Genomic DNA, 112,178 nt, shown 5'->3' with positions numbered 1-112,178 from the left:
GAGAGCCCTGCCGTTTGCTCCCGGCGGCGACGAAATCTGATGCCGCGCCGGCTTTACAAAACGCCAACAAGTTCGGCATCCGCCCTACCGCGACGCACAAAACATTTGCACACCTGCCGGAGGCCTGAAAAACAGGCAGCGTGCGAATCGCCTGAAAATTGTTTCCGTTCAGTACCTTGCCGATTATATCTGGAGTTGGCACGGCGCTTGCTTCCTAGATATCGCACGGATCAACGGCGATCTGCGCAGAATGGGCACACGCAGGCGCTCATAAAAGACACGGGAGTTGGTTGCGACGCGAAATAGTCGCAGTGGATCAAATGTTCAGCAAGCCGATATTCGGAGTGCTCTGAGATAGACAGGCCAAAAGGCCAATGATTAGGCGCCCAACGGCGGGCGCCACCAGCAAAGCCGCTGATCAGGATATTTCGCGCGCCTCGTGCAAGCGCATCCTGGTCAGCGGCTTTTTGTTTTTAACCCTCAGCAATGGATCGGCACGACCTTGTCGTGCCACGGAGAAGCTATGTCTGCCATCGAGAAAGCGCCGCCCATGTCCGCCAGCGAACCAGCCAAAGCACTGTGGATTTCCACGGTGGCCTTCACCCTCTGTTTTGCCGTCTGGACGATCTTCGCGATCATCGGCATTCGCATCAAACAGGACCTCGGCTTGAACGAGGCCGAATTCGGATTGCTCGTCGGCACCCCCGTCCTGACGGGATCGGTGGTGCGCATTGTCCTCGGCATCTGGACCGGGCGTTACGGCGGTCGGCTCGTCTATACGCTGACAATGCTTGCCGCTGCATTGGCGACTTTCCTGCTTTCCTACGCCCAAACTTATACGCAGATGCTGATCGCCGGCCTCGGTGTCGGCCTTGCCGGCGGCTCCTTCGCAGTCGGTGTCGCCTATGTCTCGCCCTTCTTCCCCGCGGACAAGCAAGGCACGGCGCTCGGGATCTTCGGCGCCGGCAATGTTGGTGCGGCAGTGACCAAATTCGCAGCACCCTTCGTGCTGATCGCGTGGGGATGGCAGGCAGTTGCGCAGATCTGGGCTGTCGGCCTCGCACTGATGGCAATCGTCTTCTGGTTCACCACGACCGATGATCCGGCTTTCCGTCTTCGTCGCGAACGCGGCGTCGCCTCCAAGAGCCTTGCCGCGGAATTCGCGCCGCTGCAGAACGTCCAGGTCTGGCGCTTCTCGCTCTACTATTTCTTCGCCTTCGGCGGCTTCGTCGCCCTGTCCCTGTGGCTGCCGCGCTATCTGGTCGGCGTCTATGACTTCAACCTGGAAACGGCCGGCATGATCGCAGCCGCCTATTCGATCCCAGGCAGCATCTTCCGCGCGTTCGGCGGCGTGCTGTCGGACAAGAAAGGCGCGCGCAGCGTCATGTATGCGATGTTTGCGGTTTCGGCCGTGGCCACGCTCGTCCTGTCACTGCCGGCCTCGGCCATCACACCAGCCATCTTTATCGTCGTCATCTTCGTGCTCGGCTTCTTCATGAGCCTCGGCAAGGCCGCCGTCTACAAGCACATTCCGGCCTATTACCCCGAAAACGTCGGCGCCGTAGGTGGCATCGTCGGGATGATGGGTGGGCTCGGGGGCTTCATTCTCCCGATCGCCTTTGGCCTTCTCAAGGACATGACCGGCCTTTGGTCCAGCTGTTTCCTGCTGCTCTTCGCGATCGTCGCGATCTCGCTCATCTGGATGCATCTGTCCGTCAAGCAATTGTCGCGCCAGGGGCACTCTGCGCCCGTGGCTGCAACCTGATCCAAGGACTGTAAATATGACCGAAAAACTCGTTATCATCGGCAATGGCATGGCGCCCGGGCGCATGCTGGAGCACCTCTTCGAGCAGGCGCCTGGACGCTATGAAGTTACGATCTTCAACGCCGAACCACGCGTCAATTACGACCGTATCATGCTGTCGCCGGTTCTCTCCGGAGAAAAGGACTACGAGCAGATCATCATCCACGGCGACGGCTGGTATATCAAGCATGGCATCACGCTCTATAAGGGCCACAGGATCGTCAACATCGATCGCGCCGCCAAGACGGTCACCTCCGACCACGGCGTCACCGAAAGCTACGACAAGCTGGTGATTGCCACGGGTTCGGTGCCCTTCATCATCCCGGTGCCCGGCAAGGATCTGCCCGGCGTCATCACCTATCGCGACCTCGACGACGTGCAGGCCATGCTGCTTGCCGCCCAGTCCCGTGAAAAGGCCGTCGTCATCGGCGGCGGCCTGCTCGGGCTTGAAGCGGCAGCCGGCCTTGCCCAGCGCGGCATGGATGTCACCGTACTACATGTCATGCCGACGCTGATGGAGCGCCAGCTTGACCCCGCCGCCGGCTATCTCTTGCAGAAGGCAGTCGAGGAGCGCGGTATCAAGGTCATCTGCAAGGCCAATACCAAGGCAATCATCGGCAATGGCAGGGTAGAGGGCATCGAGCTCGACGACGGTCGCATCATTCCGGCGACTCTTGTCGTCATGGCGGTCGGCATTCGCCCGAATGTCGGCCTGGCGAAGGACGCCGGCCTGGCGGTCAATCGCGGCATCGTCGTCGATGCCGGCATGCAGACTTCGGACGGCAATATTCTTGCGCTCGGCGAATGCGCCGAGGTGGGCGGCATGGTCTATGGCCTCGTTGCCCCGCTTTATGAAATGGCCCGCATCGCGGCCGCGCATCTCTCCGGCGATCGCTCGCCCGCCTTCGTTCACGCCGACACGCCGACCAAGCTGAAGGTCACCGGCATCGAGCTTTATTCTCTCGGTGACTTCGCTGATGGTGACGATCGCGAAGAGATCGTGCTGCGCGATGCCAGCGCCGGCATCTACAAGCGCCTGGTGCTGAAGGACAACAAGATCATCGGCACCGTGCTCTACGGCGAAACCGCCGACGGCGCCTGGTTCAACGACCTGAAGAAGAAGGCGACCGATATTTCGGAGATGCGTGAGACGCTGATCTTCGGTCAGGCCTATCAGGGAGGGTCACCGCTGGACCCTATGGCGGCCGTTGCAGCCTTGCCGGATGACGCGGAAATCTGTGGCTGCAACGGCGTATGCAAGGGCAAGATCACCTCGACGATCACCTCCAAGGGGCTGACGTCGCTCGACGACGTCCGCGCCCATACGAAGGCATCCGCCTCCTGCGGTTCCTGCACCGGCCTCGTCGAACAGCTGATGGCGCTGACGCTCGGAGACAGCTACAATCCGGCTGCCGTCCAGCCGATGTGCACCTGCACCGAACTTGGGCATGACGATGTCCGGCGGCTGATCAAGGCAAAGGGGCTGAAGAGCATCCCCGCCGTCATGCAGGAGCTCGAGTGGAAGACCTCCTGCGGCTGTGCCAAATGTCGCCCCGCACTCAACTATTACCTCGTCTGCGATTGGCCCGACGAATATGCGGACGACTACCAGTCGCGCTTCATCAACGAGCGCGTCCACGCCAATATCCAGAAGGACGGCACCTATTCGGTCGTTCCGCGTATGTGGGGCGGCGTCACCTCATCGACAGAGCTTCGCGCTATCGCCGATGTCGTCGACAAGTTTGCCATCCCGATGGTGAAGGTGACGGGCGGCCAGCGCATCGATCTGCTGGGCGTGGAAAAGGAAGACCTGCCTGCCGTCTGGGCCGATCTTGGCAAGGCCGGCTTCGTCTCCGGCCAGGCCTATGCCAAAGGTCTGCGCACGGTGAAGACCTGTGTTGGTTCGGACTGGTGCCGCTTCGGCACGCAGGATTCCACGGGTCTCGGCATCCGCATCGAGAAATTCATGTGGGGATCGTGGACACCGGCCAAGCTGAAGATGGCGGTTTCCGGCTGCCCGCGTAACTGCGCGGAAGCGACCTGCAAGGATATCGGCGTGATCTGCGTGGATTCCGGCTTCGAAATCCACTTCGCCGGCGCGGCCGGTCTCGACATCAAGGGTACCGAGGTGCTCGGGCTTGTGAAGACCGAGGACGAGGCACTGGAGCATATCGTTGCCCTGACGCAGATGTACCGCGAGCAGGCGCGCTATCTCGAGCGCATCTACAAGTGGGCGAAGCGCATCGGCCTGGAGGAAATCCGCCGGCAGATTCTGGGCGATGCCGAGAAGCGCAAAGCCTATTACGACCGCTTCGTCTTCTCCCAGAAATTCGCCCAGGTCGACCCCTGGTCGGAGCGCGTTTCGGGCAAGGACAAGCACGAGTTCAAGCCGATGGCGACGATCGGCTATCAGCAGGCAGCCGAGTAAGGAGATGGACATGAACTGGCCCAATGAAAACTGGCATCCAATCGGTGACATCTCCGACATCCCCTTACGCGGCGCCCGCTGCGTAAAGACGCCGCAAGGCAAGATCGCCGTCTTCCGCACGGCGGAAAACGAGGTTTTCGCCATCGAGGATCACTGCCCCCACAAGGGTGGTCCGCTCTCGCAGGGCATCGTGCATGCCAAGGCCGTTACCTGCCCGCTGCACAACTGGGTGATCTCTCTCGAAACCGGCAAAGCGCTCGGTGCCGACAAGGGTGAGGTGCGAACCATACCCGTTCGCAACGAGGACGGCGCCCTCTTCATCGCTCTGGAAAGCCTGATGATGGCGGCGGAATAGATGGCGGCTGAAACCAAGACCACCTGCCCCTATTGCGGCGTCGGCTGCGGCGTTATCGCCACGGTCGACGAGGCGGGCGCCGTCAGCGTCAAGGGCGATCCCGAGCATCCGTCGAATTTCGGCCGGCTCTGCTCGAAGGGTTCGGCGCTTGCCGAAACCATCGATCTCGACGGCCGGCTTCTTTACCCCGAAATCGAAGGCGAGCGGAGCGGCTGGGATGAGGCGCTCGATCTGGTCGCGCGGCGATTTTCCGAAACGATCGCCGAACACGGGCCGGATTCGGTTGCCTTCTACGTCTCCGGCCAATTGCTCACCGAAGACTATTACATCGCCAACAAGCTGATGAAGGGCTTCATCGGCTCCGGCAATATTGATACCAATTCCAGGCTCTGCATGTCCTCGTCCGTTGCAGGGCATCGCCGCGCCTTTGGCGCCGATACAGTGCCCGGCACCTATGAGGATATCGAACTCGCCGATCTGGTCGTTCTGACCGGCTCCAACCTTGCCTGGTGTCACCCCGTCATTTACCAGCGGCTCGCCGCCGCTAAGACGGCGCGGCCAAACATGCGGATCGTCGTTATCGATCCGCGCCGGACGATGACATGCGACATCGCGGACCTGCATCTGGCAATCCGCCCGGACAGCGACGTTGCGCTGTTCATGGGACTGCTTGCGCATCTTGCGACGAGCCCGGCAGTCGACCAGAACTATATCGCCGCCCATACGGAAGGCTTCGGCGACGCTTTCGCGACCGCAGCCGCCCTTGATATCAACGATCTCCTGGAACGGACCGGCCTGCCGGCGATGCAGATCAGGGAGTTCTTCCGCCTGTTTGAGACGACCGAGAAAGTGGTCACCTGTTACAGCCAGGGCGTCAACCAATCCTCCTCCGGCACCGACAAGGTCAATGCCATCCTCAACTGTCACCTCGCGACCGGCCGCGTCGGTCGGCCCGGCATGGGACCGTTCTCGCTGACCGGTCAGCCGAACGCCATGGGCGGGCGAGAGGTCGGCGGCCTCGCCAATATGCTTGCCGCCCATATGGCGATCGAAAGTGCGGATGACCGGGACCGCGTTCAGCGCTTCTGGAGCTCGCCGGTCATCGCCGCAAAACCCGGACTGAAGGCGGTCGACATGTTCCGTGCGGTGGCCGACGGGCGCATCAAGGCGCTCTGGGTCATGGCCACCAATCCGGTTGTCTCGATGCCGGACGCCGACAACGTCGAAAGCGCGATCGCCGCCTGTCCTTTCGTGGTCGTGTCGGACATCCTGAAGGATACGGACACGACCCGTCACGCCCATGTACTTTTGCCCTCGCTCGGCTGGGGCGAGAAGAACGGTACCGTCACCAATTCCGAACGGCGCATTTCTAGGCAGCGGCCGTTTCTCCACGTCCCGGGCGACGCCAGGGCTGACTGGTGGCAGCTTGCGGAGGTCGCACGCCGCATGGGATTTGGCGCCGCTTTCGATTTTGACGCGCCGGCCGCAATCTTTGCGGAACATGCGGCACTTTCCGCCTTCGAAAACAACGGCAGCCGCGATTTCGACATTGGTGCGCGCGCCGGCATCAGCGGCCGCGCCTATGACGAACTGTCGCCCTTTCAATGGCCGCAGCCGGCAGGAACGGCAGCCGGCGTCACCCGCTTCTTCGCCGAGGGCGGTTTCTTCCATGCCGATGGCAAGGCGCGTTTCATTGCAGTGAAACCGCCCGCGACGGATCGCACCAGTACCGATTTCCCCTTCACGCTGAACACCGGCCGCATCCGCGACCAGTGGCACACGATGACGCGAACCGGGAAGAGCGCTCGGCTGTCCGCCCATATCGCCGAACCCTTTGCCGAAATCCATCCGCGCGATGCGATCGAAGCCGGTATATCAAGCGCCGGACTCGTGGAAATCGAGAGCCCTCACGGCAAGGCGATCGTGCGGGCGCTGGTGACCGACCGCCAGGCGCGCGGCGGCATCTTCGCACCAATGCACTGGAACGACCAGTTCGCTGCAAAAGCGCGCATCGATGCCGTGGTCGCGCCGATCACCGATCCTCTTTCTGGCCAACCGGCGTCGAAGAACGTTGCCGTCGCCGTTCGGCCCTTACGCGCCGCGCATTATGGTTTTGCGGTCTCGGCGACAAAACCGGCCACACCCGACGCGGCCTATTGGGCGGTGGCGAAAGCTGCCGGCGGCTGGCGACTGGAGCTTGCCTTCACGGAGGCCGTCGAAGACTGGATCGCCTGGTGCCGGAGGTTGTTCGCCATTCCGCCCGAGATCGAACCGCTGGGGTACGCCGATCGGCAGTCCGGCGATCTCAGACTTGCCTTCTTCGATGGCGAGGTCCTGCTTGCCGCTCTGTTTCTCGCACGAGAGCCGGTTGCGGTTGCACGCAATTGGGCGATCTCGCAGCTCACCGCGGCGCATGGCGACCTCAGGAAACGTTTTGCGCTGGTCGCAGGCCGTCCGGGGGCCGGCAGAGCGGATCCCGGTGCAACCGTCTGCTCCTGCTTCAGTGTCGGGGTCAACCAGATCGCTGCTGCAGTGCGGGGCGGATGCCACAGCGTTGAAGCAGTCGGCAAAGAAACGAGCGCCGGAACCAATTGCGGCTCCTGCCGCAGCGAAATCGGAAGGATTATCGATCGCTGTCTCGCCGCAGCGGCGGAATGAACAGCAACTGAGGATACGGTCGGCTGGATGTCAAGCCGGCTTCGCACCGACGAACATTTTGTGGCCGGCCGAGATGCGAACGGCGATCTCATTGTAGGAAGAGATGCTCGGATGCGGTGTTTCCATCTTATGGTGATGGGTCGCCGTAACCACCATGACATCGGCGCCCGCCGCCTCGCCGGCCTTAATGCCGGCTGCGACATCCTCAAATACCAGACAATCCTGCGTGCTGACACCAAGGCGTTCGGCGCCGAGAATATAACATTGCGGATCGGGCTTGCCGACCGCCACATCCTCCGCCGTCACCATGAATTTCGGCAACGGCAGGCCGGCCGCTTCGAGCCGGCGGCGGGCGAGGCGCAATGGCGAAGAGGTGACGATCGCCCAGCGCTCCGGCGGTAACGAACTGAGGAAGGCGGCCGCGCCTGGAATGGCAACGACATCGCCGACATCAGCAATTTCGGCCTCGGTCACCAGCCGTGCTTCGTATTCGGGATCGACGCCTGGCAGGTTCAGCCGGGTAATCGTGTCAATGCCGCGCGATCCATGCATCTTCGGCAAGAAGGTTGCGACATCGAGTCCATGGCGTCTTGCCCAGTCGCTCCAAACCCGCTCGGCGGCGAGAATCGAATTGAGGATGGTGCCGTCCATGTCGAACAGGAAGGCGGCATAGGGCTTCTCGAAGCCATGGGGCATCGGCGGGTGCAAGGGCGGATCTCGTTAAGGAGGAGTGTCGGATGGTTGTCGCTGTCGACGATGAAACGGCAAATTGCTGCGTTTTGCAACCCTCGGAAACACCTTGACGCGAGATCTGTTTTAGAAGGCCGTCGTACCCGAGGTGGCAATCAAATCGCAGGGAGACGCGCAAGCCTATCCGGTCTGGCACAGTTGTTTGGAGCGGTCTGGGAGTTCCTACGCCGTGAGCGGGTCAGCGCGGAGATCGGCCATTTCTGCGGGGTCGATGCGCATCGGGACTGCGGTCCATAGCGGGCGGCCGACAACAATCGCTGAGATACCCGCCTTCTCGCCACCCACGGCCGCCAATGCGACCGCTTCAGCCTGCCGTCAGGGCGAGTGCAAGCGCAATCTGCAGCCCAAGATCTGCGGCCTCGCGTGGAGCAACGAACATAGGGGCCTTGCCATGCCACCAAGGCAGGCGGCGTGGCCGATCCAGCGGCTTCGCCCGTTAAGGTTTAAGCGTGACCATGCAAGGCTCGCGTGCAGGTTTCTCAAAAATATCGGAACAATGATTCCTCCAGGTGGTTACCCAGAGGTCATCCATGATGAAAATCAAAGGAGGATATCCTCATGACCAAATCTCTTATTGCCGCTTCGTTGCTTGCGATCGGCATGGCGTCGTCAGCCTTTGCCCAGTCGAACCCTGATCCTATCGGACCGACCAATGGCGGATCGACCGATCCGAGTTCGCCTAACTATTCTTCCGACTACACCAACAGCGACAATGGTATTCGTCCTGTCCAAGTCGCACCGGTTGATCCGACCACGACACAAAGCATCCGCCAGCCGCAGGCGATGGAATGCGCCGGCATGCCGCAGCAGGGTACCGGTATCGACACGCGCGGCGGTCAGAGCGGCGCCTCGATCAGCGAAGCCTGCCGCGAATACGACAACTGACCAGGTTATCGCCCGCTTTGAAACACCACGCTCAGAGAGGCCGGCATATGCCGGCCTTTTTCATGTCACGGCGGAAAAAAGCTCCCCGCATGAAACTTTTGACCCGACCGTTGCGTACATCCGTACTCGGCCGAAAACTAACGCGAGCACGGAATTGGTTTCATTGGCAAACAACGCGGAAAAACCTGTCATCCTGTGGTTTCGAAAGGATTTGCGCCTGGACGATAATCAGGCTCTCAACGCCGCCCACGTCTCCGCGCGGCCAATCATCGCTCTTTACATCAACGAGCCAAGGGCAGCAGGTACAGGTCCGCTCGGCGCAGCCCAAGCCTGGTGGCTTCATCATTCGCTGGATGCGCTCGGCAAATCGCTGCGTTCGCGGCAGGGACGGCTGGTGCTTGTAAGCGGTGAGGCGCTCGATGTGCTTCGGGCGGTTATCAGGGAAAGCGGCGCCGATGCTGTCTTCTGGAACCGCCGCTACGACCCATCTGGTCTTTCGATCGACATCCGCATCGAGCACGAACTGGAAAAGCAGGCGATCGAGACGAGAAGCTTCGGCGGCCAGCTGCTGCATGAACCATCCAGGCTGATGACCGGGAAGGGTGCGCCGTACCGCGTCTACGCGCCATTCTGGCGGGCACTCGAGCGAGCGGGCGAACCTGGGCCGCCACTCGACGCACCTGCGTCGCTGCGGCTGGCATCGCGGCTTCCGACCTCGGAAAGGCTGGAGAGCTGGAAGCTACTGCCTAGGAAGCCGAACTGGGCCAAGGAATTCGCCGACGTATGGACGCCGGGCGAGCAGGGCGCACAGGTGAGACTCGGCACCTTCATCGAAGACGCGCTCAATGGCTATAAGGAAAACCGCGACTATCCTGCGAAGCCGGCGACATCGATGCTGTCGCCGCATTTGGCGTTCGGCGAGATCTCCCCTGCCCGCATCTGGGATGCGACGCGTGGTTTGTCGAAAACGCCGACGGCCGATATCGTGCATTTCCGCAAGGAGATAGCCTGGCGCGAATTCTCCTATCACCTGCTTTTGCACTTTCCCAAACTGGCATCTGAGAACTGGAATGGTCGTTTTGACGGGTTCGAATGGCACAACAGCGGCGAGGACTTCGAGGCATGGCGTCGCGGCAAGACCGGCTATCCGATCGTCGACGCCGGCATGCGCCAGCTCTGGCGCCACGGCTGGATGCACAATCGCGTGCGCATGATTGTCGCTTCCTTCCTTGTCAAGGACTTGATGATCGACTGGCGTTCCGGCGAAGCTTGGTTTCGCGATACGCTGGTCGATGCCGACCCCGCCAACAATGCCGCGGGCTGGCAATGGGTGGCGGGTTCGGGAGCCGATGCCTCGCCTTTCTTTCGCATCTTCAACCCGGTGCTGCAGGGCGAAACCTTCGATCCCGAAGGGGACTATGTCAGAACCTATGTGCCGGAGCTTCGAGCGCTCGAGGCGAAATACATCCACCGGCCCTTCGAGGCGCCGAAGCGTGTGCTCGAGGAAGCCGGCATTGTTCTTGGCGAGACCTATCCGAAACCGATCGTCGATCACGCCGGTGCCCGAAACCGAGCACTGGCCGCCTACAAGGCTATATCGAACGGGGGATAAACGCGCACATCCGTCCGCAGCTAGCCGATCTACGAAACGCCGCCTCCGGCTTCCGAATGTCAGGCGCGCCGTTGATCATTCCGCAGGGTGCGGCATCACCGGATGGTGATCATCCAGCGGCGGCCGCTGCCGCCAGCCCGTCAGGTGGTTCATCAATGGAAAATAAGCGCCATAGGGGAGCAGACGCGCCAGCTTCAGCATTGTGGCAAAGCGCCGGGGGAAAGCGATCTCGAAAGCCTGCGATTTCAGCCCGGCGGCAATCTGGCAGGCAGCTTTCTCGGAGGAGATCAGCGCCGCCCGCATCGGAAGGGCGCTCTTCCCCATCGTCGGCGTGTCAACGAAGCCCGGGCTGATGAGCTGAATGCGAATGCCCATCTTGTCGAGATCGAATTTCAGGCTTTCGGCCATGTTGATCAACGCCGCCTTGGTTGCGCCATAGGCAGCCCCCGTCGGCAGGCCGCCATAACCGGTGACGGAAGAGACGATGGCGATCTGTCCCTGCCCTTTCGCCTTCATATGGCGGATCGCCGGCAACAGACAGTTCACGACGCCGGAAAGATTGACGGCAAAGCTTTTTTCGAAAGCGGCGCGGTCCAGGTCCTCCGCGTAGACCGGCAGGTTGACACCGGCATTGAGGATTGCCATGGCGAGCGTGCCATGCTCATATTCGATGGAGGCAAGGACATGTTCCATGTCCTCGGCATCGCTGACATCACCGTCGAGGACTATAATGCTGCCGGAAAGGCCCCTGGCTTCGGCCTGCAGCTCGACCAGCTTTTCGTGGCTTCTGGCGGTGACGGCGACCTTGTATCCTTCGCCGGCAAGTTTCAGCGCAAGCGCCCGGCCAATACCCGAGCTCGCGCCCGAGATCCAGACGATTCCATGTTCGGGACGGGCGATGAAATCACGCATGACATGCTCCTCCGGCTCTGCCTGACCAACACGAAAAAAGGTCCGGAAGTTTTTGCGCCTCCCGGATTTATGGCTCTATCACACCATTGTGGCTGCTTTCAGCCGATGAGGTCGCCGATCATCTGACGGAAGGATCCGGTCAGTCGGACAGGTCCATCTGAAACGGCGAAAGCTATGCAAGGCCTGTCCTTTTCAGCAACAGGCCGGTGATCGACAGTCTCGTCGGCAATCGAGATGTCGCCGGGGCCGAAATGGCCGCGCTCATCGTTGAAAGCCCCATCGAGAACCAGGATCAGCTCCATGCGTTTATGAGTGTGCGCCGGCAAGGCGCGACCAGGGCGGATCCACATCAGACGGACCTCGCAGCCCTCCCTGTCGAGTGAATATTCCTTAAGGCCGGGCAGCCGCCTGCGCCAGGGAACATCCTGGAGCTCGAAGCCGACAAGATCCCACAACGCCCGGGGAAACAGCGCAGTTTCGGATCTCCCGATCGTCTGCGGCCTAAGATCGGGAGAGCTGGAGGAGAAGATTGCCGCAAGCCGCTGCTCGCGGTGGGCGATGGCGGCTTCCGGCGTGTTTTCCAGCGCCTCTCCGGCCAGTAGCTCGAGCGCGTTCACCAGGCTGCGATTGCCCGGCTTCATTTCGAGATGCGAGCATACGAGCACCCGCGCCGGCTCGGGCAAAGAGCCGGCGACATAGTGCGCCATCAATGCATCGATTGTGTCGATCTGCTCGTGAACCATGTCGGTTTCGGCCAAGCCCGCTACCGTGCTGCGTTGTCGCTTTGTCGTCATCCGTACGGGTAAAGTCAATCTTCGGATCACCACGGCACGGTAGGATCGCACTCTCGGGCCATTTCCAGCGAGGAGAGGGAAATTTTATCGTGACCGTAAGGGCCGTGGAATAGCATTTCTTGCCAACACAGCCTTGTGAAGGGAAAAGACCGTTCCTAAAGTAAGAGTTCGAAAGAGGCAGATTCCATGACCTTCCATCCCTCCGTCCTCGAAGCCATCGGCAATACGCCCCTGATCAAACTCAAGGGCGCCTCCGCGGCAACCGGCTGCGCCATTCTCGGCAAGGCGGAGTTCCTGAACCCCGGCCAGTCGGTCAAGGACCGTGCCGCCCTCTACATTATCCGCGACGCGGAGCGAAAGGGGCTGCTTCGACCTGGCGGCGTCATTGTCGAAGGCACGGCCGGCAATACCGGCATCGGGCTGACGCTGGTCGCCAAGGCGCTCGGCTACCGCACCGTCATCGTCATCCCGGAAACGCAGAGCCAGGAAAAGAAGGACGCGCTGAAACTGCTGGGCGCCGAGCTCGTCGAGGTGCCGGCCGTTCCCTACAAGAACCCGAACAACTACGTGAAAGTATCCGGCCGACTTGCCGAACAAATGGCGAAGAGCGAACCGAACGGAGCGATCTGGGCGAACCAGTTTGACAACGTCGCCAACCGACAGGCTCATATCGAAACGACCGCGCCGGAAATCTGGAACGATACCGGAGGCAAGATCGACGGCTTTATCTGCTCAGTGGGCTCCGGGGGCACGCTGGCGGGTGTCGCCGCAGGACTCAAGACTTTCAAGCCGGACGTCAAGATCGGGATTGCCGATCCCGACGGCGCCGCCCTCTATGAGTTCTATCAAAACGGCACGCTGAAATCCGAGGGATCATCCATTACTGAAGGTATCGGCCAGGGCCGCATCACCGCCAATCTCGAGGGTTTTACCCCCGATTACGCCTATCGAATTTCCGATGCCGAAGCTCTTCCCTATCTTTTCGACCTCGTCGAAAACGAGGGGCTGTGCCTCGGCGGCTCGACAGCGATCAACATTGCCGGTGCGGTCAATCTCGCCCGGGATCTCGGACCCGGTCACACGGTGGTGACAATCCTCTGCGACTACGGCAACCGTTATCAGTCGAAGCTCTTCAATCCGGATTTCCTCAAGTCGAAGGGACTGCCCGTTCCGGCCTGGATGACTGCTTCGTCCGAGATACACGTTCCCTACGAGCCCGTGTGAGACCTCATGCCCGTCAATGCCCTCTATCGCGACGACTTCTATCTCTCGACGTGCGAGGCGGTCGTGACCGCCGTTCACGACGACGGGGGCATCGAGCTCAACCAGACCTGCTTTTATGCTACATCGGGCGGCCAGCCAGGCGACACTGGCCAACTTGAACGTGCCGACGGCACCAAGATCGCACTCGGCCAGACGAAACACGGCGCCGGCAAAGACGTCATCATCCATGTGCCGCTCGAAAACGAGCCGCGGCCGGAGGTTGGCGAGACGCTGGTGCTGCATGTCGATTGGCCGCGCCGCTACCGGCTGATGCGCATGCACACGGCCTGCCACCTGCTGTCGGTCATCTGCTCCTATCCGATCACCGGCGCCGCCGTCGGCGAGGAGGAAAGCCGCGTCGACTTCGACATGAGCGAGACAATCGACAAGGACGAGGTAACGGCCAAACTGATGGAGCTGGTCGGCCAGAACCATCCAGTCTATTTGCAATGGATCACCGACGACGAGCTGGCGGCCAATCCCGACATCGTCAAATCGAAGAACGTGCGCCCGCCGATGGGGCTCGGCCGGGTCAGTCTCGTCTGCATCGGCGAGAACTCCTCGATTGACAGCCAGCCCTGTGGCGGCACACATGTCTCGGAGACGCAGGAAGTCGGCCAGATCCATATCGCCAAGATTGAAAAGAAGGGCAAGGAGAACCGACGCTTCCGCATCCGCTTCGGCACGCCCGGCGAAGAAGCCTGACAAGGGAGACCATAATGACTGAGAGCAAGAGCCGTTTCGTCGTCTCGGCCGAATGGCTGCAGGCCGAGCTCGGCAAGCCGGATCTGCGCGTGCTGGACGCCTCCTTCTATCTGCCGGCGCAGAAGCGCGACGCCGATGCCGAATATTCGGCGGGCCATATTCCCGGTGCCGTCCGCTTCGATCAGGAAAAGATCGCCGACCACTCGACGGCACTGCCACACACAATCCCCTCGCCTGACTTTTTCGCCGCCGAAGTCGGCCGGCTGGGCATCAGCGAGAGTGATCGCATCGTCGTCTATGACGGTATCGGCCTGTTTGCCTCGCCGCGCGTCTGGTGGCTGTTCCGGGTGATGGGGGCAAAGAATGTTTTCGTGCTCGACGGCGGTCTAGACGGTTGGAAAGCCGAGGGCCGTCCACTCGAAACCACCACACCCAATCCTGCTCCGGCGACCTTCACTCCGAACTTCGACGAGAGCCGCGTCGTGACGCTCGAGACCATGCGCGACATCGTCTCGAGCGGCGCGATGCAGATCGCCGATGCCCGCAGCGCCGGCCGCTTCGCCGCTACCGAACCGGAGCCGCGTGCCGGCATGCGCTCAGGCCATATGCCCGGCGCCCGAAGCCTGCCGTCCGGCGTCTTCGCAAACCAGGGTCGGTTCAAATCGCTGCCTGAACTCAGGCAGACGATCGAAGAGGCAGGCATTGATCTCTCCAAGCCGGTCGTCACCTCCTGCGGCTCGGGAATCACGGCCGCGATTATCACGCTGGCTTTGGAATCCCTCGGCCATCAAGACAACAAGCTTTATGACGGTTCATGGAGCGAATGGGGCAGCCGTGACGATACGCCTGTTGTCACCGGTCCGCCGACGCCGGCCAAAGCTTGACTGCCATGGGAAAGACGCCCGCTTCGCTTAAAGCCCATATCACCCGTCTCGAAATGACGGCGCCGCCGAAGGCGAGCATGCCGGTGCCCGTCAATATCCAGACGGCCATCATGCGAGCGCCAGGCATACCACTACCCTTCTACCGCTATCTTTACCGGCAGGTAGGCGCGCGCTGGCAGTGGGTCGACCGGCTGCGCATGAGCGACGCGCAGCTGGCGGAAACGCTGAACGACAAGCGCAACAATATCAGCGTCCTCTACGTCAACGGCGCACCGGCCGGCTTCTACGAATATTTCTGTGAAGACGAGGATACGATCGAACTCAGCCATTTCGGCCTGATCGAACATGCGCTCGGGCTCGGCATCGGCAAATGGTTTCTGCTGCAGGCCCTCTATGCCATCTGGGCGCTCGATCCGAAGCGCGTCACCACGACCACCAATAATCTCGACCATCCGCGCGCACTGCAGCTCTATCAGATGTACGGCTTCTCCCCTGTCTCGACCGGCACCGGCATCGTGCGGCCGCTGAGTGATAAGGAGCTTCTGGAGATTGCGCGGAAAAGCTGACGTTGCTGCCGAAGGTGGGCTTCATGCTGACAGCAGCTGTCAGCAGCGGTGTAGATAATCCGGAAGCCGCCGGTTTCTGAACCTGCCGCCATCTCACCGGAAGCCTCGCTATGACGGTATCAGTTGGGCTTCAATCCATATCCGATCGGAGCAGGTCCCGAGATGAAGCCACACCACCGCATTTTCTTCATCCAGTTTGCAGTCGCCCTTTCCGTGGGTGCTTTTCTTTCGCGCCTGCCTGATCTTCAGCGCAAATTCGGCCTCACCGAGGGCGAGCTCGGGCTTTTGCTCGCTGTCATGTCATTGGGAGTTCTCTGCGGGCTGACATTTTCGGTGAGGATCATCGAGAGGCTCGGTGCGCGCACCACAGCTTTCGTCACGGTGTTCGGCGCATCCCTGTTTTTCTCGGTGATTTCCTGGATGCCTTCAGCTCTCCCGGCCATTCCATTCTTCTTCATCGCCGGTCTATTCACCGGCGCATTCGAGATCAATGCCAATATCGAAACCGACCGCCACGAGGCGCTGCTTGGATATCGCATCATGAGCCGCGCGCACGGCATGTGGAGCCTCGGCTTCTGCATGACTGCTCTTGTCGCCGCCGGCATGCGGCAGGCCGACATCTCCATCGAGCTGCACATCTTCCTCATCCTCCTGATCGTGCTGATTTCGGGCTCGATCGTGTTCTCGAAAATCGAAACCGCACCCCCACGGCTGGACGCGCACTCCGGAGAAATCCCCCTCATCGCTTTTCCGACAATGGGGCTGTTGCCGCTTTGCCTGATAGGCGCAGCACCGCTCCTGGCTGAAGGCGCGAGCGTGGATTGGTCGGCGATCTATATGCGTGACGTCTTTGCGGCCGAACCTTTCATCGGCGGGCTCAGCGTGACGATATTCTCCCTCTGCATCGCGATCGGACGGCTTGCAATGGATCCAGTCATCGACCGCTTCAATCCGCACCTGGTCGCGATAGTCCTTCTCACAATCGTCGTCTTAGGGCTTCTGATGGTCGCGACGGCGGCACACCCACTCATAGCGCTCATAGGCTTCGGCTTGACCGGTATCGGCTGCTCGTCGGTCTATCCGCTTGCCATCTCCGCTGCGGCGCGCCGCACGGACCGACCGGCTCCTGTCAACGTCGCAGCGCTTGGGCAGACAACCTTCCTCGTGTTTTTCGCCGGCCCACCCCTGCTTGGCTTCATTGCCGAATATTTCGGTATCCGCTTTTCCTATTGGGCGGTGGTCCCCGTCGTCGTCACCGCTCTTTGGATCACAAAGGCGCTTGCCGCTGCTCCCATGCCAGCCACAGGAGAGCCGCAACCTGTTCAGTCCCAAGGCTGACGTGGCTAGGCTTCAGCGTGGAAATCGGTCGCGCAAGCGGAAGCAGCTAACGCTGCGTAAGGCTGCTTGGGCGGCGTGGATCATTGCGGCGCTCGAAATCGAGCGTGCGGTCCAACTGCTCCTTCAGTTCCGCCAGTTCCCGGCGCAAAGCCCTGAGTTCATCCAATATCTGAGCATTTTGCTGCGCCAGCAGCGCCAAGTCGACCTGGGCCAAGGCAAGTCTCCTTTATGATCCCGCTTCGCAAGAAACGGGTGGCTTATAGATGGATGCGGGTGCATTTCATGGCAAATACAAAGGAGATTTGTCATGACCGCCATCCGTTTTGTCGCCATGCCGACCAGTGACGCCGAGCATCTCTGGAACGGCGGACGTGACGCTTATGACAGGCTGCCCGAGACGATGGTTTCAGATGGTGACGGCAACCCTTGTCGCCATTGTTTGAAGAATATCGACGAGGGCGAGGAGTTGCTCGTCTTTGCCTATCGGCCTTTCCAAGAATTGCAGCCCTATGCCGAAACTGGACCGATCTTCCTGCATAAACAGCCCTGCCGACGTTACACCGCCGAGGAGGTCCAGCCGCCGATGCTGACGATGAGCCCCGATTTCATCGTCCGCGGCTACAGTGCCAATGATCGCATCATCTATGGCACAGGTGCGGTGACCGATTTCGACCGGATCCCGGCCTATGCCGAGACACTGCTGGCACGAGGCGACATCGCCTATGTGCATGTACGTTCAGCACGCAACAATTGCTTCCAGTGCCGGATCGAAAAGGCAAAAGCGCCGATCCTTGAGGAAACCGGCGCCCTTGCCTGAACTTGGGTGAGGTATTTTACGCTACATTCAATACGCTCTCCGGGGCGAAGGCCTCATAGCCGAGCGCTTCCGCGACGGGCTTGTTGGTGATGCGGCCCTTGTGCACGTTGAGACCATTTCTCAGGTGCTTATCTTCGGCAATGGCGCGAAGGCCGCGGTCGGCAAGTGCAAGCCCGTGGACCAGCGTGGCATTGTTCAGCGCATGCGCCGAAGTGACCGGCACTGCGCCGGGCATATTAGCGACGCAATAATGCACGACCCCCTCGACCTCATAGGTAGGATCCGAATGGGTGGTCGCATGCGAGGTTTCGAAGCAGCCGCCCTGGTCGATGGCGACGTCAACGATCACGGCGCCCCTCTTCATGCCGGACAACATCTCGCGGGTGACGAGCTTCGGAGCGGCAGCACCCGGGATCAACACGGCGCCGATGATGAGATCGGCCGAAAAGACCTCCTCTTCCAGCGCCTGAATGCTGGAATAACGGGTGTGGACACGGCCTGCGAAGATGTCGTCAAGTTGACGCAAGCGCGGCAGGGACTTGTCGAGAATGCTGACGTCGGCGCCCAGTCCGGCGGCCATTCTGGCGGCATGCAGGCCGACCACGCCGCCGCCGATGACTGCCACCTTGGCCGGCAGTACGCCGGGCACGCCGCCGAGCAGCACGCCGAGGCCGCCATTGGCCTTCTGCAGGGCAGTCGCTCCAGCCTGAATCGACAGGCGGCCGGCAACCTCGGACATCGGCGCCAGCAGCGGCAGACCACCGCGCTCGTCGGTCACCGTCTCATAAGCGATTGCGGTGACGCCGGAGGCGAGAAGACCCTTGGTCTGGTCGGGATCGGGCGCCAGATGCAGATAGGTGTAGAGCAGCTGACCATCGCGAAGCTGCGCCCATTCGGAGGGCTGCGGCTCCTTCACTTTCACGATCATGTCGCACTTTTCGAAGATATCCTTGGCGGAGCCGGCAATCTTCGCGCCAGCCGCGGCATAGGCGGCATCATCGGCACCGATGCCGGTGCCCGCCTTGGTCTCGACCCAGACCTCGTGGCCGTGGGCCACATATTCACGCACCGAAGCAGGCGTCAGGCCGACGCGATATTCATGATTCTTGATTTCCTTCGGGCAACCGACACGCATTTCGCGTTCCTCTCACTTTGTCTCCGCGATCGCGGATCTCCTCTGCGACTGAATCCAACCATCAAGGTTGCGAAATGTCCTTGCAAAGACGGTTTGCGCAGACGCGATTTTTCGGTGATTATTGCACCCTCACGCACTGTTTTCGAAGGTTCTTCGAATGGCCGATCTCGATACTATCGATCTTGCGATTCTGAAGGTTTTGCAGGCCAACGCCCGCATCACCAATGCCGACCTCGCTGAAAGGATCGGGCTTTCCCCTTCGGCCTGTTCCCGGCGGCTCGATATTCTTGAAAGAAGCGGCGTTATCGACGGTTACCATGCTCGGCTTTCGCACAAGGCGCTCGACTTTAAGATGATCGCAATCGTGCATATTTCCCTTTCGGGCCAGTTCGCCAAGACGCTGGCGGAGTTCGAGTCGGCTGTGAAGCTCTGCCCGAATGTGCTCGTCTGTTACCTGATGTCGGGCGAATATGACTACATCCTCAGGGTCGCCGCCCGTGACCTCGAAGACTACGAGCGTATCCATCGCGATTGGCTGTCGGCCCTTCCCCATGTGGTCAAGATCAATTCGAGCTTCGCGCTCAGAGAAATCATCGACAGGCCGAATGTGGGGCTTTGAGGCCTTGCTTATTTTCCGAATGCCTGACCAGACTTTCGCTGCGCGCGGGCGTCTCCCGCTTATTGGCATGTGATGAAATCGAAGACCCACGGCTATATTTTCGCCCTATTGGCGCTCACCATCTTTTCGCTGCAGGACGCCATCTCCAAACACCTGGCATCGACCTATCCGCCGATCTTCGTGACGATGATCCGCTACTGGGCCTTCGGGCTTTTCACAGTCATTCTCGCTTCGAAGATGCGCGGCGGTCTCAAGGCGACCGCCCGCACCAAACGCCCCGCCCTGCAGGTGGCGCGCGGCGTGCTGCTTGCAGTCCAGGTGGTTCTGGCCATCACCTGTTTTGCTGTGATCGGCCTTGCCCGTTCACAGGCGATCTTTTCCGCGACGCCGATCCTGATCGCACTGCTGGCAATGCCGATCCTCGGCGAGCGGGTCGGTTGGCGGCGGTGGGCGGCAATAGGCGCCGGGCTTTTCGGGGTGCTGCTGATCCTGAAGCCGGAAGGTGATTTCTTCGATGTGAAGTTGCTTCTCGCTATCCTTTCCTGCTTCAATTTCGCCTTCTACGTCATCGCTACGCGACTCGTGAGCCGAGACGATCCTTCGATGACCAGCTTCTTCTATACCGGCGTCGTCGGCGCCGTCGCGATGACGCTTATCGGGCCGTTCTACTGGAGTTGGATGTCGTCAGGCGACTGGGGCTGGATGGCGCTCGTCTGTATGACCAGCATTTCCAGCCACTATTTCCTGATCCGCGCCTACGACAGTCTCGATGCCGCCGCTGTCCAGCCGCTGACCTATCTGTCCCTCGTCTACGCTTCGATCATCGGGGTGACTATCTATGGCGAAACGCTCAGTCTCAACACGATCGTCGGCTCGGCGATCGTCGTCGCCGCCGGCATCTTTACGGTGTGGCGCGAGCATGTCGTGGGACGCAGGGCTTCCAAAGCCTGCGGCACCACGTTGGACTTAGGCGACGCCGGTTAGTCGCTCCTGCGACGTGGGTTCTGCTGCACGCATCTCGCCGACACGGATTAAAGCCAATTGACGCTTTCACTGCAATTTTAGCCACGCCACTAAAACCATTTCAATTTTCCACCGCTATGCTCCCTCACCGTATCCAAGGGAGAACATATGAGCCGCAACCTGAAAATCACGGCGCGAAAGACCGACCGCAAGAACTGCCGCGTCTTCGGCAGCGTCAAGTATTTGAACAGTGAGGTGGATGTCCGCATTCTCAATCTGTCCGCGACCGGCGCCGCCTTGGAGACGAAGGAGCCTTTGCAGGCGGCTTCCGGCAGCAAGGTGCGTATCGAAGCCGAAAACCTCGGGCTGCTTGAAGGTATCATCCGCTGGAAACACAATGGCCGCATCGGCATCCAATTCGATGTGAACTCGAATGCGCGAGCGCAGATCTCCTCCTATTTCCGCTTTTTCCATAAGGAAATACGGCCGGTCCTGGCGGTACGGCAATTGGCCACCTCCAGACCCAGCGGCGAACGCTTGCCGCAGCGGGCGGCCTTGCCGGCGAAACCCTAAGGCGGCCCCCGTCTTTCGGAGCAGTCGCGGCAGCGCGCTTCCACAGCGAACCTCGATCGCCACAGGCGGCTGCGCCTTAGCGGGCGCGACGGCGCCTGGAGTAAAGGGGATAGCGCCCTGACCCGCGACTCCCGCGACGGATCTCAGGCGAGCGAGTTGCATCCACCTCGCCTTCCGAGGCCATGTCCGCTTTGTGCCGGGCCGTTTAGCCATCCTGTCATTTTCGCAGTGTACTCCTCGCCAAATCGTCCTAATGCTGGGGGGCCGGACGATGCACGATCTTTCAAGGAGAGCTTTTCCATGTCTTCCATTTTCGATGTCGGCCTGATGAGCCGTCGTTCACTGCTTGGCGGCCTTGCCGCGACCTCCGCCCTTGTGCTGCTGCATCCTTTCAGCGCGCGTGCCAGCGCCAATCAGGCGCATCTTCGGCTGATGGAAACGACTGATATTCACGTCAATGTCTTCCCTTACGACTATTACGCCGACAAGCCGAACGACACGATGGGACTTTCGCGTACCGGGACGATCATCGACAACATCCGTGCGGAAGCCGCCAACTCGCTGCTGATCGACAACGGTGATGTGCTGCAGGGCAATCCAATGGGTGACTATATGGCCTACCAACACGGCATGAAGGACGGCGACGTCCATCCCGTGATCAAGGCGATGAACACGCTTGGCTATACGGTGGGCACGCTCGGGAATCACGAATTCAACTACGGCCTCGACTTCATGTTCAAAGTCCTGGCAGGCGCCAATTTCCCCTTCGTCTGTGCCAATCTCACCAAAGGCCAGCTTGCTTCGGACCCGAAGAAGGACGACCTTTTCTTCAAGCCTTACGTCATTGTGGAAAAGCAGATCAAGGACGGCGCCGGCAAGGAAAGCCCCGTCAAGATCGGCTTTATTGGTTTCGTACCGCCGCAGATTATGCTCTGGGACATCAAGAATCTCGAAGGCAAGGCACAGACGCGTGATATCGTCGAGGCCGCCAGGGCCTGGGTCCCCGCGATGAAAGAAGCCGGCGCCGATATCGTCATCGCCCTCTCGCATTCCGGCATCGATGGCAGCGCGCCCGCCGAAAAAATGGAAAACGCCTCGCTGCACCTGGCCGCCGTCGAAGGGATCGACGCGATCTTCACCGGTCACCAACATCTCGTCTTCCCCGGCCCGAAGAGCTGGGACGGCATAGCCAACGCCGACCCGGTCAAAGGCACGCTGCATGGCAAGCCCGCCGTGATGGCAGGCTTCTGGGGCTCGCATCTCGGCCTTATCGACCTGCTCTTGGAAAAGGACGGCAACAGCTGGAAAATCGTCGATTTCACCTCGGAAGCACGGCCGATCTATCATCGCGACGACAAGAAGAAAGTGATCGCCGATTACGCCGACAAGAAAGAGGTGGTAGAGGCCGCCAAGGCCGAACATGAGGCGACGCTCGCCTATGTCCGCACGCCCGTCGGCAAGACCTCCGCGCCGCTCTATTCCTATTTCGCTCTCGTCGCCGACGATCCTTCCGTGCAGGTCGTCAGCCAGGCCCAGACCTGGTATATCAAGCAGATGCTCGCCGATACCCAATTCAAGGATCTGCCGGTGCTTTCGGCCGCGGCTCCCTTCAAGGCCGGCGGACGCGGCGGCGCCGAATATTACACCGACGTTCCGGCCGGCGATATCGCCATCAAGAATGTCGCCGACCTCTACCTCTACCCGAACACGGTCCAGGCTGTCGCCATCACCGGTGCGCAGATGAAGAACTGGCTCGAAATGTCTGCCGGCATGTTCAATCACATCGAAGCCGGATCGAAGGACGCGCCGCTGCTCAACACCGATTTTCCTTCCTACAATTTCGACGTAATCGACGGGGTGACCTATCAAATCGATCTGGCACAGCCGCCGAAATATGATTCGTCGGGAAAGACGATCAATCCGGACTCGAACCGCATCCAGAACCTCGCCTTTGATGGCAAGCCGATCGATCCAGCTCAGAAGTTCGTCGTCGTCACCAACAATTACCGCGCCGGCGGTGGCGGCAACTTCCCGGAAATTGCTGCGGACAAGGTAATCTTCCAGGCGCCTGATACTAACCGCGACGTCATCGTCCGCTACGTCCACGAGCAGGGCACGATCAATCCGTCGGCCGATGCGAACTGGACCTTCAAGCCGCTGGCGGGCACGACCGTCACCTTCGACAGCGGCCCGAAGGCAAAGCAGTTCCTCGCCGCGGTCAAGAGCGTCAAGATCGAGGAGGCCGGCGATGGCGCCGAGGGCTTCTCGAAATTCAGGCTCGTTCTCTAAGCAGACAGATCCGAGCGAAGGCGTGGGCTCCGCGCCTTCGTCATTCGGCCGCGAGCGGCGGAACTGTGTCGCGTAGTTCCGCCATTTCGGCATGAAAATCGGCCTGGTTCGGGCAGTGGGATAGTCGTGTGCGGAACGCGTCGATCATCCAGGTGGCGGCCGGTCCGGGCGGGTTGGCGAGCTGGCGCATCGAATAGATGGCGTACTCGCCCTGTTCATAGGCATCGAGATCGAGATGGACGAGCGCGCCGCTACGCAGATCGTCATGCATTATGGGAGCCGGAAGACCGCCCCAGCCAAGACCGGCTTTGATAAGCTGGTGCTTCGTCGCAATATCGCTGACGCGCCACGTCTTGTAGGACAGGACGTTGAAATCCCGTCCCTTCGTGCGGCCTGAGGCGTCTGTGACGACGAGCTGCACTTCTTCGCGCACGTCGCCGAGTGTCAATGGCCGTCCGATTTGGGCAAGCGGGTGGTCGGGCGCGGCAACGGGCAGCATGAAGGAATGGCCGATCCGCTCGGTGATTATCGAATCGTCCTGCTTGAGGACCGCACCGCCGATGCCGATCGTCGCCTTGCCGCTCAGCACGAGATCCATAACCATTCCAAGCTCGCCGACATTGAGGTTCAGGGAAACGGTCGGGAACATCTCACGGAATTCGTGCAGCACGTCCACCACGGCCTGCGAGGGCACCATGACGCTGATGGCAACGGAAACCTCCGCCTCGAGCCCTTCCCTCAGGCTCTTGACCCGCGCGCGCATGACCTGCAGGTCGCCCAGGATGCGCCGCGCATCCTCGAGCATCGCCTTCCCCGCCTCGGTCAGCTTCGGCTGGCGCGCGCCGGAACGCTCGAAAAGCGGCACTTCGAGCTGCGCCTCCAGATTGGCAATCGTATAGCTGATAACCGACTGAGCCCTGTTCAATGCCCGCGAAGCGGCCGAAAAGCTGCCCGTTTCGGCAACCGTCAAAAACACCTGCAATTGATCCAGGGTCGGGTTCGGGAGCATCTTCCATCCATTCCATCGATAGTTTCGATCGACATTATCTCCGTTTTTTCGATAGCAGGCCAGACTTATTTTCCTGTTCGACACCGCGGCTCTCCCTCCCAGCAACAGCCGTTCAGTTTAATTCGAAAGGAAATGATCCATGTCGTCCATTCTTCTTCTGACATCCAGCCCGCGTGCCGAATCGCTCTCGACGTCGATCGCCGTCGATCTTGCCGAGAAGCTGAAGAGCCAGAAGCCGGGCAGCGTCGTCGTCCGGCGCGATCTTGCCGCCAATCCGCTGCCGCACATCGATGACCTCTTCACCGGCGCGATCCGCAAGCCGGCGGAAGCCCGTACCGCCGAAGAAAACGCAGCCATCAAAACCTCGGACGAACTCGTCGCCGAACTCTTCGCCGCCGACACGATCGTCATCAGCACCGGCCTGATCAACTTCAACATCTACTCGTCGCTGAAGACCTGGATCGACAACGTCGCCCGCGCCGGCGTGACGTTCAAGTACACGGAAAGCGGCCCGGTCGGCCTCGTAACCGGCAAGAAGCTGTATGTCGTGCTCGCATCCGGTGGCGTCTATTCGCAAGGGCCGGCTGCCCCCCTGAACCATGCCGTTCCGTACCTGAAGTCGGTTCTTGGCTTCCTCGGCATTACCGATATCGAAACCATCTATGTCGAGGGTCTCGCCTTCGGTCCGGAAGCCGCCGAAAAGGCCATCGACGCCGCCAAGTCGCGCGTCCAGGAAATCGCGCTGGCCGCCTGATCGGCTGTCAACCACTTCTTTCGAACGGCCGGCATCCGCCGGCCGTTTGTCATTTGTCGATATCGGCAACAAAATTCCGAATCGTCTCCAGGATTTCGGCTGACAGGTCTTCGTCGGAAGAAATCCTGGCGAGGCCGACGCCGCCAGCCATCATCGCAAAAGCCATGATCGCCTTGCGCCGCCTTTCCCTTTCGTCCACTCCGGCGGCTATGCTCGCCAGAGCTTCGAAGTTGCGTCTCAGCCGCTCCGTCGCGATCCCCCGCGCCTTCTCTCCGCTGCGCGATATGTCGGAGGTCAGTGCGGCAAAGGGGCAGCCCGTGGCGGGATTGTCGCGATGATAGGCGCTGACATAACGTTCGCCGATGTCAGCGGCCGTCATCTTCGCCGGGTCCACTCCTTCTGCCTCCAGCCCGCGTCCCCATGAATCGAAAGCGAATTCTATCGCCTCGGCGACGAGATCCTCGCGCGAGGCGAAATGCTTGTAGAAGCCGCCGACGGTCAGTCCGGCCTCCTTCATCAGATCGGCGACGCCGACGCCTTCGAGCCCTTCCTCGCGCAGCCGCTTCGACGCGATCTCGACAATCCTCTCGTGCGTCTTCTGTTTCTCCAGCTGCGAACGCCCCATCGGAATTTTCCTACCGCTTGACTTATTGGGATTACGCTCATAATCCTCATGGATAACGATCATAATCCAGATCGTTGTCAGTTCCAAGAGGAGCATGAATCATGCGTTTACGAAACAAGGTTGCCCTGATCACTGGCGGCAACAGCGGTATCGGTCTTGCGACCGCCAGAGTATTCATCGACGAAGGCGCCAGGGTGGTGATCACCGGCCGCAACCCGGAAACGCTCGCCGCCGCAGAAAGGGCGCTTGGGCCGGGCGTGTTTGCGCTGAAGCTCGATGTCACCGATGCGGCCGCCACCGAAAGGGCTTTTGCCGAAGCCGCCGCAAAGGTCGGCAAGTTCGACGTCGTCTTCGCCAACGCCGGCATCGGCGGCGCAACACCGCTTGGTGACACGTCGGCGGAGCAGTTCAACGGGATCATCAGCACCAACCTGACCGCGGTTTTCTTCACGGTCCAAGCGGCCCTGCCACATCTTGTCGACGGTGGCTCGGTCATCCTCAACGGTTCGGTCCATGCCGTGCTCGGCGCTCCCGGCTGGTCGGCCTATGCGGCCTCCAAGGCGGCGGTGCGCGCCATGACCCGCAACATGGCTTCGGAACTCGCGCCGCGCGGCATCCGTGTCAACCAGGTGACGCCAGGCGGCACGAAGACGCCGATCTGGTCGCCGATGGCGTCGACCCAAGATGCGATGTCGGCGCTCGAAGCCCGCCTCGGCGGCATGAGCCCACTCGGCCGCATGAGCGAAGCCGAAGAAATCGCCAAGGCAGCGCTTTATCTAGCCTCCGATGATTCCGCCAACGTCACCGGCATCGAGATCACCGTCGATGGCGGCATGACGAGCGCGCCGTCAGGCGCCAAGATCTTCCGCGCCGCCTGAGCCAGCCGGGGCTAAGCGGGTTTCATAATGCCGGAGCGGCCGACGACGCAGTTGCGGCCGCTCTTTTTTGCCGCGTAAAGCCTGCCGTCAGCCGCCGCGAGCACCGTCGTGAAACTGAGGCCGTCCTCGTCGGCCGTCGCAACACCGATGCTGACCGTCACCGGCTTCTCGTCCGGCGTCTTGACGCTGGTCTCGATCGTCCAGCGCAGGCGCTCGCCAAGCCTCAGCCCTTCTTCATGACTTGTGCCGGGGCAGACGGCCACGAATTCCTCTCCGCCGAAGCGGAAGATACGGTCGCTGGATCGCAGCGTCGTGCCGAGCCGGGCGGCGATCGCCCTTAACACTTCGTCGCCCTGCAGATGGCCATAACCGTCATTGACATCCTTGAAGTGATCGGCGTCGATAATAAGGATGGTGGCGAACAGCCCCTGCCTCAATGCCTCACGCAACATCAGCGGCGCTTCCAGCTCCATGCGCGTGCGATCGTAGACACCGGTGAGCATGTCACGGCCCGTGCGCTCCAGAAGGTCGTTATAGCGCTCGCGGAACGTCAGATCGCCGAAGACATCACTGATGGAGCGCGCCGAGGCGTCCGCGCCGACGCGCCGGATATGATATTCGTAGATGGCGAACAGTCCTGCATACAGGCAGACGGCGAGCATCTTCGCCTTCCAGCCACCCCAGAATACGGCGATCGGCACGTCCAGGAAGTAATGCAGCGCCGCGAAAAAGCCGACCTGGTCGAAGGTCAGCATTAAGAAACCCGAGATCATGAAACGCAGGACAGTGCGCCGGCGGAAGAAATCACCGAGTTTCTCGTAAAGCAGGATAATGCCGAGCGAATCGACATAGAGCAGCGCCGTGCCCCAGACCATCAGCCAACCTATCTCCTTGAGGAAATCGACATCAGGTGTATGGCCGGGCGATATCTGCAACGGCTGATGTAGCTGCAGAATCCAGGCGATGCCGACGGTGAGCAGGTTGCCGAGGAACAGGCCATAGATCGGCTGGCGCACCGTCGCTGCATCCTCCTGCAGATAGAGCATCAGGATCATCATCAGCTTGCCGGAGAAGAAGACGGAAGAGCCAGGCGACACGTCGCCGAACGGCAGTGAGACGTAGAAGACCGCCGCCAGATAGGTTTCCATGAAATGCATGACGCCGAGTGCCGTCAGAAAAACTCCCAGGCCGAGCCGATGGCGGAAATGCAGAAGCGTCACCATCAGCACGAAATAGGCGATGGCTTCGACGACGAAGAGCGCGAGGTTGATTGTCTCCATCACGGCACCGCGGCGTCCGTAAGACGCCTTCGCGGCCGGGCGGGCGCTGCGATCACCACAGCGGATCCTTTGATCGATCGTCTGAAAAACTGAAGCACGAAGGCAGCCCTGCAAATCCTGCAGGCGACAGCTTTGGCCGCAATCCTTTAAGATTGCGTGTGCAAGATCAGTGGAGCGGGATCATAGGTTTGAATGCAAGGCGATTCCCGCCGACGTCGGAGGTCGCTCTGACTGGCTTTCAGTTTCAGACCTGACGGGTCTTCTCGCCGTCACCGAAGAGCGACGGCCCATGCTGATCGATGATCTGCTGGGCCTTGCGCACGGTGCACTCAATCGCATCGTCGGAGGATGAGAAGAGATCTGCGCGGATGAAATTGCGCACAAGCACCTCGTCGCCCACCTTCTTTTCGATGCGGCCGGCCAGGCGATATTGGCTGCCTTCCTTACGCGGCTCCGCATAGATCGTGCAATCGCCGTAGAGCTGCGGCTCGCCAGAAGGCCCCGCCGCCTGCGAAGCCGGTTTGGACCCGCCGGAGAACATTGAAAAGAGATTTGAAATGAATGAAGCCATGACGCGTCTCTAGCACGGAGGCCTTGCGATCGCCAAGTCAAATGATCAGGTTGGCAAGGATCTCGTTTTCCGTGATATCCTCGTAACCCATGCCGGAAGCTTCGAAATTTGCAATCAACCGGGCAAAATTCTCAGGCGCCTTGGTTTCGATGCCAATAAGGATCGAGCCGAAGTTGCGCGCCGATTTTTTTAAATATTCGAAGCGGGCGATATCGTCGTCGGGGCCGAGCAGATTGAGGAAATCCCTGAGCGCCCCGGGGCGCTGGGCAAGCCGCAGAATGAAGTATTTCTTCAGCCCTGCGTAACGCATGGCTCTTTCCTTTACGTCAGGCAAGCGCTCGAAATCGAAATTGCCGCCGGAGACGACGGCGACAATGGTCTTGCCGCGGATCGCCTGGCGGTCCATCGCGGCGATCGCCGTCAGCGACAGGGCACCGGCCGGCTCCAGCACGACGCCCTCGACATTCAACATTTCCTGAATAGTGACGCAGATGGCGTTTTCCGGCATCAGGTGCACCTGCTCGGCCGGAAAATCGCGAAGGGCTGCAAAATTCAGATCGCCGATACGGGCCACAGCTGCGCCATCGACGAAATTGTCGACCTTGGCAAGCGTCGTCACCCTGCCGGCCTCAATGCTGCGTCTCAGACTCGGCGCGCCGGCCGGCTCGGCGAAGACGAAAGCCGAGTTCGATACGGTGCCGTCTAGATAACCTGTGATGCCGGCGGCCAGCCCGCCGCCGCCGACCGGCAGAACGACCATGTCGGGCACCGTTCCCTCCGGCAGCTGCTGCATGATCTCGGCGGCAACGGTCGCCTGTCCCTCGATGATATCGGCATGGTCGAAAGGCGGCACCATGACGCCGCCGACCGCCTCGACATGCTCGCGCGCCGCCTGATAGCACTGGTCGAAAAAGTCGCCGAACAGCCGGATGGTGATGAATCCGGCGCCGAACATGCGGGTCTTGTCGATTTTCTGCTGCGGCGTCGTCACCGGCATGAAGACGACGCCCGGCACGCCGAAATGCCGGCAGACATAGGCAAAGCCCTGGGCGTGGTTGCCCGCCGAGGCGCAGACGAAGGTCTTGCCGGCCGCCCCCTGCCCGATTGCCTTTCGAAAGAAATTGAAGGCGCCGCGGATCTTGTAGGAGCGCACCGGCGACAGATCCTCGCGCTTCAGCCAGATGTCGGCGCCGTAGCGGGCCGAGAGATGGTCATTGAGCTGCAGCGGCGTTGCCGGAAAGAGGCTACGCATTGCCTCTTCGGCGCTTTCGACTTCAAGTCTCGTCACGGGCATTGTCCATTCTCATGATTGGTCACCGCCGCTATGGCACAGGCCGGCGGCCAAAGGAAAGGCCGCTCCGGTCATTTCCGGTTCACTGACGGCCGCTCAGCCCTGATGCCACCTCCGCCGTTGGGAAGCCTTTCTTAAGCCAATCGTAAAATCGGCGGCAGATGAACTGATTTTAACTGTCAATAAAATGGCCTGCCACTTATATGGATCGATGATGATCTTAAAACTCGCAAGACCGCTCGCCTGGCTGCTGCTCGCCTTGATCCTCTTTGTCACGGTTTCGCCGATCGGACTCAGACCGGATACGGTCACGACGGTCGACACGGACCGCGGCGGCGCCTATGTTCTGCTTGGCCTCGCCTTCGCGCTCGCCTATCCGAAGCAGTGGAAACTGGTGGCCGTGCTGCTGATCATCGGGGCGGTCGCCATCGAATACCTGCAGTACCTCACTCCGACTCGTCATCCGCGGCTGCATGACGCCGGCTTCAAAGCATTGGGCGCCGCCCTCGGACTGCTCGCCGGCTGGGTGATCAACAAGTGGCGCGAGAGCAAAGCTCCAAACAGCCTGCCGCTGGCAGAACGCTGATTATTGCGGATCAGAAACCCGGCAAATCCATCGCCCAGAAAAACAACGGTATCGCAGCCGCACCGGTTGCAAGAACAAGTGCGACGCTAGTCTTGAGGATCCGGACGCGCCGAACCCTGGTCCCGCTCCAATCGTAAACCATCGTCTTACTCCCACAAGACAACACTTACACTACCGCCGCGGCGCAATCCTTGCACCGAAAACGTCATTGTCAAGCAGTAACGCGCTTTTTGCGCGCAATATACATCAAAACGGGATCATGGTGCGGGCGACGGGGATCGAACCCGTATAGCCTAAGGCCGAGGGATTTTAAGTCCCTTGCGTCTACCAGTTTCGCCACGCCCGCTTGCGGCGTTTTCAATATCTTGCGTCATGGGCGATGGGAAGAGCCGCGGGGCGTAAAAATGATTCCGCTCTGCCGGCAGCGCCACGGGATGAACGAGCAGGCATTTCGGCGAGAAAACGACTTTCGGCAACGCTCGCCTTCATCTGCGAGTGAAATCCTGGCCGGCGGATTTCTACCAGCGCCCACGGCCGAAGGCAGCCTTGCGCGCGAGATTTCAGTGTTTGACGCCCGTAGACGAAAATTCGCCTGCGGTTCCAATTCGGCGAAAGTGACGCATCGGCCCTTTCTGAAGGCGTGATATCGTCCGACAACAGCTTACACTTTCCGGCATCGTGCTCGAGTGTTTGCAAAGCGGCCTAAGGGCGCTACCTATTGACCAGCCTCACATCACGGAACATCCCATGAGCCATGACACCGTCGTCACCGCCGCCATGCTCGCCATCGGCGACGAACTTCTTTCCGGCCGCACCAAGGACAAAAATATCGGCCACCTCGCCGATCTGCTCACCCTGTCCGGCATCGACCTCAAGGAAGTGCGCATCGTCGCTGACGACGAGGAGGCGATCGTCGAGGCGCTGAATGCGCTTCGCGCCCGTTATGATTACGTCTTCACCTCGGGCGGTATCGGGCCGACGCATGACGACATCACCGCCGATGCGATCTCAAAGGCTTTCGACCTGCCCTGCGAATACGACGAAGCGGCGATGATGCTGCTTGCCGATATGTACCGACGCCGCGAGATGGAGTTCACCGAGGCGCGCCAGCGCATGGCACGCATGCCGCGGGGAGCCGTCCACATCCCCAATCCGGTGTCGACGGCGCCTGGCTTCATCATCGGCAATGTCTATGTCATGGCCGGCGTGCCGCAGGTCTTCCAGGCGATGATCGACAACGTGCTCCCGACACTTCGGACAGGCACGCCGGTTCTCTCGCTCGCAATCGCCTGCCCTTATGGCGAAGGTGATATCGGCACGCCTCTTGCCGCGATCCAGAAAGCGCATCCGGACACCAGCATCGGTTCCTACCCGCGTTATATCGGCCAGAAATTCTCGACCGAGATTGTCGTGCGCGGCCGCGCGCAGGCGACGATCGATGCTGCCGGCGCCGAGGTGCATGCGATGATCGACGCCATCCGCCGAAAGAAGGACATTACGGAAAACCATTCCGCCGAGGCTTAAGGGGCCGATCTTGATCCCCGTCAAGGAACGGGAGAACGGTCCGGTGCATTCCCTTCCCTCGCGCACGCCATTTCAGCGCAAGGAGAATTGATATGTCTTACAAAACCATTCTCGCCATTCTCGATACAGCAGACAATAGCGCCGCCGTTGCCGATTTCGCCTTTGCCATTGCCGCAGAATGCGGTGCTCACGTGATCGGCCTGCATGCCGAAATCATATCGGCCGTGCCGCTGGTGGCGCCGATGGAAATTCCCGATCCGGTCGCCGTGCAGGCGCTGCAGGATATGGCGCACGGCGAAACCGTCGCCATCGAGCGCATTTTTCAGGCGAAAGCGCAGGCGACCGGCGCCTCCTCGGAATGGCGCAGCTTTGCCACCTCCACCGGCTATGGCTCCGCACCGCTGATCGAAAGCGCCCGCAGCGCCGATCTTTTGATCGCATCGCAGGCCGACCCGGCCAAACCGTCCGACAGCCATGTCGACGTCGACAACTTCCTCTTCGAAACCGGGCGGCCGGTGCTGATGATCCCTTATGTCATCCGCCAGCCGAAGCCGATCAAGCGCGTGCTGATCGCTTGGAACGGCTCGAAGGAGGCGGCGCGCGCGACCTTCGATGCGCTGCCGATCCTGAAGGCGGCCGAGGAGGTGGAGATCTTTTCGGTCGACCCGGCCGAGACGGCCTTGCAGTCGCCGCTCACATCAGGCGCCGAGATCGCCGCCACACTTGCCCGCCATGGTGTGGAGACGACTCTTGCGACCGGCCACAGCGTGGACAGGAACGCCTCGCATGTCATCGAAAACCGGCTTTCGGACAGCAGCATCGATCTTCTTGTAATGGGTGCTTACACCCATTCCTGGCTCTGGCAGACGATCTTCGGTGGCACGACGAAGAGCCTGCTGCAATCGATGACGGCACTGACCCTATTGTCGCGGTGAGCGGCTGCTCTTGCGTTTTACCGGCAAATTCCGCTAATTGCAGCGACCGATGCAGGCTTCGAGCGCCGGCCACGCTCGCGCAGCAGCAACTCGCGATCTCGCGCAGTTCCGGCTGCGCGATTTGCATTTTGCCGCTCCAAGCCGTCCGGTCGCCGGTAAACGGCGTGTCGTCTCTATCAATGCCGTGGAGCAGCCCGATGTCCCTTCCCGATAAAGCATTTCCCGTTTCCTGGGATCAGTTCCACCGCGATGCGCGCGCCCTTGCCTGGCGGCTTGCCGGCCTCGATCAGACCTTCAAGGCGATCGTCTGCATCACCCGCGGCGGCCTGGTGCCGGCCGCGATCATCTCCCGTGAACTGAACATCCGGCTGATCGAGACCGTGTGCATCGCCTCCTATCATGACTATGTGAACCAAGGCGACATGGTGCTGCTCAAGGGAATTGCGCCAGAGCTTGCCGAAAACGGCGGCGAAGGTGTGCTGGTCGTCGACGATCTGACGGATACCGGCAAGACCGCCGCTCAGGTGCGCACGATGCTGCCGAAGGCGCATTTTGCCTGCGTCTACGCGAAACCAAAGGGCGTGCCGACCGTTGACACCTTCATCACCGAGGTGAGCCAGGATACCTGGATCTACTTCCCTTGGGACATGGGCTTCACCTACCAGGAACCGATCGCCAAGGGCGCGCGCTGATCGCCGCTACCGGAGTGCGCCGCTCTTCTGCGCACTTTGAGCGCGCTCGTTTCCTCAGCGAATCGGCATGCGCATTTGCGCCCGAAATGCCATCACAAGATTTGCCGCAGGATAGTTTTTTGCCGCTGCGGCATTTTCCTTAGCCGGGAGCGCTCGCAAGTCATTGTATTTTCAGCGTTCCCCGGCTTTCCCCAATCTCCACAGGCACATCCACAAGATGTTGTGGTTACCATTCAATTAAAAACCAGCCCTTGACGGAATCAACGGTTTCCAACTTTACTGTTCCTGATGTTGCGGCGGCGACAGGACCGGAGGTCGAGAGCCCGGTTCCCTTTGAAAAACAAGACGCAGAATCAGGCTGTGGTGCCGGAACCGGCCCAGGCCCGAGGGGATTTCTGCGCGGTTTTCTGCCTCCAAAAAAAGTGACATCGGGGCTGGCGATAATAAGCTGTTAATACTATATTTAGTGTTTGCAGCCACCATCACCACAAGATACAGGAAGGACATCTCCGGATGACACCCCTGTCACGATACGGAAACGAGACTGGCTGCACGAGGACAATGTGCCGCCGGATAGGAAATTTGCGCCCTGGGGACGGGCGCCAACGCGAGGTCAAGACTATGCGCATCGAACGTCGTTTCACGAAGGCCGGCCAAGGCGCCTATGCGGATATCGAATTCCGCAAGGCGACGAGCGAGATCAAGAACCCTGATGGGTCGATTGTTTTTCGCCTGGAGAATATCGATGTTCCCGCGCAGTTCTCGCAGGTCGCGACCGACGTTCTGGCACAGAAATATTTCCGCAAGGCCGGAGTTCCCACCCGTCTGAAGAAGGTCGAGGAAAACGACGTTCCCTCCTTCCTGTGGCGTTCCATTCCCGACGAGGCCGCGCTGAAGACCCTTCCCAAGGAGGAGCAGACCGGTTCTGAAGTCGATGCGCGCCAGGTCTTCGACCGTCTCGCCGGCACCTGGACCTATTGGGGCTGGAAGGGCGGCTATTTCTCTTCGGAAGAAGATGCGGCCGCCTTCAAGGACGAGCTTGCCTATATGCTCGCCACCCAGCGCGTCGCCCCGAACTCGCCGCAGTGGTTCAACACCGGCCTGCACTGGGCCTATGGCATCGACGGCCCCGGCCAGGGCCATTTCTACGTCGATCCCTTCACCGGGAAACTGACCAAGTCGAAGTCGGCCTACGAACATCCGCAGCCGCATGCCTGCTTCATCCAGTCGGTCGAGGACGATCTCGTCAACGAAGGCGGCATCATGGACCTCTGGGTGCGTGAAGCCCGTCTCTTCAAATACGGCTCCGGCACCGGCTCCAACTTCTCCATGCTGCGCGGCGAAGGCGAGAAGCTTTCCGGCGGCGGCCGCTCCTCCGGCCTGATGAGCTTCCTGAAGATCGGCGACCGCGCCGCCGGCGCAATCAAGTCGGGCGGCACGACGCGCCGCGCCGCCAAGATGGTGGTCGTCGACATCGATCATCCCGATATCGAGGAATACATCAACTGGAAGGTCAAGGAAGAGCAGAAGGTTGCAGCTCTCGTCACCGGCTCCAAGATCGTCGCCAAGCATCTGAAGGCGATCATGAAGGCCTGCTTCAATTGCGAAGGCGACAACGGTGATTGCTTCGATCCGGCCAAGAACCCTGCCCTGAAGCGCGAGATCCGCGCCGCCAAGAAGGACCAGGTTCCGGAGAACTATGTCCAGCGCGTCATCCAGTTCGCCCGCCAGGGCTACAAGGATCTCCAATTCAAGACCTACGACACGGATTGGGATTCGGAAGCCTACCTCACGGTATCGGGCCAGAATTCCAACAACTCCGTCTCGATCAAGGACGACTTCCTGCGCGCCGTCGAGAATGACGGAGAATGGAATCTGACCGCCCGCAAGGACGGCAAGGTCATGAAGACGCTGAAGGCGCGCGACCTCTGGGAAACGATCTCCTATGCCGCCTGGGCTTCGGCCGATCCGGGCATCCACTTCAACACGACGATGAACGACTGGCACACTTCGCCGGCCGGCGGCCCAATCCGCGGCTCGAACCCGTGCTCGGAATATATGTTCCTCGATGACACTGCCTGCAACCTCGCCTCGCTGAACCTGCTGCAGTTCAAGGACAAGGCCACCAAGCGCATCAATATCGGCGACTACGAACATGCGGTTCGCCTGTGGACCGTCGTGCTCGAAATCTCGGTCATGATGGCGCAGTTCCCGTCGAAGCGCATTGCCGAGCTCTCCTACGAATACCGCACGCTCGGCCTCGGCTACGCCAATATTGGCGGTCTCCTGATGTCGTCGGGCATTCCCTACGACTCCGCGGAAGCCCGCGCCATCGCCGGTTCGCTGACGGCGATCATGACCGGCATCTGCTATGCGACCTCGGCTGAAATGGCTGGCGAGCTCGGCCCGTTCCCGAACTTCGCGCCGAACGGCGAGAGCATGCTGCGGGTCATCCGCAACCATCGCCGCGCCGCCTATGGCGAAACCTCCGGCTATGAGGCGCTGTCGATCGATCCGGTCGCGCTGATCCATTCGGAAAACCCGGACCAGGATCTCGCCGCCCATGCCAAATCGGCCTGGGACAAGGCTCTCGAGCTCGGCGAAAGGCATGGCTACCGCAATGCGCAGGTCTCTGTCATCGCGCCCACAGGCACGATCGGCCTTGTCATGGATTGCGACACGACAGGCATCGAGCCCGACTTCGCCCTGGTCAAGTTCAAGAAGCTCGCCGGCGGCGGCTATTTCAAGATCATCAACCGCGCCGTGCCGGAAGCGCTGCGCACGCTCGGCTATTCCGAAAGCCAGATCGCCGAGATCGAAGCCTACGCTGTCGGTCACGGCAACCTGAACCAGGCGCCGGCAATCAATCCGTCGACGCTGAAGGCCAAGGGCTTCACCGATGAGAAGGTAGAGGCCGTCAACGCCGCTCTGAAGAGCGCCTTCGACATCAAGTTCGTCTTCAACCAGTGGACGCTCGGCGCCGACTTCCTGAAGGGCGTGCTGAAGGTTTCGGACGAACAGCTCGCCGATATGAGCTTCAGCCTGCTCGACCATATCGGCTTCTCGAAGAAGGACATCGAAGCCGCCAATATCCATGTCTGCGGTGCGATGACGCTGGAAGGCGCCCCCTTCCTGAAGGCCGAGCATCTGCCGGTCTTCGATTGCGCCAATCCCTGCGGCAAGATCGGCAAGCGCTACCTCTCGGTGGAAAGCCATATCCGCATGATGGCGGCTGCCCAGCCCTTCATCTCCGGCGCGATCTCCAAGACGATCAACATGCCGAACGAGGCGACCGTTGAGGATTGCAAGAACGCCTACATGCTGTCCTGGAAGCTCGGCCTGAAGGCCAACGCACTCTACCGTGATGGCTCGAAGCTGTCGCAGCCGCTCAATGCATCGCTGATCGAGGACGAAAACGACGAGGATGCGCTGGAGGAGCTGTTGCAGGCGCCGATCGCCGCCCAGGCCGTTACCGTCACCGAAAAGATCATCGAACGGGTGATCGAGCGTGTTTCGCGCGAACGGGAGAAGCTGCCGAACCGCCGCCAGGGCTATACCCAGAAGGCCACCGTCGGCGGGCACAAGGTCTATCTCAGAACCGGCGAATTCGGCGACGGCCGCCTCGGCGAGATCTTCATCGACATGCACAAGGAAGGTGCCGCCTTCCGTGCGATGATGAACAATTTCGCCATCGCCATCTCGCTCGGCCTGCAATATGGCGTGCCGCTCGAGGAATATGTCGAGGCCTTCACCTTCACCAAGTTCGAGCCGGCCGGCATGGTCATAGGCAATGACGCGATCAAGAACGCCACGTCGATCCTCGACTACGTCTTCCGCGAGCTGGCCGTCTCCTATCTCGGCCGCCACGACCTCGCGCATGTCGATACATCAGACTTCTCGAACACCGCGCTCGGCAAGGGCATCCAGGAAGGCAAGACCAACCTGCTCTCCACCGGCTGGACCCGCGGCTACAAGCCGACCTTGGTACCCGGCACCGGCGGCGAACGCCAGGTCGGCGAACCCAAGGGAGCTGCCACCGCAGCCCCTGCCCGCGCCGCTTCCACCGGTACGGTAACCGCCTTTGCCGGCAGCGCCGCCCGCAAGCTGGAGCCGACGGCCGCCGTCTCCGCCTCCGAAATCGTCGCCTTCAAGCGCGATTATGAGGAGCGCGCCAAGGAATTGGCGGAGGAGATCGCCGAAGAGGTGCTCGAGGAAATCGCTAGCGACGCGACCGCCCTCTTCTCCGACAAGGCCGCAGCGGACGCTGCAACGGCCAAGACGGAAGCCAAGAAGATGGAAGCCGAACGCCGCCAGCGCTCGATCATGCAGGGTTACACCGGCAACATGTGCTCGGAGTGCCAGAACTTCACGATGGTGCGGAACGGCACCTGCGAGAAGTGCGACACGTGTGGTGCGACGAGCGGGTGCAGCTGAGCAGGCTTGCGGTCCTTCAGTGTGCGGTGCGGCGCCACTAGGTTTGTCACTGCGCCACTGAAATGTCATTAAATCAGCGATCTAGAACGCTGAATGAGAATTTTCCCGGCGGTTTCGGCGGCCGGGAGAAGCCAGAAAAGGATCTCGCCCTCCCCACCGTTCCTGACGGATACTGATCGACATGTGCCGCGTCACATTGGTCACATTAGGACGGGCTAATCAACATATCTTTCTCCAGGCGCCCCGGTGCCTGGAAATGGCAAGCGGAACAAAACAAGATCGACTGGGTCATCTTTTCCTTCAAAAGGCTCGAAGATGGAAGCGGACACAGTACCTCCTGAACAAGAGAGTTCCTCCGACTGGCGGTGCAATCAGTCCACCTGCCCGGACTTCGTCGTCAGCTTCAGGGGCTACGCGCAAGGGGTTCACGATGTGCTTCTCGGTCCCCAATCAATTGCCTGGTGTTCGCCGCATCGATCAGTTTGGAGATGACCGGGTGACTGGGCTAATTCCCGACTCACCGTCCGCAGACATTCGAGTTCATCTAATAGCAATCGCCTCCTGGCGATCGAGCGGGTAGGTTGATGTTACACAGCCCCTGAGAGTCAGCCTATTGCGATTGGGTCCTCAACATCCTGGCTTTGGAAGTGATCGATCAGAAAGCGGCCAGCTGGACCAGGGGGCGTATCAGTTCGATAGACCGCCTGAAGCCTGTAGGGGCCACCCTTGCAGTCCGGAAGATCGAGCTGCACGAGCCTCCCGGCCTCGATGTCGTCGCGCACCATCGGTTCGGGCATATTGCCCCAACCGATGCCTTCCTTGAGCAGCATGTGCTTGGCGCCCAGGTCGGCGAGCCGCCAAGTATGATTGCCAACTACTGCAAACTCGTGCCCCTGTGTGAGAGGTGATCTGTCCGTCAGCACAAGCTGGATGTGTCCGCGCGCCGCCCCAGGTGGATGCGAGCCCCCGGCCAGCGGATGCTCTGGCGACGCGACAGGTATGAGCTTCACGAATCCTACGCCGATGCGCTCGAGACCAACTATTTCGACATCGAGCGGCCCGCTAACACCGATCGCCGCGGTGCGGTTTAAAACAAGTTGGGTCACTGCGCCCAAGGCTTCGACATACAGTCGCAGCGACACGCTGGGAAACTCCCTTCGAAACGCCTTCAGCGCATCCATTACGCGCGCAGCCGGCAGCATGACGTCGAGTGCCAGGTGAACCTCCGGCTCCACGCCCCGGAGCATGCTCTTTACCTTGGCGCGGAGATTGTCGATGCCATGCGCAACGCTCTTAGCCTCAGCAAGGACCGTTCTGCCCTCCAAAGTCAGTTGAGGTTTCTTTGTCGACAATCGATCAAAGAGCGTAACCCCCAATTGCGCTTCCAGATTGGCGATCGTGTAGCTGATCACCGATGTTGCTCGGTTCAATTTGCGGGATGCGGCCGCGAAACTCCCCGTTTCGACAACAGTAATGAAGACTTTTAGCTGATCTAGCGTCGGCTGGCCTGGGTCTGACATTTCGAATTCCTCGATCGTTCCAGCCGAAATTATCTGAGTTTTCCGAAACGTCTAGGGGCCTTACCTTCAGCTCATCGAATTCAACCGCCGGAGCGGACAATGTCTTACTTGTCGAACGCTGACATTGAGCAGGTCATCCTGCCCTCGACCCGAGACCTCGGCGGCTTTTCCGTTCGCCGGGCACTGCCGGCGGCAATGCGTCAAATGGTCGGGCCGTTCATATTCCTTGACAGCTTCGGTCCGGTACGCTTCGGCGCTGGCGACGGTATCGATACCCGCCCTCACCCGCATATCGGTCTGTCGACCCTCACCTATCTTCTCGAAGGTGAACTTCTGCATCGTGACAGCGAGAGCTACGTGCAGTCGATCAGCCCTGGCGAGGTCAATCTGATGGTCGCCGGCTCCGGCATTGTCCACTCCGAGCGCACGCCGGAGCACATCCGCAAGTACGGTGGCGAGCTCACGGGTCTGCAGAGCTGGATCGCCCTTCCGAAACAGGTCGAGGACACAGCACCCCTCTTTCAGCACCTTGGCGCCGGCGAACTGCCGACGGTCAACGGCGAGGGCATCAACATGAAGCTTCTCGCGGGCACCCTGCACGGCCGGCGCTCACCTGCCACGACCTTTTCAGATCTCTTTTCAGCAGAGATTCAACTCGAGGCTGGGGCTCGCTACAGGATTGACGGCGAGCACACTGAGCGCGCGATCTTCGTCGTCAACGGCGCCATCGAGATCGTTGGCCAGGACGGCACCTACGGCCCGGATCGCCTCATCGTGTTCAAGCCCGACGCCGAGATCGTGGTGAAGGCAACAGAGCCAACCCGGTTTCTTGCGTTCGGAGGAGAGCCTCTTCCGGAGAAGCGGTTCATCCGCTGGAATTTCGTGGCCACGGATCAAGACCGCATTCGCCATGCGGGCAAGCTGTGGCGCCAACGGCAATTTCCCGGCGTACCGGGCGACGACGAGTTCATTCCCCTCCCCGACAACTTCAACTGAAACCCCATCAGATCAAGGAGAACTACAATGACTACTTATGCAATCATCGGCTCAGGGGCGATCGGCTCCGCACTTGCCGAACGTTTCCATGCTGCGGGCATCGAAGCTGTTATCGCCAACACGCGCGGTCCTGCTTCGCTTCAGTCGGTTACCGAAGAGTTCGGAAGCACGGTGAAGGCGGTGGAACTCGATCAGGCTCTGCAGTCCGACGTCCTCATCCTGGCTGTGCCCTATGACGCCGTTCCCGATGTCGCCAAGAGGAAGGAAGCCTGGGATGGCCGCACCGTCGTCGACGCCACGAATGCGATTGACTTCCCTGCTTTCAAACCGCGTGATCTCGGCGGCCGGCTCTCTTCGGAAATCGTTGCAGACCTCTTTCCGGGTGCACGGCTTGTCAAAGCCTTTAACACCCTGCCAGCAGCCGTGTTGGCCGCTAACCCTCAAGCAGAGGGTGGCAAGAGGGTTTTATTTCTTTCAGGCAATAACCCTGATGCAAACCAGATCGTCTAGCACCTTGCTGCTTTGCTTGGTTTCGCTCCGACCGACCTTGGAACCCTGGCTGCGTCTGGCCCAGTCCAGCAGTTCGGTCGCCCCCTCGTCGCCCTCAATCTTTTGAAGGCTTGATCGGCACAGATAGTAGTCTGCATATTGATCACGCTTTTTTCAGTTCTGGCGCATGAAGGGACGAAGGAGAGCTGGCAAACTTTCAGCTTGCACCACGTCGCGATGGCGCCACGACTCCTGGCAATTGGAGTAAGAGTTCAGTCGATAGCCGCCCCCTTGGCGGCTATCGTCATGCGCTAAAGAAATTTTAAGGACCAAAAAATGATCGAACGTCTCGCGCGCATCCTCAACGAAAATTCCCGGCACGATGGTGTCACAGAGACTGAGGTGCCTCGGCTTCACATCCTGCGTTCGGTGACGCCGACGGAGGCTATACCGATCCTTCACAAGCCGGCGGTCTGTTTCGTCGCGCAGGGCCGAAAGCAGACAACGCTTGCCGATCATTCCTACCTGTACGAGCCGTCAAAGTTTCTGATCGTCAGCGTCGATCTGCCGATCTCAGGGCAGATACTGGATGCATCGCCTGACAAGCCTTACCTTTGTCTGAGGCTCGATCTGGAGCCGGCCGCAATCGCTGACGTCATCAGTGCCGCGGTGCCTGGCGGCCTGCGCAACGAAGAGCCACAGCGTGGGATCGCAGTCAGCGACGTACCCACGCAACTGCTTGACGCGGTCGTCAGGTTTGCCGAGTTGCTGGAAAGCGGACGTGAGAGCGATCGTGCCGTCCTCGCTCCCCTTGCAGAGCGCGAAATTCTGTACAGGCTTCTGTTGGGTGAACAAGGGGATCGGCTTCGGCAGATCGCCATGGCGGAAAGCAAACTCAGCCAGATCAACAAAGCTATTTCTATCATCAAGAAAAACTTCGACAAGGCTCTAAAGATCGAAGAGATAGCGGCTCAAGTGAATATGAGCGTATCGTCGTTCCACCAGCACTTCAAAACAGTCACCGCGATGAGCCCTCTCCAATATCAGAAGCAAATCCGGCTTCAGGAGGCGCGCTGGCTCATGATCGCCCAGGCATTGGATGCGGCGACCGCTGGATTCAATGTGGGATACGAAAGCCCCTCGCAATTCTCGCGCGAATATGCGCGAATGTTCGGCTTGCCGCCTAAGAAGGACATAGAGAAGATGAAGTCGATGCCAGCGACAACCTGGCAGTAGGCTCAGATTGCTTCAGGAGCCGGCGGTTTGCCTTGCGATCTCACCTTCGTAGGAATGGGCAATACCGCCGGACCTCCTTGATACCTCAACCGTCGCGCTTTGAGCCATCCTCATGGCATGGACAGCTTGGAAACGCTGATCCGCCAAGGAAGAGGAGTTCAACGATGACAAAGCTTACGAATATTGCGTTCATTCGGGCTCAAGCTGGTAAGGGCGATCTGCTCGGCGCTTGGCTGAACAAGCTCGCCACGCCCAGCCGAAACGAACCCGGCTGCATTAACTATGACGTTCACCGCTCGATCGACGATCCGGACATGTGGTTCGTTTATGAGAACTGGCGCAGCAAGGCTGATCTCGATGCACATTTCGAGATGCCGCACATGAAGGAATTCGTTGCGGCCATTCCTTCGCTTGTCGATGGGCCGCTTGATTTGCGCCACCTCACGATGACGACGGAGCCTGCTCATGCAGCGCCTTGAACGACAGGCATTACTGGCATCCTCAATCATCGGAGGTGCCATTATTCTTTTGGCAGTCGGACCGGCCCTTTCCACAGCCTTACGAAATGAAACGGAGAACACCATGACCCAGCAGCCCCACCCTTACGTCGGTATGTGGGTAACCGAGGACGGCTACATCCGCCACGAATTGCTTCCAAACGGCCGATACGACGAGGCTCGCGGAAAACGGAAGAGTGCCTATCAGGGGAGTTACGTCGTGACCGGCAACCATATCGACTATGTCGACGACACCGGCTTCACGGCAGCTGGCGACTTTGTGGATGACGTTCTCTATCATGCCGGAATGGTGCTTCGACGGAACGTTGAGTTCAGCCAAATGGCTTGAACGGCGGCGCCTTTGCGCCGCCTTTTCTTATTCCTCCAGCTCAGCGGGGAAAAGTTGGCGCAGGCGAGCTGCATCCTCCGCCGGGCTCGCGTGGAAGGTGGCCTCGTACTCGGCCTGGAACGTTCTGGCGTTTGCGAAGCCGGTAGATGCAGCAGCCGCTAGAAGGGGAGCACCAAGCGAAAGGAGGCGTCTTGCTTCCTGTAGTCGAAGATGTTTCTGGTAACCTGCGGGCTCATGGCCCGTCAGCGCGACAAAATTCGTCTTGAGGCTCCGCTCGGTCATCTGCAAACGCTCGGAAACGGTACTCAACGCCTCTGCCTCGCGCCAGTGAACGCGAAGATAGTGCGCCGCCCAGGCTGTTCTGGCTGTCGCGGTATCGGGCACGGCCAACTGCCCGAGAGCTGGCGAGCTATTGGTCGCCATGTGATAGAGGATTTCCAACTCTGCCAGCGGCCCGAGCACCTTCATCTCCTCTGGATTATCGAGAAGCCTCAGAAGCCGGTGAATTGTATTTTCCAGCCTTTGAGAGGGTCGGAAGGTGGTCAGGCCGCTTGCGGCGTGATTTCGGCGTGCTTTGCGCGGAGTGAGGGAATGGAAGCCACGCAGAAGGTCAAGATCCAGTTCGATCCGGACGCCCAGGAAAGGAGCATTCCTGCTAGCCTCTATCACCTGTCCTGTAACCGGAAGCGGCGACGCGACGGCGAGAGCCGCGCCCGCGCCATAGATCAGGCGATAGCAACCACTTTCGACCAGCTTACGGCCCTGCGCCACGAAGCAAATGCTCGGCTCGTAGACCGTGTATATCGGGCCGGTCGGTTGGGACGACCGGAGAAGAAATACACGCTCCATAGACGTCGAAAAGCTGCCGTCTACGCCCGTGCTCGCTTCTATTGACTCGGCGATCTCTTTGAGGATTGTCATTTTCAAACGCCCTGCCGTTCCAACGGCTCATGGAGCCATCGTTGATGTGCACGGATGGCCAAATTCCCGAGGATTTTGCCTCCCGGCCATGATCGGGCGGTATATCGCCAGTCCTGCATCCTTGCCTGATTCTACGCAAGTTTCAGGCGTCACCGCTTCGCCAGATATTCGATTTTATTGAACATAACAGATCATTTTATTCGGCTATTCCGAAATGATCGGACGCGGCATCTTGGCTCCATCGAAATCTACCACCCGACGGAGCAAAGCACATGACCAAGGTTCTCGTCCTCTACTACTCCTCCTATGGCCACATCGAAACGATGGCAGGGTCGATCGCGGAAGGCGCTCGAAGCGCCGGCGCTGAGGTTACGATCAAGCGCGTCCCGGAAACCGTACCGCTCGAGCTCGCCGATAAGGCCCACTTCAAGCTTAACCAGGAAGCGCCGATTGCGACAGCGGCGGAACTGGCGGATTACGACGCGATCATCGTCGGTACCGGCACCCGCTTCGGGCGGATGTCGTCGCAGATGGCCGCCTTCCTCGACCAGGCCGGTGGCCTGTGGGCCCGCGGAGCTCTCAACGGCAAGGTGGGCGCAGCGTTCGCGTCGACCGGCACCCAGCATGGCGGCCAGGAAACAACCCTGTTTTCGATCATCACCAACCTCATGCACTTCGGCATTATCATCGTCGGCCTGCCCTATAGCCATCAGGGCCAGATGAGCGTGGATGAAATCGTCGGCGGCGCTCCCTATGGTGCAACGACGGTGGCAGGAGGAGACGGATCGCGCCAGCCTACGGAGATCGACCTCGCCGGCCCCTTTCACCAAGGCGAAATTGTTGCCCGCACCGCCGCAGCGCTTGCCGCGGCCCGCGGTTAATCCCGTCCAAACCCTTCTACAACAACTAACATCCAACCAGACCAGCCGATTGCGATCGGCCGGCAAGGAGGAGTCATGCCCCCGCTATTCTCAAACAAGGTCGTCGCAGTCACGGGCGCAGGTTCCGGGATTGGTCGGGCGATTTCTCTCGGGCTCGTCCGTGAGGGAGCAACAGTCCATCTCGCCGATCGAGATGCGGAAGGTCTCGCGGAGACCGCGGACCTCATTCGCTCTGAAGAAGGGCGAGCGTTTACAATTCAGCTCGACGTCTCGAGCGAGCTTCAGATCGAGGATTGGATCGAGCAGATCGGCTCTATGTCCGGCCGCCTTGACGCGGCTTTCAACAATGCCGGCATAACAGGGCCTGCGAAGCGGATCGAAGACTATCCGCTTGAAGATTTCCAGCGGGTGATAGCCGTCAACCTCCAGAGCGTGTTTCTCGGGATGAAGTACCAGATCCCACTTATCAAGCGCAGTGGTGGCGGTTCGATCGTGAACACCGCCTCCGTCGCCGCTTTGACTGGACCTGGAGGCATGAGCGCCTACGCCGCCTCCAAACACGGCGTCCAAGGCCTCACCCGCGTCGTGGCGATGGAAAATGCAGCCCATCGCATCCGGGTCAACGCGATCGCCCCCGGCTGGACGGAAACACCGATGGTCGTGGCGAACAGTGAGCAGAACCCCGGTTTTGCGGCGCTTGTACAAACTGCCATTCCCGCCAAACGCGGCGGCAAGCCGGAAGAAATCGCGGCAGCCGCAATATGGCTCGCGTCCGACGCCGCCTCCTATGTCACCGGACACATGCTGACCGTCGACGGCGGCATGACGATCGGTGGATTCGAACTCTGACGCCAAAACCTCGAAAGGATCATCTCATGTCAGATCAGAACGAAGCATATAAAGCAGTCGTCCGCCGCAACACACTCGAAGTGCAGTCCGGCGGCAATTTCGAGCTGTTCGACGAACTGTTCGCCGACGACTTCCTGGACCACACGCCGCAACCAGGCGGGACGCCGGATAAAGAAGGCGCGCGCCGCCTTTATCATGCCCTGCGCGAGGCCTTTCCGGACTTCCGTGCCGATATTCACTGGCAGGCGGTCGACGGCGATATCGTCACGACCTTCAAGACCTATCATGGCACCCACCAGGGCGTGGTTCTCGGGATCGAGCCTACGGGCCGCAAGATCAAGTTCGAAACCGTCGATGCCATGCGCATCCGCAACGGTCAGATCGTGGAACACTGGGGTGTCGCCAACCTCTACTATCTTCTGCAGCAACTCGACGCCCTGCCTCCTTCGGCGCCGAAAATCCCTGAAGTCCAAGGACAACCGTCATGACCAACAGTAATATCCTCGATGGCAAAGTCGTCATCGTAACAGGGGCATCGAGCGGCATTGGCCGTGCGATCGCCATCCGGGCCGCCGAACATGGTGCCAAGGCCATCATCGCCTCTGATGTCGTAGAAGCGCCGCGAGAAGGCGGTGAGCCAACCGTTTCGGAGATTCGTAAGCTCGGAGTGCAAGCTATTTTCGTAAAAGCTGATGTCAGTCGCAAGGCCGATAATGATGCGCTGGTCGCTACGACCGAACAGTTCGGTGGCGTCGACGTGATGGTCGCCAACGCTGGCATCACCTTGAAGACCGACGGCCCAGAGGTTCCTGAAGAGGACTATCGCCGTCTCATGTCGGTCAATCTGGACGGATCGCTGTTTGGGGCGCAGGCCGCGGCAAGGCAGATGAAGGCTTTCGACAAACTGGGTAGCATCGTCCTGATGGCGAGCATGGGTGGCATCTCTGGTGCCGGCATCACCGTCGCCTATTCGACCAGCAAGGGCGGTGTGGTGGTGATGGCGAAATCGCTCGCCGACGCGCTCGGCCCTGCCGGCATCCGTGTGAATGCGGTCGCGCCCGGCACGATCGACACGGAGCTCCTTCGCACGAGCCCTGGTATTGCCCAGGCGTCTGAGGGGTTCCGGCAGCGAACGCCTCTGCGTCGTCTTGGCAAGCCTTCGGAAGTCGGTGATGCCGTGGCATTTCTGGGTTCGGATCTCTCCAGTATCCGGAACAGCGCTCCTTGTAGACGGAGGCCTTCTCTCCGTGATCTAAATTCCACGGACCTCCAGTCGGACCCGCGTCTCACAGGCGCGGGTTTTTCTTTGTCCTGACCATTCGAATTTATAGACGATAATCAGCGAAATTATCCAGCTTTTTCGTTTGATCGCATAATGGCAATTTCTCCTCACGACGCAGCCACGGTGGCTACGCCCCAACCTTAGGAGAAACGTCCATGTCTTATTCCGATGCAATCGCTCAGCGCGCTGAAACTCTTTCCCAGTCGGCCCTCGTCAACGGCATCATGCCCCTCGCCGGCCGCGTTCTTCTCGCCGCAATCTTCCTCCTGTCCGCCATCAGCAAGATTTCGGACCCGGCTGGAACGATCGGCTACATCAATATGGTCGGCCTGCCCTTCCCGCCTTTGGCCTACGGCGCAGCAGTCGTGACCGAGATCGCCGGCAGCATCGCCCTCATCCTCGGCTTCCAGACCCGAATCGTTGCCCTGATCCTCGCTCTGTTCAGCGTTGCCACAGCGCTCACGTTCCATAGCGACCTGAGCGACCTGAACCAGTTCATCCACTTCTTCAAGAACATCGCAATGGCCGGTGGCCTGCTGCAGGTCGTCGCGTTCGGTGCGGGGCGGTACAGCCTCGACGCCCGTCGCTGACATTCAGCACGCTAAACCAAGCGAGCCCGGACCTAGGTCCGGGCTCGCTTGGTTTGTGTCCTGCTTGGCGCTTACGACCGGAAGAGGCTACGCTGCGACTTTCGTGACGCCACGCTGCCAGACAGCGCGCTCGTGAGAGAATGCCTTGAAGCCGTAGATCGAGTGATAGGACCCGATACCGCTTCCATTGACGCCGCCGAATGGAAGACTGCCATCAAAATAATGCCCGGCCCACGAGTTCACTGAAACCCCGCCGGAGGTGGTGTTCTGGATGAAGTTCTCGACAAAGGCTTCATCCGTGGAGAATACGAGCGATCCGAGCGGTTTGCCGTGACGCTGGATCGTCGCCAGGGCGTCGTCGACCGTGCTGTACGGCAACACGACCGTGACAGGGCCGAAGATTTCGTCCTGCATGATCTCCGCATCCGCGGGGACCTCGGTGAGGATCGTCGGCTCCATGGTCAGTTCGTTCGGGCTTGAAGAGCCACCGAAGGCGATCGTCGCGCCGCGCTCGACGGCATCGTCGACATAGCCCTTGACGCGTTCGAAGTTCCGGTCATCGATAAACCTGCCCGTCTTGGCGCTGTCGAACTTACCGTCGGTATAGGTCAGGTCCTTGATGACTGAAGACATCTTGTCGATGAGGTCCTTCTTCCTGGATTCTGGAACCAGAACGTAGTCAATCGACAGGCACGTCTGGCCGTTGTTCATAACGCGGCTGGTGACGATGCCGGAAGCCGCCTCGTCCAGATCGGCGGTCTCGTCGATGATGGCGGGGTTCTTCCCGCCGAGTTCAAGCGTGACCGAGGTGAGGTTCTTGGCCGCGGCCGCCATGATGATCTTGCCAACTTTCGGGCTGCCCGTGAAGAAGACATGGTCGAAGGGCTTTTCCAGCAATGCGTTTGCGACATCAGAGCTTCCTTCGAACACCGCGACTTCGGATTCGTCGAACACGTCCTGCACGATCTTGGCGAGAACGGCACTCGTGGCCGGCGCCATGCTGGCGGGCTTGATCACCGCGCTATTGCCGGCTGCCAGTGCGCTGATCAGCGGTTCCACGCACAGGTGGAGCGGGAAATTCCAGGGGCCGAGGATCAGCACCGTGCCACGAGCCTCGTAATGCACAAAGGCCTTCACCGAAGGATCCTGGATATTCGGCCGGACCGGTGCAGGTGCCATCCATTCGTCCAGATGCTCGATCGCCTCGTTAGCGGTGTCGATGGAATTCTGGACGTCGAAAGGCATTTCGACTTTCGGGCGTCCCATATCCTTGTAGACCGCTTCGGCTACCTCTTCTCCGGCCGCCAACAGTCTATCCCGAAGGCGCATGATGCGCGCCCTGCGCTCTGCGGCGGTGCTTGTCTTCATTTTCCAGACGTTCGCCTGGTGAAGGGCGAATACACGATCGATATCTACGTTTGCCATGGATGATTCCTTGGTTCTGATTCTCCGATGAAAGCGGCCGGCAGGGCAGCCAGCCGCGTTGTGGGTCAGGCGGCGGCTTCCTGATGGTCGGTCGAAGCCGAAAGCTTTTCCCACTGGTCCATTTCGGCGCTGCGTGCGGCGATCTCGTCGCGGGCAAACTGAACGGCGTCCGAGCCGACCAGGAAGTGCATCGGCGGCTTCGCCGCGGATGCCATCGCGACAATCGCGGGGCCGAACTTTTGAGGGTCACCGAGCTGCTGGTGGCTGTGATCCTTGTAGGCGGCCTCGACTGCGCCACGCACTTCGTCGTAGTCGGAGATCCGGTTACCTGCGAATCGCACCGAGCTCGGATCGAGGAAGTCGGTTCTGAAGTAACCCGGCGACACGACCGTGACGTTGATGCCGAACGAGGCGACATCCTTCGTCAGGTTGACGCTGAACCCTTCGACGGCGAACTTCGACGTGCCGTAGAGCGTGCAGAGGTCGAATGCGACCTTACCGCCAATCGAGCTCAGATTGATGATATGCCCGGACTTCTGCCGGCGCATGACCGGCAGCACCGCGCGGGTGACGCGCATCAGGCCGAAGACGTTCGTCTGGAACTGCGTTTCGATGTCTTCCTCGGAGGCCTCCTCGAAGATACCAAGGTGACCGTAGCCTGCATTGTTGACCAGGACGTCAATGCGTCCGAAGCGCTCAACTGCGGTCGCGACGGCTTCTTTCGGAGCCTCCCGATCCGTAACGTCGAGTGCGAGAGCCAGCAGGCGGTCGCTTCCGCCGAGCGCCTTTTTGACGCTGTCAGCGCTGCGCGCAGTGGCTACGACATTGTCGCCGGCGGCTAAGGCTGAGCGCGCGACTTCAACACCGAGACCGCGACCAGCGCCTGTGATAAACCAAGTCTTCGTCATCGTTTTCTCCTTTTGATTGCTCTGGCGGTCTGAGAGGTCACCGCCACGAGGAGAATTTGGCCGATGTGATCGTTGGTGCGGTAGACTGCTCCTCCGCGGGCCTTGCACGATTCTACGAATGAGCAGTTGGCGTTACGACCTGGTTGGAAAGCGTTTGGAATGACTTGGATCAAGGTCTCACTACAGAGACACCAAGTACAACGTCAGCGGATAAAAAGCCGCCGAACTGAAACCCGTGGTCCAACTACGCAAACTGAGTGTGTGGGGAGATCTAAGATGTCAACGGACTGGAGCCAGACGATGCTGTCGATCATCTCGGCTGGGTCGATGACGCACCACGCCTCGTCCAATGCGCGAAGCGCCGGCCGAGCTGAACGGGTAGAAGTTCTGGTTCGGCGGGACGAGTTCTGAGTAATCCCTGCGAAATGACGCGGCGTTCATCGTTTTCTGTCGTCAAAGGTGACAATTGACGGCCGAGGCATACCCTCTGGTGGACGTGTCAACGACCGGACACAGTCGGTTAGCAGGGCCAGGTTCCGATTCGGCCGCACGAGGCGCTACAGCTATTGAGTGCCAAGCCGTCCGAACTGACCCGGTCGTCGTTTGGCCGGTGTCGGCTGGGCCAGCTTATAACGGGCGGGTGGACTGGAGTCCTCACCGGGAATGAAGGCAAGAACGAGAAGCGCGCCATAGAAGAAAAAGGTAATTCCCTGGGTCGCAAGCGTCGGCAACGGAATTGCAAAAAACCTCGGTAAGAAGACGGGCGCGAGCAGCAGCCAGAGCAGATATTGCGGCCAACCGATGTCGCGAAGCCTACTCGATACCATGTAGAGCAGGCCTACAATGGTAATCGCTGTCATCGCGATCCCGGCAACCATGTATAGCGTTTCGAAGAAGGAACGGCGGGAGACGAGCTTGGCAGTCTCGGCATCGCTCGCTCCGACGCGCAACCTCATCTGCGTTGCCCCTTTGGCGGCCATAGCACTTAGATTTTGCATATCCTCTGCCGTTGGCTTGCGGCCGGACGCTGCAATCTGCTTCACCAACTCTTCCTGCCCTTTGAACATCAGCGGCATGTTTTTGCCGCTGACCTCGCCTCCGACGGCGGTCACTGTGCCGCCTGTCGAGCGTGGCGCCATTAACTCACGCGATGCCTGATCATGTTCGGCCATAATCAGGCGCTCGATCGGGTCCTTCGCAATATCGAAGCAGAACATGAGCAGAAGCAGCACGGCGTAGGTGATGCGCGTAAGCCGAAATTGGCCAAAGATGGTCATGAAGTCCAGCACTAGTTCGTCTTGTGATGGGCGGACGATGCTCGCTGCAATTCAAGATTTCGCTAACGCAACATGGATGATTTTACGAATATAGAGGATCATTGATCGTGTTTCCTATGGGCATTCGCTGCCTGAACTCACACCCAATCGGATTTATTCGTCAAGCGTGCGGCTCGCGCGGCGGTTCGGCGTTGCAGTAGCGCAGGCGCGCTATTGCCGGTTGGCCGGGCTGCGGCCGTAAAGCAAAAGCATGGCGATGATGACGACGCCGTAGATGATCTGCCGCCCTGCCTCCGGCATCTGCATGACGGAGAGAATCGATTGCAGCAGCGTAATCAGGATCACGCCGGCAACGGTGCCGAGATAGGAGCCCTTGCCGCCGAGAATGGAGGTTCCGCCGAGGACGACGGCGGCGATCGAGGGCAGGAGATAAGCATCGCCCATGGACTGCGCCGCTTTCGAGGCATAGCCAGCAAGCAGGGCACCGCCGAAGGCGCTCAGCGCCCCTGAGGCAATGAAGGCGATCATGACGATCCGGCGGGTATTGATACCGGAAAGATAGGCGGCACTCTCCCGGTTGCCGATACCATAGACGGACCGGCCGAATGTCGTGCGGTTAAGCACGAAGACCGTTGCGGCGCCGACGACCGCCCAGATGAGAACGGCATTGGGTAGCCCGGGGAGAAGGAAGCCGGTTGCCAGATAGCGCATCGCAAATGTTGCCGAATCCTGCGGCGAGAAGCCGCCAGTATAGACAACCATCAGTCCTTGCGCGACGGCGTTGGTCGCCAGCGTGATGATCATCGAGGGGATGCGCAAATAGGCGACGCCGATCCCGTTGGCGAGCCCGATCGCCATGCCGCAGGCAATGCCGAAGGGAATGGCCAGAGCCTCGCCGAGTGGGCCGTAAGCGGCAGCCGCGCACGCCATCATTCCGCCGACGGCGACAGACCACGGTACGGAAAGATCGATCTGGCCGAGCAGCACGACGATCATCATGCCAGTGGCGATGACGCCAAGAAAGGATGCGACCTTCAACTGCTGCAGGAGATATTCCGGCGACAGGAAACTCGCCGAATAGAAACTGCCGATGATGAGCAGCAGGAAAATGCAGGCGAAGGCGGTAGCGATGGCCGGGTCCAGCCGACGAATTAACTTGGAAAGCCGGGTCACTGAGTATTCTCGCATTAGGTTGTTCATCCGAACCATTCCAGGCGATTGCGCACACGGAACAATGCGAACGCGCCAAGGCTCACCGCGACGAGCAGCACCACACCCTGGAACAGCGGCTGCCACAGCGGATCGAAATCGAAGACGAAGAGCAGGTCGCCGATGGTCCGGAAGGCGAGGGCTCCGAAGATTGCGCCGCTCGCGCTGCCTTTGCCGCCGAACAGGGATACGCCTCCGAGCACCACCGAAGCGATTGAAAACAGCGTATAGGCATTGCCGCTCGCGAAGGCTGCCTCGCCGGTGAAGGTAAAGAAGGTGAGGAAGAGCCCGCCAATCGACGCAAGAAGACCGGCGAGCGCATAGGCGGTAAATTTCGCGCGGCGGATGGGCAGGCCGGACATATAAGCCGCGATCTCCGATGAACCGGAGGCATAGGCCGCCCGCCCGATCAGGGAGCGGCTGAACGGTACCCATATGACGAGAACGACGGCGATGAGAGCGACAAGGCTGGCCGGCAAGAGGTCGAAGACCTTGCCGGTCATGACGTCTGCCAATTCCTCGTTGACCGATCCGCCGGGAAAGGGTCGCAGCAGGAGGGCTATGCCGAAGAACACAGCGCCGGTGGCGATCGTGGCAACGATCGGCTGCAACCGTCCATAGATGACGATCAGGCCGTTCAGCGCGCCGCAGGCAAGACCGGTTGCCAGGACGGCCATCACGCCAAGAGCAGTTTCAAGCGGCGAGCCGAGCACGAGCCAGGAGGCCAGCGCATTGGTCAGGATGAAGATCATGCCGACCGAGAGGTCGATGCCGGCGGTGATCACCACCAGCGTCTGAGCCATCGCGACGAAGGCAAGCAGCACGCCCTTGTTCGCCGCGGTCTGGACGACATTGGCCGTCAGTCCGGCGGGATGATTGGAGACGTAGATTGCAAACATGACGAGGAATATGCCGGCCGCCATCAGCGTACCGCGCCGTTCGCCCAACCGGTAACGCCACTCCTTCATGCCGCGCTCCCCACATTCTCGCTGCCGACATTCAGTGCGCTCGCCACCAGCGCATGCTCGGTGATGCCGTCGCCCTTCAATTCGCGTCTGATGCTGCCATTGTAGAAGACGAGAACGCGATCGCAGCAGCCGATCAGCTCGTCGTAATCCGTCGAATAAAAGAGAATGGCTGCTCCCGCTTCGGCCAAGCGCCGCAGCAACTGATAGATCTCCTGCTTGGTGCCGACATCGATGCCACGTGTCGGATCGTTGAGCAGAATGATCCGCGGCTTGCGCATCAGCCACTTGGCGATGACGACCTTCTGTTGGTTGCCGCCGGAGAGCGCTCCTACCGGAATGTCGAGACCTGCCGTCTTGATCGCCAGTAGCTGTACCATCTCCTCGATCAGCCGTTCTTCCTTTTCCTGATCTATCACCCACGCTCTGGACACCCGGTCCAGTACCGCAAAGGATAGATTTTCCCGGACCGTCATCGGCAGCATCAAGCCTTCCGTCTTCCGGTCCTCGGGGATGAGCGCCATGCCGATCTGTCCGGATTTTGCCGCTGCCGGGCTTGCGAGCGTAACCGCCTTGCCGTCGACAAGGACGGAACCTGTGGTCCCGCGCAGGACGCCGAAGAGCGCAAGCAGCAGCTCGCGCTGCCCTTGACCATCCAGGCCTCCAAGGCCCACGACTTCACCGCGACCGACGGTAAGCGAAATGTCGCGCAGCGTATCCGCCCAGCCGAGCTTGCGGCATTCGAGGACCGGACGGACTTCATCCTTCGCAACCCGCTCCGGTTTCGGCGGAAAGGCGCGGCTGTACTCCCGACCGATCATCATTTCGACGATCTCGCCATCGCTGCGCGTACCTGCCGGGAAACTCGCCACATTCCGGCCGTTGCGCAAGACCGTGCATTGATCCGCCAATTCGGAGATCTCCTGCATGCGATGAGAAATATAAAGGAGTGCCAACCCTTCGGACCTCAGCCGCCGCAAAACGGAGAAGACCTTGGCGACATCGGCTGCCGTCAGTGCCGACGTTCCTTCGTCAAGAATGAGAATGCGCGGTTTCCAGGCGAGCGCCTTGGCGATCTCCACCAGTTGTCGGCGCGAGAGCGGCAGGTCCTTGACCAGTTCGCGCGGATGAATGTCGCTGGCGCCTGCCCGCGCGAGCATCTCCTCGGCGATGACGCGTTGCGCCTTTCGATCAATCAGGCCGAAACGGCGCGGCGGAGCGGCGATAGAGATGTTGTCGGCAACGCTGAGGTCCGGGATCAGCGAGAGTTCCTGAAATACGCAGGTGACGCCGGCGGCGGAAGCCTCGGCCGGGGAGCGGAAGGTCACCGGATGCCCGTCGAGCAGCATGCGGCCTTCATCCGGCGCGACGACGCCGGCCATGATCTTGATCAGCGTGGATTTGCCCGCGCCGTTCTCGCCGAGAATGGCGTGGATTTTCCCGGCTTCCACGGTGAGTTGGGCGTTTTCCAACGCATGCACGCCGCCGTAACGCTTCGATACACCGCTCATCTCAAAGAGCGGGGTTGCCGCCGGTCTTTCTGGTGCCGTCATGAATGTCCTCGGGGCAGGTGTTTCTCGCGCGCCGCGGGCAGAGCCGCGGCACGCCGCTCAAGCGATCCGGTGGACCCCGGCCTATTGGTTTTCCTTCGACTGCCCCATGATCTCCTGTGCGGTGAAATTGATGCCGCAGGTCGGAAAAGCGTTGCCGACGAAGAAATTGTCCGACTGATCCGGATAGAAGTCCTGGCCCTCCTTGAAGTTCGGGTCTTCGACGATTGCCAGCGGCAGCTTGATGGACTGCGGCACGACCTGTCCTTCAAGTGCTGCGATCGCCGTCTTGATGGCAACCGCCACCTGGGCAGGCCCGGTGCCGGCCGAGGAGCATTTCAGGCCTTCACCAGCATATTTGGCGCAGAACTTGCGGAAGCCGTTTTCCGTTTCGCCACCGAAAGGCACGAACGGATGTTTGGCATCGATCATCGCCTGGACGACGCCGGTATCGCCGCCCTGCGCGGTGATGCCGTCGAACTTCTTGTGCACGGCTATCGCGTCGGCGGTGGCCTTCTGTGCCGTCGGGTCGTCCCACTTGCCGAGCACTTCGACGACATCCCACTTCTTGCCGGTGGCATCCAGGGTTTCGTGAATGCCGTTGTGGCGGTCGGTATCGACTGACGTTCCGGCGACCCCGCGCACCTCGAGAACTTTGCCGCCGTCAGGCAGGTGCTTTGCCAGCCAGTTAGCCCACAACACGCCAAGGCCCTTCTGGTCGACGTTGACGTTGATTGCGTCTTGCGTATCCAGAATATTGTCGAAGGCGACCAGGACGACGCCGGCCTGCTTGGCGCGCTTGATGACCGGTCCGAATGCAGTCGGATTCTGGGCATTGACGACGATGGCGTCGTAACCGGAATCGATGAAGTTGTTGATCGCCGAAATCTGCGCCGGCACGTCCTCACCGGTGGAAACGACCTTGAACTCCTTGAGTTTGGCGGCGACATCCGGCTGAGCGGCATAGGCTTTCGCCGTCTGGATCATCTGAATGCGCCAGGTGTTGGCGATATACCCATTGGCGAGCGCGATGCGATAAGGCCCGTCTTTTTTCGGAAATTTGAAGAACTTGGTATCCGCCGTCCACGGCACGAAGCAGTCAGCCTCGGCCGCAGGCCCGCTGACAATTTCCGGTTGGGCAAGAGCCGTGGAGTGGGAAAGCGTAAATGCAGCCGCGGCAAGAAGGCCGCCGACCAATATCTTGTACATTGAATCCTCCCATTTGTTGCCATGTTCGGATCGGCATCGAATGGGTGTCGGAATCATCGACTGTCCGCTGCAGTTGTTCTGCAGTCGGTTGCCGGTCCGGCAATGCATGTCGATACGCTATCCAAATGACGCCCGATGGGCTCCTCCCGAGGGCGTCACGCAGCCGATGGTAGCGCTGCCAATCATGATTGTAAAGAAGCACACAATGACCTGATTAACGCGGATTCTCAGGCTCATCCGGAGCAGATAGGGTCGCTGGGGCTTGTCCTGAAGCTGCTCTTTTGCCGCAGCGAATTGACTTCGCACGATGTCGCTGGAGCTTGTCGTAGAGAGCCGCCCCGTAGTGAACCACATCATCGGCACAAACGGCCTTCGGAATGGGACTGGACGCGCCCGATGTTCGGCTGGTGAACCATTGGCAGCAGCCCGCCTCCGTAGAGGACTATCTGCAGGAGTTCGGTGGCGCGGGCCGCGATGGCATGCAGTATCATTGACGTTCACCGATGGCGGACGTGGTCCACGCAATAGACGCATGCGCATTGTATCTATTTTTGAGACAATGCGGTCCATTGTTAGCGCCTACTGCGATCATTCGATCCCGATTAGGTTTCTGCTCACACCAGTTGGCCATCAACATGGAAACTGTGGACGAAACGTCAAACATCGGAGAACTGCCATGCTAACCCGTAGAGGCCTCATCAAGAGCGCAGCGGCGCTCGTCGCAGCGGGAACCGTTTCGGGCGGGTTCACCCCGGCCCTCGCGAAGGCACCTTTGCAATCTTTCCAGGCTCCCGGCTTTTACAGAATGAAGCTTGGGAGCTTCGAACTGACGGCGCTTTCGGACGGAACTATTCCGCTGCCTCTTCCGGAGCTTTACACAAACACCGACGCCGAAGATGCGCGGAGAGCGCTGGCCGCGGCGTTCATGGGCACGTCGACAGATACGTCGGTCAACGCCTTCCTCGTCAACACCGGGGAGAGGCTGGTTCTGATCGACGCCGGCACGGGCGCCTATCTCGATGGTGCGCTCGGCGACCTCGTCGCCAATCTCGAGGCGGCCGGCTACAAAGCGGACCAGATTGACGACATCATCCTGACCCATATCCACACCGACCATTCCGGCGGGCTGACGATCAAAGGCAAGCCGGTGTTCGCCAACGCGACCGTTCACGTCAACAAACGGGAGCATGCTTTCTGGATGGAGACGCCCGTGGAGAGCCGACCGGCCAATGTGCCGCTGAGCTATTTCGTCGAGGCGCATGAGAGTCTGGGGCCCTATGCCGACGCCGGCAGGGTTCGGACCTTCGCCGATAATGCCAGCATCCTGCCGGGCATCGGCTCGATCCTGCGGGCCGGGCACACGCCGGGGCACAGCTCGATCGTTGTGGAAAGCGCCGGCGCGAAGATCGTTTTCTGGGGCGACGTTACCCATGGAAACGTGCTTCAGTTCGACGAGCCGGACGTGGCGATCCAGTTCGATACGGATCAGTCCGAGGCCATTTGTGCCAGGGAGGCGGCCTTCGCGGATGCGGCCAACGGCAAATACCTGGTGGCCGGCGCTCACATTGCCTTCCCGGGCATCGGCCATGTTCGCCGCGATGCGACGAATTACGAATGGGTTCCCGTCAACTATGCCTCTTGAAAACGACCCATAGCGGCGCAACGGAGCGGAGCCCGTTGGGCCGGTTTCATGTCTGGCCGGCACCGATCGCCATCGTCCCGGCTTCAATGGGCCGCGGACAACCAACTGATTGCAACCACCGGGAACATGAAGCCCTCCCCACCATGCCGCTGCCGCAGAGCCGATCAGTGCGAAGCGGCCAGATTCTCGTCGCGGATCTCAGTGAGGTTCAGTCTCGGCACCAGAAAGTCGAGGAACGCCCTGATCTTTGGCGGCTGGATACGTCCGCCGGCTCTCATCGCGTAAAGCGTGGGGGCCGGCCCGGACCATTCGGGAAGCACGCGGACGAGACGTCCTGCGGCAACGTCCGACCCGACACGGAGATCACTGGTCATCTGCAGACCTTCACCGGCCAGCAGAAAGCCGTGCAACCCTTCGGGATCGCTGGCCACCGCAACGGGGCGTACTGGAAACTCGTTGCGCCGCCCCTCGCGCGTCAGCGGCCAGGCGTGGACCGGCTTGTCGAAATAGAACTGTGTCAGCAGGCAAGCATGATTGACGAGCTCTGCCGGGCTCGAAGGGCTCCCGTGCGTTTCAAGATAAGCGGGAGCCGCATATATGCCCATTGGCAGGTCGCCAAGCCGGCGAGCACTGAGCGAGGAATCGGGCAACGGCCCCTCCGACAGACGCAGCGCGATATCAATCTCCTTGGCAACGACATCCAGCACCTCATGGGCCAGAAGCAACTGCGGATAGACATCCGGGTAGAACCTTCTGAATTCGCTGAGCACCGGCGCCAGAATGCGCGTCGACAACCAGTGTGGAGATGTGATCCTGAGCCAGCCCTTGGGATTTTGCTGCAGTTCGGCCACAGCGCTTTCTGCATCTTCGATATCTTTGACCAAGCCCTCGCAACGCTGGAAGTAGATCGCGCCAGCCTCGGTGAGCTTCAGGCTGCGTGTTGTCCGGTGGAGAAGCTGGGCCCCTAACCGCGCCTCCAGTTCCTGAACCTTGCGGCTGATCCGCGTCTTCGGCGTTCGCAGCGCCCGCGCAGCACCGGTGAAGCTGCCCTCCTGCACGACCTTTACGAACGCCACCGTATCGCTGAAGTCACGCAGCATGGACCACCCCCATTCGCTCTCGAATTCGGGACAATGAAGACCGATTTCGCCGGATAATCAAGCCGATTCAATTCCTCTATGTCTCGATTGTCCCGATTTAATGGATTGGACGGGACCAGTCCCGCGAGGCGCTGGCTCCATCTCAGCCTGTAATCATTCGGCGCGCCGAGCCCCGGTGCGCGAATTGCGGCTTACCATCCGTCGAAGACATCTGGGTGCAGTTCCGACTCATTGCTGTCGTTGTCGACGCATGCAACGAATGGCGCGATTGAGCCCGAAAACGACTTTCCAACCACGGTTCACAACGACCGCTCTGCGCCATCAATCCAGCCGTTCAGCCTGTTGCAAAATTTCAGGAAAGCTGCCGGTGGCCTTATGCAGACCGAATATCCAGCTTGGGATGGAGAGCGAACAAGCTACGTCTCCGCGGCGTCGAACTGCTCGCGGGAACGTTCGATCGCCTGCCAGTTTTCTCGGATCCACGACGTGAAGCCTTCGAGCGCCGGCAACATCGTCTTTCCGACGGGTGTGAGCACGTACTCCACCCGCGGCGGCACCTCCGGGTAGTAGTGCCGCTTCACCAGCCCATCGCGTTCAAGGTTTCGCAGAGTGAGTGTCAGCATGCGCTGGGAGATCCTGGGGATGCCGTTTTTAATCGCCGAGAACCGCAATGATGTCTCAGGAGAAATCGCCAGAATCGACATCACGAGGATCGTCCATTTGTCGCCCATCCGGGCAAGGACGCTATTAGGCGCACACGGCGTCAGTACCGGACCTCTTAGACCTTCCCGATAAGGCCTGCCGTGGATCGTTTTGCTCAACAGTCACCTCCCTGTGACCGGCACACAAAGTTGTGCCGTCTTGTTCGAAAGATATAGCAGTGCCATCTTCCGCCAATCAATAGTTACGAAAAGGAACTTTAGGATGAGCGGAGCAAGATCGGCGCTGGTGCTGGGAGCGACGGGGCAACAAGGCGGAGCAATTCGCAAGGGCTCTGAATACGAAGGGCTGGGTAGTCAAGGCACTTGTGCGGGATCCCCAAGGCGACAAGGCGAAGGCGCTCACGGCCCAGGGCATTGAGCTGCGTCGTGGCGATCTTGCGGATCCGAGATCCATTCAAACAGCCATGTCCGACGTCGACGCGGTTTTCAGCATCCAACCCAGTTCCGGCCAGGGCTCAGTCTACGGCGTATCCGACGAACAAGAGGTTCTCTGGGGCAAGACGGTCGCCGATCTCGCCAAAGCGTCGGGCGTCGGCCATCTCGTTTATTCCTCCGTGGGCGCTGCGGGAAAGGGCATCACGGGCATGGGCCACTTTGACAGCAAGACCGAGATCGAAGAGTACATCCGTAGCCTCGACATTCGTTACACAATCGTGCGCCCCAGCTCTTTCATGGAAATGCTGATGCTACCGGGCATGGGTCTCGATCGGGGCGAATTCAACTTCCTCATGCGGCCGGATCAGGCCATGCAGGTCATCGCAGTGGACGATATCGGCAAAGTCGTTGCTGCCATACTGGACGTTCCTGCCGCCTATGCCGGGCGAACCCTGGAGATCGCCGGCGACGAAATCACGGGCCTGGACCTGCAGGATGTGCTGAGCCGTGTGGCAGAACGACCGGTCACTTATCACCGCTTCCCCGACCGCCTTCTTGCGGAGAACCGCTTCCTTGGGCGTCTGGCTGAACTGGTTGATGATGGCCGCTGTGCAGGATCGGCCGACATGAAGGTGCTCCGTCAGGAGTTCGGGGATCTCATGACACTGGACACATGGCTTGAGGGACCCGGAAGGCCGCTCCTCCAAAATGCGCTTCAGGCCGCCGCGGTGGCGGCAGTGGCGCTTCGCTGACCTCTCGTGCGGGCGGATACATCGCCGTTCATCGATCCGGCTTGACACAGGGAAGCGATATTCTCACACAAAAGCAACGTTGTCGCGACGCCGATCTGGCGTGTTGAAACGCCTTCAGATACCGCTTTCCATCACGTGGATCCTGTAGCGGACGATCTTCTTTCGGCTCCATTCGGGCAGTGCTCCTAGTCCGGCCAATGTCCCCTCGGCGCCAAGCTGCCTAATGGAATTCCTGCCCTTCACCTTCAGCGTGTCGATATGCGTCCCTGCGCAGCGATCCGGAATTCGCCGAAGGCTGGGCGTGGAAGCGCGCGGAGATCGCCAGCCTGAAGACAGTGGCCGCTCGTCTTGAATCCTGGCTCGCATGGAACGACGGCGAACTGCCGTTGAAAGGAGAATGGAAGGCGCTGGCCAACGATATCGGCGTATCGCCGGAAGCGCTCTATCGAGAGCTGTCGAAGCGGCGCAGCTCTTTTGTGCAGGATCGCACTTGACCTTCCCATGGTTGGAAACCCCATATCGGGTCAGTTAGACGATTTGGAGACCACCATGTACGAATTCGAAATCCAGAACATGACCTGCGGCCATTGCGCGAGCACGGTGGAGAAGGCGATCAAGACGGCGGACCCGGAAGCTTCCGCCAGCATCGATCTTGCGGCCAGGACTGCGAAGGTTGAGACCAAGGATCCAGCCGCTATCAATACGGCCATTGAGAAAGCGGGTTATCCATCCAGTTTCAGACAGATCTGATTTCGCAGCGGACACCTGGCTGACAGGCGTTCTGCCCCGAAGTCGCAACGATCACCTGGGTGACTCATAGGTCTGCGGCGACCGTCGATATGCTTCCTCACAGCGCGGCGAACAAAACCACGGCCCCTCTGGGGCGGCCCGCCTATAGGACGAATACGGTGCATGCATCTTGCACACCGGGTCGATCCAGGCCGGGTCAGCCGACGGAGCAAGCTCTATCTCATAGAGAGGGATTTCTCCGGCCACGGATCTGAGCGCCACCAGTCCGAGGTCTCGCACCAAGATACCTCTGGCGACAGCCGCCTCGGCAACGGATTGAGTGGCAAGCAATTGACCGGGCGACGCGAGCGCGGCTATTCGTGCGGCGATGTTGACGGTCGATCCAAAGAGATCGCCTGCTCTGCAGGTGACCGGCCCGTGGTTCAGCCCCGCCCGGGTGAGCGGTAGCCGTGGTTCTCTACGGCAGGCCTGCAACAGCGACCCGAGTACCTGGATCGCTGTATCGGGCTCAGGAAACGACAGCATTGCCTCGTCGCCGATCCATTTTATCGGGGGTTCATAGCCGCTGAGGGCGTCACGAACCATGCTCTCGAATACCTCAAGCACGTCAATCGCGGCCGCGTCGCCATACACGTCCGCGATGGCGCTGAATCCTGCAATATCTATGAACGCAACGGTGGCCGGCGCTCGAGCCGGGTCCTGCCGCTGCTTCACATCACTTTCCATCGCCACTCCTACTGGTGCTTGCATCATGGGCAACGATCGATCGTCCCTAGATTGCAGAAGAGCCTAGCATATTTTTGGGCAACTAGACAGCGATCGCCACCTCCCGACCTTGACCTTCCCATGATGGGAAGGATTACCTATATGTGCAGTTCAACAAGGGACAATCCCATGACTGCCATATCCAAGATCGAAAAATCGACAGCGTTGCCAATTCTGACCGAGTTCGGAATTGAGGGCATGTCGTGCGCGTCGTGCGTGGCCAGAGTGGAACGGGCGATCAAGGCCGTTCAAGGCGTCGACGCGGCGTCAGTGAACCTCGCGACTGAACGTGCGACGGTGACATTCAAGGACACGGTGAACGCGGCCGCTGTCCTGCAAGCCATCGAAAGCGCAGGTTACGAAGCCCGAATCGAGACCCTGGAGATGCTTGTCGAAGGCATGACCTGCGCCTCCTGTGTCTCCCGGGTCGAGCGCGCTATGAAAGCCGTTCCTGGCGTGGTCGACGTCAATCTGGCGACCGAGAAGGCGACCGTCCGCTACGCGGCGGGTGCGGCGTCCGTGCGCGCATTGGAGGACGCGGTCCGCACGGCTGGATATGAGCCGAAATCCGAAGGCCAGACGCATAAGCCCGCGGCCGCAGACCGCCGCAATATCGAGATGCGCTCGCTCGCAGTCCGACTTGGTGTATCCGCCATTCTCACTCTGCCGCTGTTCGCGATCGAGATGGGCTCGCACTTCATACCGGGCGTCCACGAGTTCGTCATGGACACCTTCGGGATGCGGGAGAGCCTCTACCTGCAATTCGCGCTCGCGACCATCGTCCTGTTCGGGCCCGGTCTGGCGTTCTTCCGGAAGGGCGTTCCCAGCCTCCTCCGACTGGCTCCCGACATGAACTCGCTGGTGGTGCTCGGGACCTCCGCGGCCTGGGCATATTCCGCCGTAGCGACATTCATCCCGGTCGCCCTGCCTGTAGGAACTGTGAACGTCTATTACGAGGCGGCGGCCGTCATCGTGACCCTCATACTGCTCGGCCGCTACCTCGAAGCCCGCGCGAAGGGAAAGACGAGCCAGGCGATCAGGCGGCTGCTCGGCCTGCAGGCCAAGACCGCCTTCGTGGAGCGGTCCGGGAACTTCGTGGAAGTCGAGATCGACGAGGTCGTGGTCGGGGACGTGATCCGCATCCGACCCGGAGAGAAGGTTCCGGTGGACGGTGCGGTGGTCTCTGGTGATTCCTACGTCGACGAGGCCATGATCACCGGCGAGCCCGTCCCTGTCTCGAAATCCGTTGGAAGCGAGGTGGTCGGCGGCACGATCAACAAGACGGGCTCGTTCACGTTTCGCGCGACGAAGGTCGGGGCCGATACCGTGCTCGCGCAGATCGTCCGGATGGTCGAGGCCGCGCAAGGATCCAAGCTGCCGATCCAGGCCCTGGTGGACAGGGTGACAGGCTGGTTCGTTCCCGCCGTCATCGTCGCCGCGCTGCTGACTTTCAGCGCCTGGATGGTCCTCGGCCCCTCCCCGGCGCTGAGCTTCGCACTGGTGAACGCCGTCGCCGTCCTGATCATCGCCTGCCCGTGCGCGATGGGCCTTGCGACGCCGACGTCGATCATGGTCGGTACGGGCCGTGCGGCCGAGCTGGGAATTCTGTTCCGCAAGGGCGAAGCGCTGCAGAGCCTCCGCGAGGCCCGCGTCGTCGCCCTGGACAAGACCGGAACGCTGACGAAGGGCAGGCCGGAGCTAACCGACTTCAGGGTCGCCGAAGGCTTCCTGCGCGAGGAGGTCCTCGCCTGGGTTGCAAGCCTCGAGGCGCTGTCGGAGCATCCGATCGCCGAAGCCATCGTGAAGGCTGCCGAGGCAGAGGGACTGGCGCTCGGCGGCGTGGAAGGATTCGAGGCGTCTCCGGGATATGGTGTGAACGGATCCGTAGCCGGCCGGTCGCTGCTCGTCGGCGCGGATCGGGCGCTGGTTCGCGAGGGCGTATCCGTGGAAGGATTCGCCCCGCTCGCCGAAGAACTCTCGAGCAAGGGTAGATCTCCGCTCTATGTCGCCGTGGACGGCAGGCTTGCGGCGATCGTCGCCGTGTCGGACCCCGTCAAGGAGACGACGCCCGAGGCGATCAGGTCCCTGCATGCCCTTGGCCTTGAAGTGGCGATGATCACGGGAGACAACCGTCGCACCGCGGAGGCTGTCGCCGCCCAGCTTGGCATCGACCGGGTGATCGCGGAGGTGCGGCCGGACGGCAAGGTTGAGGCCGTCAAGCGGCTGCGCGAAGGCGGCAAGGTCGCCTTTGTCGGCGACGGCATCAACGACGCCCCGGCCCTGACGGAAGCGGACGTAGGACTTGCCGTCGGCACAGGCACCGACATCGCCATTGAGAGCGCCGACGTCGTGCTGATGTCCGGAGACCTCACTAGCGTCGTCAGGGCCGTCGAGCTGAGCCACGCGACTATCCGGAACATCAAGCAAAATCTGTTCTGGGCGTTCGTGTACAACGCCAGCCTGGTGCCAGTTGCGGCCGGCATTCTCTACCCGGTCAACGGCACCCTGCTTTCGCCAATCTTCGCCGCCGGCGCTATGGCCATATCGAGCGTATTCGTCCTCGGTAATGCCCTCCGCCTTCGCCGAATCCAACTTTGAGGCACAGCGTCGTCACCGACGGCGCACCTTCCGTATTCACAGGAGCGCAAAATGAACATCGGAGAAGCAGCAAAGGTCAGCGGCGTGTCGGCCAAGATGATCCGGTACTACGAGCAGATAAAGCTGATCACGCCCGCGCATCGCACGGAGTCCAGCTACCGAACCTACGGCGAGAACGATATCCACACCCTGCGGTTCATACGCAGAGCCCGGGACCTGGGCTTCTCCATCGAACAGATGAAGACGCTGCTGGCCCTCTGGCGGGATAGGTCGAGAGCGAGCGCCGACGTGAAGAGCATCGCCCGCGAGCACATCGAGGAACTCGAGCGCAAGGCGGCGGCGATCCACGCAATGACGGCCACGCTCAAGCATCTCGTCAAGCACTGCCACGGCGACGAGCGGCCCGACTGCCCGATCATCGACGAGTTCGCCAATATGGGCAATGAAGCGCCATCGCCCGCGATCAACACCCGCTTCGGGCTCACAGGGCTGAAGACGGAACACGGCGGGCGGTAGCTGCCTCAATCCAGCCCTCTCATTAAGATCTGGATCATCCTCGCTCCACACGACCCTGGAACTTTTTGCGAGCAATTTCCGATGCCAGTGCCGCCCTCATTCCATCCTGAATTTGGCATGGCAGGTCGTACAGGTCTGGAGCATGAGGTGGAAGGCGTGTTCCGCGGGCATCGCCGAGAGCTCCTGCTCACCGCGGACCTGGGTACCGAGCGGGCCGCCACCCATGGCTTCTCCAGGTTTCATACGCATGCTGGCAGGCATCGGTCCGGGATTTTTCTCCGCGGCGGCGTCCAATGCGACAGCGTAGTCGCGCAGGTCGTTCGCAATGCGATCGAACCGATCCCGCTCATCGAGGATGTTCGGACGGGCCTTCGATTGCGGGCTGGCGGCCTCGGATGTGAAGTGTCCGGAGAGGACACTCCCTGCTTTGTCACGGATGGTGCCGGCGGCCCACCTGAACTCGGCAGCGCTGTAGCTCGAGGGATCCTTAAACATGCCCGAGATCGTCTTCGCAGCCGCCGCCATAGCCTTCATGTCCGCCTGCCGAAGCGCGACGACGTCCTCGGCGGCAAGCGTCGCCACCGCTGTCAAGACCGCGCCCATCAAGGCAACCAGTCCACACTTGATCACGTAATCGGTCTGTCTCATAAATGCTGCGTTCCGAAATCCGTCGCCATGCCACCTGCGACGGATATCCGTGTTCAACTGGGCAAGACGAAGGCGGACGCCCTCACGCCGCCATCTTGCTGCAGCTCTCGGCACAACGGCGGCAGGCCTCGACGCAGCTCTGCATGTCGCCGATCCGCTCGCAGTCCTCGGCGCATTGGGCGCAGATTTCGGCGCATTCCCGGCAGACATGCTTGTGGTGATCCGAGCCGATCAGCATGAAATGCGCAGAGGTCCGGCAGATCTCCGCGCAGGCCATCATCAGCTTGAAGTGCGGGGGTTTCGTGTGGTCTCCGCCGAGTTCCAGGCAATGGCCCATGGCCATCGACAGGCATTCGCTGTAGCAGGCCAGGCAATTGTCGATGCAGGCCTTCATCTCGGTCGATATGTGATGCATGACGGAATCTCCTACTTTGCTTCCTTGTCCACCCATTTGGACATCTCTTCGATCTCCTTCTTCTGGGCATCGATGATCTTCTGGGCCATCTGCCTGGCACCTTCGTTGTCGCCGTATTTGAGTTCAACTTCCGACATGCTGATCGCACCCATGTGGTGGGCGATCATGCCGCAGACGAAGGAGACGTCGGCGTCCTTCTTCATCATTCCTTGCATCATGTTCATGTGCATGTCCTTCATGCCGTCCATCGACGCCTTCTGGTAGTCGGTCATTTCGCCCATAGGCATGCCTCCCGTCGACATGTCGTTCTTCGACATGTCCGTCTTCATGCCTTCGGTCTTGCATTTCTCAGGATAGGCCATCGCCGACTGGGCAGAAGCGGCAGGCGGTAGGATTGCGAACGAGACAGTGGCGACAGCCGCGGAAAAAGCGAGAGTGGCGAGGGTGTTCATGATCGTGCTCCGATATATGATTGAGGATGGATTGGGCTCAGGCGGGAAAATCTCGGGGAGGAGGATCGATTGGCCGGATCAACAGCAGCGGCCGGTAGCTCTCCGGCACACTGTCATGGCGCATGGATTCGGTCCGAGGAGCCGCAATGGCATCGCGTTCCGGGAGTATCTGGCAGCAGTGCATTGCGGAACAGCACGCCGTCCGGTGTCCGCAAGAATTCCCGAGGTGGTGATGCTCCGCGGCGACCGCACAGTGCCGACCTTGGAGAGGCGCCAAGGGCGTGGCGATGCCGAAAGGATTCGCCGCAATCATCAGGGCGACGACCAGCACCTGCGCGTAGCGGAATATGCTCCCAAGTCTCATTTGGCTGGTTTTCCGTTCCGCCATACAACCATATGTGAGCAGAAATGTTCCAAGCAGCGGTGATCCGGGCGGCTCGTGTTTCGGCCACCTGCCGATCAGAAACCATTAACCGCTGCCGGCTAGTCTGCGTCTCTCGTGCGGGGGGAATCGATGAAAGGCGGCTATTCGCTGGCCCAGATAGGACTTCACTGGCTGGTCGCCCTCCTGGTGCCGGTCCAGTATCTGACGGGCGGCAGCATCGAGAGAACCCACCACGCTGTCCACATGGGCATGACACCCTCGTACTGGGACGTCGTCCAGCACCACCTCCACAACTACGCAGGAATTGCGATCGGCCTGCTGATGGGTCTGCGGCTGGTTCTTCGTGTCGTGCAGCCACCTCAGACCAACCAACCCAGCACCTGGGCAGGGCGGGCGGCAACGATGCTGCACTACGCCTTCTACGCCGCGATCATCGGGCAGGCCTGCACGGGATTCCTCGCGAGCTACTTCTGGTTCCGGATCGCCCCTTATCACGTTGTCGGATCGAAGATCATATTGGCTATGGTCGCGCTGCACTTCGCCGCTGCCGCCTGGCACACGCTCGTCGCCCGCGACGAGACGGTGGATCGGATCGTCTTTCCGCGCCGGAAGCGGTCAGCCCAGGAACTGTAGCGTGGCCAGCGTCAGCACGACGTAGCGGCCCGTCTTGGCGACGAACACGAGGATAGTGAACGGAAGCAGCGGCTCCCTGAGCACTCCGGCGACAACCGTGAGAGCATCTCCAAATATCGGCATCCAGGAAAGGAGCAGCGTCCATTTCCCATACTTTCGGTACCAGCGGGACGAACGTTCGAGCGCCTCCTCGCCGACTGGAAACCAGCGACGGTCCCGGAACCTTTCGATGCCGCGGCCCAAGAACCAGTTGACGACGCTTCCAAGCGTGTTGCCGACGCTGGCGATGGCGAGCAGAGCCGGAACGGAGAACTTTCCTGTGAGAAGAAGACCCACCAGCACCGGCTCCGACTGCATCGGCAGGATCGTCGCCGCACCGAGCGCGGCTGCAAAAAGGCCGAAGTAGGATGCGAGATTGATCATTGAGAAAGAACAGCCCGTTGACCTTACTTCCGTTGGAAGGCCTACTTACGCACCATCGTGATGTTCGCGCCAGCATAAAGGCCTCGAACGTCCACGAGACCATTGAGCAGGCTGCTCGTGATCATGGGGCTGGTGATCATCGTATTACTGGCGGTACTCGCAGTCGAACGCCAACGCGGCGACGCATGGCTCCTGTTCAACGGGTGAATCCTTACAAGCGCCACTTTTCAGTATGTTGACAAAGCGAAGGCAGGACCGCTCCGGGAGTCAACACGAAACGAAGCTCTAACCGACGACATCGGCCTCGCGATAGAATGACGCTCAACCCCATGCCGAAACACCGCCTCATCCTTCTGCGCCACGCCAAATCCGCCTGGCCCGACGGTGTGCCCGACCGTGAACGGCCATTGGCGGATCGCGGGCGCAAGGCAGCACCCGTCATCGGCACCTATATGGCGCGCGAAAAGCTGATCCCCGATCTTGCCCTCGTCTCGCCGGCCCGCCGGGCGCAGGAAACCTGGAACCTCATCCGCCGGGCCTTTTCGAAAAAGGTCTCGGAACACGAGACGGCTGATATCTACGAGGTGTCGGCCGAGCGGATCCTCGATGTGATCCGCGCCGTCGAACCTGATATCCGCACGCTGCTCATCGTTGGCCACAATCCCGGCATGGCGAATGCGGCCTCGCTTATCGTGGCGGACGGCGATGCCGATGCCGTGGGACGCATGCGGGAAAAGTTCCCGACGGCGGGACTTGCTGCCATCGATCTCGATCTCGACGGATGGGACGAGATTGCGCCGGGCACCGGTTATCTCGAGCGGTTCGTAACCCCGCGATCCTTGGGATAATAGGCCACCTTCCGGTTGACTTTGGCGGACATGGCACACGGTCGGGTAGCCCGGCACCTCCGGCCATTGTTAAAAGGGCAGAATGTCGAACAGGCGCTTGCTCGCCCTCGCCCCCCAAGACGGCTTCACGGCCCCGGCGGACAACGGCGGTCCGGACGAGGGGGCCAGGGGTGCTGGATAGAACCGGTTGAGCATCGCATCGCACACGTAGTGCCCCCAGTTCGTCAGATGCTCCGTTTCTCTCGCTCCGAGGAAATGAAGGTAGGTGCCGATCTCGGAGGGAACGACCGATGACTCCGGCAGCGTGTAAGAGGCATATGGCTTGAGCTCGGCATCCTTGCTGTCGATCGACCAATAGACGCCGCGCGTTCTTGCGCGCAGAGCCGATTTCGAGAAATCGTCGAGACCGAGGGTCTCGGCTCGTTTTGCAGCCTTGAAGCCGCCGATCAGGTCTCGCCGCCTTAACGACCGCACCTGATTGTCCATCGTATCGACCACCCGGTTGAGCTGGGAGAGATAGTTCCAGTATCCGCGGGTGGACGTCCGCCAAGGCGCGCCGGCGTCGCTGACGAGCAGGCATTCGCAGCGTTTCAGCGCCGGCTCGATGCCGTGATTGTCGTAAACGCCGCCGTCGCTCAATATGGCCCTTTCCGGCGCAACGGGATCGCCAACGGTGTCATCGAGCTTTTCTCTTTTCCAGGGGAACTGCGACAGCTCCAATCGCAGCGGCGACAGCACGGGAGGGAACGCCGCCGAAGCGGCAACCGCGGTCGCGAGCGAAAGTGCGGGATGAAACGACACCCCGATCCGGTAATCCGCGATATAGCGGTTCGACATTCGGAAGAGCGAACCAGTGCTGAGATTGCTGGAACAAAATACGAACCAGGGCGAGCGTGGAAGATCTCTGAGGGTTGGCGACTTTCCATCGAATAGATGTCGCTCATAGAGTTTGGCGGCTTCCTCGGCCGCGCTCGAGAACGGATTGAACACCCCTTTCAGGAAGCTCGGTCCATCCGCAAACACCTGGCTGAAGGCGAGAATGCGATCCACGTATTCCGTCCTGAAGTTGACGGCGACGTCGTTTTGGAACACCAGCCGTGGCCACACATAGGCCAACAGACCAGATGCGATAGATCCGCCAGAGACAGATGAAATCATATCGAGCTTCGCCAGAAGACCAGCCTCGTTGAGCCTCGCGAGCGATCCCGCATGGAAAAGCATGGCCCGATAGCCGCCGCCCGAAAGGCAGAGGCCGAGTTTAAAGCGCTCAGCGGGCTTCTCGGGCTCATCGGATCCCGAAAAGACAGCATTCGATGGGGCATGCTCATCTTCCGACATGCTCGGCCTCACTGAGGAATGTGAGTTTTCACCGATCTTTTCCTTCAGGCAAGCTGCCGAACTTTGCGGTCGCTGCCTGCAGACCGGCAATATCTACTCTGCGTACCTCCGAGAGTTGGCATCGCATTTGTGCCACTCCCAGTAGCACCAGTCGGCGCGATTGAGCAGCGGACCGAGTTCGTCGCGCCGTTTGCACGCCCGCAGCGTATCGGGTCCCTTGCCCATGCCAATTACGGTCCGAACAACAATAGCTTCGCAGAGAATGTTGACAGCTGCCCCAGCAGCTCAAGATCAATGCACAAGGGCGATCTTCTGGCAAGCGTCACAATCAGAAGTGATGAGACAAGGTAAATGCCGGCCCTTCGCAGTCCCGAAGGCGTCATAGACGCCTGCAATCGATATTGGCTATGTCGCCTGCACCGACACATTTGACCACGAGGCCGTTCGTGACTTCTACCTATGACAATCACGCCCTCGACCTGAAGAATGATCCCGATTTCTTCTCTCTTCTTACCGGCAGCTACCAGCGCATCGTCGGCCGCGCTCTTATCGAGGGTGGGCAAGGGCCGGACTGGCTCTACAATCATGCGCCTTTCGTGGTCCTCGCCCACAATACCCTGCCCGACCCGCGCTTCATCTATGCAAACAGGACTGCGCAGAACTGCTTCGAATATAGCTGGGACGAATTCATCTTGCTGCCGTCGCGACTTTCGGCCGAGCAGCCTGATCGCGCCGAACGCCAGCGGCTGCTCGATGCCGTCACGCGCGATGGTTTCGTCGACAACGGACGCGGCCTCAGGGTCGCGAAATCGCGCCGCCGTTTCTGGGTCGACAACTTCACTGTCTGGCAACTCATCGATGAAGCGGGCAAGCTGTTGGGCCAGGCTGCGATATTCTCTTCGTGGCGAGACGAGTAGTTACTACGGTTTTACGCGATCCGGATGCGCTGCCTGGAAGGCGGGGAGTTCGGCGCATCTGGCGTCGATGTCGGCGATGCGACTGAAAGTGGTCATATCCACTCCCCAGCGGCGGGCATTGTAGACTTGGGGAACGAGACAGAGGTCCGCCATCGTTGGCTTGCCGCCAAAGCTGAACGCGCTATAGGATTCGCCGAGCATGATCTCCAGCTTGCGAAGTCCATCGCCGATGAAATGCTTCATCCATTCCTCGCGAGCCTCGGCCTTGTCGGTCAGCGTCTTAAGATGCGAGACGACATGCAGGTTGCAGATCGGATGGATGTCCATGGCGATCGCATATGAAAGCGCACGCACATGCTGGCGGTCGAGGCCGTCCGACGGCAGCAATCCGTATTCCGGCCGAAGCTCGGCGAGATACTCGATGATCGCCAGCGACTGCGTCAGCGTTTTGCCATCAATCACCAATGTCGGCACGAGGCCCTGCGGGTTGAGCCTGAGATAATCCGCCGCCTTATGCGCGCCGTCCAGCAGGTTGATCGGAATCGTCCGATAGTCAATATCCAACAGGTTGAGCGCGATTCGGACGCGGTAACTCGCCGACGATCTCCAATAGTCGTAGAGAACCACCTCCCTCATCGCGGGTCGGCTCCCTCGTATTTTCCGACGGTCTGCTCGATCGCGCCGAAGATAGAATGGCCGGCATGATCCCTCATCTCGATGCGGACCCGGTCGCCGAACTTCATGAAGGGCGTCTTCGCCTCACCGCTCTCGATGGCCTCAATCATCCTCAGTTCGGCAATGCAGGAATAGCCGTCTCCTCCCGCTTCCACGGGCTTGCCGGGGCCGCCGTCGAGCTTGTTAGAGACCGTGCCGGAGCCGATAATCGTTCCGGCCACGAGGTGGCGGGTCTTGGCCGCATGGGCGAGCAGTTGGCCGAAATCGAATGTCATGTCGATGCCGGCATTCGCCTTGCCGAATAGTCTGCCGTTCAGGCTCACAAGCAGAGGCAAGTGCAGCTTGCCGCCATCCCACGCCTCTTCGAGCTCGTCCGGCGTCACCGCGACGGGCGAGAATGCAGAGGCCGGCTTGGACTGGAAGAAGCCAAACCCCTTGGCCAGCTCCTCCGGGATCAGGCCGCGCAGCGACACGTCGTTGACGAGCATCACCAGACGAATGGCGCGGCGGGCGGCTTCCGGGCTCGCCCCCATGGCGACGTCGCCGGTGATGACGGCAACCTCTCCTTCCATGTCTATCCCATAGGCTTCGTCCTCCATCAGGATTGGATCGCGCGGCGCAAGAAAACCGTCCGAACCGCCTTGATACATCAGTGGATCGGTCCAGAAGCTCGCCGGCATCTCGGCTCCGCGCGCCTTACGCACCAGTTCCACATGGTTGACGTAGGCGGAACCATCGGCCCATTGATACGCCCGCGGCAAAGGCGATGCGGCGTCATGTTCGTGAAACCGCATGGTCGGCTGAGCTCCCGTCTCGATGCCTTCGGCAACCAGCCGAAGCCTCGGAGCGACATGCTCCCAGTCATCGAGCGCCGCCTGCAGGGTGCGGGCGATGTGGCCCACCTCCGAACAGCGGGTCAGATCGCGGGACACGACGACGAGGCGGCCGTCCCTGGTGGAATCCTTCAAAGTCGCAAGTTTCATCTGTCAATTCCAATGCCGGAGGAAGCTTCGCCGATCCTGTCACTTGATGCCCGGTGTCCCGTCGAACTTGCGTTCCAATCCGTCCCAGCATTCGAGATAATCATCCTGCAGCGTTTCGAGCTCGGCTGCATATTTGGTCAGCTGCTGTGGGTAGCGGGTCTCGAACATGAAGGCCATGGTGTGATCGAGCTTCACCGCTTTAAGCTCGGCATTGGATGCCTTTTCGAAGGCGAGCGCATCAGGTCCGTGGGGAAGCATCATGTTGTGCAAGCTGATCCCCCCTGGCACGAAGCCCTCCTCCTTGGCGTCATACTGGCCATGGATCAGGCCCATGAACTCGCTCATGATGTTGCGGTGGTACCAGGGCGGGCGGAAGGTGTGCTCGGCGACCAGCCACCGCGGCGGAAAGATCACGAAATCGACATTCGCCGTGCCTGCATCTTCGGTAGGCGCAGTCAGAACCGAAAAGATCGACGGGTCGGGATGATCGAAGCTGATGGCGCCAACCGGCGAAAACGTCCGCAAGTCGTACTTGTAGGGCGCGTAGTTGCCGTGCCAGGCAACCACATCAAGGGGCGAGTGGCCGATTTCAGTGACATAGAATTTGCCGCACCATTTCACATGGACGCGGCAGGTTTTTTCCTTGTCCTCGAAAGCGGCGACAGGCGTCTTGAAGTCGCGCGGGTTCGCCAGGCAGTTGGCGCCGATCGGTCCGCGGTCCGGCAGCGTAAATTTCGCGCCGTAGTTCTCGCAGATATAGCCGCGCCAAACCGCCTGCTCGCCGACTGTCGTGATCTTGAACATCATGCCACGGGGAACGAGGCATATTTCCAAGGGCTCGACGTCCATGATGCCCATTTCGGTGAACACTCTGATGGCGCCGAGCTGCGGCACGATCAGCAGTTCGCCGTCGGCGTTGAAGAAATAATCGTCGACCATGTCTTCGTTGAAAACATAGGCATGCGCCGACATGCCGACCTGAGTCACGGCATCGCCTGCCGTGGTCATCGTCCGCACTCCTTCCAGGAAGGTCAGCTTCTCCTCAGGCGCGGGGATGGGATCCCAGCGAAGCTGGCCGAGAGGCAGCGAATGTTCGTCCAGGCAGGGCGCGGTTTTCCAGAGCGGATAGGAGACGTTCGAGAAGCGGCGGGTGTGACGCACGCTAGGGCGAATGCGATATAGCCAGGATCTTTCATTCGTGCCGCGCGGCGCGGTGAAGGGCGAGCCGGAAAGCTGTTCGGCATAAAGACCGTAATTGCATTTCTGCGGGCTGTTCTGGCCCTGCGGCAAGGCGCCGGGCAGCGACTCCGTCTCGAAATCGTTGCCGAAGCCCGGCATATATTTCAGTGTGCTTGCCGTCGTCGCTTCCGCGTCGGCAGCCTGGATCGATGTCTGGTCCATCTCAACTCCTCCCCGAGAACTCCACTGCGCCGTAGAGTTTACTCCGCTGCCGTGCCGATGACACCACGCTTGATCTGATCGGCCTCGATCGACTCGAAAAGCGCCCGGAAATTGCCTTCGCCGAAGCCCTCATCGCCCTTTCGCTGGATGAATTCGAAGAAGATCGGGCCGATCACCGTCTTGGAGAAGATCTGCAGCAGGATCTTTGTCATGCCGCCGTTTACCACGCCTTCGCCGTCGATCAGGATGCCGTGCTTCTTCATGCGGTCGACCGGCTCGCTATGGCCGTTCACCCGTTCATAGGACATGTCGTAATAGGTCTCGGGAGGCCCCGGCATGAAGCGCAGGCCATTATCGGCCAGGCGGTCGGTCGCTTCGTAAATATCCTCCGTTCCAACGGCGATGTGCTGAATGCCCTCGCCCCGGTACTTCTTCAGATATTCCTCGATCTGGCTGGTGTCGTCCTTCGATTCATTCAACGGGATGCGGATTTTGCCGCAGGGCGAGGTGATGGCGCGGCTGACCAGACCGGTGATGCGCCCATCGATGTCGAAGAAGTGGATCTGCTTGAAATTGAACAGATTGCGGTAGAAATCCCACCACTTGTCCATGTTGCCGCGGAAGACATTGTGAGTGAGATGGTCGAGGTAATAAAAGCCGATCCCGGCGGGATTGGGATTGCGCTCGCCAAGCCAATCGAACTCGGCCTCGTAAGCTGATCCCTTTGCCCGATAGGTCTCGACGAAATAAAGCAGCGAGCCGCCAATGCCGATAATCGCGGGAACGTCGAGCACCTTGTCATTGCCTTCATAGGGCACGGCGCCTTTCGACACGGCGTGATCGAAGGCGTGCTTGGCATCGACCACCCGCCAGGCCATCGAAGGGGCGCAGGGACCATGCTTTGTGACGAAGCGGGCGGCATGGCTGTCGGGCTCGGCATTGAGGACATAGTTGATGTCGCCCTGGCGCCAGACGGTGATGTCTTTTGTCTTGTGCCTGGCGACCGCGGCATAGCCCATGCGTGTGAAGAGCTCGCTGAGCTTCTCAGGCTCGGGGTGAGCGAATTCGACGAATTCGAAGCCGTCGGTGCCGGCTGGATTGTCGGCGGTGATTTCCGACGGAGGCGCATCATGCGGGAAAGGACCCATTTTCTTTTCCTCCAGAGGAGATTGCATCTTCTATGCAAACTATGGCCCAAAACACGCGCAAAGTTCTTGCATTCTTTATATCCAAAGAACATATTATGCACGGTTCGTGAGTATTTCCTGGATTTTGCGCAATGGATGAACAGCTGGACAAATTGGATATGCGCTTGCTCGAAGAACTTCAAAAGGACGGCAGGCTGACGAACAACGAGCTGGGCGACCGCATTGCCCTTTCACCGTCGCAATGCTCACGCCGGCGCACGCGGTTAGAAGCCGAGGGCTATATCCGCAGCTACCGGGCCTATCTCGATCGCGAAAAACTCGGCCTGGACATGCTGGTGGTCATTTCAGTGACGCTCGCCACCCATAACCGAGATAATGCCCGCAGGTTTTCTCAATTGATCAACGGGCTGCCGGAGGTCCTGGAAGCCTATGCGCTCACCGGCGAAATGGATTATCATCTGAAAGTGGCAACGCGCGGGCTCGCCGACCTCTCGAAATTCGTCAACGACGTTCTCCTGCCGCACGAGTCGGTGCAGCATGTGAAGACGTCAATCGTGCTCGACACGCTGAAGACATTCGAGGGCTTTCCGCTGCGCATGCCGGGCAGTTGGCACGGCGATGGCACACGCTGAGCTGCGGGGTCCTCTGGCGGCAAAGGTCAGAGCGGCAACTCAGTCGAGAATTTCAGTTCGCGCAAGACGAAGCTCGATACGACGGTGCGCACATGCGGATTGCGCATGAGATAGCGGGTCATGAACGCTTCGTAGCTTTCCACGTCCCTCGACCTTATCTTCAGCATGTAATCGAACGCGCCCGACAAGGCATAGCACTCCATGATCTCCGGCCGCTCCAGCACCACTGAAGCGAAAGAAGCCACTGCCTCCTCATGGTGATCCTCCAGCGTGACGTGTGCAATCACGCAGAGCTTGAGATCGAGTTTGCCGGGATCGAGCAATGTCACGCGCTTGCGGATGACGCCGTCAGCCTCCAGTTCCTGGATCTTACGCCAGGCCGAGCTCTGCGACATGCCGGCCTTTTCCGCCAGATCCGCCAGCGACAGAGTGCCATCGGCCTGGATGAGCTGCAGAAGCTTGCGGCGGAATTTCTCAGGTTCTTTCATTTCTGCCACCACAATCGAGAATATTTGCCACCAGTATGGCCATGGCCGAGACGAAAGAAAAGAAAATCCGCCGAACACGGAGCATAATGGCAGCGAAATCGCCATTCCCGGGAGATCAGTCGATGACCAAAGAAAGCAGCTACACCGCCAAACTGCCCGGCCCGGACGGGCTATACGACTACAGTCCCGAAGAAGATGCGATCTGGGGTGAACTCTACCGGCGTCAGATGAAGCTCTTGGCCAACACGGCTTGCCAGGAATATCTTGACGGCGTCAAACTGCTTGGGCTCAAGCCGGAAAAAGTGCCCCAGCTTCGCGACGTGAACAGGCGCCTGAACGAAACCACCGGCTTCGGCGTCGAAGGCGTGCCGGCGCTCATCCCGCCTTCGCGCTTTTATGAACTTCTGTCACAAGGCAAATTCCCGCTGGCGACCTTCCTGCGCCGCCGCGAGCACATCGATTATATCGAGGAACCGGACCTGTTCCACGAGGTGTTCGGCCATTGCCCGTTGCTGACCAATCAGAGCTACGCCAGTTTCGTCCGGCATTTCGGCGAAACCGCCATGCGCCTCGGCAAAGGCTATTCATGGCACCTGTTCCGGATTTTCTGGTTCACCGTCGAATTCGGCCTGATCAATACGCCGCAAGGCCGCCGCTGCTTCGGCGCGGGCATCGTCTCGTCGCCGAGCGAGGCGAAGGCGGCAACGGAAGGCACTTCCTGCGAATTCCGGCCGTTCGACTTGATGAGCGTGCTCAGGACACCCTACCGCATCGATATCCTCCAGCCGATCTACTATGTCATCGACAGCTTTGCCGATCTCGAGGCGATCGTGGAGCAGGATATTGGCGGCGCGATCCTCAAGGCGAAATCGCTTGGTGATTTCGCCCCGGCTTTCGAAGCCAAGGCTTCGTGATCCCGACGCGGAGGGAGCGTATGAGTATTCGGCAAACCCTATGCTTCACTTCGGCGCGGCCGGACTGCGGTTGACGAAATCGACGAGCACTCCCGGCTTGACCATGTCGGCCAACTCTTCGGCGTCCCAATTCGTCAGCCGCACGCAACCATGCGAACCGACCTTGTCGATGAGCTTCGGCTCCGGCGTCCCGTGTATGCCATAGGTCGGCTCGGTCAGGTCGATCCAGACGCTGCCGACAGGACCATTCGGTCCCTTGGGGATCGTCAAGACCTTGTCGTTCTTTCCCTGTTTGAAGTTGCGCTTTGGATCATATCGATAAACCGGCATTCTCGCGACGCCCTTGACCTTGTGCTTTCCTGAAGGCGCCGGGTTGTCCTCGCTTCCGATCGTCGCGGGATAGACGGCAAGCAGCGATCCATCTTCGCCATAGGCCAGCACCTGCCCTGTGTTCTTGTCAGCCTCGATACTCTTGACCTTGCCTTGCCTGGGCGGGCCGGGATTAACGACCCACACCCTGTCGCCGGGCGCGAACTGCGAGCCCGGGTTGAGCGCGTTCAACAGATCGATATTCATGTGGAAGCGCTCGGACAGCTTCTCCGCAACGCTGGTATAGCCGAGGCTCTGCATCTTTGCCTTCTCGCCGTAATCATCGGGAATCCTGTCGACAAGTCCCGTGGCATCCTCCGGTGAAACGACATAGCTCTCGATGATGGGCGAATTGTCTTCCAAGTGGGAGACGACATCTGGATCTGGCCTGCCATCGACGGGGAGCTTGTTCATCGCCTCGAACCCAGCCACCGCCTTGTTGACGTTCTCACCGGCGAGGCCGTCGATCACACCGGGAGACGAGCCGGCACGGTCTAGCAGGACCTGAAGGCGCACGATCGCCGGGTCTGGATCTGCGGGCGACGGCTTTCCATTCCCGATGTCGGCAATCGAAGCGGCATTGATCGTTTCGGGTCGAAGCTCCCGCGCGAGGGCGCCGCCAACGGAGAGGGCTAGAGCGAGGAGCGACATCGGCAGGGCTGTTTTCATGGACGACAAATGGGCGACGTGGGAATTTGTTCCCACACTGACAAGACATCGCCGGGACGGCATCCGCTACACGTCGGCGGACAAAGCGGGAGGCTGAGCGTCACGGCGTCTTCGCTTGCTTCCTGGCTTCGCGTGATCTTGCCGCGCGGCGGGCGGGTCTCAGTTCTTCGATCGTCGGCTGCCACCATTTGGCATCCCCCAGGGGAAGCGTTTTCGCGGGCCACGTGCGAACAAGTTCGTCGAATGTCGGCACCCGCCAATACCCCCAGAGATAATCCTCGGTGACGCCGGGATAGAAATCCGCGACAAGACCCGGAGCGACCAGCTCGCCGGTGACATGAGTGAAGACAACGATCCCATACGAGGTGGCCACCGGACGTCCTATCGGCGGCAAGTCGTCGGCCGGAAGCGGGTAACGGCGGCGCTTTCGTTCCGCGGAGCGGAGCTTGCTAAGCATATCCTGTTCGGTGCCTTTCCGCTCCCCGGCACGCCGTCGTCTCTCCTCCGGTTCGTTCCTTCGAGCCGCCGCTTCGATGTCGGGCCATCTGCGTCTCAGTTCGTCATAGGATCGAAAGGGCACATGCCAAACTCGAAGGTCGCTGTCCCATCGCGAGAACGGCACAACGCGAAGCTCGTCGACGACGGTCTTTGAATAGGGCGTGCGGATTCGAAAGCCCGCCTTCCCGAGTTCCAGATATGGACTGTCAATAGGATCGAAGGCGAAGGCATCGCGCCCCTTTGCATCCGCATGCGCGTCGGCTTCTGCTTCCAGCTTGGCAAGCCATCGTCCAATGCGGCGGGACGCCGTTCGTCCGGGAACGAACCAGGCTTTCCGGACGTCGTTCCAGCGGGCGCGAGGGAATTGTGTCCGGAATTGGTCGACGGTCATCCTGTCGTAAGGGAAGGAAACCTCCGCCCCAGGCTTCGGCTCATCGTCACCGGGCGGCACCTCGCCCTGGGAAGCGGAAGATTTTGTTTCGCTCATATGGAAGGAACGCTCCCGCACCGGGATCGGTTTCTAGTGCAATGACCTGCCGCGTAGCTGATATGGCAGGATCACCGAACTTGGGGAGCCGATCCGCGCCCTTTTTCTCGCAAACCCCAGCGAGGATCCGAAGCAGAGCTAGTGAACCGTCTTCGACGGCTTCTTCGGGTGCGAAATATTGTGAAGCGTCGCCATGAGCTTTTCGAACTCGTTCAAGACACGGTGAAACTCGGCATCCGGCATCTTCACGATTTCCGATACCGTCGAAGAAACCGACGCGATGAGCTTGTCGATCCAAACGCAACGATCGGCCGGCACGTTTGCGAGGACATCCCGACGAAGCATTTTCAACTCTCGAAGAATGCGAACGATCAGGGCGCCCCGCTCCGCACCGCTCAGGAACGGAAGCCTTGTCTGCGCCCGGTGGATTTCTGCTAATAGCGTCGTCGCCATCCCCGCTCTCCGCCCTCAAATACAACCGGATATCACAACCGCTGCGATTACAACACGGACTTTAGTCTGGCTAGCCAATTCGATGCGATTTCGTACGCCTTGCCCGGCATGGTTAATCGCTCCTCGCGACCAGATCCGACATGTCGCAGCTTCGTCGCCGCCCTTGCCATGGCTGATATGTATTGTCTTCCGGTCGATATGATCTGTAGCGGGCGGCGCATCGGGCTGCCGCCTGCGCATTCACTCTCGTGCTGCCGCCATCCTGACTTTCGGCAATCTTCTGCTGAAAGGGCGAAGAGCACACGCGGGTCTCGCCGCTATAGGATCGGTAGCTGTTGGTCGCAGGATCGAAGGAACGATAACGCTGCGCGCACCAGGACAGATGCTCGATGGCATATTTCGGCTGCTGCCTATGAAGTTCGGTCGACGGGCGAGCGGGTTGCGAGGCCGCCTTTGATGCGATGGCCGCCGGCGCCTCGGTGACATAGCTGGAATAGACAGGCGGTATTCGCTCATAATGCTGTTGTCGAGGATCGATTTTCACCGGTCTCGTCGTCCATAGATCGCGCGCGGCAAGGTCCATGAAAGCGTGAGGTTCGTAATCCGCCATGACGTGCGAGGCAACGGATGCCGCGGCCATGCAGGCGCCAACCGAGCTGACGATGCCGAAGGCGACGGTCGCAATTGCGTTCATTGGCCCGCCTCCTGCTGCTGTGCCTGGGGAACCCAGACGCGAGTCCCTGCGCTGCTGTGGCCGCCGGTGCCGACAAGCACGGCGATGATGCCGGTGATTGCGAGCAGGATGGCGATCAGCGGCACGGCGAGACCAGTGGATTTCTCTTCGGAATAGATCATGTTCCCTCTCCTCAATTCCGGCGGCCGCACGACGACGTTGCCGTCGATCGTGCGGCTGATCTCAAAATGATTTGCGAAAGGAAGACGCGGTCGAGCCACGTAGACAGTTACGTCACTTGATTACCTGGATCACCTTGCGGGACGACGGCTCGACAATGACACGCTCGTCATTGACCACCGCGTAGGCATATGTCGGATCGTCCGGAACGGGTGTCACAACGACCGTTTCCGGCAGAGGCTGACCGACGACCACCTTTTCCTTCACGACTACGCGTGCCGATGGTGCCGGAGCCTCGCGGACATAGGTGACGACCTTTGCCGGGGGCGGATCAATCGCCGTGCCGACGACTGCGCCCGCAACACCGCCGATAGCAGCGCCGGCCGGACCTCCGACGATGGCTCCGGTGATTGCGCCACCTGCCGCGCCATTAACGGTCGAGGACTGGGCGAATGCTAGGCCCGACATCACGGCCATGGCAGTTGCGGCGCCTGCGATAAGCTTGAAGAGCATCTTTTCCTCCTTCTCTTTCAACGCGGCCTTCCTGCCGCTGCCAAAGCAACTAGCTGGGCACGACGTCGTTCCAGGCCCCGGACCTCAGTCTGAGGGAGGCCGGCCCTTGGTCCGGAACCCATTTCATTATTCGTCGCCTGCTCTATTCTCGGATCGAAGGGCCGTTATACTGGGGTACGGGCAGGAGACCGAGGGAGATGACACGATCCAGCCGCCGGGAAGCTGGGCGCAGGCGCTTGGCTATGCGTCTGCCGCAAATGCGCACGCTGATCATGAAGGCGCGTGACCCGTGGCAGCTCGAGCTTTTCGAGGCCTATCAGATGGCGGTGGAAGCGCGTGATCGCCTCCGCAGGCGACAGTTCAATCTGAGGCTGGTGCGGGAATATGAGGAGACCTGTGTCGAGATCGAACAGCACGTCATCCGCGCGATGCACGAAGCTCCCTACCCAAACTATCGCTTGGTCCCTTAGAGGTTAGGGAGCACGGCCGACGACGATCAGGGCGCTCATGCTGCCGTAAGGACGGGAACCGTGGCGCGAGGCCACCCGCTCGGTTACTTCGTCGACGATTTCCGACATGCGATCAGGCGCCCGCAATTCGATTTCTCCGCTGAGCGGAGTGCCTTGGCAGAAGGCGGCCGCGACGTCGTGTGCTGTGGCCGCCGAAGAGGTCAGTTCGACCCGTTTGCAGGAAACCGCCTCGAATCCTGCCGATGCAACTTCAGCCTCGATTGAGCTGGGATCGAAGTAAGAATATGGCAAGCGCCTGAGGAAATTCGGAGGATCCGACGCGAAGAGGCTTGCCAGAGATTCGTCCACACATCTCGCGAATTCGTTGGCCGCAAGCGAATCCCACGTCGAAAACAGGAACTGGCCTCCGCTCCGCAGCACCCTTTTCGCCTCACCATAGGCCTTCGGCCTGTCTGGGAAGAACATCACCCCGAACTGGCATGCGACGAGATCGAACATCAAGTGGGCAAACGGCAGATCCTGCGCGTCCGCGTGCATCCAATGAGTTCGCGACATCGTGAGGGTTGGTGCGCCGACATCGATCATCGCCTGACTGAGATCGGTGGCGACGATCTCGGCCGCCGGATCGAGCCTTAAGCGCAGAGCGCGTGTCAAGGCGCCAGTCCCGGCCGCGACCTCGAGCACGCTGACTGGTTTCGACCGTTCAGCGACGATTGCCATCTCGGAGGCATAAGGTTCGAAAAGAATCGGCACGAGAAGAGCCTGATAAACGTCGGCGATGCCTGCCGCGAACGGCGGAGGAGACGCGGCAGATGCTGAATCTGGGCGGCCTTCGATGTTCACAGAAGTTGTCACAACAGGTCTCCAAACCCAACTCCGTCGAACTTGAAATATCGCCGAATCTGCTGTTGTCCATGGGGACGGACCTTGGTCCCAAGCCTCTTCGACCGAAGTCCCCGCAGTGGAACGGGCGCCTGAACCGCGTCGTTCTAACGATACGGAAGGAGATCTGCACATGCCCCAGAGCAACAGACCCCATGTAAACAACGCCTGGAATGCCTCCGTCATAGCTCTTGTTATCGTTCTGGCAGGCCTCCTCTATGTCTTCGGCGCAGCCATGTCAGGCGATAATCTCCGGTTGACCGAGAGCATCAGAGGTGCTGAGGTCTTCGACACCAGAAATCTGCCCTGATACTGTCTGGAAAAACTCTAAAGACGCTGTAGGTTAGTCGGCAAAGTCTCATGCCGGTATCAAGATGAATTGGCTTCGCCGCTGGAATGCCCGCTCACTCGCCTCCCAATTTTTCATCGCGGGTGGCCTGGTCTCGATTGTCGTGATGTTTCTAGTGGGCATGCTTGTCACCCATCTCATCGAGGAGGCCGTCATCCATAATTCCGGCGCGGCGACGGCGCTTTACGTCGATAGCGTGGTAGCGCCGCTGCTTCCCGACATGCAGACGGAATCGCTGCTCGACGAAGGCAGCGCGCAAGCTCTCGACGAGACGCTGGGTCAGGGGGCGCTTGGCAGGCGCCTTGTCTCGTTCAAGCTGTGGCGAAACGACGGCACCATCCTCTATTCAAACGAGAAGGAGCTGGTGGGCCAGAAGTTCCCCGTGAGCGAGAAGCTGCAGAAGGCATTCGCCGGTTCGCTCGTCGCGCGATACGAGCGGCCTGGTGACCCGGAAAGCGGTGCCGAGCGCGCGCTCGGCAAGCCGCTGATGGAAATCTACAATCCGGTTCTCCAGCCGTGGTCTGGTCAGGCCGTCGCCGTTCTCGAATTCTACGAGACGGCCGAAGGGCTGGCTGACAGCCTGGCGCACGCCAGGCTCCGGAGCTGGGGCGCTGTCGCCGCTCTTACGGCGCTTTTCTTCCTCGTTCTCTCGGCTCTGGTGTTTCGAGGCAGTCGCACGATCGAAGCGCAGCGCAAGGATCTCAAAGAACGGGTAAAGGAATTGTCCGCGCTGCTAGCCGAAAACCGCGGGCTCCAGCGGCGGCTGCAGCGCGCCTCGCAGCGCGTGGCGGCGCTCAACGAAACATATCTGCGCAGCATCGGCGCCGATCTGCACGACGGTCCGGCACAGCACATCGCCTATGCTTCGCTGCGATTGGACAGCGACTTGTTGATCAACGCGTCCACCGAGCCCGAAGCCCGCGAAAAGGAACTTGCCTGGATACGCTCGAGTCTTGCCGAGGCCATGACGGAGATCCGCAATATCTGCAGCGGGCTAGTGCTCCCGCAGATCGAAAAATCGTCAATCACCGAGATCGTGCTGCGGGTCGTCGAAGCTCATCGGCACAAGACCGAAACTCTTGTAGAAACAATCATCGACGAGGATGGACCGGAGCTCGCTACTGCCGTAAAGATCTGCATTTATCGCTTTATTCAAGAAGCCTTGAACAATGCCTATCGCCACGGCGGCGGCGTTCAGCAGACCGTAAGAGCAGTGTCGCACAATGGTCATGTTTGTGTCGAAGTCAGTGATCGCGGCGATGGATTCGACCCAACGGAGGTGAGGCCGTCAAGCCTCGGTCTGGTGGGCCTTCGCGAACGTATCGACAGCCTCGGAGGATCCTTCGATATCACGACAGGCGAAGGAGGAACGACCGTGACCATGACCTTCGAGCCCATGGAAGTTGGAGACTAGAGATGACACCAATCACCGTCGGCGTCGTGGACGACCACCCGCTTTTTCGCGAGGGCGTGACGCGCAGCTTGTCGGAGATGAGCGATTTCGTGGTCATTGGCGAAGGGGCCAGCAGCGAGGACGCCGCCATGATCGCTTCGAACAATCGCCCCGACGTCATGCTCCTCGACGTCTCGATGCCCGGCGGCGGACTGGCTGCTATCGGTGACGTCCTGGCGCGGAGCCCGACGACGAAAGTGCTGATGTTGACGGTATCCGAGGAAGTAGACACGCTGCTAGGGGCCTTGCAGCGGGGCGCGATGGGCTATGTCCTCAAAGGTGTCGGCTCCCGTGGCCTCGCCGAAGCGATTCAAACCGTCCTCAGCGGATCGCGATATGTCTCGCCGACAATGTCGGCAAAGGCCATGGAAAATACTCTGCAAAACGGAAACTCCGACAAGAACAGCCTGACGCCACGGGAGCGCGAGGTGATGGATCTCGTCGCCCAAGGTCTGTCAAACAAGCATATCGGCCTGCGCCTTAACCTGCAGGAAAAGACTGTGAAGCACCACATGACTCAGATCCTGAGCAAGCTCGGCGCCTCAAACAGGACCGAAGCGGCCCTGCAATGGCGCGAACGGCGATAGCGCGGGGCGGCCGGACGGTCCCTCCCCGCGGCAGAGTGCAACATCTGCCGGAGCAGGTTTCGTCAGTAAAGTCGATTGGCGACTGGCCGGCAGTTCTTCCATCCGACCCCGCGTGAGCCCAGGGATACCGGGAAAGACTCTCTAGCGAAGGAACCGGCTCAGCCGGTTTGCGTCGCGGGCCGTCGCCTGCCGGCTTATGATCGTCCTGCCTTTCGCGTCCTTCATGACATAGCGACCGCTGCGCAGGCTTTCTGTGATGCCGTTCGCGTGGCGAACGTTGATCGACCCATCGGAGCCTTCGATCGCTCGCGCTCCGGATGCTGTCGGCGACGCGGCTCCGGAGGAGTATCCCGCGTTGCCCTTCGAGTTTCCGCCAGTACTGTTGCCGGAACCGTTATTGCCGTTTCCGCCCCCATTGCCTCCGCCATTGCCGCTACCGCCGCCGTTTCCGCCCCCATTACCGCCACCGCCACCGCCGCCGCTGCCGCCCCCATTACCGCCACCGCCGCCGCCCCCATTGCCGTCTTTTGCCTGTGCGTGCTTTACCGTCAGAACGCGAAGGGAGCCACCGAGATCGATCGTCACAGGTGATGCGGCAACCACGAGGGCTGCGGCAGCGCTGCCGCCCAGCCTCAGGAAATCTCGTTTCGAGATAGTCATGCCACTTCCTCATTCATCGTTCTTGGCCGTTCCCACGCTCTATCAGACGCGTGCGAATTTTCGCTGTTTCGAAGACTAAATGCAACCGGACCTAGGTACCAAGAAAGGGCGGGACTTTGGTCCGCCTTATCGGAACACGCCGCAAGAATACGAGCAATGTCGTCACAAACAGTGCCTTGGCGCATGTGTTGCCGGCTTTCTTATCCAGGTGTTGCTGCATGAGGCGCGGACGCATTTTTCTGGAACTTCTTTCTTTGTCATCACTTGATTATCAAAGTGCAAGAGAGGAAAGCCCGATGCCAAACCCGAACGAATCACCCGCCGTCCAATCGATGCAAAAAGAGCAGGCAGAGCAGCGAAAACGGGCCCGAAGGGGCGAACTCGACAAGGCGATCGAAGACACGTTTCCGGCGTCCGACCCGGTCTCGGCCACTCATACCTCCATTCCCGCCGGCCGCAGCGACGTCGAGGCGGCGGAGCGCGTGAAGCGGGAGCCCGATCCCACCGCGCTTGACCAAGAGTATCCGCTAGTCAGTCAGGCCCTTCGCTCGACCGGCCGAACCGCCCGCTCCTCGGACAGTTTCGATGCCGACCGCGAGGAACTGCGCGCGCTTCAGAAGGAAGCCGGCCGGATGGCGGAGTCCGCCTCGGAGCTTGCTTCCGGAACAGCCCGCTTGGCAAAGGCGGAAGCGAGGAGTGTGGTCCAGGACATCGAGGATCGGATACGCCGGCAGCCGCTTACGGCCGCAGCGATCGTGGCCGGCATCGCCTTCGTATTTGGCGCGACGCGTTAATGGCGCCCACCATGGCGAGGAAATGGACCGGCGGCTGCCTTTGCGGATCCTGCCGATACGAATTCGCCGGCGATCCGCCGCATTCGGGATATTGCCATTGCGATATGTGCAAAAAGGCGACCGGCGGTCCTTTCGCGGTTCTCGTCCAGGCCAGGGTTGAGGAGCTCGTCTGGACCGACACGTCTCCCGCCGTTTACCGGTCCTCGCCGATTGCAACGCGCGGCTTTTGCGGCAATTGCGGAACGCCGCTCTTTCTTCAGTATGATGGCGACGAACTGATCCGAGTGACGGTCGGCTCGCTCGATCACCCCGACAGGATACGCCCGGCAGGTCATTACGGCGTGGAGAGTCGTCTTGACTGGGCCGACTGCGGACGCGGACTGCCGGAGGAGGAAACTCAGGAGCGTTTTTAAGCATGTCGCATAAAAGTGTGCGCCGGTTTTGCGGCAGTGACATACGTTAACGAGACCTGACGCGCGACAAGTCGACCTGAAAGACTGCGGCGCGCGCTTGGATCACGCCAGCACCGCCTCGACACGAGCTCTCATGAAAATCGCGACCTACAATGTCAACGGGATCAACGGGCGGCTGAACATCCTGCTGCGTTGGCTGAAGGAGGATGCTCCTGACGTGGCCTGCCTTCAGGAACTGAAAACCGACGACGCCAGGTTTCCGCTAAAAGACATCGAGCGGGCCGGCTACGGCGCCGTTTGGCACGGACAGAGATCCTGGAACGGCGTCGCTATCCTGGCAAAGGATATGACACCGATCCTGACGCGGCGGGGTCTTCCCGGCGATCCCGACGACACACACAGTCGGTATATCGAAGCCGTCATCGACGGCATGCTGATCGGGTGCCTGTATCTGCCGAACGGCAATCCTTTCCCCAGCGCCAAGTTCGAATACAAGCTCCGCTGGTTCCGTCGCCTGTACGCCTATGCCGCCGAACTCCTTGAGATCGAGGTGCCTTCCATCCTCGCCGGCGATTTCAACGTCATGCCAACTGACATCGACGTCTACAAGCCGGAACGCTGGCGAGACGATGCACTTTTCAGACCTGAAGTCCGCAAAGCCTACGCCCAACTTGTCTCCCAGGGCTGGACGGACGCCATCAGGCATCTGCATCCGGACGAGCGCGTCTACACCTTCTGGAAATACTGGCGCAACAGTTTCGAGCGCGACGCCGGGCTTCGGATCGACCATTTTCTGCTCAGCCCAATGGTGGCGCCGTGGCTCCGATCGGCGAGCGTCCGGCGGAAGCCGCGGAGCTGGGAACATACGAGCGACCATGCACCCGTCATGATCGAGCTCGATATTCCCGCAGTTGAAGCCGTGTGATCTGCAATGCCATGAATGGAGGGATAGCAGGGAACCTGCGATGCCAGCTGGAGTTAGCTTGTAAAGGAGATTGTCCGATGCCCACGAAACCCATTCCCGATTCGGCAAAGCTTCCGCCGAAGTCGCTGAACGAGGATACTCAGGACGACGAACTGCCTGAAGCAAATGTCGACGACCAGCGTAAGCCTCCCGTCAGCATGGGCAGCAGCCGCGAGGCGGGTGACGGCGTTTCCGAGTCCGACCCGGAGACTCGCCGCGTCGATCATAAGGGTCGCATTCCTGCCCCGCAGTTCTCCAACCGGAAGTGATCGTCATGGGCGAGAGCAAGAATTATCTCAATACCGACGAAATCCAGGCCGACGACCAGTTGTCGCCGAAGCCGGTCGAAGGAAAAGATCCGCCAAGGCATGTACGCAAAAGCGAGGAAGCCGTCGCCGAAGGCTCTGACGATACGGAGCGCATCCGGGTTCCTCCGCCGGTCGCAAATCCCGATTGATGCGGTTTCAGCATCGCCTCATTCCGAGGCGTCCAGATCATAGATGCGGCCTGTCAACCAGGCCGGCCAGTCCCGCTCAAAAAAGGATCTGACACTTTCATCCAGGTTGCGGTTCGGCCGGGTTGAAACCCTGATCTCATCACCCTCGAGCAGAACGACGATCTGCTCTTTGCGATGCGCTTCGCTTTCGCTACGGAAACGATAGTCCTCCAGCGGACCGGCGCTCGCCAGCGGAAGGAATTCGCCTTCCGCATCGCAGACCGCGCGTGCTCCCCGACTGCCGCCGCCCCTAGCGATGAAGAAGTCCAGCGCGCCCAGCACCGCTTCAGAGGCGAGCGCCATGTGCCGCCATTGCACGCCTCTGACCGCTTCGGCCGCGCGACCATAGGCGAGGCCGTTGGCGCGAATTTGCGTATTCAGCTCCCGCGCTTCGATCAATGCCTGGCGGACGCTCCCCTGATCGCAGATGATGCCCGCCTTCTCGCTCATTCGTGCCTGCACTGCCGAGCGGACCGCCTTGACGGAGAGCGGGCTTTCTGTTCGCAGGGTGGAAAGGAGATCGGCGACGCCCGCCTCCGCTGCCTCAAGTACAGGTCCCTCGGCAGCCCGCTTCGCCGCGCCGCTGGCGCCGATGTGTTCGGCCACCCTGGTGCCGAAGACCTGCCCGGCATTCAGCGCTGCTCCACCGGGCCTTGTCACGCCATGTGTGCCCGCCGCCTCTCCGACCGCGTAGCAGCCGCCAAGATTGGTGCGGCCCCAGGTGTCAACCATAATGCCGCCGTTCATGTGCTGGTTGTTGACGGCGAACTCCAGCGGTTCTTCGGCAATATCGATCTTGTAGCGGCGATAGAGCTCGATCGCGAGCGGGTTCATATGCTTCAATCGATCAATCGGGATTTCCTGACCGGCGCCAGCCTTGCCGAGATAGAGACGAACGTCCTCGTCCAGCCCCTCTAGGTCGAATGGCAGGTCGCCGGGAACGGGCAGAGGATTGCGATTGAAGTCCATGAAGACGCGCCGGCCCGCCGCAGTCTCACGGTGAATAGCGAGGTCGACCAGGCTTGAACCGAAATCGAGCATGCGGGTCGCGTGGAATGGCCATTGATAGCCCTTGCGAAAGATGTTTGACGCCAACTCCTGGGTGCTTCGATAATATTCCGCCAGGAAATGGTGTTCGGCGCCTTCGCCGTCGACCGAATAGATATGCGGTATCGCCTGGACGTAGGTGCCGGACAGATTCCACGGAAAGCCCTCCCTGCGCGTTCCTATACCGAACTGGCTTTCGGTCAAGTTGACGAGCTCGACGCCTGCCTCCAGCGCCAGTCCGAGGGAGCCGAAGCAGCCGTTGGGATAGACGCTGTCGCGATAGAGTTCACCCGGGCCGCCGGCGGCGAGCACGATCACGCCACTCACAAACAAGGCGATGCCGAGCGGGTTCTCCTCTGTACGGTCGCCGGCGCGCATGACGAGCATGCCGGCGACATGACGATCGGCCCCCTCGCCCTCGGTGAGGATTTTGACCGCGGTGGTCTGGTTGTAGAACGGCACGCCCAGCCGGATCGCCTCCTCCGCCAGCACCTTGACCATCAAGCGCGACGTGCGCGGGCCACAGCTGGTGGCGCGGCCGACCTCGTCATGGTCGGTCTGATATCTCAGTGTTCCGCCAAGCGGATCCTGGGGCAGCGGCAGCCCCAAGAACTGCAGCGACGCCATCATGCGCGATGAGCCCACCGCCTCGACATAGGCCGTGTCCTCGTCCATGGCGCCACCGCTGCCGATGGCGCGGGCCATCGCCCGGTAATTGTCGCCCTGATCGGCGGTGTTTGCGGTGTGAAGGGTTTGCTTGTCGGAACCCGAGCAGGCCGAGGTTCCGCCCCATGCGCTTTGGCTGATGACGACGACATCTACGCCGCGCCGCTTCATTTCCACCGCCGCACGTAGACCCGCAGCGCCAGATCCGACGACGACACAACCGGCCCGGTAGATCGGCGTCTCGACGCCAGCGAGCCGGACCCTTTCCGAAGCGACGGCTTCGGCTGGAAGCCGCGGCATGTCGACATCGGTCAGCGCGTCGAGAATTTCCTGCGGAACACCTGTCGTCATCGCCGTCACCCAAGCGGGATGTCGACCCAGCGCTTCTGCCGGGAGGACTCCATGCACGCATCGACGATCTGGCAGATGTGGTGGCCGGTATCGAATGTCGGCCACATCGGCCTGTTGGCGACGATCGAACGGATCACCTCGGCCACCTCGATGATCTTGCTTTCATTGTAGCCGATGCCGAAATTCGGCAGGGGAAGGAAGGCCCTGAAGGTGGGGTTCTCAGGACCGACATCGATCTCACGGAAGCCACGCCGTCCTGTTCTGTCGTCGTTGGAATAAAAACGCAGGCGGTTTATCTCGTCATAGGTATAGGCGATGCTGCCTTTCGTCCCATAAATCTCGTAGGTCTGCATGAACTTTCGGCCGGTGGCGACGCGGCTGAAGTCGACGATCCCGGCGGCGCCGTTTTCGAACCGGCACAGCAGGTTCGTCGCGTCGGGATTGGTGATGTCGGCCCAGGCCTCGTTGCCCACCAGTTTCACCTGCTCGCCATAAGCAAGGCCCTCGAAAACGGGCCGGCGTGGGGTGACGATGAGATTGTCGGCGATCAGGGAGATGACGCGGCCGACCAGGAAATCCATGAAGCTGAAGATGTGCGAACCGGTGTCGCCGACGATTCCGGTCGGCGCGAGCTTGCCATCGGCGCGCCACATGAAGGGGGCCGTGGGATCACCATACATATCGACATGCTGGCAGCCGCGAAAGAGCTTGATCTCTCCGATTTCACCGGATTCGATGATCTCTTTCGCGAGATCATGAACGGGATTTCGCGGAAAGGCGTGTCCGACACGTGTAATAACAGCCTTCTCTCTCGCGATCTCGGCCAGCTCGCGCGCTTCGTCGCCGGTGTTTGCCAGCGGCTTCTCGCAATAGACATGTTTGCCGGCCAGCAGGGCCGCCTTGGCGACCGGATAGTGCAGATGGTCGGGCAGGCAGATATCGATCAGATCGACCTCGGGATCGGCGACAGCCAGCTTCCAATCCTGATAGATCCTCGCCCCTGGCGCCCTGTTGCCGATATCCTGCGCTACTTCAGGGTTGCTGTCGACAAGCGCCACGATCCGCGCCGTTCCGTCCGACACGCCGAAGAAATGCGGAAAGGTCTGATAGGCCATCGTGTGGACCTTTCCCATCCAGCCCGAGGCGCCAAGCACTGCAACTCTCACTTCAGACATTGTCGTTACTCCTTAGCGGATCTCGGCGCGGGCCCGGGGCCTGGTATCGTTGCGTTCATAGGCGAAGATGGCCGATGGCAGCGCAGGCAGGCCCCGGATGAGGTCCGATCCTTTTTCGCCGACCATGATCGTCGGCGCGTTGGTGTTGCATGACGGCACGCGCGGCATGATGGAGGAATCGCAGACCCTCAGGCCTTCGAGGCCGTGAACCTTGAGATCGAGACCAACAACCGCGTCAGACCCGGTTCCCATCTTGCAGGTGCCCACCGGATGATGATCGGTCTTGGCATTGGCGCAGCCATAATCGAAAAGCTGCTCATCGGTGATCACCTTCGGCCCCGGAAGTCTTTCGGCCATGACATAAGGTTTCAGCGCCGCCTGCTGCATGATTTCGCGGGCGATCTTGAGCCCCTCCAGGGACATCTTCCTGTCGTGAGGGTCGGACCAGTAGTTGGGATCGATCAGGGGTGCCGCACCGGGATCGGCGGATGAGAGACGCACCGTTCCACGCGAGCGCGGATGCAGATAGGCCGAATTGAGCGTTACGCCGGCGTTCTTGAGCCGTTCGACACCTGCTTCGATGCCGGAACCCAGGCCGAGATGGAACTGGATATCGGGGGACTGTGCGTCGGGATCGGCATACCAGAAGCCGCCGGTCTCGAAGAGCGACGAGGCGACTGGACCAGTCCGGAAGAGAACATATTGAATTCCGGCCCAAAGTGTCCGGTGGAGCTTCGCGACGCCGTCATAGGTGTGATCGCCGGTGCATTCGGCAATAACAAAGAGATCGAGATGGTCCTGAAGATTGCCGCCGACGCCAGGCAGATCGTGGAGGGCCTTGACGCCGACCGAGGTCAAATGGTCGGCCGGCCCAATGCCGGACTGCAAAAGGAGCTTCGGCGATCCGATCGCGCCTGACGAAACCAGGACTTCGCGTTCAGCGCGTACGACCTCCAGACCGCGTCCGGTCGCGATCTCGACGCCGACGGCGCGGCCTGCCTCCAGCAGAATGCGTGCGACGCGCGCGCCCGTCCGGATCGTCAGGTTCTTCCGGTCCCTGATCGGCGAGAGATAGGCAAACGAGGCCGACGACCGGCGGCGGTTGCGTTGGGTGAGCTGGTAAAATCCGACGCCGGCCTGCTGGCGGCCGTTGAAGTCGTGATTGTAGGGTATGCCGAGCTCCTGTCCTGCGCGGATATAGGCGTCGCAGATCGGCAGCGGCGCAGCCGGCATCGAGACACCCAGCGGGCCGCCATAGGCGTGGTAGTCGTCGGCGAAACGTTGATTGTCCTCGGCACGTTTGAAATAGGGCAGGATCGAACGGTAGTCCCAGCCCTCGCAGCCGTCTTCGCTGGCCCATAAGTCATAATCGGCAGCATTTCCGCGGGTGTAGAGCTGAGCGTTGATCGATGAGCCGCCGCCGATGATTTTTGCCTGGGTGTAGCGAAGCACCCTGCCCTTCATGTGCTTCTGGGGGACGGTTTCCCAGCCCCAGCTGGCCACACCTTTGGTCATCTTGGCAAAGCCGGCGGGCATGTGGAAAAGAGGATTCCAGTCGCCTCCGCCCGCCTCCAAAAGCAGTACCTTGACATCGGGATCTTCGCTGAGGCGGCTTGCAAGAACGCAGCCCGCAGGACCGGCACCGGTGATGATATAATCGAATCCCATTTTACTGTCCTATTTCAAGCCGGCGCGCACCAATGGATCTGCCAGTGTCTGCAAGTCCGTCGACGCGATGTGGTGGGCAACTCTGAGCGCCTGGCTGGCGACGGTGAGCGCGGGATTGACCGCGGCCGATGTGGGCAGAAAGCCGGCGTCGACGACAAAAAGATTGCCGTGATCGTAGGACCGGCAGTACGGATCCAGTGGCGCCGTTGCCGGGTCGTTTCCGATGCGGATCGTTCCGCACTGATGGGAAGGCGTGCGTTTGTCGAAGGGCCTCGACAGCACGATCGGAAATCCGATCGACCTCAGGATTGCCTTCAGCTTGGCGACAAGCGCAAGATGCGCGTCCCAATTGGTTCTCTGCCATTTGAGAACGATCCGATCTCCATCGACCATCACGCGGCTTTCGGGATTGGGAACGTCTTCGCTCATTGCATAGAAGTCGATGGCATGGTCCGTCATGAAACGGAGAAGCCGTTCCGGAGCCCGCGGCAGAGAGCCTTTGAGAACCTTTTCGGAAATGCGCCCCAGCAACTGCACATTGCCGAGCGGCGGTCCTCCCTCCCCGTCCGAGAGATAGAAGTCGTTGAAGGCGAACGTCTTCTGGTAGACGGCGGTGTTCCTGAACCTCGGCGAGACGCCGATGACGGCGGAGGCGTTATGGTTCATGAAGTTGCGGCCCACCTGATCGGAAGAGTTCGCGAGCCCCAGCGGAAAACGGGCGTTTTTCGAACGCAGCAAAAGCACGGATGACTGGACCGCACCGGCGGAGAGGATGACGATTTTGGGCGAGACGGTCAGCGTCTGTCCGTCCTTGATATAGGTGACCCGGTCGATCCGGCTCCCCACGCCCGTGTCAAGCCGTGTCACCCGTGCATTGGTCTCGAGCCGCACGTTCTTGTGCTTCAGCGCCAACGCGAGCGCTGCGGTCTCGGCATCCATCTTGCCGTCTCGTGAATTCGGATGCGCATCCCACGGCGTGCGCGCCTTGGAGAGCCAAGCATCGAGATCCAGGCCGAGCGGCAGCGAAAAGGGATGCAGGCCTTTGGCCTTGAGGCGTGCCCTGACGTCGGCGATCGGCGCCTCGTCGGGCACAGGCGGAAATTCGTAGGCAACCGAGTGATGTGGTTCGGTCGGATCTTCGCCGAGACTGCCGCGGACCTGATACATTCGCTCCGCCTGTGAATACCAGGGCTCCAGCTCTTCATAGGGAAAAGGCCAGGCCGGCGACACGCCTTCCCGATGTTCGATGACGTCGAAATCTTCTTTGCGATACCGCGACAAGACGGCGCCGTAGAATTTCGAATTGCCGCCGACATTGTAATAGTTGCCGGGGTTGAAGCCCTTGCCGTCCGCCTCGAACCAGGTTTCTTTCGGCCGGAAATGTCCACGCTGGAAGATGGCGCGCTGGTCGCGGTTGACGGGAAGATCAGCGATGTGATCGCCGGCTTCGAGGATCAATATCTCAGCGCCTGATACGGCCAGGCCGGCAGCGACGGTGGCGCCGCCGACGCCCGAGCCGATGATGACGATGTCTGGTGAACCGCTCATGTCAACACCTGGCCATCACGCGATCCGCGCCTGTGTTTCTGGATCGAAGAACACCGCCTTGTCGAGGTTGAATGCGAGGCGTGTATTCTGGCCTGGTGCGATGCCGGCATCGGCGCGCAGGCGGGCGACGACGGATTTGCCGCCGAGCTTGGTGACGGCGAAGGTGTCGGAGCCGGCCGGTTCGACCACTTCGATCAGGCAATCGTCCTCGGTCAGCGAGCGCGCCTTGCGGTCGGCGCCGTCAGGATCGGTCAGGGCTTCGGGGCGGATGCCGAAGATCACTGGCCTGCCGGCATAGGCAGACAGGCCGTGATTGCCGGAGACGACAGGCAGTCTGAGCGGTGCCCCATTCGGCCGTTCGAGCGAGACGGCAAGCCCGGCGGCACCGGCCTCGACGGTGGCGTTGAGCAGGTTCATCGCCGGCGATCCCATGAAGTCGGCGACGAAGAGATTGGCCGGGCTGTTATAGATCTCGGCCGGCGTGCCGAACTGCTGCAGCACCCCGTCCTTCAGCACGGCGATCTTGGTCGCCAGCGTCATCGCCTCGATCTGGTCGTGGGTGACATAGACGAAGGTGGTGCCCATGCGCTGATGCAGCCGCTTGATCTCGGTGCGCATGTCGACGCGCAGCTTGGCGTCGAGATTGGAGAGCGGCTCGTCGAACAGGAAGACCTGCGGATTGCGCACCAGCGCCCGGCCCATGGCGACGCGCTGACGCTGGCCGCCGGACAACTGCGACGGCTTGCGGTCGAGCAGATGGCCGATCTGCAGCATGTCGGAGACCTGCTTGATCGCCTTGGCCCGCTCCTCCTTCGGCACGCCGCGGATTTCCATGCCGAAGGCGATGTTGCCCGCCACCGTCATGTTCGGATAGAGCGCATAGGACTGGAACACCATGGCGATGTCGCGCTTGGAAGGGTGCAGGCCGTTGATGGCGCGCCCGTCGATCCTGATCTCGCCTGATGTGACCGTCTCCAGCCCGGCGATGGTGTTGAGCAGGGTCGACTTGCCGCAGCCGGACGGGCCGACCAGCACGAGGAAGCCGCCCTTTTCGAGTTCGAGATCGATCCCCTTGAGGATGTCGATGGCGCCGAAGCGCTTTCTGAGGCCGGAGATTTCCAGGAAGGCCATGGCTTACCCTTTGACTGCGCCCGCCATCAGGCCACGCACGAAGTAGCGGCCGGCGAGGATATAGACGATGAGCGTGGGAACGGCCGCGATCATTGCAGCCGCCATGTTGACATTGTATTCGACCACCCCGGTCGAGGTGTTGACGACATTGTTGAGCGCCACCGTCATCGGCATGGAATCCCCGGTGCCGGCGTAAGCCGAGGCGAACAGGAAGTCGTTCCAGATGTTGGTGAACTGGTAGATGACGGTGACGACGATGATCGGCAGCGAGTTCGGCAGCATGATGCGGCGGAAGATCTGGAAGAAGCTCGCGCCATCGACCTGGGCGGCGCGCACCAGCTCGCTCGGGAAAGCCTCGTAGAAATTGCGGAAGAACAGCGTGGTGAAGCCGAGGCCATAGACGACATGGACGAAGACCAGGTTGACGGTCGGATTGCCGAAGCCGAAGGTCAAGCCGGTGGCGTTCTGCAGCGTCATGCCGAAGCGGCCGAGCGAACCGAGGATGGTGGCCATCGGCAGGAGCACCGACTGGAACGGGATGAAGCAGGCAAACAGCATCAGCCCGAACACCAGCGTATGGCCGGGAAAGCGCCATTTGGTCAGGATATAGCCGTTGAGCGCCCCGAGGATGGTGGAGATCGCCACCGCCGGCACCACCATCTTGATCGAGTTCCAGAAGTAGCCCTTGATGCCGGCGCAGGTGAGCCCGACGCAGGTCTCGCCCCAGGCCTTGATCCAGGGCTCGAAGGTCGGGGCTTGCGGCAGCGCCAGCATGTTGCCGCTCTGGATCTCGTCCATCGTCTTGAACGAGGTCGTCAGCATGACGAAGAGCGGCATCAGATAGAGGATGGCGAAGAGGACCAGCAGGCCGTAGATGACGATGCGGCCGATCAGGCGGGCGCTGTTGCCGCGCTCAACTCCTGCGGCTGCCGCAGCCGATGACGAGGTGCCGATCGGAGAGGTGAGGCTGCTCATCGGGCCTTCTCCTTCAGTTCGGAATAGAGATAGGGCACGATGATCGCCGAGATCGTCATCAGCATGATGATGGCGCTGGCCGAGCCGACGGCCATCTCATTGCGCTTGAAGGTGTATTCATACATGAAGTTGGACGGCAGCCAGGCCGAGCCGCCCGGCCCGCCCGAGGTCAGCGCCACCACCAGGTCGTAAGACTTGATCGCCATATGGGCGAGCACGATGAAGGCCGACAGGAAGATCGGCCGCAACAGCGGAATGACGATGCGGCGGTAGAGCTGGAAGGGCGAGGCGCCGTCGATCTGAGCCGCCTTCATGATCTCGCCGTCGATGCCGCGAAGGCCGGCCAGGAACATCGCCATGACGAAGCCGGACGCCTGCCAGACACCGGCGATGACGACGGTGTAGATGACGAAGTCCTTGTTCTTGATCCAGTCGAAGTGGAAGCTCGTCCAGCCGAAGTGGTGCAGCGTCTGTTCCAGCCCGAGGCCGGGATCGAGGAACCATTTCCAGGCCACCCCGGTGACGATGAAGGAAAGCGCCATCGGATAGAGGAAGATCGGCCGGAGCAAGCCCTCGCCGCGGATCTTCTGGTCGAGCAGGATGGCGAGCAGCAGGCCGAGCGCCAGGCAGATGCCGACATAGAGGAAGCCGAAGATCGCCATGTTGGTGATCGAGGTATACCAGGAGGACGGCGGATCGCTCTCGAAGGTCCAGCGCCACAGCCGCTGATAGGCGCGCGCCCCGGTCAGCTGATAGGAGGGGAAGGTCTTGGAATTGGTGAAGGAGAGATAGGCCGTCCAGGCGATGAAGCCGTAGACGAAGACCAGCGTGATGACGAAGCTCGGCGCCAGCACGATCTTCGGCAGCGCATCCTGCAGCCGGCCCCGCAGCGAGATCCGCGTCGCCTGCCCCGGCGTCAGAACCGGATCGGTGGTCGCAACTGTGCTCATCGAATGCATCTCCTCCCTCGCATCATCGGGCCTCACATCATCAGCCTCGCAATGATGGTCCGCACCTATTCGTCATGCGGTCTGAAGCTTCCCCGCCAAGCCAGCGGGGAAGCATGTTCATCGGCCTGGTCTCAGCGGGCGTCGTCGATCGCCTGGACCAGCTGGGTCACGGCCTCGTCGGAGCTCTTGATCTGGCCGTGGACGAACTTCGAGACGACGTCCTTATAGGCATTGGCGATCGCCGGAGGCGCGCCATAGCCCTGGGCAAGCGAACCGAACAGCGTGCCGCCTTCATTAGCGGCCTTCAGATCGGCAATGCCCTTCTTGCCGCAGGCGTCGAAGTCGGTGTCGGGAACGTCGGTACGGGCCGGAACCGAACCCTTGACGACGTTGAAGGCCGACTGGAAGCTCTTCGACAGCGTTGCGGTGGCCAGCGCCACCTGCGCCGCCTTGCGGTCGTCGGGAACGTTGAACATGCCGAACATGTCGGAGTTGTAGACGACGCTGCCTTCGGTGCCGGGGAAGCGGTAGCACAGGAAGTCGGTATCCGGCGTCTTCTTGGCGGCGACGAATTCGCCCTTGGCCCAGTCGCCCATCACCTGCACCAGCGCGTCACCCTTGATGACCATGGCGGTCGCCAGGTTCCAGTCGCGGCCGGAGAAGTTCGGATCGACATATTGGACGATCTTCGCCAGGTTGTCGAAGGACTTCTTCATCGTGTCCGACTTCAGCGCCTCATCGTCGAGATCGTTGAAGGCCTTCTTGTAGAACTCCGGTCCGCCGGTCGACAGCACGATGGAATCGAACATCGTCGCTTCCTGCCAGTTCTGGCCGCCGAGCGCCAACGGGATCACACCTGCGACCTTGGCCTTGTCGAGCAGCGCGATCAGGTCGTCGAAGGTCTTCGGCTCACTGCCGCCGATCTTGTCCATCACCGCCTTGTTGATCCACAGCCAGTTGACCGAATGCACGTTGACCGGGGCGGCAACCCACTTGCCGTCATAAACCGAGAACTTCTGAAGTGCGGCCGGCACCGACTTGTCCCAGCCTTCCTTCTTGGCCGTCGCCGTCAGATCGCCCATGACGCCGGCCTCGGCATAGTCGAGCACGGTATAACCCAGCATCTGCGAGGCCGTCGGATAGGTGCCCGCCGCAACCATCGCCTTCAGCGCCGTCATCGCCGCATCACCGCCGCCGCCGGCAACCGGAACGTCCTTCCAGGCAAACCCTTCCTTCGAAAGATCCTCCTTCAAGACGTTCAAAGCAGCTGCCTCGCCCCCTGACGTCCACCAGTGAAGCATCTGAACTTCCTTAACGTCGGCAGCGCGTGCGGACACGCCGGCGCCGGCCAGAGCCAATGCGATCGCGGCAGTCGTTGTCAGAAACCTACCCATTACAGAACCTCCCAGTTCAATTTTGGACGATGCGGAACCCATTCCCGCATCAATCACCCGCCCTCCTCGGGCGCAGTTTCGCTGCCGGTCAGGCCGGCCTTTCCGTCTGCGGCATCCACCAGTTGGTGCGTTTGCCGATATGCATGTTCAGCGTCTTGGTCTCCGTGTAGTCCTCGACCGCGTGGCGGCCGAGCTCGCGGCCGAGGCCGCTCTGCTTGTAACCGCCGAAGGGCAGCTCAGGGGCGCCGTCCATGAAGGTGTTCATCCAGACCGTTCCCGCCCGCACCGCCCGGCCGACCGACAGGCAAGTATCGAAATCACGGCTCCAGACACCGGCCGAGAGGCCGTAATCGATGGAATTGGCGATCCCGATGGCTTCAGCAGTCGTTTCGAACGTCAGGACCGACAGTACAGGACCAAAGACCTCCTCGCGTGCCACCGCCATATCAGGCGTGACCGCTTCGAGGATGGTCGGCGACATGAACTGCCCCATGCCGAGGTCGAGCGCCTCGCCGCCATGCGCGATCCGGGCGCCGCTGCTCCTGGCGCCGGCGACATATCCCGATATCTTCTCCAGATGCTGCGGCGTGATGATCGCGCCGACCTGCGTCTGAGGATCGAGGGGATCACCGACCTTCACACTCTTAGACAATTCGGCGATGCGTGCGACGACATCGGCGGCGATAGATTTGTGAAGGATCAGCCGCGAGCCGGCATTGCAGCACTCGCCGGCATTGAAATATGCGCCGAAGACTGCGGCATCGATGAAGGCGTCGAGATCGGCATCCGGGAATACGATCTGCGGGTTCTTGCCGCCCAGTTCCAGAGAGACCTTCTTCAGCGTTTGCGCAGCATTCGACATCGTCAGCTTGCCGACGCCGGTCGAGCCGGTGAAGGAGACCATGTCAACCTCGGGATGAGACGTCATGACCGCACCGACTTCAGGTCCCGTGCCGGTGACAATGTTGACGACGCCATCCGGAATGCCTGCTTCCTGCAGGATTTCACCGAGCACGAGAGTCGATCCAGATGTCAATTCTGAGGGCTTGACGACGGTCGTGCAGCCTGCGGCCAGGGCGAACGGCAGCTTCTGGCCGACGATCAGGAACGGAAAATTCCAGGGCGTGATGATCGACACCACGCCGATCGCCTCGCGCAGAACGACGCCGAGTGTGCCGTCCCCAAGCGTGTTGTAGCTTTCGCCGTGGAGGTCACGAGCAAGAGCCGCCGCATAACGCCATATGTCGACGGAACCTGCAATTTCTCCGCGCACCTGCGTGATCGGCTTTCCTGCCTCAATGGCGTCAAGAAATGCGAGTTCTTCCGCACGCGCGGCGATCAGATCAGCCGCCTTCAGAAGGATGGCGGAACGTTCGGAGGCGGTCATTCGCGGCCACGGCCCAAAATCGAAGGCCTTGCGTGCGGCGGAGATGGCGCGCTCGGCGTCCTTTCTGCTGCCGGTTGGGAAACGGCTGACTACGACGCCGTGGCTCGGCGCGACACGTTCGATCGGATCGGAGGCACCGGCCTCCCATCTGCCATCGATAAACATGCTGAAATCGCGCGCTCTATGATCGCTCAGCGCGGTGGGGCTGACGAGCACCGTCATTACCATTCTCCCTTGAACGTTGCCGGGCGCTTCTCGCTGAACGACGCGACGCCCTCTTTCAGATCACCGGTCTTGGCGGCGAGGATCGAGCCCAAGGCTTCGACCGCGGTTCCATTGTCCTCACCGTTCGCCGACGCGATCATCAATTTGACGATCTCGATGGCAGCCGGTCCCCTCGCAGCAATCCCTGCGGCATATTCCCTGGCGGCAGCGAGCGAATTTCCTGTCGGAACGACCGCGTCGACGATGCCGAGCAGATGGGCCTCTTCGGCGGTGAATATCTCGCCGCCGAGCGCCATGCGCCGGACGACCTGCGCGCCGAACCGGCGCACAAGACGTTGGGTGCCGGACCAGCCCGGCACCATTCCAAGGCCGGTCTCCGGCAGGCCGATCTTAATGTGTTCTTCGGCGAGACGAATGTCGGCAACGCCCGCCAATTCGAGCCCGCCTCCGAGGGCGTGGCCATTCAGGGCCGCGACCAGTGGCACCCTGAGCGTCGCCAGTCTTTCGAAGATACGATGGCCGTGGCGAACCCAGGCGTGACCGAATTCCTGCGGCTGCATTCCGCCCCAGGCCCTGATATCGCCTCCGGCGGAAAAGCCCTTTCCTTCGCCGGTGAGAACGGCAGCGCGCACATTCGGGTTCGCCTCCACCGCGTCGGCCGCCTCCATCAAAGCTTTCAGCATGTCGAGATCGAGCGCGTTCAGCTTCTCCGGCCGAGAGATCGTCAGCGTTGCCACGTGGCCTTCAATGTCGACCCTGACTGTGCCGCTAGCCATGGAAAATGCCCTCCAGCGCCCGTGCCCTCTTTGCCGGAAGCGACAGGCCAATGCTTGGCTCCCGGAAGAGTGCCGCGTCCATCACCTTCAGATCGGGCGCGACGATCAGCCGGAAGTCGGACTGGTCGAGGATCTGGGCCTGAAGATCGACGCCGGGCGCGATCTCGGTCAGCACGATGCCGTCGCGCGTCAGCTTCATCACGCACCGCTCGGTGACATAGGTGATGTCCTGTCCCTGCTCGATCGCCCGCCTGCCGCTGAAGGTGACGTGTTCGACCTCGTTCACCAACTTCTTCAGCTTGCCTTCTTTTTCAATGACGAGAGCCCCATCGGCGATCGAAAGCTTCGCGCCGGCGTTGAACATGCCGGAAAAGACGATCTTCTTTGCCCGCGCCGTGATGTCGACGAAGCCTCCGGCGCCGGCGGTGACATGCGGCCGGAACGACAGCTTCGAGACGTTGACCGAGCCGTCCTTTCCGATTTCAAGGAAGGACAGGAGCGAGGCATCGAAACCAGCGCCCTGGAAATAGGTAAACTGGTAAGGCGACGGCATGTAGGCGTCGGCGTTGGAGGCGCAACCGAAGGCGAAGTCGAGCAGCGGCACGCCGCCGACCGCACCCTGCTCGATGACCCAGGTGACGGCGCCGTGAAGCCCCTCCTCCAGCAGAATCCGCGGCACATTGGCCGATATTCCGAAGCCCAGATTGACGCAGCTCCCAGCCTCCAATTCCTGCGCGACGCGGCGCGCTATGACCTTCTGGACATTGAATTCCGGAACGCTGAAGCTATCGAGCGGCCGGAAGATCTCGCCCGATATTGCCGGGTCGTACCCAGTCTGCGTCGTCTGCTTCTGATCGGGATCAACGATCACATAGTCGACCAGCATTCCCGGCACGCGGACGTCATGCGGTTTCAGCGAGCCCTCCTTGGTGATCCGCTTGACCTGCGCGATGACGATGCCGCCATTATTGCGGGCGGCAAGCGCCTGGTCGAGACCGCCGAGATAGGCGCCTTCATGTTCATATGTAAGATTGCCGCGCTCGTCGGCTGTCGTGGCGCGGATGATGGCGACCTGCGGCACGATCGAGGGGAAGAACAGCCAGTCCTCGCCCTCGAAGCTGACGCGCCTGACCACCGGATCGTCCGAAGCGAGGGGGTTCATCGCGCAGCCCTGCTGCTGCGGATCGACGAAGGTGTCGATACCGACCTTGGTCAGGACACCCGGGCGCTTTGCAGCGGCTTCGCGATGAATGTCGAACAGGATGCCGGACGGAATATTATAGGCCGGGATCTCATTATTGGTGATCATCTGCCAGATCAACGGCGGCTCGGCCGAGGATGGGCCTGAGGGATAGGAACCGCCGATGATGCGCTTGAGCAGACCTTTCCTGGCGATATAGTCGACGCCCTTGATGCCGCTCATATCGCCGGCGGCAATCGGGTGAAGGGTGGTAATGTGACGGGGATGGCCGGTCGCATCGAAACGCTCGCCGATCGCCTTCAGCATCAGGTCAGGGCAGCCTAAACCGCTTGACGACGACACCGTGACAACGGCGCCGTCCGGGATCAGTGCCGCCGCTTCGGCTGGTGAGAGATGCTTGTTCATGTGCGTCACTTCGAACCTTGTTTCAATTTCCGGCTCTGCCTGCCCTCGCCGGCGCGGCTGTGCCGGCTCCGCAGCTTTCGCGGACGACCAGCCGAACAGCTGTCGTCACCATCTCTGCTTCGGCCTTGCCGGCGTTGATCTGCTTGAGGAGCATCTGTGCGCCGCGGCGCCCGATGCCCTGCGGATCGACCGAGACCGTCGTCAGCGCGGGAACCGCCGCCTGAGCCTCGATGACATCGTCGAAACCGACGACGGCAAAGTCGGCGCCCGGTTCCAGACGGCGCGCGCGCAATCCGTCGCAAACACCGAAGGCGACGGCATCGTTGAAGCAGACGGCTGCGGTGGGCCGATCGCCAAGAGCAGTCGCTCTTCCGATCGCGTCCACGCCGCCCGCTCGCGACGGGGCGGACGAGATGACGAGTGCCTCGTCGTAGCTTAGCCCGGCCGCCTCTATTCCGCTGCGGTAACCGGCAAGGCGGTCATCGAAGACAGCGGTATCGGGAAAGCCGCCGAGAAATGCGATGCGCTTATGACCGAGACCCATCAAATGCTGAACGGCTGACATCATGCCGGCCCGGTTGTCGGAAACTATGGATGAGACCTTGGCGCCAGGCAGGTTTCGCACGACCACCACGACAGGAATCCCTGCTGCGACCAGCGGCTTGAAGTCGGCGGCATCGGTGGCGCGCGCTGGCGAGACGATCAGGCCCGAAATGCCATGTTCGCGCATCGATGCGACAACCTCGCGCTGCCTGTCGATGCTCTCTCCGGTATTCGACAGGAACTGCACGAAACCGGCCGACTGAACGACCATATCGACCCCGACCGCCAGCTCCGCAAAGAAGCTGTTCGTCAGATCGTTCACGACGACACCGATGATCCTCGATTTTCCACTCGCCTGCCGGAGATTGGCTGCGCCGCGGTTGTAGACGTAGCCGAGCTCCCGCATCACGGCATTGACCTTTGCGCGCGTTCCCTCGTTGACGAGAGAGGAACCCTGCAGCACCAGCGACACCGTCGACTTGGAAACGCCAGCGGCCTTCGCAATGTCGATGACGGTCACCCGGTTCTTTGTCACTTCGCCCTCCCGACGTCATCGTCGACTGACGCCTATTATTTGGAACGTTCCAAATGTGTCAAGGGCCAGTTTCATTTAAAGCCGCCTTTTATTGAGCTTTCCCTCTCATCATGACGTCGTGAGCGCGCGCTTTATCTTTTGGAACGATTTAAACGATGGCGTCGTCCCGACAAATTTTCCCAACGTTGCGGCTCGGACTAGCCTGCGAAATCTCCGACTCTCAAAGTCCGAGATCAATCGCGGCACCTGTCGTGAATCCAATAGTCTGACGCAGAATCGCGACCGAGTTTTGCTAGAATTGCTCTCAAGGAACTCGCGACTGGGGTCATTAGCGAAACTTTATCGTTTGTGGCCAATGCTAGGGATAGGGGAAGTGCCAGATCCAAAGCGGGGCCGGAAATGCCGCATTCGTTTGAAGCCATTCTGGAGAACCTGCCGCAGGGCATTGTTCTCCTTGATTCTGCCAATACGGTAACGGCTTTCAATTCCCGCACGCTTGATATTCTCGGCCTCCCCGATGGCGCTCTGCGCAGAGGAATGAATATCGACGGCTTGCCCGGCACCGCCGACTGCCGTGCAGCCGCTTGTTCACGGCTGACGATCGGCAGGCAGAACACCTCGCAATTTGCGCTGCCTGATGGACGGATGATTTCACTGACCTGCGCTCCCTCGAGAAATGGAAGCTGGATCCTAAGCTATGAAGACATCTCGACCCATATCCGCGCGGAACATAATCTGACCGAACAGCATCGCCGGTTCGACGCAGCCCTCAGCAATATGCCGCATGGGTTGTGCATGTTCGACTCCGAGAAGAAGCTGATATTGTGCAACGCATCCTATGCAAGGATGTACGATCTGCCGGATTTTCTGACGCAGCCTGGAACGCCGCTGGTGGACATCCTGGCCTATCGGAGCCGGCAGGGAAATGGTCCGGCCGACACTGCCACCTATTTTGACGTCGTCTTCGAAGCGACGGCACGCGGCGCCCCGGCGAGCCAGAACATCGCGCTCAGCGATGGGCGCATCATCAAAATCACCCACAATCCCATGCAGAACGGCGGATATGTGGCGACCCACGAGGACGTCACCAGGACGGTGCGGCTCGCAGAAGAGCTGCGTCACCATCATGATCAGCTCGAAATCACGGTGCAAAGCCGTACGGCGGAGGTCGAGCGGCAGGCGCGCGAGCTTGAGCGAATGCTCTCGCAGGAGCGAAACATCAACCAATTGCAGCGGCAGTTCGTGGCAATGGCATCACATGAATTCCGCACTCCACTCGCGATCATCGATGCTGCCGCTCAGCGGCTGCTGCGGAAGGGAGGCGCGGTCGAGCCCGAATTTCTCAACGACAAGGTCGAACAGATCCGTGCATCGGTAAGCCGGATCGTCGATCTCATGGAGAGCGTCCTGTCAGACGGACGCCTCGATACCGGAAAGATCGATATCAGTTACGACGAGTGCGCCCTGGGAGCGTTGATCAGAACCTGCTGCGAGCGGCAATCGGCAATCTCGAAGACGCATGGCTTCGTTCTTGACATAGACGGGCTGCCGGAATTCATCGATGCCGATCCCCGCAGCTTAGGCCAGGTCTTTACCAACCTGCTCTCGAATGCGGTGAAATATGCGCCGGGAAGATCGGAAATTCGTGTTGCGGCATGGGAGGATACGGGCAACGTCAAGGTTGCGATCAGCGACGACGGCGTGGGGATCGACGCTGAAGACCTGCCCCGGTTGTTTCAGCGTTATTTCCGCGCGCGGACCTCGACCGGGATTGCAGGAACCGGTATCGGCCTCAATCTTGTGAAGCAGATCGTCGAGCTGCACCAGGGCTCGATAGAGGTGCGAAGTGCAAGAGGGTGTGGATCCACGTTCACCGTGACTCTCCCCATCAAGAGAGCACCTGGCGTTTCTGTCCGCAAAGACGTTGCCTAATCGTTCGGACGTTTGAACAGCGTCCTGCACGGCCGTCGCTCGTTCTCGAACTGATCGGCCAGGATTGCTGTCCGGCATATCTACCCTATCCTTCTCGCAATAGAGGAGGACCATGCCATGGCTTTCATTCACACCCCCGACGCATCCGCCAGCGAGAAGACGTCGTCGATGTACGCGTCGGCCGAGGCGAATTATGGTTATCTGCCGAACATGTACCGTGCCTTCGGCCACCGGCCGGAGGTGATGGAGAGCTGGGTAGGGCTGCTTTCGAGCATTCGCAATCACATGAGCCTCAGGCGCTACGAATTGGTGACGCTGGCGGCGGCCAAGGAGCTCAAATCCTCCTATTGCATGCTAGCGCACGGTTCCGTGCTGCTGCGGGAGGGTTTTACCAACGACGGGCTGACGGCTGTTGTCAACGAGACGCAAAGGGCGCCGATCGATGCCTGCGAGCGCGCGATCATGGCCTTTGCGGCGAAGGTGGCGCGCGATGCGACATCGATCACGCAGCAGGATATAGACGGGTTGAAGAAACACGGGCTGAGCGACGCCGAAATTTTCGATGTCACGGCCGCCACAGCGGCCCGGTGTTTCTTCTCGAAAATGCTGGATGCGCTCGGCGCTGCTCCCGACCACGCCTATATCGAACGGCTGGAGCCAAATGTGCGAAGGGCGCTTAGTGTCGGCCGGGAGGTCGAGCGGCCTCTAGTGCCTTCACCAGCGAGCGGCGCATCCCAATAATCGTGACGGGGTGAAGCCGGCGGCTGTGCCCCTACTCTTCCGGCTTATCGGCAAAGTGCCGGGCCGCAAATTCAGCAATATTCTGACTGGAGCGATCAGCATCGTCGAGCAGCGCGGGGAACAGCTGCCACTGATGCGGCATGCCCGGCCAGACCTCGGTGGTGACATCCACGCCCTCGCGGCGCGCTTTGTCGGCAAGGCGTAGCGTATCGTCAAGCAGGGCTTCGCCGGAGCCGACCTGCAGCAATAGCGGCGGAAAGCCGCTCATGTCGGCATAAAGCGGTGAAGCCTGAGGATCAGTCGCAGGCCGGCTGCCGAGATAGGTCTTGCGCAAAGTCTCGATCCACGCCTTATCGACCAGCGGATCGCTGCCGGCATTGGCCGTCATCGATCCGCCCGTCGCGGCAAGGTCGGTGATTGGGCTCAGCGCAATAACGGCCGCTGGCAGCGGTTTCGCCGCCTGCCTCTGCCGCAGCACCGTCTCGAGCGCGATATTGCCACCGGCGCCGTCGCCTGCCACGATGACATTCTCATTGCGGTAGCCGTTGTCGAGAAGCCAGCGATAGGCGGTCAGCGCGTCGTTGATCTGGGCGGGATAGGTATATTCCGGCATCAGCCGATAATTGATCAGAAGCACGTCGCTGGATGCGGCCTTGGCGAGCGAACCGGCGAACAAGCCGTGCGTGCGGACGGAACCGCCGGAAAAGCCGCCGCCATGAATGTAGAGAATCACCCTTTTACCGATCGGGTGGTGAAGCCGGGCGGGCCACATCAGTTCGCCATCCACGCCGTCGGCATCGACCTGCCGGACCTGGATGCGCGTCGGCCCCGGCATTGTTTCCATCAGCCGGGCGAAAGCCGCCCTGCGCTCTTGCAGGCTGTCGGCGCCGGCAAAGTGCTCCTTCCAGAGGCCGACCAGTTTTTCGACCTGCGCACGCGAGGACTGACTCTGCGGTCCGATATCCTGTCCCAGCGCCACCGGTGCCGATAGGATCAACGCGGCCAAGGCGGGAAACAGATATCCGAGCCGCTTCGGCGCTCTTCGATCAGCATTCGACAAAATCCGCCCCTTCATGAATCTCTCCCGGTCATGCTGCCGATAGGCGTATCTTTGGCCGCTTCGCCCACCGGAGTCAAAAGGGTGACGAGCGCAACCTTCCGCTTTTTCACGTCGCCGGCGAACAGCCGGAAGCCGGAAAACGCGGCAGTTGCCCGCCCGCAGCGGGCAGATCGGACTGTCCTTGGAAAATTCGAAATCGCTGCCGGCGCGGCTTGCCATCGGCCAGGCTTCCATCGGAAATAGGCTCCGCCCCACCCTCAACTCCCGTGCTGCGGCTCCCGTAGGAATGAAGGATACCGATGACCACCATTTACCTTGCCGGCCCAGAAGTCTTTCTTCCCGATGCACTGCCCATCATGGCCGAAAAACGCCGATTGGCGCGTCAGTTCGGGTTCGAACCGACCGGTCCCGGCAGCGATGAAAACCAGACGCCGATAAAGCTGACGGCTGCGGAGATCTACGCCCGCAACGACGTCGCCATGCGCCGGGCCGAGATCTGCCTCGCCAATATCACTCCCTTTCGGGGCGTCAGCGCCGATCCGGGCACGGTCTATGAGATCGGCTTCATGATTGCTCTCGGAAAATCTGTCTTCGCCTATACCAACCACCCCGACGACTATGGGCTGCGCGTCCGCTCGATCTGGTATGCGGGAATGGAGATCGATGAGACGAGCGGACGCCCACGCGGACCTGATGGCATCGCAATCGAAAACCACGGCATGGCCGACAACCTGATGATCGACGGAGGAATCGATGCGGCAGGAGGTAAGGTATTCCGTGCGACCGCCCTGCCGGCGGATCCTGCCCGTGACCTGACGGTTTATTTTCAGGCGCTTCAGACCATCGCCGGCATGCGCGGGTAGGATTGGGCTCTTTCACTCCGCCCTGATCGCATCGATCACCGCCCTGAAGCCCGCAGACATGTGGCGGCGGCTCGGATAGTAGAGATAGAGCGGTTCCTCCGGCTGACACCAGTCATCGAGCACCTGGATGAGTTCGCCGTCGGTTATGGCTTTTTCGACGCGAGGTTCCCAGATATAGGTAAGGCCGACGCCGCCGAGCGCTGCCTGCATCATCAGCTCGTGATCATCGAGCGAAAGCGGTCCGGTCGGCTGGAAACTCACCGTCTGACCATCCTTCTCGAATTCCCAGGCATAACGTGCACCGGAGGGAAACATGTTCTGGATGCAGAGGTGGCGCTTGAGGTCGTAAGGCGTTTGCGGCTTCGGGCGCCTCTCGAAATAGGCTGGTGAACCGACGACGACCAGGCGGATGCGCGGCTTTATGCGCAAGGCGATCATACCTTCAGTGACGCGCTCGCCGAAACGGATGCCGGCATCAAAACCTTCCTCGACGATGTCGACCAGCCTGTCGGTCGCGTTGATTTCCAGCTGCAAATTGGGATTGCGTTGAAGCAACGGGGCGATGACACGGCCGATGACGAAGGGACCGATCGAGTTCGGCACGTTGATCCTCACCCTGCCGAACGGTGTGTCGCGGTAGCGGTTCAACGCATCGAGCGCGGCCGCCATGTCCCCGAAAGCCGGCGCCAGATGTGAGATCAGGAGTTCGCCGGCATCCGTAAGCGAAACGCTGCGTGTCGTACGGTTGAGCAGGCGGATCCCAATTCGGTCTTCCAGATTGAGCACGGCATGGCTGACGGCAGATGCTGTGACGCCCCGCTCCTCCCCTGCTTTGCGGAAACTCTTATGCCTCGCCACGGCTGCGAAGGCCGCCAGTTCGGAAAGTTCGGTCGCACGCATTGATGAATTGTGCTCATCATAGTTTCTTTAATAACGAATCTTATACATCATCGGGATTTCGGTCAAATTCGCTTTCGTCAGATGCGACATCAACGAAAGGAATTCGTCATGAAAGTCTGGTTCATCACTGGTGCATCCCGCGGCTTCGGCGCGCTGATGACCAAGGAAGCGCTTGCAGCGGGCGATGCTGTCATCGCAACCGCGCGTAACCCCAAGACCATCATCGAGCAGTTCGGGGACCATCCGAACCTGCTGGCCGTCGCCCTCGACGTAACCGACGAGGCACAGGCTAAGGAGGCTGCGGCCGCCGGCGTCGCCCGCTTCGGCCGTATCGATGTTCTGGCCAATAACGCCGGGTACGGCCTGCTCGGCGCCGTCGAGGAAGCCACAGCCGAAGAGATCGAAAAGATCTATGCCACCAATGTCTTCGGTCTCCTGAAGGTGACACGCGCCGTGCTGCCCTATATGCGCCGCCAGCGTTCCGGCCATATCCTGAACTTCTCCTCGATCGGCGGCTATTTCGGCTATCCTGGCTGGGGCGTCTATAGCTCGACCAAATTCGCCGTCGAGGGGCTGTCGGAATCCATGGCCGCCGAACTCGAACCTTTCGGCATCAAGGTGACGATCGTCGAGCCCGGCTTTTTCCGCACGGACTTCCTCGCCGACACCTCGCTGGCAATAAGCCCTGCCTCCATCGCCGATTACGAAGGCACGCCGGCCGGAGAAATGCGCAATTTCGCCGCCGACGCCAACCACGCCCAGCCCGGCAACCCAGCCAAGCTCGCTGCCGGCATCATGACGATGGTCAACTCGGTCAACCCGCCGCTGCGCATGCCGTTCGGCAGCGACACGGTCGCCATGATCGAGGCGCAGAACGCGAGTGTCGAAAAGGAGCTGTCGGTCTGGCGCGAGCTTGCCGTCTCCACCGATTTTAGCAGGGACGCAACGGCTGGGGCCTGAGCAGCCAAGACCGATGCCGGCGCCGCATCCGGATTTCCGCATGCGGCGACTGCACCATCGAGATGATGGAAAGAACGCATTGCGGCAAATTGGCATTCGCCTCTCGCCGGCAATGGCCTAGATGTAAGTCAGACCGTGACCCGTGAAGAGGCAACGCATGTCCATCAAGACCATCTGTATTTATGGTGCCGGAGCCCTTGGCGGCGCCATCGCCGCCAAGCTCGCAAGCAGGGAAGATAGCGACATCGATGTCTCCGTCGTCGCACGCGGGGCGCATCTCGATGCGATTCGCCGCGACGGCCTCAGCCTGCGGGAGGCCGATGCGGAAACCCCACTCACGGTGCGCGTGACCGCAACCGAAGATCCGAAAACATTGCCGGCGCAGGACCTCGTCATCACTGGCCTCAAGGGGCATCAGTTGCCGCTCGCCGCCGAGGGGATCGCCGCCCTGCTCAAGCAGGGCACCCGCGTCGTCATGATCCTGAACGGCATTCCGTGGTGGTATTTCCATCGTGATACAAGGAGCGGACATGCGGAGCTGCAATTCGACGAGCTCGATCCCGGCGGCGGGCTCTGGCGGCTGATCGGACCGGAACGCGTGATCGGCTGCGTCGCCTATCAAGGCGCGGAAGTTGTCAGCCCGGGTGAGATCCGGCTTTCCCACAAAGGTCGCTTGGTGCTTGGCGAGCCCTCCGGCGAAATGTCTGCCGATCTCGCGGCCGTGGCGGCGGTGCTGACCGGCGCCGATCTCAGTATCTCGACCACGCCGGACATCCGTAGTGAAATCTGGAGCAAGTTGATGGGCAACGCCGCCTTCAACCCGATCAGCGCTCTCACACGGGCGCTGATGACAGATATCCTGGCGGACCCGGCGCTCATGGACATGGTCAGCAAGGTTATGAAGGAAGTGCGCGCTGTCGGCGATGCGGTCGGCGCGCAGTTCGCCATGTCGGTCGAGCAGCGGCTGGAGCAATCGCGCCACATCGGCGGCGTTCGAACCTCGATGCTGCAGGATTTGCTCGGCGGCAAGGCGCTGGAAATTGCGCCGCTTGTGGGTATGCTGGTTGCGCTCGGACGCCTGACTGCCGTCCCGACTCCGGTATCGGAGACGATCCTGGCGCTGGTGACGCAGCTGGATCGGGAAAACCGGCGCGGCAACTGACCGCGAGGAGAAAGGCGGCCGGGAAAATCCCGGCCGCATCGCTTATCTTCCGAGCTGCTCGGCCCAGTTCG

The 112,178-nt window shown here is 60.6% G+C and carries 111 protein-coding genes, 1 tRNA gene and 4 pseudogenes (2 of these 116 only partly in view); 59 read left to right on the top strand and 57 right to left on the bottom strand.

Features of this window, described 5'->3' with window-relative positions:
- The 5 genes from J2J98_RS09080 to J2J98_RS09060 all read left to right on the top strand — a co-directional run.
- Positions 1 to 40, top strand: partial view of a CmpA/NrtA family ABC transporter substrate-binding protein gene (locus tag J2J98_RS09080; protein WP_138396740.1) — the end only. Its footprint begins 1,244 nt before the window's first position; the window shows 40 of its 1,284 coding nt (coding positions 1,245-1,284); its start codon lies off the left edge, out of view; it ends in the stop codon at positions 38 to 40.
- A 483-nt stretch (positions 41 to 523) separates the two neighbouring features.
- The gene (locus tag J2J98_RS09075) at positions 524 to 1,765 is read left to right on the top strand and encodes an MFS transporter (protein WP_207602899.1); all 1,242 of its coding nucleotides are present in this window, start codon (positions 524 to 526) and stop codon (positions 1,763 to 1,765) included.
- Positions 1,766 to 1,781: 16 nt separating this feature from the next.
- Positions 1,782 to 4,232: a nitrite reductase large subunit NirB gene (gene nirB / locus J2J98_RS09070; RefSeq protein WP_207602898.1), complete on the top strand. Its 2,451-nt coding sequence runs from the start codon at positions 1,782 to 1,784 to the stop codon at positions 4,230 to 4,232.
- 4 nt (positions 4,233 to 4,236) lie between these two features.
- Entirely contained in the window at positions 4,237 to 4,587 is a 351-nt protein-coding gene (gene nirD, locus J2J98_RS09065) for a nitrite reductase small subunit NirD (RefSeq protein WP_138396742.1), read from the top strand.
- Entirely contained in the window at positions 4,588 to 7,245 is a 2,658-nt protein-coding gene (locus J2J98_RS09060; RefSeq protein ID WP_207602897.1) for a nitrate reductase, read from the top strand.
- A gap of 30 nt (positions 7,246 to 7,275) precedes the next feature.
- Here the strand turns inward: J2J98_RS09060 and J2J98_RS09055 are convergent, their stop codons facing one another.
- Both J2J98_RS09055 and J2J98_RS30835 read right to left on the bottom strand, forming a co-directional pair.
- Positions 7,276 to 7,953, bottom strand: coding sequence for an HAD family hydrolase (locus J2J98_RS09055; protein WP_138396744.1), 678 nt, complete (start codon positions 7,951 to 7,953; stop codon positions 7,276 to 7,278).
- Between the two features lie 108 nt (positions 7,954 to 8,061).
- Positions 8,062 to 8,374 (bottom strand): annotated as a pseudogene (locus tag J2J98_RS30835) (hypothetical protein).
- 179 nt (positions 8,375 to 8,553) lie between these two features.
- On the opposite strand from J2J98_RS30835, the gene J2J98_RS09050 reads away from it, so the two are divergent.
- A complete protein-coding gene (locus tag J2J98_RS09050; protein ID WP_064712877.1) occupies positions 8,554 to 8,880 on the top strand; it encodes a hypothetical protein in 327 nt (108 codons plus the stop codon).
- Positions 8,881 to 9,043: 163 nt separating this feature from the next.
- The gene (locus J2J98_RS09045; RefSeq protein ID WP_207602896.1) at positions 9,044 to 10,492 is read left to right on the top strand and encodes a cryptochrome/photolyase family protein; all 1,449 of its coding nucleotides are present in this window, start codon (positions 9,044 to 9,046) and stop codon (positions 10,490 to 10,492) included.
- A 75-nt stretch (positions 10,493 to 10,567) separates the two neighbouring features.
- Here the strand turns inward: J2J98_RS09045 and J2J98_RS09040 are convergent, their stop codons facing one another.
- Both J2J98_RS09040 and J2J98_RS09035 read right to left on the bottom strand, forming a co-directional pair.
- Positions 10,568 to 11,404, bottom strand: coding sequence for an SDR family NAD(P)-dependent oxidoreductase (locus tag J2J98_RS09040; protein ID WP_064709155.1), 837 nt, complete (start codon positions 11,402 to 11,404; stop codon positions 10,568 to 10,570).
- 98 nt (positions 11,405 to 11,502) lie between these two features.
- Positions 11,503 to 12,162: a ChrR family anti-sigma-E factor gene (locus J2J98_RS09035; protein ID WP_207602895.1), complete on the bottom strand. Its 660-nt coding sequence runs from the start codon at positions 12,160 to 12,162 to the stop codon at positions 11,503 to 11,505.
- A 222-nt stretch (positions 12,163 to 12,384) separates the two neighbouring features.
- Here J2J98_RS09035 and J2J98_RS09030 point away from each other — a divergent pair, with 222 nt between their 5' ends.
- The 5 genes from J2J98_RS09030 (at position 12,385) to J2J98_RS09010 (ending at position 16,954) form a co-directional block, all read left to right on the top strand.
- Positions 12,385 to 13,422, top strand: a complete 1,038-nt coding sequence (locus tag J2J98_RS09030; protein ID WP_207602894.1) for a cysteine synthase A — start codon at positions 12,385 to 12,387, stop codon at positions 13,420 to 13,422.
- Positions 13,423 to 13,428: 6 nt separating this feature from the next.
- Complete coding sequence (locus J2J98_RS09025; RefSeq protein WP_138396748.1) at positions 13,429 to 14,166, top strand: alanyl-tRNA editing protein; 738 nt, start codon at positions 13,429 to 13,431, stop codon at positions 14,164 to 14,166.
- 14 nt (positions 14,167 to 14,180) lie between these two features.
- Complete coding sequence (gene sseA / locus J2J98_RS09020) at positions 14,181 to 15,050, top strand: 3-mercaptopyruvate sulfurtransferase (RefSeq protein ID WP_207602893.1); 870 nt, start codon at positions 14,181 to 14,183, stop codon at positions 15,048 to 15,050.
- A 5-nt stretch (positions 15,051 to 15,055) separates the two neighbouring features.
- Positions 15,056 to 15,616 carry a GNAT family N-acetyltransferase gene (locus J2J98_RS09015; protein ID WP_064709159.1) on the top strand — a complete coding sequence of 187 codons (561 nt, stop codon included), beginning with the start codon at positions 15,056 to 15,058 and terminating at the stop codon, positions 15,614 to 15,616.
- 162 nt (positions 15,617 to 15,778) lie between these two features.
- A complete protein-coding gene (locus J2J98_RS09010) occupies positions 15,779 to 16,954 on the top strand; it encodes an MFS transporter (RefSeq protein ID WP_064709200.1) in 1,176 nt (391 codons plus the stop codon).
- A gap of 46 nt (positions 16,955 to 17,000) precedes the next feature.
- On the opposite strand, the gene J2J98_RS09005 is transcribed toward J2J98_RS09010, so the two are convergent.
- The gene (locus J2J98_RS09005; protein ID WP_197491979.1) at positions 17,001 to 17,168 is read right to left on the bottom strand and encodes a hypothetical protein; all 168 of its coding nucleotides are present in this window, start codon (positions 17,166 to 17,168) and stop codon (positions 17,001 to 17,003) included.
- Positions 17,169 to 17,261: 93 nt separating this feature from the next.
- On the opposite strand from J2J98_RS09005, the gene J2J98_RS09000 reads away from it, so the two are divergent.
- Positions 17,262 to 17,771: a DUF1203 domain-containing protein gene (locus J2J98_RS09000; RefSeq protein WP_207602892.1), complete on the top strand. Its 510-nt coding sequence runs from the start codon at positions 17,262 to 17,264 to the stop codon at positions 17,769 to 17,771.
- Between the two features lie 16 nt (positions 17,772 to 17,787).
- Here J2J98_RS09000 and ald read toward each other — a convergent pair whose 3' ends face one another.
- Complete coding sequence (gene ald / locus J2J98_RS08995; protein ID WP_207602891.1) at positions 17,788 to 18,906, bottom strand: alanine dehydrogenase; 1,119 nt, start codon at positions 18,904 to 18,906, stop codon at positions 17,788 to 17,790.
- A gap of 157 nt (positions 18,907 to 19,063) precedes the next feature.
- Between ald and J2J98_RS08990 the strand changes: the two genes are divergently transcribed.
- The 4 genes from J2J98_RS08990 (at position 19,064) to J2J98_RS08975 (ending at position 23,350) form a co-directional block, all read left to right on the top strand.
- On the top strand, positions 19,064 to 19,525 hold the full coding sequence (locus J2J98_RS08990) for an Lrp/AsnC family transcriptional regulator (protein ID WP_064709162.1): 462 nt from the start codon (positions 19,064 to 19,066) through the stop codon (positions 19,523 to 19,525).
- A gap of 72 nt (positions 19,526 to 19,597) precedes the next feature.
- Entirely contained in the window at positions 19,598 to 20,509 is a 912-nt protein-coding gene (locus tag J2J98_RS08985; RefSeq protein ID WP_207602890.1) for a DMT family transporter, read from the top strand.
- A gap of 147 nt (positions 20,510 to 20,656) precedes the next feature.
- Positions 20,657 to 21,061, top strand: a complete 405-nt coding sequence (locus J2J98_RS08980; RefSeq protein ID WP_064709164.1) for a PilZ domain-containing protein — start codon at positions 20,657 to 20,659, stop codon at positions 21,059 to 21,061.
- Positions 21,062 to 21,361: 300 nt separating this feature from the next.
- The gene (locus tag J2J98_RS08975) at positions 21,362 to 23,350 is read left to right on the top strand and encodes a bifunctional 2',3'-cyclic-nucleotide 2'-phosphodiesterase/3'-nucleotidase (protein ID WP_207602889.1); all 1,989 of its coding nucleotides are present in this window, start codon (positions 21,362 to 21,364) and stop codon (positions 23,348 to 23,350) included.
- A gap of 40 nt (positions 23,351 to 23,390) precedes the next feature.
- Here J2J98_RS08975 and J2J98_RS08970 read toward each other — a convergent pair whose 3' ends face one another.
- Positions 23,391 to 24,359: a LysR family transcriptional regulator gene (locus tag J2J98_RS08970; protein ID WP_207602888.1), complete on the bottom strand. Its 969-nt coding sequence runs from the start codon at positions 24,357 to 24,359 to the stop codon at positions 23,391 to 23,393.
- A gap of 139 nt (positions 24,360 to 24,498) precedes the next feature.
- On the opposite strand from J2J98_RS08970, the gene J2J98_RS08965 reads away from it, so the two are divergent.
- Positions 24,499 to 25,113 (top strand): FMN-dependent NADH-azoreductase, encoded by a 615-nt coding sequence (locus J2J98_RS08965; protein WP_064709167.1) that lies wholly within the window; start codon positions 24,499 to 24,501, stop codon positions 25,111 to 25,113.
- Positions 25,114 to 25,162: 49 nt separating this feature from the next.
- On the opposite strand, the gene J2J98_RS08960 is transcribed toward J2J98_RS08965, so the two are convergent.
- Complete coding sequence (locus J2J98_RS08960) at positions 25,163 to 25,738, bottom strand: TetR/AcrR family transcriptional regulator (protein ID WP_207602887.1); 576 nt, start codon at positions 25,736 to 25,738, stop codon at positions 25,163 to 25,165.
- Between the two features lie 101 nt (positions 25,739 to 25,839).
- Here J2J98_RS08960 and J2J98_RS08955 point away from each other — a divergent pair, with 101 nt between their 5' ends.
- Positions 25,840 to 26,616: an SDR family NAD(P)-dependent oxidoreductase gene (locus J2J98_RS08955; protein WP_138396757.1), complete on the top strand. Its 777-nt coding sequence runs from the start codon at positions 25,840 to 25,842 to the stop codon at positions 26,614 to 26,616.
- Between the two features lie 11 nt (positions 26,617 to 26,627).
- Here J2J98_RS08955 and J2J98_RS08950 read toward each other — a convergent pair whose 3' ends face one another.
- The 3 genes from J2J98_RS08950 to ilvA all read right to left on the bottom strand — a co-directional run bounded on the left by J2J98_RS08950 (position 26,628) and on the right by ilvA (position 29,755).
- Positions 26,628 to 27,899, bottom strand: a complete 1,272-nt coding sequence (locus J2J98_RS08950; RefSeq protein ID WP_171049327.1) for a GGDEF domain-containing protein — start codon at positions 27,897 to 27,899, stop codon at positions 26,628 to 26,630.
- Positions 27,900 to 28,140: 241 nt separating this feature from the next.
- Positions 28,141 to 28,467: an HlyU family transcriptional regulator gene (locus tag J2J98_RS08945; RefSeq protein WP_064709171.1), complete on the bottom strand. Its 327-nt coding sequence runs from the start codon at positions 28,465 to 28,467 to the stop codon at positions 28,141 to 28,143.
- Between the two features lie 37 nt (positions 28,468 to 28,504).
- Positions 28,505 to 29,755 carry a threonine ammonia-lyase gene (gene ilvA, locus J2J98_RS08940; RefSeq protein ID WP_207602886.1) on the bottom strand — a complete coding sequence of 417 codons (1,251 nt, stop codon included), beginning with the start codon at positions 29,753 to 29,755 and terminating at the stop codon, positions 28,505 to 28,507.
- Between the two features lie 214 nt (positions 29,756 to 29,969).
- Here ilvA and J2J98_RS08935 point away from each other — a divergent pair, with 214 nt between their 5' ends.
- Entirely contained in the window at positions 29,970 to 30,344 is a 375-nt protein-coding gene (locus J2J98_RS08935) for a VanZ family protein (protein WP_138396761.1), read from the top strand.
- Positions 30,345 to 30,604: 260 nt separating this feature from the next.
- Here the strand turns inward: J2J98_RS08935 and J2J98_RS08930 are convergent.
- Positions 30,605 to 30,690 (bottom strand) — tRNA-Leu (locus J2J98_RS08930).
- Positions 30,691 to 31,091: 401 nt separating this feature from the next.
- Between J2J98_RS08930 and J2J98_RS08925 the strand changes: the two genes are divergently transcribed.
- The 4 genes from J2J98_RS08925 to J2J98_RS08910 all read left to right on the top strand — a co-directional run bounded on the left by J2J98_RS08925 (position 31,092) and on the right by J2J98_RS08910 (position 37,929).
- On the top strand, positions 31,092 to 31,868 hold the full coding sequence (locus tag J2J98_RS08925; RefSeq protein WP_207602885.1) for a competence/damage-inducible protein A: 777 nt from the start codon (positions 31,092 to 31,094) through the stop codon (positions 31,866 to 31,868).
- Between the two features lie 92 nt (positions 31,869 to 31,960).
- Positions 31,961 to 32,803, top strand: coding sequence for a universal stress protein (locus J2J98_RS08920; RefSeq protein ID WP_138396763.1), 843 nt, complete (start codon positions 31,961 to 31,963; stop codon positions 32,801 to 32,803).
- 197 nt (positions 32,804 to 33,000) lie between these two features.
- Positions 33,001 to 33,495, top strand: a complete 495-nt coding sequence (gene gpt / locus J2J98_RS08915; protein ID WP_010025058.1) for a xanthine phosphoribosyltransferase — start codon at positions 33,001 to 33,003, stop codon at positions 33,493 to 33,495.
- 621 nt (positions 33,496 to 34,116) lie between these two features.
- Entirely contained in the window at positions 34,117 to 37,929 is a 3,813-nt protein-coding gene (locus J2J98_RS08910) for a vitamin B12-dependent ribonucleotide reductase (RefSeq protein ID WP_207602884.1), read from the top strand.
- Positions 37,930 to 38,534: 605 nt separating this feature from the next.
- On the opposite strand, the gene J2J98_RS08905 is transcribed toward J2J98_RS08910, so the two are convergent.
- Positions 38,535 to 39,449: a LysR family transcriptional regulator gene (locus tag J2J98_RS08905; protein ID WP_207602883.1), complete on the bottom strand. Its 915-nt coding sequence runs from the start codon at positions 39,447 to 39,449 to the stop codon at positions 38,535 to 38,537.
- 99 nt (positions 39,450 to 39,548) lie between these two features.
- Between J2J98_RS08905 and J2J98_RS08900 the strand changes: the two genes are divergently transcribed.
- The 5 genes and pseudogenes from J2J98_RS08900 to J2J98_RS08880 all read left to right on the top strand — a co-directional run bounded on the left by J2J98_RS08900 (position 39,549) and on the right by J2J98_RS08880 (position 43,016).
- Entirely contained in the window at positions 39,549 to 40,445 is an 897-nt protein-coding gene (locus J2J98_RS08900; RefSeq protein WP_207602882.1) for a pirin family protein, read from the top strand.
- Positions 40,446 to 40,451: 6 nt separating this feature from the next.
- Positions 40,452 to 41,069 (top strand): annotated as a pseudogene (locus J2J98_RS08895) (NADPH-dependent F420 reductase).
- 201 nt (positions 41,070 to 41,270) lie between these two features.
- Entirely contained in the window at positions 41,271 to 42,170 is a 900-nt protein-coding gene (locus tag J2J98_RS08890) for an AraC family transcriptional regulator (protein WP_207602881.1), read from the top strand.
- 164 nt (positions 42,171 to 42,334) lie between these two features.
- Positions 42,335 to 42,649: a putative quinol monooxygenase gene (locus J2J98_RS08885; RefSeq protein ID WP_207602880.1), complete on the top strand. Its 315-nt coding sequence runs from the start codon at positions 42,335 to 42,337 to the stop codon at positions 42,647 to 42,649.
- 103 nt (positions 42,650 to 42,752) lie between these two features.
- Positions 42,753 to 43,016 (top strand): Atu4866 domain-containing protein, encoded by a 264-nt coding sequence (locus J2J98_RS08880; protein ID WP_207603106.1) that lies wholly within the window; start codon positions 42,753 to 42,755, stop codon positions 43,014 to 43,016.
- A 27-nt stretch (positions 43,017 to 43,043) separates the two neighbouring features.
- Here J2J98_RS08880 and J2J98_RS08875 read toward each other — a convergent pair whose 3' ends face one another.
- Positions 43,044 to 43,937: an AraC family transcriptional regulator gene (locus J2J98_RS08875; protein WP_207602879.1), complete on the bottom strand. Its 894-nt coding sequence runs from the start codon at positions 43,935 to 43,937 to the stop codon at positions 43,044 to 43,046.
- A gap of 272 nt (positions 43,938 to 44,209) precedes the next feature.
- Here J2J98_RS08875 and wrbA point away from each other — a divergent pair, with 272 nt between their 5' ends.
- From wrbA to J2J98_RS08850, 5 genes and pseudogenes are all read left to right on the top strand, one after another.
- Entirely contained in the window at positions 44,210 to 44,818 is a 609-nt protein-coding gene (wrbA, locus tag J2J98_RS08870) for an NAD(P)H:quinone oxidoreductase (protein WP_207602878.1), read from the top strand.
- A gap of 75 nt (positions 44,819 to 44,893) precedes the next feature.
- A complete protein-coding gene (locus J2J98_RS08865; RefSeq protein ID WP_207602877.1) occupies positions 44,894 to 45,667 on the top strand; it encodes an SDR family NAD(P)-dependent oxidoreductase in 774 nt (257 codons plus the stop codon).
- A 26-nt stretch (positions 45,668 to 45,693) separates the two neighbouring features.
- On the top strand, positions 45,694 to 46,155 hold the full coding sequence (locus J2J98_RS08860) for an ester cyclase (RefSeq protein WP_207602876.1): 462 nt from the start codon (positions 45,694 to 45,696) through the stop codon (positions 46,153 to 46,155).
- A pseudogene (locus J2J98_RS08855) lies at positions 46,152 to 46,923 on the top strand (SDR family oxidoreductase). The gene J2J98_RS08860 and the pseudogene J2J98_RS08855 overlap by 4 nt, the downstream one beginning before the upstream one ends.
- 181 nt (positions 46,924 to 47,104) lie before the next feature.
- Complete coding sequence (locus tag J2J98_RS08850; RefSeq protein WP_207602875.1) at positions 47,105 to 47,539, top strand: DoxX family protein; 435 nt, start codon at positions 47,105 to 47,107, stop codon at positions 47,537 to 47,539.
- 87 nt (positions 47,540 to 47,626) lie between these two features.
- On the opposite strand, the gene J2J98_RS08845 is transcribed toward J2J98_RS08850, so the two are convergent.
- Both J2J98_RS08845 and J2J98_RS08840 read right to left on the bottom strand, forming a co-directional pair.
- Complete coding sequence (locus tag J2J98_RS08845; RefSeq protein WP_207602874.1) at positions 47,627 to 48,964, bottom strand: aldehyde dehydrogenase family protein; 1,338 nt, start codon at positions 48,962 to 48,964, stop codon at positions 47,627 to 47,629.
- A 65-nt stretch (positions 48,965 to 49,029) separates the two neighbouring features.
- Entirely contained in the window at positions 49,030 to 49,872 is an 843-nt protein-coding gene (locus J2J98_RS08840; protein WP_207602873.1) for an oxidoreductase, read from the bottom strand.
- Positions 49,873 to 50,148: 276 nt separating this feature from the next.
- Between J2J98_RS08840 and J2J98_RS30670 the strand changes: the two genes are divergently transcribed.
- Entirely contained in the window at positions 50,149 to 50,283 is a 135-nt protein-coding gene (locus tag J2J98_RS30670) for a hypothetical protein (RefSeq protein WP_259663773.1), read from the top strand.
- A gap of 152 nt (positions 50,284 to 50,435) precedes the next feature.
- Here the strand turns inward: J2J98_RS30670 and J2J98_RS08835 are convergent, their stop codons facing one another.
- The 5 genes from J2J98_RS08835 to J2J98_RS08815 form a co-directional block, all read right to left on the bottom strand.
- Positions 50,436 to 51,161, bottom strand: coding sequence for a hypothetical protein (locus tag J2J98_RS08835; RefSeq protein WP_207602872.1), 726 nt, complete (start codon positions 51,159 to 51,161; stop codon positions 50,436 to 50,438).
- Positions 51,162 to 51,359: 198 nt separating this feature from the next.
- A complete protein-coding gene (locus tag J2J98_RS08830) occupies positions 51,360 to 52,349 on the bottom strand; it encodes an ABC transporter permease (protein ID WP_207602871.1) in 990 nt (329 codons plus the stop codon).
- Positions 52,346 to 53,326, bottom strand: a complete 981-nt coding sequence (locus J2J98_RS08825) for an ABC transporter permease (RefSeq protein ID WP_138396780.1) — start codon at positions 53,324 to 53,326, stop codon at positions 52,346 to 52,348. Before J2J98_RS08825 ends, J2J98_RS08830 begins: the two co-directional genes overlap by 4 nt.
- Positions 53,323 to 54,876 carry a sugar ABC transporter ATP-binding protein gene (locus J2J98_RS08820; protein WP_138396781.1) on the bottom strand — a complete coding sequence of 518 codons (1,554 nt, stop codon included), beginning with the start codon at positions 54,874 to 54,876 and terminating at the stop codon, positions 53,323 to 53,325. Before J2J98_RS08820 ends, J2J98_RS08825 begins: the two co-directional genes overlap by 4 nt.
- Before the next feature lie 81 nt (positions 54,877 to 54,957).
- Positions 54,958 to 56,082 carry a sugar ABC transporter substrate-binding protein gene (locus J2J98_RS08815; RefSeq protein WP_207602870.1) on the bottom strand — a complete coding sequence of 375 codons (1,125 nt, stop codon included), beginning with the start codon at positions 56,080 to 56,082 and terminating at the stop codon, positions 54,958 to 54,960.
- A gap of 676 nt (positions 56,083 to 56,758) precedes the next feature.
- Between J2J98_RS08815 and J2J98_RS08810 the strand changes: the two genes are divergently transcribed.
- Positions 56,759 to 57,724: an MBL fold metallo-hydrolase gene (locus J2J98_RS08810; protein ID WP_207602869.1), complete on the top strand. Its 966-nt coding sequence runs from the start codon at positions 56,759 to 56,761 to the stop codon at positions 57,722 to 57,724.
- Positions 57,725 to 57,888: 164 nt separating this feature from the next.
- Here J2J98_RS08810 and J2J98_RS08805 read toward each other — a convergent pair whose 3' ends face one another.
- The gene (locus J2J98_RS08805) at positions 57,889 to 58,824 is read right to left on the bottom strand and encodes a LysR family transcriptional regulator (protein WP_207602868.1); all 936 of its coding nucleotides are present in this window, start codon (positions 58,822 to 58,824) and stop codon (positions 57,889 to 57,891) included.
- Between the two features lie 416 nt (positions 58,825 to 59,240).
- Positions 59,241 to 59,645: a winged helix-turn-helix transcriptional regulator gene (locus J2J98_RS08800; protein WP_207602867.1), complete on the bottom strand. Its 405-nt coding sequence runs from the start codon at positions 59,643 to 59,645 to the stop codon at positions 59,241 to 59,243.
- Between the two features lie 173 nt (positions 59,646 to 59,818).
- On the opposite strand from J2J98_RS08800, the gene J2J98_RS08795 reads away from it, so the two are divergent.
- The 3 genes and pseudogenes from J2J98_RS08795 (at position 59,819) to J2J98_RS08785 (ending at position 61,423) form a co-directional block, all read left to right on the top strand.
- Positions 59,819 to 60,673 carry an NmrA/HSCARG family protein gene (locus J2J98_RS08795; RefSeq protein WP_246569420.1) on the top strand — a complete coding sequence of 285 codons (855 nt, stop codon included), beginning with the start codon at positions 59,819 to 59,821 and terminating at the stop codon, positions 60,671 to 60,673.
- A 305-nt stretch (positions 60,674 to 60,978) separates the two neighbouring features.
- A pseudogene (locus J2J98_RS08790) lies at positions 60,979 to 61,167 on the top strand (Crp/Fnr family transcriptional regulator); the annotation flags it as partial.
- Between the two features lie 55 nt (positions 61,168 to 61,222).
- Positions 61,223 to 61,423: a heavy-metal-associated domain-containing protein gene (locus J2J98_RS08785; RefSeq protein ID WP_138397230.1), complete on the top strand. Its 201-nt coding sequence runs from the start codon at positions 61,223 to 61,225 to the stop codon at positions 61,421 to 61,423.
- A gap of 51 nt (positions 61,424 to 61,474) precedes the next feature.
- Here J2J98_RS08785 and J2J98_RS08780 read toward each other — a convergent pair whose 3' ends face one another.
- Entirely contained in the window at positions 61,475 to 62,149 is a 675-nt protein-coding gene (locus J2J98_RS08780; protein WP_246569401.1) for an adenylate/guanylate cyclase domain-containing protein, read from the bottom strand.
- A gap of 168 nt (positions 62,150 to 62,317) precedes the next feature.
- Between J2J98_RS08780 and J2J98_RS08775 the strand changes: the two genes are divergently transcribed.
- Both J2J98_RS08775 and cueR read left to right on the top strand, forming a co-directional pair.
- Complete coding sequence (locus J2J98_RS08775) at positions 62,318 to 64,786, top strand: heavy metal translocating P-type ATPase (protein ID WP_207602866.1); 2,469 nt, start codon at positions 62,318 to 62,320, stop codon at positions 64,784 to 64,786.
- A gap of 51 nt (positions 64,787 to 64,837) precedes the next feature.
- Positions 64,838 to 65,302, top strand: coding sequence for a Cu(I)-responsive transcriptional regulator (cueR, locus tag J2J98_RS08770; RefSeq protein WP_138397048.1), 465 nt, complete (start codon positions 64,838 to 64,840; stop codon positions 65,300 to 65,302).
- Positions 65,303 to 65,398: 96 nt separating this feature from the next.
- On the opposite strand, the gene J2J98_RS08765 is transcribed toward cueR, so the two are convergent.
- The 3 genes from J2J98_RS08765 to copM all read right to left on the bottom strand — a co-directional run bounded on the left by J2J98_RS08765 (position 65,399) and on the right by copM (position 66,817).
- Positions 65,399 to 65,950: a cytochrome c gene (locus J2J98_RS08765; RefSeq protein ID WP_207602865.1), complete on the bottom strand. Its 552-nt coding sequence runs from the start codon at positions 65,948 to 65,950 to the stop codon at positions 65,399 to 65,401.
- 82 nt (positions 65,951 to 66,032) lie between these two features.
- The gene (locus J2J98_RS08760; RefSeq protein ID WP_064710697.1) at positions 66,033 to 66,365 is read right to left on the bottom strand and encodes a four-helix bundle copper-binding protein; all 333 of its coding nucleotides are present in this window, start codon (positions 66,363 to 66,365) and stop codon (positions 66,033 to 66,035) included.
- 11 nt (positions 66,366 to 66,376) lie between these two features.
- Entirely contained in the window at positions 66,377 to 66,817 is a 441-nt protein-coding gene (gene copM, locus J2J98_RS08755) for a CopM family metallochaperone (RefSeq protein WP_207602864.1), read from the bottom strand.
- Between the two features lie 514 nt (positions 66,818 to 67,331).
- Here copM and J2J98_RS08750 point away from each other — a divergent pair.
- On the top strand, positions 67,332 to 67,835 hold the full coding sequence (locus J2J98_RS08750; protein WP_207602863.1) for a cytochrome b: 504 nt from the start codon (positions 67,332 to 67,334) through the stop codon (positions 67,833 to 67,835).
- Here the strand turns inward: J2J98_RS08750 and J2J98_RS08745 are convergent.
- On the bottom strand, positions 67,818 to 68,258 hold the full coding sequence (locus J2J98_RS08745; protein ID WP_207602862.1) for a YqaA family protein: 441 nt from the start codon (positions 68,256 to 68,258) through the stop codon (positions 67,818 to 67,820). The genes J2J98_RS08750 and J2J98_RS08745 overlap by 18 nt on opposite strands.
- A gap of 314 nt (positions 68,259 to 68,572) precedes the next feature.
- On the opposite strand from J2J98_RS08745, the gene J2J98_RS08740 reads away from it, so the two are divergent.
- On the top strand, positions 68,573 to 69,106 hold the full coding sequence (locus J2J98_RS08740) for a SixA phosphatase family protein (RefSeq protein WP_207602861.1): 534 nt from the start codon (positions 68,573 to 68,575) through the stop codon (positions 69,104 to 69,106).
- A 69-nt stretch (positions 69,107 to 69,175) separates the two neighbouring features.
- On the opposite strand, the gene J2J98_RS08735 is transcribed toward J2J98_RS08740, so the two are convergent.
- Entirely contained in the window at positions 69,176 to 70,444 is a 1,269-nt protein-coding gene (locus J2J98_RS08735) for a patatin-like phospholipase family protein (protein ID WP_207602860.1), read from the bottom strand.
- A 446-nt stretch (positions 70,445 to 70,890) separates the two neighbouring features.
- Between J2J98_RS08735 and J2J98_RS08730 the strand changes: the two genes are divergently transcribed.
- A complete protein-coding gene (locus tag J2J98_RS08730; protein WP_207602859.1) occupies positions 70,891 to 71,361 on the top strand; it encodes an MEKHLA domain-containing protein in 471 nt (156 codons plus the stop codon).
- 3 nt (positions 71,362 to 71,364) lie between these two features.
- Here the strand turns inward: J2J98_RS08730 and maiA are convergent, their stop codons facing one another.
- The 4 genes from maiA to hppD are packed head-to-tail and all read right to left on the bottom strand — an operon-like array spanning position 71,365 to position 75,568.
- Positions 71,365 to 71,997 (bottom strand): maleylacetoacetate isomerase, encoded by a 633-nt coding sequence (gene maiA / locus J2J98_RS08725; RefSeq protein ID WP_207602858.1) that lies wholly within the window; start codon positions 71,995 to 71,997, stop codon positions 71,365 to 71,367.
- On the bottom strand, positions 71,994 to 73,019 hold the full coding sequence (locus J2J98_RS08720; protein ID WP_064713777.1) for a fumarylacetoacetate hydrolase family protein: 1,026 nt from the start codon (positions 73,017 to 73,019) through the stop codon (positions 71,994 to 71,996). The genes maiA and J2J98_RS08720 overlap by 4 nt, the downstream gene beginning before the upstream one ends.
- A 39-nt stretch (positions 73,020 to 73,058) precedes the next feature.
- Entirely contained in the window at positions 73,059 to 74,420 is a 1,362-nt protein-coding gene (gene hmgA / locus J2J98_RS08715) for a homogentisate 1,2-dioxygenase (protein ID WP_064710686.1), read from the bottom strand.
- Positions 74,421 to 74,458: 38 nt separating this feature from the next.
- On the bottom strand, positions 74,459 to 75,568 hold the full coding sequence (gene hppD, locus J2J98_RS08710) for a 4-hydroxyphenylpyruvate dioxygenase (RefSeq protein ID WP_064710685.1): 1,110 nt from the start codon (positions 75,566 to 75,568) through the stop codon (positions 74,459 to 74,461).
- A 131-nt stretch (positions 75,569 to 75,699) separates the two neighbouring features.
- Between hppD and J2J98_RS08705 the strand changes: the two genes are divergently transcribed.
- Entirely contained in the window at positions 75,700 to 76,200 is a 501-nt protein-coding gene (locus J2J98_RS08705; protein WP_064713778.1) for an Lrp/AsnC family transcriptional regulator, read from the top strand.
- 26 nt (positions 76,201 to 76,226) lie between these two features.
- On the opposite strand, the gene J2J98_RS08700 is transcribed toward J2J98_RS08705, so the two are convergent.
- Positions 76,227 to 76,688, bottom strand: a complete 462-nt coding sequence (locus J2J98_RS08700) for an Lrp/AsnC family transcriptional regulator (protein ID WP_064710683.1) — start codon at positions 76,686 to 76,688, stop codon at positions 76,227 to 76,229.
- 122 nt (positions 76,689 to 76,810) lie between these two features.
- Between J2J98_RS08700 and J2J98_RS08695 the strand changes: the two genes are divergently transcribed.
- The gene (locus tag J2J98_RS08695) at positions 76,811 to 77,602 is read left to right on the top strand and encodes a phenylalanine 4-monooxygenase (protein ID WP_064713779.1); all 792 of its coding nucleotides are present in this window, start codon (positions 76,811 to 76,813) and stop codon (positions 77,600 to 77,602) included.
- Positions 77,603 to 77,647: 45 nt separating this feature from the next.
- Here J2J98_RS08695 and J2J98_RS08690 read toward each other — a convergent pair whose 3' ends face one another.
- The 6 genes from J2J98_RS08690 to J2J98_RS08665 all read right to left on the bottom strand — a co-directional run bounded on the left by J2J98_RS08690 (position 77,648) and on the right by J2J98_RS08665 (position 81,444).
- On the bottom strand, positions 77,648 to 78,640 hold the full coding sequence (locus J2J98_RS08690) for a L,D-transpeptidase family protein (RefSeq protein ID WP_207602857.1): 993 nt from the start codon (positions 78,638 to 78,640) through the stop codon (positions 77,648 to 77,650).
- A 100-nt stretch (positions 78,641 to 78,740) separates the two neighbouring features.
- Positions 78,741 to 79,625: a hypothetical protein gene (locus J2J98_RS08685; RefSeq protein WP_207602856.1), complete on the bottom strand. Its 885-nt coding sequence runs from the start codon at positions 79,623 to 79,625 to the stop codon at positions 78,741 to 78,743.
- A gap of 138 nt (positions 79,626 to 79,763) precedes the next feature.
- Complete coding sequence (locus J2J98_RS08680) at positions 79,764 to 80,078, bottom strand: hypothetical protein (protein WP_207602855.1); 315 nt, start codon at positions 80,076 to 80,078, stop codon at positions 79,764 to 79,766.
- Positions 80,079 to 80,190: 112 nt separating this feature from the next.
- Positions 80,191 to 80,772, bottom strand: coding sequence for a BA14K family protein (locus J2J98_RS08675; RefSeq protein ID WP_207602854.1), 582 nt, complete (start codon positions 80,770 to 80,772; stop codon positions 80,191 to 80,193).
- Positions 80,769 to 80,933, bottom strand: a complete 165-nt coding sequence (locus tag J2J98_RS08670) for a hypothetical protein (protein ID WP_207602853.1) — start codon at positions 80,931 to 80,933, stop codon at positions 80,769 to 80,771. Before J2J98_RS08670 ends, J2J98_RS08675 begins: the two co-directional genes overlap by 4 nt.
- Before the next feature lie 112 nt (positions 80,934 to 81,045).
- Positions 81,046 to 81,444, bottom strand: coding sequence for a DUF1236 domain-containing protein (locus J2J98_RS08665; protein ID WP_064710701.1), 399 nt, complete (start codon positions 81,442 to 81,444; stop codon positions 81,046 to 81,048).
- Between the two features lie 197 nt (positions 81,445 to 81,641).
- Here J2J98_RS08665 and J2J98_RS08660 point away from each other — a divergent pair, with 197 nt between their 5' ends.
- Positions 81,642 to 81,914 (top strand): hypothetical protein, encoded by a 273-nt coding sequence (locus tag J2J98_RS08660; protein ID WP_064710677.1) that lies wholly within the window; start codon positions 81,642 to 81,644, stop codon positions 81,912 to 81,914.
- 3 nt (positions 81,915 to 81,917) lie between these two features.
- Here J2J98_RS08660 and J2J98_RS08655 read toward each other — a convergent pair whose 3' ends face one another.
- Positions 81,918 to 82,769, bottom strand: coding sequence for a class I SAM-dependent methyltransferase (locus tag J2J98_RS08655; protein WP_207603104.1), 852 nt, complete (start codon positions 82,767 to 82,769; stop codon positions 81,918 to 81,920).
- A gap of 401 nt (positions 82,770 to 83,170) precedes the next feature.
- On the opposite strand from J2J98_RS08655, the gene J2J98_RS08650 reads away from it, so the two are divergent.
- Entirely contained in the window at positions 83,171 to 84,559 is a 1,389-nt protein-coding gene (locus J2J98_RS08650; RefSeq protein ID WP_064710675.1) for a sensor histidine kinase, read from the top strand.
- A 2-nt stretch (positions 84,560 to 84,561) separates the two neighbouring features.
- Positions 84,562 to 85,185: a response regulator gene (locus J2J98_RS08645; protein ID WP_064710674.1), complete on the top strand. Its 624-nt coding sequence runs from the start codon at positions 84,562 to 84,564 to the stop codon at positions 85,183 to 85,185.
- Between the two features lie 141 nt (positions 85,186 to 85,326).
- Here the strand turns inward: J2J98_RS08645 and J2J98_RS08640 are convergent, their stop codons facing one another.
- The gene (locus tag J2J98_RS08640) at positions 85,327 to 85,845 is read right to left on the bottom strand and encodes a hypothetical protein (protein WP_207602852.1); all 519 of its coding nucleotides are present in this window, start codon (positions 85,843 to 85,845) and stop codon (positions 85,327 to 85,329) included.
- 296 nt (positions 85,846 to 86,141) lie between these two features.
- Here J2J98_RS08640 and J2J98_RS08635 point away from each other — a divergent pair, with 296 nt between their 5' ends.
- The 5 genes from J2J98_RS08635 to J2J98_RS08615 all read left to right on the top strand — a co-directional run bounded on the left by J2J98_RS08635 (position 86,142) and on the right by J2J98_RS08615 (position 88,473).
- Positions 86,142 to 86,639 (top strand): hypothetical protein, encoded by a 498-nt coding sequence (locus tag J2J98_RS08635; protein ID WP_207603103.1) that lies wholly within the window; start codon positions 86,142 to 86,144, stop codon positions 86,637 to 86,639.
- Positions 86,640 to 86,650: 11 nt separating this feature from the next.
- Positions 86,651 to 87,052: a GFA family protein gene (locus tag J2J98_RS08630; RefSeq protein ID WP_138397031.1), complete on the top strand. Its 402-nt coding sequence runs from the start codon at positions 86,651 to 86,653 to the stop codon at positions 87,050 to 87,052.
- 133 nt (positions 87,053 to 87,185) lie between these two features.
- A complete protein-coding gene (xth, locus tag J2J98_RS08625) occupies positions 87,186 to 87,977 on the top strand; it encodes an exodeoxyribonuclease III (RefSeq protein ID WP_207602851.1) in 792 nt (263 codons plus the stop codon).
- Between the two features lie 77 nt (positions 87,978 to 88,054).
- A complete protein-coding gene (locus J2J98_RS08620) occupies positions 88,055 to 88,285 on the top strand; it encodes a hypothetical protein (RefSeq protein ID WP_207602850.1) in 231 nt (76 codons plus the stop codon).
- Positions 88,286 to 88,290: 5 nt separating this feature from the next.
- On the top strand, positions 88,291 to 88,473 hold the full coding sequence (locus tag J2J98_RS08615) for a hypothetical protein (protein ID WP_064696150.1): 183 nt from the start codon (positions 88,291 to 88,293) through the stop codon (positions 88,471 to 88,473).
- A gap of 18 nt (positions 88,474 to 88,491) precedes the next feature.
- Here the strand turns inward: J2J98_RS08615 and J2J98_RS08610 are convergent, their stop codons facing one another.
- The 12 genes from J2J98_RS08610 to J2J98_RS08555 form a co-directional block, all read right to left on the bottom strand.
- On the bottom strand, positions 88,492 to 90,576 hold the full coding sequence (locus J2J98_RS08610; protein WP_207602849.1) for an FAD-dependent oxidoreductase: 2,085 nt from the start codon (positions 90,574 to 90,576) through the stop codon (positions 88,492 to 88,494).
- A gap of 5 nt (positions 90,577 to 90,581) precedes the next feature.
- Positions 90,582 to 91,751: a Gfo/Idh/MocA family protein gene (locus tag J2J98_RS08605; protein ID WP_207602848.1), complete on the bottom strand. Its 1,170-nt coding sequence runs from the start codon at positions 91,749 to 91,751 to the stop codon at positions 90,582 to 90,584.
- Positions 91,752 to 91,763: 12 nt separating this feature from the next.
- Positions 91,764 to 93,419 carry a GMC family oxidoreductase gene (locus J2J98_RS08600; RefSeq protein WP_207602847.1) on the bottom strand — a complete coding sequence of 552 codons (1,656 nt, stop codon included), beginning with the start codon at positions 93,417 to 93,419 and terminating at the stop codon, positions 91,764 to 91,766.
- Between the two features lie 9 nt (positions 93,420 to 93,428).
- Positions 93,429 to 94,967, bottom strand: coding sequence for a GMC oxidoreductase (locus J2J98_RS08595; RefSeq protein WP_207602846.1), 1,539 nt, complete (start codon positions 94,965 to 94,967; stop codon positions 93,429 to 93,431).
- A 15-nt stretch (positions 94,968 to 94,982) separates the two neighbouring features.
- Positions 94,983 to 96,098, bottom strand: a complete 1,116-nt coding sequence (locus J2J98_RS08590) for an ABC transporter ATP-binding protein (RefSeq protein ID WP_207602845.1) — start codon at positions 96,096 to 96,098, stop codon at positions 94,983 to 94,985.
- A gap of 3 nt (positions 96,099 to 96,101) precedes the next feature.
- A complete protein-coding gene (locus J2J98_RS08585) occupies positions 96,102 to 97,073 on the bottom strand; it encodes a carbohydrate ABC transporter permease (RefSeq protein ID WP_064710728.1) in 972 nt (323 codons plus the stop codon).
- A complete protein-coding gene (locus J2J98_RS08580) occupies positions 97,070 to 98,023 on the bottom strand; it encodes a carbohydrate ABC transporter permease (protein ID WP_064710730.1) in 954 nt (317 codons plus the stop codon). Before J2J98_RS08580 ends, J2J98_RS08585 begins: the two co-directional genes overlap by 4 nt.
- Before the next feature lie 131 nt (positions 98,024 to 98,154).
- Entirely contained in the window at positions 98,155 to 99,417 is a 1,263-nt protein-coding gene (locus J2J98_RS08575; RefSeq protein WP_207602844.1) for an ABC transporter substrate-binding protein, read from the bottom strand.
- An 88-nt stretch (positions 99,418 to 99,505) separates the two neighbouring features.
- Complete coding sequence (locus tag J2J98_RS08570) at positions 99,506 to 101,026, bottom strand: aldehyde dehydrogenase family protein (protein ID WP_207602843.1); 1,521 nt, start codon at positions 101,024 to 101,026, stop codon at positions 99,506 to 99,508.
- Complete coding sequence (locus J2J98_RS08565) at positions 101,026 to 101,805, bottom strand: enoyl-CoA hydratase/isomerase family protein (protein WP_207602842.1); 780 nt, start codon at positions 101,803 to 101,805, stop codon at positions 101,026 to 101,028. Before J2J98_RS08565 ends, J2J98_RS08570 begins: the two co-directional genes overlap by 1 nt.
- Positions 101,798 to 103,411, bottom strand: coding sequence for an acyl CoA:acetate/3-ketoacid CoA transferase (locus tag J2J98_RS08560; RefSeq protein WP_207602841.1), 1,614 nt, complete (start codon positions 103,409 to 103,411; stop codon positions 101,798 to 101,800). The genes J2J98_RS08565 and J2J98_RS08560 overlap by 8 nt, the downstream gene beginning before the upstream one ends.
- 22 nt (positions 103,412 to 103,433) lie before the next feature.
- Positions 103,434 to 104,489 carry a LacI family DNA-binding transcriptional regulator gene (locus J2J98_RS08555; protein WP_207602840.1) on the bottom strand — a complete coding sequence of 352 codons (1,056 nt, stop codon included), beginning with the start codon at positions 104,487 to 104,489 and terminating at the stop codon, positions 103,434 to 103,436.
- Positions 104,490 to 104,888: 399 nt separating this feature from the next.
- Here J2J98_RS08555 and J2J98_RS08550 point away from each other — a divergent pair, with 399 nt between their 5' ends.
- Complete coding sequence (locus tag J2J98_RS08550) at positions 104,889 to 106,421, top strand: sensor histidine kinase (protein ID WP_207602839.1); 1,533 nt, start codon at positions 104,889 to 104,891, stop codon at positions 106,419 to 106,421.
- A 117-nt stretch (positions 106,422 to 106,538) separates the two neighbouring features.
- The gene (locus tag J2J98_RS08545; RefSeq protein ID WP_138397020.1) at positions 106,539 to 107,162 is read left to right on the top strand and encodes a carboxymuconolactone decarboxylase family protein; all 624 of its coding nucleotides are present in this window, start codon (positions 106,539 to 106,541) and stop codon (positions 107,160 to 107,162) included.
- Positions 107,163 to 107,193: 31 nt separating this feature from the next.
- On the opposite strand, the gene J2J98_RS08540 is transcribed toward J2J98_RS08545, so the two are convergent.
- Positions 107,194 to 108,168, bottom strand: a complete 975-nt coding sequence (locus tag J2J98_RS08540; protein ID WP_207603102.1) for an alpha/beta hydrolase — start codon at positions 108,166 to 108,168, stop codon at positions 107,194 to 107,196.
- Between the two features lie 353 nt (positions 108,169 to 108,521).
- Here J2J98_RS08540 and J2J98_RS08535 point away from each other — a divergent pair, with 353 nt between their 5' ends.
- Positions 108,522 to 109,085: a nucleoside 2-deoxyribosyltransferase gene (locus J2J98_RS08535; protein WP_064711239.1), complete on the top strand. Its 564-nt coding sequence runs from the start codon at positions 108,522 to 108,524 to the stop codon at positions 109,083 to 109,085.
- A gap of 12 nt (positions 109,086 to 109,097) precedes the next feature.
- On the opposite strand, the gene J2J98_RS08530 is transcribed toward J2J98_RS08535, so the two are convergent.
- The gene (locus J2J98_RS08530; protein WP_207602838.1) at positions 109,098 to 109,985 is read right to left on the bottom strand and encodes a LysR family transcriptional regulator; all 888 of its coding nucleotides are present in this window, start codon (positions 109,983 to 109,985) and stop codon (positions 109,098 to 109,100) included.
- Positions 109,986 to 110,093: 108 nt separating this feature from the next.
- On the opposite strand from J2J98_RS08530, the gene J2J98_RS08525 reads away from it, so the two are divergent.
- Together J2J98_RS08525 and J2J98_RS08520 are read left to right on the top strand one after the other, a co-directional pair.
- Positions 110,094 to 110,945, top strand: a complete 852-nt coding sequence (locus J2J98_RS08525) for an oxidoreductase (protein WP_207602837.1) — start codon at positions 110,094 to 110,096, stop codon at positions 110,943 to 110,945.
- A gap of 157 nt (positions 110,946 to 111,102) precedes the next feature.
- Entirely contained in the window at positions 111,103 to 112,107 is a 1,005-nt protein-coding gene (locus J2J98_RS08520; protein WP_207602836.1) for a ketopantoate reductase family protein, read from the top strand.
- 42 nt (positions 112,108 to 112,149) lie between these two features.
- Here the strand turns inward: J2J98_RS08520 and J2J98_RS08515 are convergent, their stop codons facing one another.
- Positions 112,150 to 112,178, bottom strand: partial view of an alpha/beta fold hydrolase gene (locus J2J98_RS08515; protein WP_207602835.1) — the 3' portion only. 964 nt of this gene lie beyond the right edge of the window; 29 of the gene's 993 nt are visible here — the last part of the coding sequence; its start codon lies off the right edge, out of view; the stop codon is at positions 112,150 to 112,152.

It is taken from the genome of Rhizobium bangladeshense, from assembly GCF_017357245.1.
In the GTDB taxonomy this organism is placed as follows: Bacteria; Pseudomonadota; Alphaproteobacteria; order Rhizobiales; family Rhizobiaceae; genus Rhizobium; species Rhizobium bangladeshense.
This window is presented reverse-complemented; position numbering and strand designations above follow the sequence as displayed.

Coding starts and splice junctions, on each gene's coding strand:
- J2J98_RS09075 (WP_207602899.1), top strand. CDS start 524: ATGTCTGCCATCGAGAAAGCGCCGCCCATGTCCGCCAGCGAACCAGCC.
- nirB (WP_207602898.1), top strand. CDS start 1,782: ATGACCGAAAAACTCGTTATCATCGGCAATGGCATGGCGCCCGGGCGC.
- nirD (WP_138396742.1), top strand. CDS start 4,237: ATGGACATGAACTGGCCCAATGAAAACTGGCATCCAATCGGTGACATC.
- J2J98_RS09060 (WP_207602897.1), top strand. CDS start 4,588: ATGGCGGCTGAAACCAAGACCACCTGCCCCTATTGCGGCGTCGGCTGC.
- J2J98_RS09050 (WP_064712877.1), top strand. CDS start 8,554: ATGACCAAATCTCTTATTGCCGCTTCGTTGCTTGCGATCGGCATGGCG.
- J2J98_RS09040 (WP_064709155.1), bottom strand. CDS start 11,404: ATGCGTGATTTCATCGCCCGTCCCGAACATGGAATCGTCTGGATCTCG.
- J2J98_RS09030 (WP_207602894.1), top strand. CDS start 12,385: ATGACCTTCCATCCCTCCGTCCTCGAAGCCATCGGCAATACGCCCCTG.
- J2J98_RS09025 (WP_138396748.1), top strand. CDS start 13,429: ATGCCCGTCAATGCCCTCTATCGCGACGACTTCTATCTCTCGACGTGC.
- sseA (WP_207602893.1), top strand. CDS start 14,181: ATGACTGAGAGCAAGAGCCGTTTCGTCGTCTCGGCCGAATGGCTGCAG.
- J2J98_RS09015 (WP_064709159.1), top strand. CDS start 15,056: ATGGGAAAGACGCCCGCTTCGCTTAAAGCCCATATCACCCGTCTCGAA.
- J2J98_RS09010 (WP_064709200.1), top strand. CDS start 15,779: ATGAAGCCACACCACCGCATTTTCTTCATCCAGTTTGCAGTCGCCCTT.
- J2J98_RS09000 (WP_207602892.1), top strand. CDS start 17,262: ATGACCGCCATCCGTTTTGTCGCCATGCCGACCAGTGACGCCGAGCAT.
- ald (WP_207602891.1), bottom strand. CDS start 18,906: ATGCGTGTCGGTTGCCCGAAGGAAATCAAGAATCATGAATATCGCGTC.
- J2J98_RS08990 (WP_064709162.1), top strand. CDS start 19,064: ATGGCCGATCTCGATACTATCGATCTTGCGATTCTGAAGGTTTTGCAG.
- J2J98_RS08985 (WP_207602890.1), top strand. CDS start 19,598: ATGAAATCGAAGACCCACGGCTATATTTTCGCCCTATTGGCGCTCACC.
- J2J98_RS08980 (WP_064709164.1), top strand. CDS start 20,657: ATGAGCCGCAACCTGAAAATCACGGCGCGAAAGACCGACCGCAAGAAC.
- J2J98_RS08975 (WP_207602889.1), top strand. CDS start 21,362: ATGTCTTCCATTTTCGATGTCGGCCTGATGAGCCGTCGTTCACTGCTT.
- J2J98_RS08970 (WP_207602888.1), bottom strand. CDS start 24,359: ATGCTCCCGAACCCGACCCTGGATCAATTGCAGGTGTTTTTGACGGTT.
- J2J98_RS08965 (WP_064709167.1), top strand. CDS start 24,499: ATGTCGTCCATTCTTCTTCTGACATCCAGCCCGCGTGCCGAATCGCTC.
- J2J98_RS08960 (WP_207602887.1), bottom strand. CDS start 25,738: ATGGGGCGTTCGCAGCTGGAGAAACAGAAGACGCACGAGAGGATTGTC.
- J2J98_RS08955 (WP_138396757.1), top strand. CDS start 25,840: ATGCGTTTACGAAACAAGGTTGCCCTGATCACTGGCGGCAACAGCGGT.
- J2J98_RS08945 (WP_064709171.1), bottom strand. CDS start 28,467: ATGGCTTCATTCATTTCAAATCTCTTTTCAATGTTCTCCGGCGGGTCC.
- J2J98_RS08935 (WP_138396761.1), top strand. CDS start 29,970: ATGATGATCTTAAAACTCGCAAGACCGCTCGCCTGGCTGCTGCTCGCC.
- J2J98_RS08925 (WP_207602885.1), top strand. CDS start 31,092: ATGAGCCATGACACCGTCGTCACCGCCGCCATGCTCGCCATCGGCGAC.
- J2J98_RS08920 (WP_138396763.1), top strand. CDS start 31,961: ATGTCTTACAAAACCATTCTCGCCATTCTCGATACAGCAGACAATAGC.
- gpt (WP_010025058.1), top strand. CDS start 33,001: ATGTCCCTTCCCGATAAAGCATTTCCCGTTTCCTGGGATCAGTTCCAC.
- J2J98_RS08910 (WP_207602884.1), top strand. CDS start 34,117: ATGCGCATCGAACGTCGTTTCACGAAGGCCGGCCAAGGCGCCTATGCG.
- J2J98_RS08905 (WP_207602883.1), bottom strand. CDS start 39,449: ATGTCAGACCCAGGCCAGCCGACGCTAGATCAGCTAAAAGTCTTCATT.
- J2J98_RS08900 (WP_207602882.1), top strand. CDS start 39,549: ATGTCTTACTTGTCGAACGCTGACATTGAGCAGGTCATCCTGCCCTCG.
- J2J98_RS08890 (WP_207602881.1), top strand. CDS start 41,271: ATGATCGAACGTCTCGCGCGCATCCTCAACGAAAATTCCCGGCACGAT.
- J2J98_RS08885 (WP_207602880.1), top strand. CDS start 42,335: ATGACAAAGCTTACGAATATTGCGTTCATTCGGGCTCAAGCTGGTAAG.
- J2J98_RS08880 (WP_207603106.1), top strand. CDS start 42,753: ATGACCCAGCAGCCCCACCCTTACGTCGGTATGTGGGTAACCGAGGAC.
- J2J98_RS08875 (WP_207602879.1), bottom strand. CDS start 43,937: ATGACAATCCTCAAAGAGATCGCCGAGTCAATAGAAGCGAGCACGGGC.
- wrbA (WP_207602878.1), top strand. CDS start 44,210: ATGACCAAGGTTCTCGTCCTCTACTACTCCTCCTATGGCCACATCGAA.
- J2J98_RS08865 (WP_207602877.1), top strand. CDS start 44,894: ATGCCCCCGCTATTCTCAAACAAGGTCGTCGCAGTCACGGGCGCAGGT.
- J2J98_RS08860 (WP_207602876.1), top strand. CDS start 45,694: ATGTCAGATCAGAACGAAGCATATAAAGCAGTCGTCCGCCGCAACACA.
- J2J98_RS08850 (WP_207602875.1), top strand. CDS start 47,105: ATGTCTTATTCCGATGCAATCGCTCAGCGCGCTGAAACTCTTTCCCAG.
- J2J98_RS08845 (WP_207602874.1), bottom strand. CDS start 48,964: ATGGCAAACGTAGATATCGATCGTGTATTCGCCCTTCACCAGGCGAAC.
- J2J98_RS08840 (WP_207602873.1), bottom strand. CDS start 49,872: ATGACGAAGACTTGGTTTATCACAGGCGCTGGTCGCGGTCTCGGTGTT.
- J2J98_RS30670 (WP_259663773.1), top strand. CDS start 50,149: ATGTCAACGGACTGGAGCCAGACGATGCTGTCGATCATCTCGGCTGGG.
- J2J98_RS08830 (WP_207602871.1), bottom strand. CDS start 52,349: ATGAACAACCTAATGCGAGAATACTCAGTGACCCGGCTTTCCAAGTTA.
- J2J98_RS08825 (WP_138396780.1), bottom strand. CDS start 53,326: ATGAAGGAGTGGCGTTACCGGTTGGGCGAACGGCGCGGTACGCTGATG.
- J2J98_RS08820 (WP_138396781.1), bottom strand. CDS start 54,876: ATGACGGCACCAGAAAGACCGGCGGCAACCCCGCTCTTTGAGATGAGC.
- J2J98_RS08815 (WP_207602870.1), bottom strand. CDS start 56,082: ATGTACAAGATATTGGTCGGCGGCCTTCTTGCCGCGGCTGCATTTACG.
- J2J98_RS08810 (WP_207602869.1), top strand. CDS start 56,759: ATGCTAACCCGTAGAGGCCTCATCAAGAGCGCAGCGGCGCTCGTCGCA.
- J2J98_RS08805 (WP_207602868.1), bottom strand. CDS start 58,824: ATGCTGCGTGACTTCAGCGATACGGTGGCGTTCGTAAAGGTCGTGCAG.
- J2J98_RS08785 (WP_138397230.1), top strand. CDS start 61,223: ATGTACGAATTCGAAATCCAGAACATGACCTGCGGCCATTGCGCGAGC.
- J2J98_RS08780 (WP_246569401.1), bottom strand. CDS start 62,149: ATGGAAAGTGATGTGAAGCAGCGGCAGGACCCGGCTCGAGCGCCGGCC.
- J2J98_RS08775 (WP_207602866.1), top strand. CDS start 62,318: ATGACTGCCATATCCAAGATCGAAAAATCGACAGCGTTGCCAATTCTG.
- cueR (WP_138397048.1), top strand. CDS start 64,838: ATGAACATCGGAGAAGCAGCAAAGGTCAGCGGCGTGTCGGCCAAGATG.
- J2J98_RS08765 (WP_207602865.1), bottom strand. CDS start 65,950: ATGAGACAGACCGATTACGTGATCAAGTGTGGACTGGTTGCCTTGATG.
- J2J98_RS08760 (WP_064710697.1), bottom strand. CDS start 66,365: ATGCATCACATATCGACCGAGATGAAGGCCTGCATCGACAATTGCCTG.
- copM (WP_207602864.1), bottom strand. CDS start 66,817: ATGAACACCCTCGCCACTCTCGCTTTTTCCGCGGCTGTCGCCACTGTC.
- J2J98_RS08750 (WP_207602863.1), top strand. CDS start 67,332: ATGAAAGGCGGCTATTCGCTGGCCCAGATAGGACTTCACTGGCTGGTC.
- J2J98_RS08745 (WP_207602862.1), bottom strand. CDS start 68,258: ATGATCAATCTCGCATCCTACTTCGGCCTTTTTGCAGCCGCGCTCGGT.
- J2J98_RS08740 (WP_207602861.1), top strand. CDS start 68,573: ATGACGCTCAACCCCATGCCGAAACACCGCCTCATCCTTCTGCGCCAC.
- J2J98_RS08735 (WP_207602860.1), bottom strand. CDS start 70,444: ATGTCGGAAGATGAGCATGCCCCATCGAATGCTGTCTTTTCGGGATCC.
- maiA (WP_207602858.1), bottom strand. CDS start 71,997: ATGAGGGAGGTGGTTCTCTACGACTATTGGAGATCGTCGGCGAGTTAC.
- J2J98_RS08720 (WP_064713777.1), bottom strand. CDS start 73,019: ATGAAACTTGCGACTTTGAAGGATTCCACCAGGGACGGCCGCCTCGTC.
- hmgA (WP_064710686.1), bottom strand. CDS start 74,420: ATGGACCAGACATCGATCCAGGCTGCCGACGCGGAAGCGACGACGGCA.
- hppD (WP_064710685.1), bottom strand. CDS start 75,568: ATGGGTCCTTTCCCGCATGATGCGCCTCCGTCGGAAATCACCGCCGAC.
- J2J98_RS08705 (WP_064713778.1), top strand. CDS start 75,700: ATGGATGAACAGCTGGACAAATTGGATATGCGCTTGCTCGAAGAACTT.
- J2J98_RS08700 (WP_064710683.1), bottom strand. CDS start 76,688: ATGAAAGAACCTGAGAAATTCCGCCGCAAGCTTCTGCAGCTCATCCAG.
- J2J98_RS08695 (WP_064713779.1), top strand. CDS start 76,811: ATGACCAAAGAAAGCAGCTACACCGCCAAACTGCCCGGCCCGGACGGG.
- J2J98_RS08690 (WP_207602857.1), bottom strand. CDS start 78,640: ATGAAAACAGCCCTGCCGATGTCGCTCCTCGCTCTAGCCCTCTCCGTT.
- J2J98_RS08685 (WP_207602856.1), bottom strand. CDS start 79,625: ATGAGCGAAACAAAATCTTCCGCTTCCCAGGGCGAGGTGCCGCCCGGT.
- J2J98_RS08680 (WP_207602855.1), bottom strand. CDS start 80,078: ATGGCGACGACGCTATTAGCAGAAATCCACCGGGCGCAGACAAGGCTT.
- J2J98_RS08675 (WP_207602854.1), bottom strand. CDS start 80,772: ATGAACGCAATTGCGACCGTCGCCTTCGGCATCGTCAGCTCGGTTGGC.
- J2J98_RS08670 (WP_207602853.1), bottom strand. CDS start 80,933: ATGATCTATTCCGAAGAGAAATCCACTGGTCTCGCCGTGCCGCTGATC.
- J2J98_RS08665 (WP_064710701.1), bottom strand. CDS start 81,444: ATGCTCTTCAAGCTTATCGCAGGCGCCGCAACTGCCATGGCCGTGATG.
- J2J98_RS08660 (WP_064710677.1), top strand. CDS start 81,642: ATGACACGATCCAGCCGCCGGGAAGCTGGGCGCAGGCGCTTGGCTATG.
- J2J98_RS08650 (WP_064710675.1), top strand. CDS start 83,171: ATGAATTGGCTTCGCCGCTGGAATGCCCGCTCACTCGCCTCCCAATTT.
- J2J98_RS08645 (WP_064710674.1), top strand. CDS start 84,562: ATGACACCAATCACCGTCGGCGTCGTGGACGACCACCCGCTTTTTCGC.
- J2J98_RS08640 (WP_207602852.1), bottom strand. CDS start 85,845: ATGACTATCTCGAAACGAGATTTCCTGAGGCTGGGCGGCAGCGCTGCC.
- J2J98_RS08635 (WP_207603103.1), top strand. CDS start 86,142: ATGCCAAACCCGAACGAATCACCCGCCGTCCAATCGATGCAAAAAGAG.
- J2J98_RS08630 (WP_138397031.1), top strand. CDS start 86,651: ATGGCGAGGAAATGGACCGGCGGCTGCCTTTGCGGATCCTGCCGATAC.
- xth (WP_207602851.1), top strand. CDS start 87,186: ATGAAAATCGCGACCTACAATGTCAACGGGATCAACGGGCGGCTGAAC.
- J2J98_RS08620 (WP_207602850.1), top strand. CDS start 88,055: ATGCCCACGAAACCCATTCCCGATTCGGCAAAGCTTCCGCCGAAGTCG.
- J2J98_RS08615 (WP_064696150.1), top strand. CDS start 88,291: ATGGGCGAGAGCAAGAATTATCTCAATACCGACGAAATCCAGGCCGAC.
- J2J98_RS08610 (WP_207602849.1), bottom strand. CDS start 90,576: ATGACGACAGGTGTTCCGCAGGAAATTCTCGACGCGCTGACCGATGTC.
- J2J98_RS08605 (WP_207602848.1), bottom strand. CDS start 91,751: ATGTCTGAAGTGAGAGTTGCAGTGCTTGGCGCCTCGGGCTGGATGGGA.
- J2J98_RS08600 (WP_207602847.1), bottom strand. CDS start 93,419: ATGGGATTCGATTATATCATCACCGGTGCCGGTCCTGCGGGCTGCGTT.
- J2J98_RS08595 (WP_207602846.1), bottom strand. CDS start 94,967: ATGAGCGGTTCACCAGACATCGTCATCATCGGCTCGGGCGTCGGCGGC.
- J2J98_RS08590 (WP_207602845.1), bottom strand. CDS start 96,098: ATGGCCTTCCTGGAAATCTCCGGCCTCAGAAAGCGCTTCGGCGCCATC.
- J2J98_RS08585 (WP_064710728.1), bottom strand. CDS start 97,073: ATGAGCAGCCTCACCTCTCCGATCGGCACCTCGTCATCGGCTGCGGCA.
- J2J98_RS08580 (WP_064710730.1), bottom strand. CDS start 98,023: ATGAGCACAGTTGCGACCACCGATCCGGTTCTGACGCCGGGGCAGGCG.
- J2J98_RS08575 (WP_207602844.1), bottom strand. CDS start 99,417: ATGGGTAGGTTTCTGACAACGACTGCCGCGATCGCATTGGCTCTGGCC.
- J2J98_RS08570 (WP_207602843.1), bottom strand. CDS start 101,026: ATGACGGTGCTCGTCAGCCCCACCGCGCTGAGCGATCATAGAGCGCGC.
- J2J98_RS08565 (WP_207602842.1), bottom strand. CDS start 101,805: ATGGCTAGCGGCACAGTCAGGGTCGACATTGAAGGCCACGTGGCAACG.
- J2J98_RS08560 (WP_207602841.1), bottom strand. CDS start 103,411: ATGAACAAGCATCTCTCACCAGCCGAAGCGGCGGCACTGATCCCGGAC.
- J2J98_RS08550 (WP_207602839.1), top strand. CDS start 104,889: ATGCCGCATTCGTTTGAAGCCATTCTGGAGAACCTGCCGCAGGGCATT.
- J2J98_RS08545 (WP_138397020.1), top strand. CDS start 106,539: ATGGCTTTCATTCACACCCCCGACGCATCCGCCAGCGAGAAGACGTCG.
- J2J98_RS08535 (WP_064711239.1), top strand. CDS start 108,522: ATGACCACCATTTACCTTGCCGGCCCAGAAGTCTTTCTTCCCGATGCA.
- J2J98_RS08530 (WP_207602838.1), bottom strand. CDS start 109,985: ATGCGTGCGACCGAACTTTCCGAACTGGCGGCCTTCGCAGCCGTGGCG.
- J2J98_RS08525 (WP_207602837.1), top strand. CDS start 110,094: ATGAAAGTCTGGTTCATCACTGGTGCATCCCGCGGCTTCGGCGCGCTG.
- J2J98_RS08520 (WP_207602836.1), top strand. CDS start 111,103: ATGTCCATCAAGACCATCTGTATTTATGGTGCCGGAGCCCTTGGCGGC.